106 protein-coding genes and 1 riboswitch (1 of these 107 cut by a window edge) are annotated in these 111,706 nt (G+C 68.1%); of the genes, 49 read left to right on the forward strand and 57 right to left on the reverse strand.

Translation table 11 applies throughout. The features are described from left to right. Nucleotides 1-616: electron transfer flavoprotein subunit alpha/FixB family protein (locus QYL93_RS13260; protein ID WP_305744066.1), on the forward strand; the 616-nt coding region annotated here is incomplete at its 5' end. Between the two features lie 16 nt (nt 617-632). Here the strand turns inward: QYL93_RS13260 and QYL93_RS13265 are convergent. Beyond that, on the reverse strand, nt 633-1,391 hold the full coding sequence (locus tag QYL93_RS13265) for a glycine zipper 2TM domain-containing protein (protein ID WP_305744067.1): 759 nt from the start codon (nt 1,389-1,391) through the stop codon (nt 633-635). Between the two features lie 233 nt (nt 1,392-1,624). Beyond that, nucleotides 1,625-2,584 (reverse strand): YihY/virulence factor BrkB family protein, encoded by a 960-nt coding sequence (locus tag QYL93_RS13270; protein WP_305744068.1) that lies wholly within the window; start codon nt 2,582-2,584, stop codon nt 1,625-1,627. Nucleotides 2,585-2,720: 136 nt separating this feature from the next. On the opposite strand from QYL93_RS13270, the gene QYL93_RS13275 reads away from it, so the two are divergent. Continuing rightward, nucleotides 2,721-3,854, forward strand: coding sequence for a serine hydrolase (locus tag QYL93_RS13275; protein WP_305744069.1), 1,134 nt, complete (start codon nt 2,721-2,723; stop codon nt 3,852-3,854). A gap of 55 nt (nt 3,855-3,909) precedes the next feature. After that, complete coding sequence (locus tag QYL93_RS13280) at nt 3,910-4,461, forward strand: shikimate kinase (RefSeq protein WP_305744070.1); 552 nt, start codon at nt 3,910-3,912, stop codon at nt 4,459-4,461. Between the two features lie 3 nt (nt 4,462-4,464). On the opposite strand, the gene QYL93_RS13285 is transcribed toward QYL93_RS13280, so the two are convergent. Further along, nucleotides 4,465-5,244, reverse strand: coding sequence for an IclR family transcriptional regulator (locus QYL93_RS13285; protein WP_305744071.1), 780 nt, complete (start codon nt 5,242-5,244; stop codon nt 4,465-4,467). A 93-nt stretch (nt 5,245-5,337) separates the two neighbouring features. On the opposite strand from QYL93_RS13285, the gene QYL93_RS13290 reads away from it, so the two are divergent. Together QYL93_RS13290 and fahA are read left to right on the forward strand one after the other, a co-directional pair. Further along, nucleotides 5,338-6,342, forward strand: coding sequence for a tripartite tricarboxylate transporter substrate binding protein (locus tag QYL93_RS13290; protein WP_305744072.1), 1,005 nt, complete (start codon nt 5,338-5,340; stop codon nt 6,340-6,342). Nucleotides 6,343-6,374: 32 nt separating this feature from the next. Beyond that, a complete protein-coding gene (gene fahA, locus QYL93_RS13295; protein WP_305744073.1) occupies nt 6,375-7,646 on the forward strand; it encodes a fumarylacetoacetase in 1,272 nt (423 codons plus the stop codon). A gap of 36 nt (nt 7,647-7,682) precedes the next feature. Here fahA and metH read toward each other — a convergent pair whose 3' ends face one another. The 4 genes from metH to QYL93_RS13315 form a co-directional block, all read right to left on the reverse strand. After that, a complete protein-coding gene (gene metH, locus QYL93_RS13300) occupies nt 7,683-10,421 on the reverse strand; it encodes a methionine synthase (protein ID WP_305744074.1) in 2,739 nt (912 codons plus the stop codon). A 29-nt stretch (nt 10,422-10,450) separates the two neighbouring features. Beyond that, nucleotides 10,451-10,546, reverse strand: a riboswitch (S-adenosyl-L-homocysteine riboswitch). 17 nt (nt 10,547-10,563) lie between these two features. Then, nucleotides 10,564-11,319 (reverse strand): hypothetical protein, encoded by a 756-nt coding sequence (locus QYL93_RS13305; RefSeq protein ID WP_305744075.1) that lies wholly within the window; start codon nt 11,317-11,319, stop codon nt 10,564-10,566. A 32-nt stretch (nt 11,320-11,351) separates the two neighbouring features. Next, entirely contained in the window at nt 11,352-12,683 is a 1,332-nt protein-coding gene (locus QYL93_RS13310; RefSeq protein WP_305744076.1) for an aminotransferase class V-fold PLP-dependent enzyme, read from the reverse strand. Beyond that, the gene (locus QYL93_RS13315; RefSeq protein WP_305744077.1) at nt 12,683-13,582 is read right to left on the reverse strand and encodes an amino acid ABC transporter substrate-binding protein; all 900 of its coding nucleotides are present in this window, start codon (nt 13,580-13,582) and stop codon (nt 12,683-12,685) included. The genes QYL93_RS13310 and QYL93_RS13315 overlap by 1 nt, the downstream gene beginning before the upstream one ends. 184 nt (nt 13,583-13,766) lie before the next feature. On the opposite strand from QYL93_RS13315, the gene QYL93_RS13320 reads away from it, so the two are divergent. Continuing rightward, nucleotides 13,767-14,690: a LysR family transcriptional regulator gene (locus QYL93_RS13320; protein ID WP_179682571.1), complete on the forward strand. Its 924-nt coding sequence runs from the start codon at nt 13,767-13,769 to the stop codon at nt 14,688-14,690. 7 nt (nt 14,691-14,697) lie between these two features. Here the strand turns inward: QYL93_RS13320 and QYL93_RS13325 are convergent, their stop codons facing one another. The 8 genes from QYL93_RS13325 to urtA form a co-directional block, all read right to left on the reverse strand. Further along, nucleotides 14,698-15,720, reverse strand: coding sequence for an aliphatic amidase (locus tag QYL93_RS13325; RefSeq protein ID WP_305744078.1), 1,023 nt, complete (start codon nt 15,718-15,720; stop codon nt 14,698-14,700). A gap of 31 nt (nt 15,721-15,751) precedes the next feature. Beyond that, on the reverse strand, nt 15,752-16,117 hold the full coding sequence (locus QYL93_RS13330; protein WP_305744079.1) for a zinc ribbon domain-containing protein: 366 nt from the start codon (nt 16,115-16,117) through the stop codon (nt 15,752-15,754). 15 nt (nt 16,118-16,132) lie between these two features. Beyond that, on the reverse strand, nt 16,133-17,362 hold the full coding sequence (fmdA, locus tag QYL93_RS13335; RefSeq protein ID WP_305744080.1) for a formamidase: 1,230 nt from the start codon (nt 17,360-17,362) through the stop codon (nt 16,133-16,135). 56 nt (nt 17,363-17,418) lie between these two features. Then, nucleotides 17,419-18,108, reverse strand: a complete 690-nt coding sequence (urtE, locus tag QYL93_RS13340) for an urea ABC transporter ATP-binding subunit UrtE (protein WP_305744081.1) — start codon at nt 18,106-18,108, stop codon at nt 17,419-17,421. A gap of 31 nt (nt 18,109-18,139) precedes the next feature. After that, complete coding sequence (gene urtD / locus QYL93_RS13345; protein ID WP_305744082.1) at nt 18,140-18,883, reverse strand: urea ABC transporter ATP-binding protein UrtD; 744 nt, start codon at nt 18,881-18,883, stop codon at nt 18,140-18,142. A 27-nt stretch (nt 18,884-18,910) separates the two neighbouring features. Continuing rightward, complete coding sequence (gene urtC / locus QYL93_RS13350; RefSeq protein ID WP_305744083.1) at nt 18,911-20,104, reverse strand: urea ABC transporter permease subunit UrtC; 1,194 nt, start codon at nt 20,102-20,104, stop codon at nt 18,911-18,913. A 41-nt stretch (nt 20,105-20,145) separates the two neighbouring features. Then, on the reverse strand, nt 20,146-21,060 hold the full coding sequence (urtB, locus tag QYL93_RS13355) for an urea ABC transporter permease subunit UrtB (protein ID WP_057266749.1): 915 nt from the start codon (nt 21,058-21,060) through the stop codon (nt 20,146-20,148). Nucleotides 21,061-21,143: 83 nt separating this feature from the next. Next, nucleotides 21,144-22,412 carry an urea ABC transporter substrate-binding protein gene (gene urtA / locus QYL93_RS13360; RefSeq protein ID WP_305744084.1) on the reverse strand — a complete coding sequence of 423 codons (1,269 nt, stop codon included), beginning with the start codon at nt 22,410-22,412 and terminating at the stop codon, nt 21,144-21,146. Nucleotides 22,413-22,603: 191 nt separating this feature from the next. Between urtA and QYL93_RS13365 the strand changes: the two genes are divergently transcribed. Continuing rightward, on the forward strand, nt 22,604-26,041 hold the full coding sequence (locus QYL93_RS13365) for an ATP-binding protein (protein ID WP_305744085.1): 3,438 nt from the start codon (nt 22,604-22,606) through the stop codon (nt 26,039-26,041). Next, the gene (locus QYL93_RS13370; RefSeq protein WP_305744086.1) at nt 26,025-26,951 is read left to right on the forward strand and encodes a response regulator; all 927 of its coding nucleotides are present in this window, start codon (nt 26,025-26,027) and stop codon (nt 26,949-26,951) included. Before QYL93_RS13365 ends, QYL93_RS13370 begins: the two co-directional genes overlap by 17 nt. Nucleotides 26,952-26,993: 42 nt before the next feature. Here the strand turns inward: QYL93_RS13370 and QYL93_RS13375 are convergent, their stop codons facing one another. Both QYL93_RS13375 and QYL93_RS13380 read right to left on the reverse strand, forming a co-directional pair. Then, nucleotides 26,994-27,146 carry a hypothetical protein gene (locus tag QYL93_RS13375; RefSeq protein WP_305744087.1) on the reverse strand — a complete coding sequence of 51 codons (153 nt, stop codon included), beginning with the start codon at nt 27,144-27,146 and terminating at the stop codon, nt 26,994-26,996. 79 nt (nt 27,147-27,225) lie between these two features. Further along, on the reverse strand, nt 27,226-27,717 hold the full coding sequence (locus QYL93_RS13380) for a PACE efflux transporter (protein ID WP_305744088.1): 492 nt from the start codon (nt 27,715-27,717) through the stop codon (nt 27,226-27,228). A 71-nt stretch (nt 27,718-27,788) separates the two neighbouring features. On the opposite strand from QYL93_RS13380, the gene QYL93_RS13385 reads away from it, so the two are divergent. Beyond that, nucleotides 27,789-28,766, forward strand: a complete 978-nt coding sequence (locus tag QYL93_RS13385; protein WP_305744089.1) for a LysR family transcriptional regulator — start codon at nt 27,789-27,791, stop codon at nt 28,764-28,766. Here the strand turns inward: QYL93_RS13385 and QYL93_RS13390 are convergent. Next, entirely contained in the window at nt 28,752-29,537 is a 786-nt protein-coding gene (locus tag QYL93_RS13390; protein ID WP_305744090.1) for an MBL fold metallo-hydrolase, read from the reverse strand. The genes QYL93_RS13385 and QYL93_RS13390 overlap by 15 nt on opposite strands. A gap of 91 nt (nt 29,538-29,628) precedes the next feature. On the opposite strand from QYL93_RS13390, the gene QYL93_RS13395 reads away from it, so the two are divergent. Beyond that, the gene (locus QYL93_RS13395) at nt 29,629-30,627 is read left to right on the forward strand and encodes a GlxA family transcriptional regulator (protein WP_305744091.1); all 999 of its coding nucleotides are present in this window, start codon (nt 29,629-29,631) and stop codon (nt 30,625-30,627) included. Between the two features lie 32 nt (nt 30,628-30,659). Beyond that, nucleotides 30,660-31,520 (forward strand): PPK2 family polyphosphate kinase, encoded by an 861-nt coding sequence (locus QYL93_RS13400; protein ID WP_305744092.1) that lies wholly within the window; start codon nt 30,660-30,662, stop codon nt 31,518-31,520. A gap of 19 nt (nt 31,521-31,539) precedes the next feature. On the opposite strand, the gene QYL93_RS13405 is transcribed toward QYL93_RS13400, so the two are convergent. Continuing rightward, a complete protein-coding gene (locus tag QYL93_RS13405; protein ID WP_305744093.1) occupies nt 31,540-32,460 on the reverse strand; it encodes a LysR family transcriptional regulator in 921 nt (306 codons plus the stop codon). Nucleotides 32,461-32,566: 106 nt separating this feature from the next. Here QYL93_RS13405 and QYL93_RS13410 point away from each other — a divergent pair, with 106 nt between their 5' ends. The 6 genes from QYL93_RS13410 (at nt 32,567) to QYL93_RS13435 (ending at nt 40,126) form a co-directional block, all read left to right on the forward strand. After that, nucleotides 32,567-33,550 (forward strand): tripartite tricarboxylate transporter substrate binding protein, encoded by a 984-nt coding sequence (locus tag QYL93_RS13410; RefSeq protein ID WP_305744094.1) that lies wholly within the window; start codon nt 32,567-32,569, stop codon nt 33,548-33,550. Nucleotides 33,551-33,552: 2 nt separating this feature from the next. Then, a complete protein-coding gene (locus QYL93_RS13415) occupies nt 33,553-34,566 on the forward strand; it encodes a hydroxyacid dehydrogenase (RefSeq protein WP_305744095.1) in 1,014 nt (337 codons plus the stop codon). Further along, entirely contained in the window at nt 34,563-35,279 is a 717-nt protein-coding gene (locus QYL93_RS13420) for an RraA family protein (protein WP_305744096.1), read from the forward strand. Before QYL93_RS13415 ends, QYL93_RS13420 begins: the two co-directional genes overlap by 4 nt. A 221-nt stretch (nt 35,280-35,500) precedes the next feature. Further along, the gene (locus QYL93_RS13425) at nt 35,501-36,823 is read left to right on the forward strand and encodes a Glu/Leu/Phe/Val dehydrogenase (RefSeq protein WP_305744097.1); all 1,323 of its coding nucleotides are present in this window, start codon (nt 35,501-35,503) and stop codon (nt 36,821-36,823) included. Nucleotides 36,824-37,109: 286 nt separating this feature from the next. Then, nucleotides 37,110-38,729, forward strand: a complete 1,620-nt coding sequence (locus QYL93_RS13430) for a class I adenylate-forming enzyme family protein (RefSeq protein WP_305744098.1) — start codon at nt 37,110-37,112, stop codon at nt 38,727-38,729. Next, nucleotides 38,726-40,126 (forward strand): MFS transporter, encoded by a 1,401-nt coding sequence (locus QYL93_RS13435; RefSeq protein ID WP_305744099.1) that lies wholly within the window; start codon nt 38,726-38,728, stop codon nt 40,124-40,126. The genes QYL93_RS13430 and QYL93_RS13435 overlap by 4 nt, the downstream gene beginning before the upstream one ends. Nucleotides 40,127-40,130: 4 nt before the next feature. On the opposite strand, the gene QYL93_RS13440 is transcribed toward QYL93_RS13435, so the two are convergent. Then, the gene (locus QYL93_RS13440; protein WP_305744100.1) at nt 40,131-41,231 is read right to left on the reverse strand and encodes a hypothetical protein; all 1,101 of its coding nucleotides are present in this window, start codon (nt 41,229-41,231) and stop codon (nt 40,131-40,133) included. A gap of 107 nt (nt 41,232-41,338) precedes the next feature. On the opposite strand from QYL93_RS13440, the gene QYL93_RS13445 reads away from it, so the two are divergent. Beyond that, nucleotides 41,339-41,938 carry a hypothetical protein gene (locus QYL93_RS13445; protein WP_305744101.1) on the forward strand — a complete coding sequence of 200 codons (600 nt, stop codon included), beginning with the start codon at nt 41,339-41,341 and terminating at the stop codon, nt 41,936-41,938. A 10-nt stretch (nt 41,939-41,948) separates the two neighbouring features. On the opposite strand, the gene QYL93_RS13450 is transcribed toward QYL93_RS13445, so the two are convergent. The 4 genes from QYL93_RS13450 to QYL93_RS13465 form a co-directional block, all read right to left on the reverse strand. Continuing rightward, entirely contained in the window at nt 41,949-43,298 is a 1,350-nt protein-coding gene (locus QYL93_RS13450) for an SH3 domain-containing protein (RefSeq protein ID WP_305744102.1), read from the reverse strand. Further along, on the reverse strand, nt 43,298-44,743 hold the full coding sequence (gene yegQ, locus QYL93_RS13455; RefSeq protein ID WP_370876971.1) for a tRNA 5-hydroxyuridine modification protein YegQ: 1,446 nt from the start codon (nt 44,741-44,743) through the stop codon (nt 43,298-43,300). Before yegQ ends, QYL93_RS13450 begins: the two co-directional genes overlap by 1 nt. A 9-nt stretch (nt 44,744-44,752) precedes the next feature. After that, the gene (gene ttcA, locus QYL93_RS13460) at nt 44,753-45,670 is read right to left on the reverse strand and encodes a tRNA 2-thiocytidine(32) synthetase TtcA (RefSeq protein ID WP_305744104.1); all 918 of its coding nucleotides are present in this window, start codon (nt 45,668-45,670) and stop codon (nt 44,753-44,755) included. A gap of 131 nt (nt 45,671-45,801) precedes the next feature. Beyond that, entirely contained in the window at nt 45,802-46,866 is a 1,065-nt protein-coding gene (locus QYL93_RS13465) for a homocysteine S-methyltransferase family protein (RefSeq protein WP_305744105.1), read from the reverse strand. A gap of 72 nt (nt 46,867-46,938) precedes the next feature. Between QYL93_RS13465 and recQ the strand changes: the two genes are divergently transcribed. Continuing rightward, nucleotides 46,939-48,909, forward strand: coding sequence for a DNA helicase RecQ (gene recQ, locus QYL93_RS13470; protein WP_370876972.1), 1,971 nt, complete (start codon nt 46,939-46,941; stop codon nt 48,907-48,909). 1 nt (nt 48,910) lies between these two features. Here the strand turns inward: recQ and QYL93_RS13475 are convergent, their stop codons facing one another. The 3 genes from QYL93_RS13475 to QYL93_RS13485 all read right to left on the reverse strand — a co-directional run bounded on the left by QYL93_RS13475 (nt 48,911) and on the right by QYL93_RS13485 (nt 51,822). Next, the gene (locus QYL93_RS13475) at nt 48,911-49,978 is read right to left on the reverse strand and encodes a serine hydrolase (RefSeq protein ID WP_305744107.1); all 1,068 of its coding nucleotides are present in this window, start codon (nt 49,976-49,978) and stop codon (nt 48,911-48,913) included. Further along, entirely contained in the window at nt 49,917-51,068 is a 1,152-nt protein-coding gene (locus QYL93_RS13480) for a serine hydrolase (protein ID WP_305744108.1), read from the reverse strand. The genes QYL93_RS13475 and QYL93_RS13480 overlap by 62 nt, the downstream gene beginning before the upstream one ends. Before the next feature lie 73 nt (nt 51,069-51,141). Continuing rightward, on the reverse strand, nt 51,142-51,822 hold the full coding sequence (locus QYL93_RS13485; RefSeq protein ID WP_305744109.1) for a GntR family transcriptional regulator: 681 nt from the start codon (nt 51,820-51,822) through the stop codon (nt 51,142-51,144). Between the two features lie 115 nt (nt 51,823-51,937). Here QYL93_RS13485 and QYL93_RS13490 point away from each other — a divergent pair, with 115 nt between their 5' ends. The 9 genes from QYL93_RS13490 (at nt 51,938) to QYL93_RS13530 (ending at nt 61,550) form a co-directional block, all read left to right on the forward strand. Next, entirely contained in the window at nt 51,938-52,837 is a 900-nt protein-coding gene (locus QYL93_RS13490) for a fumarylacetoacetate hydrolase family protein (protein ID WP_305744110.1), read from the forward strand. A gap of 23 nt (nt 52,838-52,860) precedes the next feature. Continuing rightward, a complete protein-coding gene (locus QYL93_RS13495; protein WP_305744111.1) occupies nt 52,861-53,889 on the forward strand; it encodes a TRAP transporter substrate-binding protein in 1,029 nt (342 codons plus the stop codon). A 5-nt stretch (nt 53,890-53,894) separates the two neighbouring features. Further along, the gene (locus tag QYL93_RS13500) at nt 53,895-55,283 is read left to right on the forward strand and encodes an FAD-binding oxidoreductase (protein ID WP_305744313.1); all 1,389 of its coding nucleotides are present in this window, start codon (nt 53,895-53,897) and stop codon (nt 55,281-55,283) included. A 29-nt stretch (nt 55,284-55,312) separates the two neighbouring features. Beyond that, nucleotides 55,313-55,819 carry a TRAP transporter small permease gene (locus QYL93_RS13505; protein WP_305744112.1) on the forward strand — a complete coding sequence of 169 codons (507 nt, stop codon included), beginning with the start codon at nt 55,313-55,315 and terminating at the stop codon, nt 55,817-55,819. Nucleotides 55,820-55,823: 4 nt separating this feature from the next. Then, nucleotides 55,824-57,104 (forward strand): TRAP transporter large permease subunit, encoded by a 1,281-nt coding sequence (locus QYL93_RS13510; protein WP_305744113.1) that lies wholly within the window; start codon nt 55,824-55,826, stop codon nt 57,102-57,104. 85 nt (nt 57,105-57,189) lie between these two features. Beyond that, nucleotides 57,190-58,389: a threonine ammonia-lyase gene (locus QYL93_RS13515; RefSeq protein WP_305744114.1), complete on the forward strand. Its 1,200-nt coding sequence runs from the start codon at nt 57,190-57,192 to the stop codon at nt 58,387-58,389. A gap of 66 nt (nt 58,390-58,455) precedes the next feature. Next, on the forward strand, nt 58,456-58,602 hold the full coding sequence (locus QYL93_RS13520) for a hypothetical protein (RefSeq protein ID WP_007860492.1): 147 nt from the start codon (nt 58,456-58,458) through the stop codon (nt 58,600-58,602). A 91-nt stretch (nt 58,603-58,693) separates the two neighbouring features. Beyond that, nucleotides 58,694-59,401, forward strand: coding sequence for a 7-cyano-7-deazaguanine synthase QueC (gene queC / locus QYL93_RS13525; RefSeq protein ID WP_305744115.1), 708 nt, complete (start codon nt 58,694-58,696; stop codon nt 59,399-59,401). 286 nt (nt 59,402-59,687) lie between these two features. Beyond that, complete coding sequence (locus tag QYL93_RS13530; RefSeq protein WP_305744116.1) at nt 59,688-61,550, forward strand: phosphoenolpyruvate carboxykinase (GTP); 1,863 nt, start codon at nt 59,688-59,690, stop codon at nt 61,548-61,550. A gap of 122 nt (nt 61,551-61,672) precedes the next feature. Here the strand turns inward: QYL93_RS13530 and QYL93_RS13535 are convergent, their stop codons facing one another. The 4 genes from QYL93_RS13535 to QYL93_RS13550 form a co-directional block, all read right to left on the reverse strand. Further along, the gene (locus QYL93_RS13535) at nt 61,673-62,899 is read right to left on the reverse strand and encodes an RNA polymerase sigma factor (protein WP_305744117.1); all 1,227 of its coding nucleotides are present in this window, start codon (nt 62,897-62,899) and stop codon (nt 61,673-61,675) included. Between the two features lie 19 nt (nt 62,900-62,918). After that, complete coding sequence (locus QYL93_RS13540) at nt 62,919-63,278, reverse strand: YciI family protein (protein WP_305744118.1); 360 nt, start codon at nt 63,276-63,278, stop codon at nt 62,919-62,921. A 565-nt stretch (nt 63,279-63,843) separates the two neighbouring features. Beyond that, on the reverse strand, nt 63,844-64,284 hold the full coding sequence (locus QYL93_RS13545) for a hypothetical protein (protein ID WP_305744119.1): 441 nt from the start codon (nt 64,282-64,284) through the stop codon (nt 63,844-63,846). A 220-nt stretch (nt 64,285-64,504) separates the two neighbouring features. Beyond that, complete coding sequence (locus QYL93_RS13550) at nt 64,505-64,930, reverse strand: hypothetical protein (protein ID WP_305744120.1); 426 nt, start codon at nt 64,928-64,930, stop codon at nt 64,505-64,507. Nucleotides 64,931-65,057: 127 nt separating this feature from the next. Between QYL93_RS13550 and QYL93_RS13555 the strand changes: the two genes are divergently transcribed. From QYL93_RS13555 to QYL93_RS13565, 3 genes are all read left to right on the forward strand, one after another. Continuing rightward, nucleotides 65,058-66,050, forward strand: a complete 993-nt coding sequence (locus QYL93_RS13555; RefSeq protein WP_305744121.1) for a LysR family transcriptional regulator — start codon at nt 65,058-65,060, stop codon at nt 66,048-66,050. A 12-nt stretch (nt 66,051-66,062) separates the two neighbouring features. Beyond that, nucleotides 66,063-66,908: a metallophosphoesterase gene (locus QYL93_RS13560; protein WP_305744122.1), complete on the forward strand. Its 846-nt coding sequence runs from the start codon at nt 66,063-66,065 to the stop codon at nt 66,906-66,908. 111 nt (nt 66,909-67,019) lie between these two features. After that, nucleotides 67,020-67,442, forward strand: coding sequence for a universal stress protein (locus tag QYL93_RS13565; RefSeq protein ID WP_305744123.1), 423 nt, complete (start codon nt 67,020-67,022; stop codon nt 67,440-67,442). Nucleotides 67,443-67,518: 76 nt separating this feature from the next. Here the strand turns inward: QYL93_RS13565 and QYL93_RS13570 are convergent, their stop codons facing one another. Next, a complete protein-coding gene (locus tag QYL93_RS13570; protein ID WP_305744124.1) occupies nt 67,519-68,139 on the reverse strand; it encodes a TetR/AcrR family transcriptional regulator in 621 nt (206 codons plus the stop codon). 164 nt (nt 68,140-68,303) lie between these two features. After that, nucleotides 68,304-69,218 (reverse strand): LysR family transcriptional regulator ArgP, encoded by a 915-nt coding sequence (locus QYL93_RS13575; RefSeq protein WP_305744125.1) that lies wholly within the window; start codon nt 69,216-69,218, stop codon nt 68,304-68,306. Nucleotides 69,219-69,346: 128 nt separating this feature from the next. Between QYL93_RS13575 and QYL93_RS13580 the strand changes: the two genes are divergently transcribed. Beyond that, nucleotides 69,347-70,687: a D-amino acid dehydrogenase gene (locus tag QYL93_RS13580; protein ID WP_305744126.1), complete on the forward strand. Its 1,341-nt coding sequence runs from the start codon at nt 69,347-69,349 to the stop codon at nt 70,685-70,687. A gap of 39 nt (nt 70,688-70,726) precedes the next feature. Here the strand turns inward: QYL93_RS13580 and QYL93_RS13585 are convergent, their stop codons facing one another. Then, complete coding sequence (locus QYL93_RS13585; protein WP_305744314.1) at nt 70,727-71,704, reverse strand: M14 family zinc carboxypeptidase; 978 nt, start codon at nt 71,702-71,704, stop codon at nt 70,727-70,729. Between the two features lie 77 nt (nt 71,705-71,781). Further along, nucleotides 71,782-72,564, reverse strand: a complete 783-nt coding sequence (locus QYL93_RS13590; protein ID WP_305744127.1) for an alpha/beta fold hydrolase — start codon at nt 72,562-72,564, stop codon at nt 71,782-71,784. Nucleotides 72,565-72,784: 220 nt separating this feature from the next. Here QYL93_RS13590 and QYL93_RS13595 point away from each other — a divergent pair, with 220 nt between their 5' ends. Next, the gene (locus tag QYL93_RS13595; protein WP_057200312.1) at nt 72,785-73,306 is read left to right on the forward strand and encodes a flavin reductase family protein; all 522 of its coding nucleotides are present in this window, start codon (nt 72,785-72,787) and stop codon (nt 73,304-73,306) included. Between the two features lie 50 nt (nt 73,307-73,356). Further along, the gene (locus QYL93_RS13600) at nt 73,357-73,893 is read left to right on the forward strand and encodes an MOSC domain-containing protein (RefSeq protein WP_370876977.1); all 537 of its coding nucleotides are present in this window, start codon (nt 73,357-73,359) and stop codon (nt 73,891-73,893) included. A 10-nt stretch (nt 73,894-73,903) separates the two neighbouring features. On the opposite strand, the gene yccS is transcribed toward QYL93_RS13600, so the two are convergent. The 5 genes from yccS to minC are packed head-to-tail and all read right to left on the reverse strand — an operon-like array spanning nt 73,904 to nt 78,539. Then, a complete protein-coding gene (gene yccS, locus QYL93_RS13605; RefSeq protein ID WP_305744129.1) occupies nt 73,904-76,123 on the reverse strand; it encodes a YccS family putative transporter in 2,220 nt (739 codons plus the stop codon). A 60-nt stretch (nt 76,124-76,183) separates the two neighbouring features. Continuing rightward, nucleotides 76,184-76,576, reverse strand: coding sequence for a VOC family protein (locus QYL93_RS13610; protein ID WP_305744130.1), 393 nt, complete (start codon nt 76,574-76,576; stop codon nt 76,184-76,186). A 48-nt stretch (nt 76,577-76,624) separates the two neighbouring features. After that, complete coding sequence (minE, locus tag QYL93_RS13615) at nt 76,625-76,891, reverse strand: cell division topological specificity factor MinE (protein WP_007855949.1); 267 nt, start codon at nt 76,889-76,891, stop codon at nt 76,625-76,627. Between the two features lie 3 nt (nt 76,892-76,894). After that, nucleotides 76,895-77,713: a septum site-determining protein MinD gene (gene minD / locus QYL93_RS13620; protein WP_305744131.1), complete on the reverse strand. Its 819-nt coding sequence runs from the start codon at nt 77,711-77,713 to the stop codon at nt 76,895-76,897. Nucleotides 77,714-77,717: 4 nt separating this feature from the next. Then, complete coding sequence (gene minC / locus QYL93_RS13625) at nt 77,718-78,539, reverse strand: septum site-determining protein MinC (protein ID WP_305744132.1); 822 nt, start codon at nt 78,537-78,539, stop codon at nt 77,718-77,720. 150 nt (nt 78,540-78,689) lie between these two features. On the opposite strand from minC, the gene QYL93_RS13630 reads away from it, so the two are divergent. Continuing rightward, complete coding sequence (locus QYL93_RS13630; protein ID WP_305744133.1) at nt 78,690-79,613, forward strand: DMT family transporter; 924 nt, start codon at nt 78,690-78,692, stop codon at nt 79,611-79,613. A 174-nt stretch (nt 79,614-79,787) separates the two neighbouring features. Here the strand turns inward: QYL93_RS13630 and pssA are convergent, their stop codons facing one another. Beyond that, nucleotides 79,788-80,417: a CDP-diacylglycerol--serine O-phosphatidyltransferase gene (pssA, locus tag QYL93_RS13635; RefSeq protein WP_057266775.1), complete on the reverse strand. Its 630-nt coding sequence runs from the start codon at nt 80,415-80,417 to the stop codon at nt 79,788-79,790. Between the two features lie 446 nt (nt 80,418-80,863). Here pssA and QYL93_RS13640 point away from each other — a divergent pair, with 446 nt between their 5' ends. Both QYL93_RS13640 and QYL93_RS13645 read left to right on the forward strand, forming a co-directional pair. Further along, the gene (locus QYL93_RS13640; RefSeq protein WP_370876978.1) at nt 80,864-82,729 is read left to right on the forward strand and encodes an AMP-binding protein; all 1,866 of its coding nucleotides are present in this window, start codon (nt 80,864-80,866) and stop codon (nt 82,727-82,729) included. Between the two features lie 44 nt (nt 82,730-82,773). Further along, nucleotides 82,774-83,778 carry a tripartite tricarboxylate transporter substrate binding protein gene (locus tag QYL93_RS13645; protein ID WP_305744135.1) on the forward strand — a complete coding sequence of 335 codons (1,005 nt, stop codon included), beginning with the start codon at nt 82,774-82,776 and terminating at the stop codon, nt 83,776-83,778. Nucleotides 83,779-83,966: 188 nt separating this feature from the next. On the opposite strand, the gene QYL93_RS13650 is transcribed toward QYL93_RS13645, so the two are convergent. Next, complete coding sequence (locus tag QYL93_RS13650; RefSeq protein ID WP_305744136.1) at nt 83,967-86,036, reverse strand: acetoacetate--CoA ligase; 2,070 nt, start codon at nt 86,034-86,036, stop codon at nt 83,967-83,969. Nucleotides 86,037-86,294: 258 nt separating this feature from the next. On the opposite strand from QYL93_RS13650, the gene QYL93_RS13655 reads away from it, so the two are divergent. After that, the gene (locus QYL93_RS13655; protein WP_305744137.1) at nt 86,295-88,724 is read left to right on the forward strand and encodes a right-handed parallel beta-helix repeat-containing protein; all 2,430 of its coding nucleotides are present in this window, start codon (nt 86,295-86,297) and stop codon (nt 88,722-88,724) included. 33 nt (nt 88,725-88,757) lie between these two features. On the opposite strand, the gene QYL93_RS13660 is transcribed toward QYL93_RS13655, so the two are convergent. Further along, a complete protein-coding gene (locus QYL93_RS13660; protein WP_305744138.1) occupies nt 88,758-88,997 on the reverse strand; it encodes a DUF6139 family protein in 240 nt (79 codons plus the stop codon). 147 nt (nt 88,998-89,144) lie between these two features. Here QYL93_RS13660 and QYL93_RS13665 point away from each other — a divergent pair, with 147 nt between their 5' ends. From QYL93_RS13665 to ubiM, 5 genes are all read left to right on the forward strand, one after another. Then, on the forward strand, nt 89,145-89,750 hold the full coding sequence (locus QYL93_RS13665) for a TetR/AcrR family transcriptional regulator (protein WP_305744139.1): 606 nt from the start codon (nt 89,145-89,147) through the stop codon (nt 89,748-89,750). Between the two features lie 16 nt (nt 89,751-89,766). After that, nucleotides 89,767-89,943 (forward strand): hypothetical protein, encoded by a 177-nt coding sequence (locus tag QYL93_RS13670; protein WP_305744140.1) that lies wholly within the window; start codon nt 89,767-89,769, stop codon nt 89,941-89,943. Between the two features lie 46 nt (nt 89,944-89,989). Beyond that, complete coding sequence (locus QYL93_RS13675) at nt 89,990-90,883, forward strand: alpha/beta fold hydrolase (RefSeq protein ID WP_305744141.1); 894 nt, start codon at nt 89,990-89,992, stop codon at nt 90,881-90,883. A gap of 59 nt (nt 90,884-90,942) precedes the next feature. Continuing rightward, on the forward strand, nt 90,943-91,380 hold the full coding sequence (locus QYL93_RS13680) for a hypothetical protein (protein ID WP_305744142.1): 438 nt from the start codon (nt 90,943-90,945) through the stop codon (nt 91,378-91,380). Nucleotides 91,381-91,459: 79 nt separating this feature from the next. After that, nucleotides 91,460-92,734 carry a 5-demethoxyubiquinol-8 5-hydroxylase UbiM gene (gene ubiM, locus QYL93_RS13685; RefSeq protein WP_305744143.1) on the forward strand — a complete coding sequence of 425 codons (1,275 nt, stop codon included), beginning with the start codon at nt 91,460-91,462 and terminating at the stop codon, nt 92,732-92,734. A gap of 124 nt (nt 92,735-92,858) precedes the next feature. Here ubiM and QYL93_RS13690 read toward each other — a convergent pair whose 3' ends face one another. Continuing rightward, nucleotides 92,859-93,602, reverse strand: coding sequence for a zf-TFIIB domain-containing protein (locus QYL93_RS13690; RefSeq protein WP_305744144.1), 744 nt, complete (start codon nt 93,600-93,602; stop codon nt 92,859-92,861). Between the two features lie 163 nt (nt 93,603-93,765). Between QYL93_RS13690 and QYL93_RS13695 the strand changes: the two genes are divergently transcribed. Then, a complete protein-coding gene (locus QYL93_RS13695; protein WP_057200328.1) occupies nt 93,766-94,191 on the forward strand; it encodes a hotdog fold thioesterase in 426 nt (141 codons plus the stop codon). Nucleotides 94,192-94,202: 11 nt separating this feature from the next. Here the strand turns inward: QYL93_RS13695 and QYL93_RS13700 are convergent, their stop codons facing one another. The 5 genes from QYL93_RS13700 to QYL93_RS13720 form a co-directional block, all read right to left on the reverse strand. Next, complete coding sequence (locus QYL93_RS13700) at nt 94,203-95,792, reverse strand: gamma-glutamyltransferase family protein (protein WP_305744145.1); 1,590 nt, start codon at nt 95,790-95,792, stop codon at nt 94,203-94,205. Between the two features lie 40 nt (nt 95,793-95,832). Then, on the reverse strand, nt 95,833-96,231 hold the full coding sequence (hpxZ, locus tag QYL93_RS13705) for an oxalurate catabolism protein HpxZ (protein WP_305744146.1): 399 nt from the start codon (nt 96,229-96,231) through the stop codon (nt 95,833-95,835). 1 nt (nt 96,232) lies between these two features. Further along, a complete protein-coding gene (locus QYL93_RS13710) occupies nt 96,233-98,770 on the reverse strand; it encodes an ATP-binding cassette domain-containing protein (protein ID WP_370876973.1) in 2,538 nt (845 codons plus the stop codon). A gap of 23 nt (nt 98,771-98,793) precedes the next feature. Further along, nucleotides 98,794-99,672: a branched-chain amino acid ABC transporter permease gene (locus QYL93_RS13715; RefSeq protein WP_305744147.1), complete on the reverse strand. Its 879-nt coding sequence runs from the start codon at nt 99,670-99,672 to the stop codon at nt 98,794-98,796. A 76-nt stretch (nt 99,673-99,748) separates the two neighbouring features. Then, entirely contained in the window at nt 99,749-100,942 is a 1,194-nt protein-coding gene (locus QYL93_RS13720) for an ABC transporter substrate-binding protein (protein WP_305744148.1), read from the reverse strand. Between the two features lie 266 nt (nt 100,943-101,208). On the opposite strand from QYL93_RS13720, the gene QYL93_RS13725 reads away from it, so the two are divergent. From QYL93_RS13725 to QYL93_RS13740, 4 genes are all read left to right on the forward strand, one after another. Next, nucleotides 101,209-101,661 (forward strand): nuclear transport factor 2 family protein, encoded by a 453-nt coding sequence (locus tag QYL93_RS13725; protein WP_305744149.1) that lies wholly within the window; start codon nt 101,209-101,211, stop codon nt 101,659-101,661. Beyond that, nucleotides 101,658-102,572: a polysaccharide deacetylase family protein gene (locus QYL93_RS13730; RefSeq protein ID WP_305744150.1), complete on the forward strand. Its 915-nt coding sequence runs from the start codon at nt 101,658-101,660 to the stop codon at nt 102,570-102,572. Before QYL93_RS13725 ends, QYL93_RS13730 begins: the two co-directional genes overlap by 4 nt. 10 nt (nt 102,573-102,582) lie before the next feature. After that, nucleotides 102,583-103,806, forward strand: a complete 1,224-nt coding sequence (locus QYL93_RS13735) for an amidase (RefSeq protein ID WP_305744151.1) — start codon at nt 102,583-102,585, stop codon at nt 103,804-103,806. A 73-nt stretch (nt 103,807-103,879) separates the two neighbouring features. Then, nucleotides 103,880-104,689, forward strand: a complete 810-nt coding sequence (locus QYL93_RS13740) for a GntR family transcriptional regulator (protein WP_305744152.1) — start codon at nt 103,880-103,882, stop codon at nt 104,687-104,689. Nucleotides 104,690-104,714: 25 nt separating this feature from the next. Here QYL93_RS13740 and QYL93_RS13745 read toward each other — a convergent pair whose 3' ends face one another. Then, nucleotides 104,715-105,287 carry a cob(I)yrinic acid a,c-diamide adenosyltransferase gene (locus tag QYL93_RS13745; RefSeq protein WP_057200336.1) on the reverse strand — a complete coding sequence of 191 codons (573 nt, stop codon included), beginning with the start codon at nt 105,285-105,287 and terminating at the stop codon, nt 104,715-104,717. Nucleotides 105,288-105,619: 332 nt separating this feature from the next. Next, a complete protein-coding gene (locus QYL93_RS13750) occupies nt 105,620-106,066 on the reverse strand; it encodes a hypothetical protein (RefSeq protein WP_305744153.1) in 447 nt (148 codons plus the stop codon). A 272-nt stretch (nt 106,067-106,338) separates the two neighbouring features. Between QYL93_RS13750 and QYL93_RS13755 the strand changes: the two genes are divergently transcribed. Further along, nucleotides 106,339-106,800: a hypothetical protein gene (locus QYL93_RS13755; RefSeq protein WP_305744154.1), complete on the forward strand. Its 462-nt coding sequence runs from the start codon at nt 106,339-106,341 to the stop codon at nt 106,798-106,800. A 63-nt stretch (nt 106,801-106,863) separates the two neighbouring features. On the opposite strand, the gene QYL93_RS13760 is transcribed toward QYL93_RS13755, so the two are convergent. From QYL93_RS13760 to QYL93_RS13785, 6 genes are all read right to left on the reverse strand, one after another. Next, entirely contained in the window at nt 106,864-107,661 is a 798-nt protein-coding gene (locus QYL93_RS13760) for an amino acid ABC transporter ATP-binding protein (protein ID WP_305744155.1), read from the reverse strand. Next, nucleotides 107,645-108,298: an amino acid ABC transporter permease gene (locus QYL93_RS13765; RefSeq protein ID WP_179682645.1), complete on the reverse strand. Its 654-nt coding sequence runs from the start codon at nt 108,296-108,298 to the stop codon at nt 107,645-107,647. Before QYL93_RS13765 ends, QYL93_RS13760 begins: the two co-directional genes overlap by 17 nt. Nucleotides 108,299-108,570: 272 nt before the next feature. After that, the gene (locus QYL93_RS13770) at nt 108,571-109,245 is read right to left on the reverse strand and encodes an amino acid ABC transporter permease (protein WP_305744156.1); all 675 of its coding nucleotides are present in this window, start codon (nt 109,243-109,245) and stop codon (nt 108,571-108,573) included. 84 nt (nt 109,246-109,329) lie between these two features. After that, nucleotides 109,330-110,139 (reverse strand): transporter substrate-binding domain-containing protein, encoded by an 810-nt coding sequence (locus QYL93_RS13775; RefSeq protein WP_305744157.1) that lies wholly within the window; start codon nt 110,137-110,139, stop codon nt 109,330-109,332. Continuing rightward, nucleotides 110,136-110,927, reverse strand: coding sequence for a GntR family transcriptional regulator (locus QYL93_RS13780; RefSeq protein WP_305744158.1), 792 nt, complete (start codon nt 110,925-110,927; stop codon nt 110,136-110,138). The genes QYL93_RS13775 and QYL93_RS13780 overlap by 4 nt, the downstream gene beginning before the upstream one ends. Before the next feature lie 103 nt (nt 110,928-111,030). After that, nucleotides 111,031-111,706, reverse strand: the 3' end of a protein-coding gene (locus QYL93_RS13785; RefSeq protein ID WP_305744159.1) for a carboxylesterase/lipase family protein. It continues 833 nt past the right edge of the window; the window shows 676 of its 1,509 coding nt (coding positions 834-1,509); its start codon lies beyond the right edge, outside the window — the gene reads right to left on this strand; the stop codon is at nt 111,031-111,033.

Genomic DNA, 111,706 nt, shown 5'->3' on the forward strand with positions numbered 1-111,706 from the left:
CGACGTCGCCCAGATCAGCGACATCACCAAGGTGATCTCCCCGGACACCTTCGAGCGCCCGATCTACGCCGGCAACGCCATTGCCACCGTGCAGAGCAGCGACGCCACCAAGGTCATCACCGTGCGCACCACGGGGTTTGACCCGGCAGCGGCATCCGGCGGCAGCGCAGCGACGGAAACCGCAGCAGCGACCACCGACACCGGCAAGAGCGTGTTTGTGGGCAGCGAGATCGCCAAGAGCGACCGCCCCGAGCTGACCGCCGCCAAGATCATCGTCTCCGGTGGCCGGGCGCTCGGGAGCAAGGAAAAGTTCGACGAAGTGATGACCCCGCTGGCCGACAAGCTCGGTGCCGCCCTGGGCGCCAGCCGCGCAGCGGTGGATGCGGGCTATGCCCCCAACGACTGGCAAGTGGGCCAGACCGGCAAGATCGTGGCGCCGCAGCTGTACATCGCAGCCGGGATCTCCGGGGCCATCCAGCATTTGGCGGGCATGAAGGACTCCAAGGTGATCGTGGCGATCAACAAGGATGCGGAGGCGCCGATCTTCAGTGTGGCGGACTATGGGCTGGAGGCGGACTTGTTTACCGCTGTGCCGGAGCTGGTCAAGGCGCTGTGATCAGGCCTGCCACAGCTCAATAGCCGTTGGCAACGCGCACCGCGCCTGCGGGGGCGTTGGTGTAGGCGCCGCCATTCGGGCGGCTGTCGCGCTCGTGGTCGATTCGGTAGCCCTTGCCCTGCAGCGCGACAGGGGTGCCCACGGCCGGGGGCTGCGCGCGCGTGAAGCGGCGCAGCGAACCATCGTCCATGCGGATCGCCACCTGGTACACCGTGCGGGTGCGCGACCGCTGCTCCACCTGGTGGCCCACGTAGCCGCCGCCCACGGCGCCCAGCACCGTGGCGGCGGTGCGGCCATTGCCCTTGCCGATCTGGTTGCCCACCACCGCGCCGAGCACGCCACCCGCGACCGCACCCACACCGGTGGCGGGCTCGGCCTGCTGGATGGCCTGCACCGATTCAACCCGGCCGCAGGTGTTGCACGCCGGCGCGCGCTGCACCATCGGTGTCGTGCCGCCGGCCAGGTTCGCACGCTGGGGCTGGAATGGCTCGGGCATGGGCGCAGGCCCACGCTGGGCCGGGGCACCGGCCTGGGGTTGCACCAGACCCAGCGGCTGGGCGGGAGCGCCCTGCAGCGATTCGGCCACCACGGCAGGGCTGGCCGCTGTTGCGGTGGCGGCGACTTCAGCGGGACGGTGCTGCACCACCAGCGTGGTACCCAGGGCCACCACACACGCCCCCAGGGAGGCGATGGCGACCCACATCCACTTCATGGGCGAGGGGGTGGAAGGCACAGTGCGCACATCGGACGGCTGCAGGGTGATAGGGTTGTTCATGGTGTTTCCTTCCGCGCGCATGCGCGCCATTCAATGGTTCGTTCTTGTGTCGGGGCTTCGCTCAGTCCACAACGCAGCCCATGGATGCACGGTATACAGGCAATGGTGCGGGGGCTTGTCTGCTTTGTAAGGGTCGGTAAGAAGTGCTGCGGCCACCCCTCAAAGTTCAAAGCCCGGCGGCAGACAGTTGCTGTTGCTTACAGCGCAAAGTGACGCCAGCCCCGCTCGCCCATTCAAGGCACGGGCGCCACGCCCGCATCGGTCTGCGGCACGGGAACCGCTGTGGTGCGGCGCCTGCGCACCTGCAGGCCCGCCTCGTCCAGAGCCCGGGCACAGCTGGCCGCGAACAGCAGCACGGCCGACGAGAAATAGATCCACATTAGCAGCACCACCAGCGAGCCGGCAGCGCCGTACGCAGAGACCACGGCGGCCGTCGACAGGTACCACGCCAGCAACTGCTTGCCGATGGTGAACAGCGTGGCCCCCACCACCGCACCAGCCACCAGGCAGCGCAGGGGCGGCTTGCGCCCGCTGCCAATGCGCATCAGCCCCACGAACAGTGCCACGGCAAAGCTGAAGGCCACGGCCTCGTTGACCACCAACAGGATGGGCCCGAGCGGCGCCATCGAGAGCCTTGCGCCGGCCCAGCCGGCAAACAGATTGATGAGGGTGGACATGGTGAGCGAGACCATCAGCAGGAAGCCGATGGCCAGCACATAGGCCAGCCCGCGCAGGCGCAGAGAGGCCATGTGCCACCACGCGGCCCGCGTGGGTTCGGGCTCGGCGCCCTGCCACAGCCGCGCCAGGGTCGATTGCAGTTCCACGAACACCCCGGTGGCGCCCGAGAGCAGCACCACGAAGCCGATCAGGGAAGCCAGGCGCCCTTCGGAAGGCTCCTGCGCGCTGGCGAGGGCCTGGCGCATCACGTCAGCCACGCGCTCGCCCATCACCGACTGCACCTGGTGCAACAGGCTGGTCTCCAGGTAACTGCGGTCCATCCACCAGCCAAGCACACCTACCAGCAGCAGCAGCAGTGGCGCCAGGCTGAGCATGCCGTAGAAGGACATGGCCGCGCTCATGCGCAGGCCGTCCGCGTCGAGCCACAGCTGCACCGCGCGCCACAGCGGCAGCACGGGTTGCACAAGGGGCTTGAGGCGTTCGCATACGCGCTGGAGTCGGTCGGAAACGGTCATGCACCGAGCTTAGTGCGCCGCCAGGCCACCTGCCACCGGCCGGGCACGGAAGCCACTGTAGGCGCTGTCCCACAGGCGGCTGGGATCAAGTGCCACTTGTGGCAGGCTCTTGCCATCTTTTCCAGGAGCCCCGCCCATGCATGCCCCCAGCCTGATCCGATTGCGCAACGTCCTGCAGGACCATATCGACCGGGGCATCCTGCCCGGCGCGGTGGCGCTGGTGCACCACCGCGGCCAGACGCTGCTGCACGAGGCCCTGGGCGCCCAGGCGCCGGGCGCCGGCGCGCCGGCCATGGCAGCGGATTCGATCTTCCGCATCTACTCCATGACCAAGCCCGTGGTGTCGCTGGTCACGCTGATGCTCATGGAGGAAGGCCGCCTGCCCCTGTCCCACCCGGTGGCGCGCTACCTGCCCTCGTTTGCCGGTCAGGGCGTGTTCGACCCAGCCACCGGAGGCACCGTCGCCGTTCGGCGCGAGGCCACCGTGCACGACCTGCTGCGCCACACGGCGGGTTTGAGCTATGCCTGGGACACCGGCCCGGTGGCCCAGGCCTACATCGGTGCGCGCATCGGCTCGCGCCGCGACGGCAATGCGGCACTGGCCAAGGCCATCGGGGCCCTGCCCCTGCTGCACCAGCCCGGCAGCTGCTGGGAATACAGCCGCGCCACAGACGTGCTGGGCGCCCTGCTGGAGGTGGTGGAGGGTGAGCCCCTGGGCGCCATCTTGCAGCGCCGGGTGTTCGGCCCGCTGCAGATGCGCGACACCGGCTTTCACGTGCCGGCGGAGCAGATGCACCGTCTGGCCGAGCCTTTCGCGCGCGACCCGCAGACCGGCGCCGAGGTGGCGCTCAACGACGTATCGCGCCCGGCCACGTTCGAATCCGGCGGCGGCGGTCTGGTGTCCACGGCGGGCGACTACGCGCGCTTTGCGCGCCTGCTGCTGGCCGGCGGCGCGCTCGACGGCGTGCGCCTGGCCAGCCGCGCCACCGTGGCCTTCATGGCCGCCGACCACCTGGGCGCGGGCATTCCGGCTGCCGGGGACATCCTGCCCGAGGGCTATGGCTTCGGCCTGGGCGTGGCCGTGCGCCGCGCCGCCGGCCTGGCGCCCCATGCCGCTTCGGTAGGCCAGTACGGCTGGAGCGGCATGGGCGGCACCTTCTTCCTGGTCGACCCGGCCGAGGACCTGGTGGCCATTTTGCTCACCCAGGCCCCCGGCCAGTTACGCTACCTGTGCGAGCTGTACCCGGCGCTGGTCTACGCGGCGCTGTGACGGCAGCCGGTAAACTCCCGTCCCAGGGGCAAGGCCGGAAAGACACAAGAAACATATGCAGATTCGCTGCGCACTGGTCGGCATGCCCGGCTCGGGCAAATCCACCGTCGGCAGGCAACTGGCGCACCGCACGGGCGTGCCGTTCATCGACCTGGACCACCGGCTCGAGGAAACGCTGGGCACCAGCATCCGCCAGTTCTTCGAGGAACATGGCGAGGCGCGCTTTCGCGACCTGGAAGCGCAGGAACTGGCCAAGGCTGTGGCCCAGCCCGGCGGCATGGTGCTTTCCACCGGCGGCGGCGCGGTGCTGCGCCGTGAGAACCGCGAGGTGCTGCGCGCCATGGGCCCGGTGCTCTACCTGCGCGCCTCGCCCGAAGAGATCTACAAGCGCGTCAAGCACGACCGCACCCGCCCCTTGCTGCAGGGCGGCAACCCCATGGACAAGCTGCGCGCCCTGTACGAACAGCGCGATGGCCTGTACCGTGAGACGGCGCACTACGTGATCGAGACCGGCCGCCCCACGGTGCACATGCTGGTCAACATGATCATGATGCAGCTCGAAATGGCGGCCAGCGCCGATACAGGTACCGATCAGGCATCGCAGTAAACCTCAGCGCAGGGGCGCCGAGTCGCTCCAGTGGAAGTGCACCCTCGGCTGGATATCGGCGATCTCGGTGCGCAGCAAGGCCGCCAGCCGCGCCGCCTCGCGCTGCGTGAGCCGCGCCACGGTGGTCGACAGGCTGATGGCTGCGAACGCGCGCCCGCCCACATCCACCACGGCATGGCCCACGGCGGCGGTGTTGGTGTTCAGGCAGCCGCCGCTGCGCGCATAGCCCAGGGTCTGGGTCTGCGCGAGCAACTGGCGCAGTGCCGGCTCGTCCAGCCCGCCGTAGCGGCCCAAGGTGGGGGCATTGGCCTGCATGGCCGCGTCGATGAATTCTGCGTCCTGCGCCGCCATCAGCGCCAGCCCCGCCGCGCCCACGCCCAGCGGGCGGCGCCCGCCCACGGTCACGCTCAGGGGTGGGTCGAGCCGCTGCACGTTGGTGTGGGCATAGCAGACGGCCTCGTGCCCGCTGAGCACGAACAGGTAGGCCGCGTAGCCCGTGGCATCGGCCAGGCGCTGCAGATTGGCCGTGAACAGGGGCGCCACGTCGTGCCGCCCGCGCGCAGCCAGGCCATGCTCGAACGGGCGGCGGCCCAGCACGTAGCCCTTGCCCTCGGGCAGCGCAGCCACCAGACGGGCGGCCATCATGTCCTGCAACAGCCGGTGCACGGTGGGGTGCGGTATGCCGGACTGGCGCGCGATGTCGGACAGCGAGAGCCCGCGCGCGTCATAACGCGAGAGCTGGTCGAGGATGCGCAGCACGCGGTCGAGCACCAGGGTGGTCATGCTTGTCCATGCAGTGGAAAGAACGATTGTAGGAAACCGCAGACCGGCCAAGAATGGCGGCATTCCTATAACCGTCACCGGAGACACCTCTACATGGCCGCTTTCGACCGTACCCACACCACCCGCCGCACCCTGCTGTGCACCGCCGCAGCCGCCACCGTGCTCGGTCTGGCCGCCGGCCCCCTGGCCGCTCAGGAGGCCGCCTTCCCGGCCAAGCCCATCCGCTTCGTCGTTCCCTATGCCCCCGGCGGCACCACCGACCTGGTGGCGCGCACCGTGGGTGCCCACATGGCGCAGACGCTGGGCCAGCCAGTCATCATCGACAACCGCGCGGGTGCGGGCGGCAACATCGGCATGGACGCCGTGGCCAAGGCCGCGCCCGACGGCTACACCGTGGGCATGGGCGCCATCTCCACGAATGCGCTGAACCCGCACATCTACAAGAAGATGCCCTTCGACCCGCGCAAGGACTTCACGGCCGTGGGCCTGCTGGGCAACTCCACCATCGTGCTCGAGGCCGGCCCCGCACTGCCCGTGAAAAACGTGGCCGAGCTGCTGGCCCACCTGCGCAAGAACCCCGGCCTGCCCTATGCGACGGCCGGTGCCGGCACCTCCATGCACCTGGCCGGCGTGCTGTTCGCCCAGACCAGCAAGACCGACCTGGTGCACGTGCCCTACAAGGGCAGCGCGCCGCTGATCACCGACCTGATCGGCGGCCAGGTACCCATCGCCTTCGACAACCTGCCCGCCTCGCTGCCCCACATCCAGGCCGGCAAGCTGCGCGCACTGGCCGTGGCGGGCGCTCAGCGCTCCCCGGCCCTGCCCGACGTGCCCACGCTGGCCGAAGCCGGCCTGCCCGACTATGCGGTGGAGCCCTGGTTCGGCGTCTACGGCCCCGCCGGCCTGCCGGCTGCCGTGGCCCAGCGCCTGAACAAGGCCCTGGCCGATGCGCTGGCCGACCCTGCTGTCAAGGACAAGCTTCTGGCCGCCGGCTTCACGCCGCGCAGCGCCAGCGTGGCCGACTTCGACGCCCTGACCAAGCGCGAATACGAGCGTCTGGGCAAGGTCGCCCACAGTGCGCAGATGAGTGCCGACTGACCGTTTTCCTCTCTTTCACCCCCCTCGTGACCATGACCACCACCCTCGACGCCACCCACGACACCCGGCTGCGCAGCTGGGTCGCCTCCGCCAACACGGCGGGCTGCGATTTCCCCATCCAGAACCTGCCTTTCGGCCGCTACCGCAAGGCGGGCAGCGGCGACGCGCTGCGCATCGGCGTGGCCATCGGCGACCAGATCCTGGACCTGCAGGCCTTGGGCCTCGCCGCCTCGAACGACATGAACGCGCTGATGGCCGCAAGCCCGGCCGAGCGCATGACCCTGCGCCAGAAGCTGTCCGAAGGCCTGCGCGAAGGCAGCCCCCAACAGGCTGCCTGGTCCCAGGCGCTGTCGCCCCAGGCCGATGCCGAAATGGCCGTACCCTGCCAGATCGGCGACTACACCGACTTCTACACCAGCGTGCACCACGCCACAACGGTGGGCAAGCAGTTCCGCCCGGACAACCCGCTGCTGCCCAACTACAAGTGGGTGCCCATCGGCTACCACGGCCGCGCCTCGTCCATCGGCATCAGCGGCCAGCGCGTCAAGCGCCCGCAAGGCCAGACCAAGGCGCCCGAGGCCGCCGCGCCCACGCTCGGCCCCTGCAAGCGCCTGGACTACGAGCTGGAGCTGGGCTGGTTCATTGGCCAGGGCAATGCGCAGGGCGAGCCCATCGCCATCGGCCAAGCGGAGCAGCACCTGTTCGGCGTGGCCCTGTTCAACGACTGGAGCGCGCGCGACATCCAGGGCTGGGAATACCAGCCGCTGGGCCCCTTCCTGTCAAAGAACTTCGCCAGCACGCTCTCGCCCTGGGTGGTGACCATGGAAGCGCTGGCGCCGTTCCGCGCGCCGTTCGAGCGCGACGCGGCCGACCCGCAGCCCCTGCCCTACCTCGACTCGCCCGGTAACCGCGCCCAAGGCGCCTTCACCATCGCGCTGGAGGTGCTGCTGCAGACCGCCCGCATGCGCGAAGCCGGCGAGCCCGCCGTGCGCCTGGCACTGACCAACACCCAGCGCGCCGCCTACTGGACGCCCGCGCAACTGGTGGCGCACCACACGGTGAACGGCTGCAACCTGCAGCCCGGCGATTTGATGGGATCGGGCACGCTCTCGGGCCCCGAAGCGAGCGAAGCCGGCTCGCTGCTGGAGCTGACTGGTGGCGGCAAGCAGCCCGTGACCCTGCCCAATGGCGAGAAGCGCAGCTTCCTCGAAGACGGGGACACGCTGATCCTCAAGGGCTGGTGCGAGCGCGAAGGCGCGGTGCGCATCGGGCTGGGTGAGGTCAGCGGGACGATCATCGCCTGACGCCCCGCAGGCAGCCCCTCCAAGGAGAGGCTGCTTTTACAGGTTGGGCGCCAGCAAGCGCGCCAGCACGGCCTCATCCATGCCCCGGCGCTGGGCCATGTCGTGCAGCTGGTCCTCGCCGATCCTGCCGACGTTGAAGTACGTGCTCTCGGGGTGGCCCAGGTAGAAACCGCTCACGCTGGCGGCCGGCATCATGGCCAGGCTCTCGGTCAGGGTCATCCCGACTTCGCCGCACTGCAACACGTTGAACAGCGCGCTCTTGGCGCTGTGGTCGGGGCAGGCCGGGTAGCCGGGCGCGGGGCGGATACCGGCGTACTTCTCGCCGATCATCTCGTCGTTGGTCAGTTGCTCGCCTGCGGCATAGCCCCACAGGTCGGTGCGCACGCGGTGGTGCAGGCACTCGGCAAAGGCCTCGGCCAGGCGGTCGGCCAGGCTCTTGAACATGATCGCGGAATAGTCGTCGAGCGCGTCGATGAAGGCTTTTTCCTTCTTCTCGATGCCCAGGCCCGCCGTCACGGCGAACATGCCGGCGTAGTCGGCGATGCCGCTCGATTTGGGCGCGACGAAGTCGGCCAGGCAGCGGCTGGGGCGCGTCACGCCGTCGATGACGTGCTTTTCGGTTTGCTGGCGCATGCCGTACCAGGTCATGGCGACCTCGGTGCGCGTCTCGTCGGTGTAGAACTCGATGTCGTCGTCGTTCACGCTGTTGGCCGGGTACAGGCCCATCACACCGCTGGCGGTGAGCCAGCGGCCCTCGATGATCTTTTTCAGCATGGCCTGCGCATCGGCGAACACGCGCGTGGCCTCCACACCCACCACCTCGTCGGTCAGGATGGCGGGGTAGGGGCCGGCCAGGTCCCAGGTCTGGAAGAACGGGCCCCAGTCGATGTAGCGCGCCAGCTCGGCCAGGTCGAAGTTCTTGAACACGCGCCGGCCCAGCGCGCGCGGCACGGTGGGCTTGAACGCGGCCCAGTCCACCGGCGTCTTGTTGGCGCGGACCTTGGCCAGGGGCCACAGCGGGGTCTGCTTCTTGTTGGCGTGCTGGGTGCGCACCTTGTCGTAGTCGGCGTTGAGCTCCTGCACGTAGTGGTCCACGCCCTCGCCCAGCAGGCTCTGGGCCACGCTCACGCTGCGCGAGGCATCGGGCACATAGACCACGGGGCCCTCATAGTGGGGCGCGATCTTCACGGCGGTGTGCACGCGGCTGGTGGTGGCGCCGCCGATGAGCAGCGGGATCTTCTTGATGCGGAAATGGTCGTCCTTCTGCATCTCGCCGGCCACGTACTGCATTTCCTCCAAGCTGGGCGTGATCAGGCCCGACAGGCCGACGATGTCGGCCCCCTCGACCTTGGCGCGCGCCAGGATCTCGTGGCAGGGCACCATCACGCCCATGTTCACCACCTCGAAGTTGTTGCATTGGAGCACGACGGTGACGATGTTCTTGCCGATGTCGTGCACGTCGCCCTTGACGGTGGCGATGATGATCTTGCCCTTGCTGCGCACGTCGCGCCCGGCCAGCTCGTCCAGGCGCTTTTCTTCCTCGATGTAGGGAATCAGGTGGGCCACGGCGGACTTCATCACGCGCGCGCTTTTCACCACCTGGGGCAGGAACATCTTGCCGGCGCCGAACAGGTCGCCCACGACGTTCATGCCGTCCATCAGCGGGCCCTCGATCACGTGCAGCGGGCGCCCGCCCCTGGCCAGCACGATCTGGTAGGCCTCTTCGGTGTCTTCGACGATGAAGTCGGTGATGCCATGCACCAGCGCGTGCGACAGGCGCTCGCCCACGGTCTTGGGGGACTCGGGCGTGCCGCGCCATTCAAGGCGCTTGCTCTCGTCCTTGGCACCGCTCTTGGCGGTCTCTGCCACCTCGACCAAGCGCTCGCCCGCATCGGGCCGGCGGTTGAGCACCACGTCCTCGACTCGCTCGCGCAGCGTGGGTTCGAGGTCGTCGTAGACGCCGACCATGCCGGCGTTGACGATGCCCATGTCCATGCCGGCCTTGATGGCGTGGTACAGGAACACGGTGTGGATGGCTTCGCGCACCGGATCGTTGCCACGGAAGCTGAAGCTCACGTTAGAGACACCGCCCGATACCTTGGCGCCGGGCAGGTTCTGCTTGATCCAGCGCACGGCCTCGATGAAGTCGACCGCGTAGTTGTTGTGCTCCTCGATGCCGGTGGCCACCGCGAAGATGTTGGGGTCGAAGATGATGTCCTCGGGCGGAAAGCCCACCTCGTCGACCAGCACGCGGTAGGCGCGCTCACAGATCTCGATCTTGCGCTCGTAGGTGTCGGCCTGGCCCTTCTCGTCGAAGGCCATCACCACGGCGGCGGCGCCGTAGCGGCGCACCAGGCGCGCCTCGTGCTTGAACTTGTCGATGCCCTCCTTCATGGAGATGGAGTTGACGATGCCCTTGCCCTGCACGCAGCGCAGGCCGGCCTCGATCACCTCCCACTTGGAGCTGTCGACCATGATGGGCACGCGCGCGATGTCGGGCTCGGAGGCGATGAGCTGCAGAAAGCGCACCATGGCGGCCTTGCTGTCGAGCATGGCCTCGTCCATGTTGATGTCGATGACCTGGGCACCGTTCTCCACCTGCTGGCGGGCCACGGCCAGGGCCTCCTCGTACTGCCCGTTCAGGATCATCCGGGCAAAGGCCTTGGAGCCGGTGACGTTGGTGCGCTCGCCGATGTTGACGAAGAGGGTGCCCTCGCCAATGGAGACGGGCTCCAGGCCGGACAGCTTCAGGGGGGGCATGGGAAGGACGGACATCAGACTCACCTGCGCAATCGGTTCAGTAACGTAGGTGAGCGTCGTTGCGGGATGGTCGGCCCCGAGCCTGACGGACAGCAGGCATCTGTGTGCCTGGGCGGTCCGCTGCAACGCTCCTCGGGGAAGATGCGATTTTACCTGCTCAGCGTACGGGGAGGAATTGCAGGAAAGTGCCCCCGACAATCCCCTGCACATAGCTGATGGCCGCGCGCCGGTATTTTTCGGTCACCACCACGGCCACCAGGTCCAGGCGGGCGATGACCTTGCCGAATTCGCGCTCGAAGCTCAGGTTGCGCCCCTGGGGGCCGATCTCGTCGGCCCACAGCAGCGGCTGGCCTGCGGCATTGCGCCGCTGGGACAGCAGCCACACGGCCGACTCGACGTTGCGCGCGGCGTTGTACAGGTGCTGGGCGTCGAGCGAGTCGAGCAGAAAGAACTCGGTCTTGCCGCCATGCGCGGTGACCAGCATGTCGGCCGTGGCGACAATGAAGGCGGCCACCCGGTCGCCCGTGAACTCGGGCGCCAGCGCAAAGGCCAGGGCCGCGATGTCGCGCCGGCCCTGCAGCGGCGCCCAGGGCTGGCGCTGCTCGACGGCGGCGCGCACCTGCTCCATGGCCTGTTCGCGGCTGGCGGCGCCGGCCTTGCGCCACTCGGCCGGGTTGCGGCGGTACAGCTTGTCCATCAGCAGGGTCAGGCTGGCCAGGTTATCGCGCATGGCCAGGGTGGCCATGCGGTTCACGTCGGACTGGGCCAGCTCGCCCGTGGTGGCCGATGCGCCCTTCACCTCGCCGCGCGGGGTGAGCGCCGGGGCGGCACAGCCAGCCAGCAGGGCCAGGGCGGTCAGGGCCACACAGGCCAGGGGGAGGAAGGAAGGGAGAAGGGATGCAGGCGCCACCATGTGGGCCGCATTATGGCCATGGCTGTCCCGGCCTACGCAAGCACCAGCGAACGCGCGGCGACATCGCGCACGATGTCCCACGTGGTGTGCAGGAACCGGTCGACATCCGCAGGCGAGTGGCAGTGCAGCGGCGAGACCCGCACGGCGCCCTGCAGCCCGAACGATTCGAGCATGCGCCGCGAGTAGATGCTGGCCGCGCTGCGCTCGTACACCGTGACGCCGCGCAGGCCGTACTCGTGCACCGCCTGGGTGCAGTCGATTCCCGAAAGGCCGATGGCGATGATCAAATCGCGCCGCGCCAGGTCGCCATGGTCCAGGTAGACCTGCACGCCCTCCATGGCGCGCAGCCCGGGCACCTCGGCACTGCCGTCGAGCAGGCGCGCCAGCAGTGCGCGCTCGTGCAGCAGGATGCGCTCCATGCCTGCGGCAAATCGCTCGCGGCGGCCTGCAGCAGCAGGCACGGCAACACCCGACGCCTCGCCCAGCCAGCACACGTAGTCCATGATTTCGGTAAGCACCGCGAACTGCCAGGGCGCTGCGCTGCCCAGGTCCCAGAAGTCCGGCGCCTTGCCGGCCAGCTTGTGGTGGGGCAATGCGGCCGCGCGGTCCGACAGCCAGGCCAGCCCCGAGCCCCGGCAGCCAAAGAACTTGTAGGGCGCGATGTTGATGCCGTCCACCGGCGTGGCCTGCAGGTCGATGAGGCCGTGGGGCGCATGCTGCACGGCGTCCACGATGATGTACAGGTCGGGCTTCACGGCGCGGGCGCGCTCCACGATCTGCACCATGTCGAGCTTGGCGCCCGAGATGTTGGACGCATAGATCACGTTGAGCAGGCAAGTGCCCTCATCCACCAGGCGCACGATGGCATCCACGTCGACCCCGCCGGTGGCCGGGTTGCTCGGGGCCACGCGCAGCTCCCGGCCCGTCTGGCGCGCGTAGCGCTCCATGGCGTCGAAGGACGAGGGGTGCTCGAGCACCGTGGTGACCATGTTGGTGCCCGGCACGTTCTCGGCCACGGCGCGCACCATGTCGAACATGGCGCCTGATGCGGTCAGGGCCGCATAGACGCTGCCCCCCTGTGCGTTGAGCAATGTGCGCAGGTCGCCCGCACCGGTGGCCTGCACGCCCTGCAGCTCGCGCGCCACCTCGTGGATGCGCTCGGTATTGTCCGGCACGGCATCGACCTGGCCCATGCGCTCCACGGCGGCCTTCAGACGCAGCGAGCCGCCCGCATTGTCGAAATACAGGCGCTCGCGCCCATGGTGGTCATGCTCCACCTGCAGGAAACGCTCGCGCACCGCCCGCATCAGGTCCTCGGGGAACAAGAGGCCGTCGGGATGCCCGGTCAGAGATGATGCAGCCATCACACCCCCTTGTTGTTGGGGTTGCGGTAGGCCTCGCGCACCGCATCGGTCATCGGAAAGTTGATGTTGATGTTGCTCGGCGGGATGGGCTGGGTGAACCAGCGCGCATACAGCCGCTCCATCTCGCCGGACTTCATGAGCTGGGTGACGGTCTGGTCCACCAGCGCCTGAAAGGGCGCATCGTTCTTGCGCAGCATGATGCCGTAGGGCTCCTGGCGCAGCACCACGTCCTTGAGGATCACGTAGTCACCAGGGTTGGGTGACACGGCGATCAGCCCTGCGAGCTGCACGTCGTCGAGCACGTAGGCCACGGCCCGGTCGCTGGCCAGCAGCAGGAAGGCGTCGGCGGTGTCCTTGCCCGAAATCTCCTGCACCTCCAGGTTTTCTGTGCGGCGGAAGCTGCGCAGCAACTGGATCGAGGTGCTGCCGGCCACGGTCGCCACGCTCTTGCCCGCCAGGTCCGCCAGCGAGGTGATGCCCGACTTCTTCTTGACCGCCACGGTGATGTTGGTAACGAAGTGGCTGGGCGCGAATGCGACCTGCTGCTGGCGCACCACCGAGTTGGTGGTGGTGGCGCAGTCCAGGTCCACGGTGCCGTTCTGTATCAGCGGAATGCGGTTCAGCGAATTGAGCAAGGTGTATTGCACGCGCAGCGCGGGCAGGCCGAGTTTGGCTTTGACGGCGTCGACGATCTTCAGGCAGATGTCGTTGGAAAAGCCTACGGGGTCGCCGCTGCCCGTGGGCTTGTACGAGAAGGGGACGGAGCTGTCGCGGTTGCCAATGTGGATGGTGCCGCTCTCCTTGATCTTGCGCAGGGTGTCGACCTCCTGCGCCATGGCAGCCGATACCAGCATGGTGGCGCCCAGTACAGCGAGAGCGGACATTTTGAAGGGGTGCATGGCGGTCTTTCCAGAAAAGCAGGGGACGGTCAGCGGGACCAGGATTCGCCACCGGCGCTCAGCAGTTCAGTGCGTTCGATGGCGGGCTGGAATGGATTTTGGAATTGCCCTCACTTTAAAAAAAGCGATTTTTTGTGCTCGAATTGCATGAATAAAAGTGATTTGAAAGCCGCGCATTTCCATGATGACCTTCAAGCAGCTCGAGGCCCTGTACTGGATCGCCCAACTGGGCGGCTTTGCCCAGGCGGCACACAAGCTGCACACTTCGCAGTCGGCCGTATCCAAACGGGTGCATGAGCTGGAGCAGCTGTTCGACACCCCGCTGTTCGACCGCAGCCAGCGCACCGCGCGCCTCACTGAAAAGGGCGAAGAGATGTTCGTGCTGGCTCGCCAGTTGCTGCGCCAGCGCGACGCCGCGGTGGAGCAGTTCAGCAAGCCGGGGGTGATCGAGCGGCGCCTGCGCATCGGCGTGACCGAACTCACGGCCATGACCTGGCTGCCCCGGCTGGTGGCCCTGGTGCAGCAGCACTACCCCAAGGTGACGCTGGAGCCCGACGTGGACGGCAGCCTGCCGCTGCGCGACAAGCTGCTGGCCGATGACCTGGACCTGATCATCGTGCCCGATGCGTTTGCCGATGCGCGCCTGCCCGCCAAGGCCGTGGGCCAGGTGGAGAGCGCCTGGATGTGCCAGCCCGGCCTGCTGCCCGCCGGCCCGGTGCGCCTGCACCAACTGGCGCACCAGCGGCTGCTGGTGCAGGGGCAGTCGTCAGGCACCGGCCGGCGCTACGACGCATGGATGAAGGAACTGGGCGCCGAGCCCTCGGACGCCATCGTGGTGAGCAACCTGATCGCGCTGATCGGCCTGACCATCTCGGGGCTGGGCGTGAGCTACCTGCCGCGCCACTGCCTGGACCCGCTCATCGGCGCAGGCCTGCTGGCCGTGCTGGAAGTGGACCCACCCCTGCCGCCCGTGCCCTATGTGGCGCTGTACAAGGGCGAGCACCGCAGTGCGCTGGTGTCGTCCATCACCATGCTGGCCCAGTCCTGTTGCGACTTCACGCGCGCTTTCCAGGCGTTCCCGATGGTGGATGGCACAGAGCGACGCTGACCCGTGCCTATGCGTGCGGAATCCCGTCGATGGGGCATTCGGCCGTGCCCACCGTGCTGCGCGTGAGCGCCTCTACGGCCTGGCGCGTGCCCTCGGGGTCGGTTACCCAGCGCTGGTAGAAGCCGTAGGGGCAGGCGGCCACGCCTTTGTCTCCTTCGCCGGAGTTGAGAACGCCGGTATAGCCGCGGTGCAGCAGCTTGAACAGGTGATTCTCGGACTGGCCGTTCCTGCGGAAATCGCGGATCAGGCTGGTGGAGAGCGCCGCATACTGCACGCCGTACTCCTCTTCACCGCACTCACCCAGCGTGCGGCCGTCAAAGCCAATCAGCGCCGAGTGGCCGAAGTAGCTGTACACGCCATCGAACCCTGCCGCATTGGCCACCGCCACGTAGGTATTGTTGGCAAAGGCCATGGCCTTGCTGATGAGGATCTGCTGCTCTTTGGCCGGGTACATGTAGCCCTGGCAGCGCACGATGAGCTCGGCCCCCTTCATCGCGCAGTCGCGCCAGATCTCGGGGTAGTTGCCATCGTCGCAGATGATGAGGCTGATCTTCAGGCCCTTGGGCCCGTCGCTCACATAGGTCTGGTCGCCCGGGTACCAGCCCTCAATGGGCGTCCAGGGCATGATCTTGCGGTACTTCTGCACGATCTCGCCCTGGTCGTTCATCAGGATCAGCGTGTTGTAGGGCATCTTGTGCGGGTGCTCCTCGTGCCGCTCGCCGGTCAGCGAGAACACGCCCCAGACCTTGGCCTTGCGGCACGCCGCCGCGAAGATTTCCGTCTCGGGGCCAGGAATGGTGGTGGCGGTGTCCATCATCTCCTGGCGGTCGTACATGATGCCGTGGGTGCTGTACTCGGGGAAGATGGCGAGGTCCATGCCCGGCAGGCCGGTCTTCATGCCGACCAGCATGTCGGCGATCTTGCGCGCGTTGTCCAGCACGTCGGCCTGGGTGTGCAGGCGCGGCATCTTGTAGTTGACGACCGCGACGCCGACGGTGTCCTTGCTGCTTGAAATGTCGCCGTGGATCATGGCGTGGTCTCCTTGGGAATCGTTGGACTCGTCAGTGGCTGATCATCCAGGGCCTTTTGGTGGGAAAGGTCTTGGCGCCGTTGGGAGCGGTGACGGTGCTGCCGCGTTTGCTGCTGCCGCCGCTGCAGCAACCACACCCCGAGGGATGGCGCAGCCGGCCATAGCTGCCGGCATCGCCATCGCGTGAGGACGAGCGCGGGGCGTGCTGGGCACGCTCGTTGGTGTCGTGCGCGCGGCGCTGCTCTGGGCTCACGCAGGCCAGGTGCGGTGCGTGGGCGAATACGCGTGCCGAAGCCGCCCCGCAGGCGGGGCAGGCACAGGGCTCGTTGCGCAGGGCCACGCTGCGCAGCGCATCGAAATTGCCGCAGTCGGCGCAGGCGTAGTCGTAGGTGGGCATGGGGGGCCTGCCTTGCTACTTGTCTTGCGAGATCGGCATGTCGATGCTGCCGTCGAGCATCTTCACCGGGCCGGCGGCCGTGGGGTTGATGTCGAAGTCGAAGATCTCCGTGGGCAGCCACAGCGTGGCGCAGGCATTGGGCACGTCCACCACACCGCTGATATGGCCCTGCACCGGGGCGGTGCCCAGGATGGAATAGGCCTGCGCGCCGCTGTAGCCGAACTTCTTGAGGTATTCGATGGCGTTCAGGCAGGCTTGGCGGTAGGCCACCGTGACATCCAGGTAGTGCTGCTTGCCCGATTCGTCGACCGAGATGCCCTCGAAGATCAGGTAGTCCTTGTAGTTGGGCGTAACCGGGCTGGGCTTGAAGATGGGGTTCTTGATGCCGTACTTGGCCATGCCGCCCTTGATCAGGCTGACCTTCATGTGTACCCAGCCGGCCATCTCGATGGCGCCGCAGAAGGTGATTTCGCCATCGCCCTGGCTGAAGTGCAGGTCGCCCACCGAGAGGCCCGCGCCTTCCACGTAGACCGGGAAGTACACCTTGGAGCCGCGCGAGAGGTCCTTGATGTCGCAATTGCCGCCGTGCTCGCGCGGCGGCACGGTGCGCGCGCCCTCGGCGGCGGCCTTGGCCTTGGCCTCGCCCTGCAGCTTGCCCATGTGGGCGGTGGTGCCGTTGGGCGGGTTGGCCAGGCCGGGCACGCGGTCCGGGTCGGTGGCGATCAGCTCGGCCTCGCGGGCGTTCCAGGCGTCGAGCATCTTCTGGTCGGGCAGGCAGCCGATCAGGCCGGGGTGGATCAGCCCTGCGAAGTTCACGCCCGGGATGTGGCGGCTGTTGGTGAACATGCCGTGGAAGTCCCAGATGGACTTTTGCGCCAGCGGGTAGTGCTCGGTCAGGAAGCCGCCGCCGTTCTTCTTGGAGAAGAAGCCGTTGAAGCCCCACAGGCTGTCGTCGCGCGCGCCGATGTCGAGCAGGTCCACCACCAGCAGGTCGCCCGGCTCTGCGCCTTTGACGCCCACGGGGCCCGACAGGAAGTGCACAGTGGACAGGTCCACGTCGCGCACGTCGTCGGCGCTGTCGTCGTTCTTGATCGCGCCACCCGTCCAGTCATAGGTTTCGAGCTTGAACTCCGCCCCGGGCTCCACCCACACGGCCATGGGGATGTCCGGGTGCCAGCGGTTGTGCATCAACGGGTTGTCGTACGGGGACTGCTTGAGGTCCACCTTGATCAGGGTATCGGCCATGGCGTGTTGCTCCTTGGATGGTTGTGGAGGGGAACGAAAAGAGACGGGAGAAAGGCTCAGACGGAAAGGTAGGCCTTGATGTGCTGCTGGTCGGTGTCCGCGCGCGCCGTCTCGTGCACCAGGCGGCCGCCTTCGATGACGAACAGGCGGTCGGCCACGTCCATGGCAAACGAGAGCACCTGCTCGCTGACCACGATGGTGATTTGGCGCAGCTTGCGGATCTCGTTGAGTGCCTTGGCGATGTCCTTGATGATGGAAGGCTGGATGCCCTCGGTGGGCTCGTCGAGCAGCAGCACCTTGGGGTCGGTGACCAGCGCGCGCGCAATCGCCAGCTGCTGCTGCTGCCCGCCCGAGAGGTTGCCGCCCTTGCGCCGGCGCATGTCCCAGAGCACGGGGAACAGCGCGTAGATCTCGTCGGGTATCTCGCGCGTCTTCGAGTTTTCGAGGCCCGTCTGGATGTTCTCTTCCACCGTCAGTGTCGGAAAGATCATGCGGCCCTGGGGCACGTAGGCGATGCCCTTGGCCACGCGGCGAAAGCTCTCGTCCTTCGTCACCTCCTGGCCGGCCACGCTGATGCTGCCGCTCTTGACCGGCATCACGCCCATGAGGCTCTTGAACAGCGTGGTCTTGCCCATGCCGTTGCGGCCCATGATGGCCACGGTTTCGTTGGCGCGGCCCGAGAACGAGATGCCGTGCAGTGCTTCACTCTGGCCATAGGCCACGAACAGGTCCTTGACTTCCAACATATGGGTGCTCTCCTGTGCGGGGGATGGTCGGTCAGTGGCCGAGGTAGACGTCGATCACCTTCGGGTCGTTCTGGACCTTGTCCATCGAGCCCTCGGCCAGGATCTTTCCCTGGTGCATGACGGTGACCTTGTGCGCGATGCGCTTGACGAACTCCATGTCGTGCTCGATCACGATCACCGCGCGGTTCTTGCAGATGCGCTGCAGCAGCTCGGCGGTGAGCTCGCGCTCGCGCGCGCTCATGCCGGCGATGGGTTCGTCGAGCATCAGCAGCTCGGGCTCCTGCATCAGCAACATGCCGATCTCCAGCCACTGCTTTTGCCCGTGCGAGAGCAGGCCCGCCTCGGTTTCGAGCTTGTCGCCCAGGCCGATGTCATCGGCCACGGCCTGCACACGCTCCTTCACCGCCGGTGTGCAACGGAACGCCAGCGCGCCGAAGACCGAGCGGCCCGAGGGGTAGGAGACCTCCAGGTTCTGGAACACCGAGAGGTTCTCGTAGATCGAGGGCGTCTGGAACTTGCGGCCGATGCCCAGGCGCACGCGCTTGTGTTCGGCCATGCGCGTGAGCTCCTCGTTCTTGAACTTGATGCTGCCACCGGTGGCGCGCGTCTTGCCGCAGATCAGGTCCAAGAGCGTGGTCTTGCCCGCACCGTTGGGGCCGATGATCACGCGCAGCTCGTTCTTGTCGACATACAGCGTGAGGGCGTCGATGGCCTTGAAGCCGTCGAACGAGACCGTGAGGTCTTCCACGGCCAGGGCGAAGTCGGTGTTGCTCATGAAGGGTGCTCCGGGTGCGGGGTGCGCTCAGGCGCTCTGGCTGCTGGTGCCTTCGGGCAGGGTGGGAGCCTTGGCGGCTTCGGCCTCGGTGGCAGTACGCGGGGTGGTCGTGGGTGGTGGCACAGAGGCCTGGCGCAGCGCCTCGCGCCGGCCCTTCCACCAAGGCACGATGTGGCTCTCCCACAGGCCCGCCAGGCCCATGGGGAAGGCCATGGTCACGCCGATGAACAGGGCCGCCATGAGGAACAGCCACAGGTCGGGGAAGCTCTCGGAGAAGTAGGTCTTGCCCGCATTCACCAGCAAGGTGCCGTAGACCGCACCCACCAGGCTCATGCGCCCGCCCACGGCGGCATAGATCACCATCTCGATGGAGGGAACGATGCCCACGAAGCTCGGCGACATGAAGCCCACCTGCAGCGAGAACAGCGCACCGCCGATACCCGACAGCGCAGCGGCCAGGCAGAAGGTGAAGACCTTGAAGTTGGCCACGTCGTAGCCCGAAAAGCGCACGCGGTCTTCCTTGTCGCGCATGGCCAGCAGCAGGGTGCCGAGCTTGCTGGTCTGGATGAAGCGGCACAGCACGATGGACAACACCAGCAGTGCCACGCACACGTAGTACAGGATGTACTTGGCGCTGTCGGTGCGCGTGTCCCAGCCCCACAGGGTCTTGAGGTCGGTCATGCCGTTGACGCCGCCGGTGTAGCCCTGCTGGCCGATGATGAGCACGGTGCAGATCAGCGCCACGGCCTGGGTGATGATGGCGAAGTACACCCCGCCCACGCGGCGCTTGAACATGGCGAAGCTCACGATCCAGGCCAGCAGCGTGGGCACCACGATCACGGCAGCCAACGAGAACGGCAGGCTCTTGAACGGCACCCAGAGTGCGGGCAGTTCGGTGATCTGGTTCCAGTCCATGAAGTCGGGAATGCCCGGTGTGGACTGGATCTTGGTGCTGATGGGATCGGAGGCTTCGAGCTTGAGGAACATCGCCATGGCGTAGCCGCCCAGGCCGAAGAACACGCCCTGCCCCAGGCTGAGCACGCCGCCGTAGCCCCAGACCATGACCAGACCGATGGCCACGAAGGCGTAGGTGAGGTATTTGCCCACGAGGTTCAGGCGAAAGATGTCGAGCGCCAGTGGCAGCACCACGGCCAGCAGCACGGTGAGCAGCACCAGGCTGGCGAGCTGGTAGCGCTGGATCCAGGCTTTGAGGGCATTCATGAAAGGACTCCGGTGAACTCAGGTGGGGGGTCGACAAACGCTCAGCGGCGCACCTTGGAGGCGAACAGGCCCTGCGGCCGCACCATGAGGATCAGCACGATCAGCGACAGCGTGATCACCTTGGCCATGGAGCCGGCCAGGAAGAACTCGGTGATCGACTGCGTCTGCGCGATGCCGAAGGCCGAGACCACGGTGCCCAACAGGCTGGCCGCGCCGCCGAAGGTGACGACCAGGAAGGCATCCACGATGTAGAGCGAGCCCGAGGTCGGCCCCGTGGAGCCGATGGTGGTGAAGGCAGCCCCCGCCACGCCGGCGATGCCGCAGCCGATGGCGAAAGTCAGGCGGTCGGTCTTTTGCGTATCGATGCCCGTGGCGTTGGCCATCACGCGGTTGGCCACCGTGGCACGGACCCTGAGGCCCCAGCGGCTTCGGTGCAGAGCCAGCAGCACGCCACAGGTGACCACCGCCGTGAGACCCAGCACGAACATGCCGTTGATGGGGATGTCCAGGCCCTCGACGGGCGCCCAGGAGCCCAGCAGCCAGTCGGGCAGCGTGGGGCTGACTTCCTTGGGGCCGATGAAGGTGCGAAAGCACTGCTGCAGTGCCAGGCTGATGCCCCAGGTAGCCAGCAGCGTATCGAGCGGGCGCTTGTACAGGTGGCGGATGAGCCCCCACTCCACCAGCCAGCCCGCGGCAAAGGCAAAGCCGAAGGCGGCCACGATGGCCACCGGAAAATAGTAAGCCACCAGCTGCGGCGCATGCGTGGAGGCCAGCGTGGAGCCCAGGTAGATGGTGTAGGCGCCGATGGTCATGAACTCGCCATGCGCCATGTTGATCACGCCCATCTGCCCGAAGATGATGGCCAGCCCCAGGCCCATGAGCAGCAGCACGGCAAACAGGCTCAGGCCCGCAAAGCCCTGCATGAGGCCGATGTTGAGCATTTCCGAAAAGTTCATGGGTGCCAGACTCCATTCACGGCAAACAAGGGGTGGCCATGCAGCGGCCCGGCCTGGTGGGCCGGACGCTGCGGCGGTGGGAATTACTGGTAGCCCTTAGGGAATGGATCGGGCTTGATGAGCTCGGGCGACTCTGCGACGACCTTGAAGCTCGCATCCGGCATGCCCATGGCGATGCGCGACTTGCTCCACAGGTGGTGGTTGGCGTCGAGCTTGACGTAGCCCTCGGGTGCGGTCTTGAGCTCAATGCCCGGCGAGGCGGCCACCACCTTGTCCACGTCGAAGCTCTTGGCCTTCTCGACCGCGGCCTTCCACAGCCACGGGCCCAGGTAGCCGGCCTGGGTCACGTCGCCGATCACGGCATCCTTGCCGTACTTGCCCTTGAAGGCAGCGACGAACTTCTTGTTGTTCTCGTTGTCCAGCGACTGGAAGTACTTCATCGACGAGAAGAAGCCCGCGAAGTTCTCGCCGCCCACGCCCGTCATCTCGTCCTCGGTGACCGAGAGGGTGACCAAAAGCTGCTTGTCGCCCGTGATGCCGGCGGCCTTGAGCGCCTTGTAGAACGCCACGTTGGAGCCGCCCACCACGGCGACGAACAGGCAGTCGGGCTTCTGCACCTTGATCTTGTTCATCAGCGAGCCGAAGTTGGTGCTGCCCAGCGGGTAGTACTCCTCGCCCACGATCTTGCCCTTCTGAAAGTTCTCCACGTGCTTGCGCGCGATCTTCATCGAGGTGCGCGGCCAGATGTAGTCCGAGCCGATCAGGAAGAAGGTCTTGGCCTTCTTCTCGGTCTTGGCCCACTCCAGGCTGTACAGGATCTGCTGCGTGGCCTCCTGGCCGGTGTAGATCACGTTCTTGGACTGCTCCAGGCCTTCGTAGAAGGTGGGGTAGTACAAGAGGCCGTTCTCCTTTTCGAACACCGGCAGCACGGCCTTGCGCGAGGCGCTGGTCCAGCAGCCGAACACGGCGGCGCAGTGGTCGTTGATGAGCAGCTTCTTGGATTTTTCGGCGAAGGTAGGCCAGTCGGAGGCGCCGTCTTCCTTGATGACCTTGATCTTGCGGCCCAGCACGCCACCCATGGCATTGATCTGGTCAATGGCGAGCTGCTCGGCCTGGATGGAGCCGGTCTCGGAGATGGCCATGGTGCCGGTGGCCGAATGCAGCTGGCCCACGGTGACTTCGGTGTCCGTCACGGCCAGCTTGGTGGTGTTGACCTGGGCGGTGGGCTGGGCGAAGGACCAGGCCGGCAGGCCCGCCATCGAGGCGGCGCCCATGGCCTGCAGCAGGCGGCGGCGGCCGCCGTCCGTGGAGGGAGGAAGGCCCAGGGCATTCGGATCGGTGAGGTGCTTCATGGTGAAAACGCTCCTTGCAACAGACGGGTTGGGGTGGTGTGCGGCGCTGGCCGGCTGGGTTGCCGTGGGTGCCGCGCTGGTGCCAAGATTAGGGACAACCCTGGTACGCGCCCATACGTCAATTAACGTAGCCCGTGCGTACGCACCTCGCGGCAAGCGTTGCTAGAACGTTTCTTGCATGGGCCCCGTGCATGCCCTCCACCCCTCCGTCCGGCGCGCCCCAGCCTGCCCAGCAGACGATCTTTCGCTTCCGGCGCGAGTACAACGCCTGGGTGGCCGACGAGACCATGGAGGACTACGCGCTGCGCTACACCCCCAAGAGCTTTCGGCGCTGGAGCGAGTTCCGCGTGGCGAACACGGCGTTCGGCTCGCTGTCCTTTCTGGCGCTGGAGGCCATCGGCGGGGCGATTGCGCTCAACTACGGCTTCAGCAATGCCATGTGGGCCATCCTCGCGGTGGGGGTGCTGATCTTCCTCACCGGGCTGCCGATTGCCTACTACGCGGCGCGCTACGGGCTGGACATGGACCTGCTCACGCGCGGCGCGGGCTTCGGCTACCTGGGCTCGACCATCACCTCGCTGATCTACGCGGTGTTCACCTTCATCTTCTTCGCGCTGGAGGCGGCCATCATGGCGCTGGCGCTGCAGATGGTGGTGGACTGGCCGCTGCAGTGGTGCTACGTGGTCTCGTCCCTGGTCATCCTGCCCCTGGCCATGCGCGGCATCACGCTGATCTCGCGCCTTCAGGCCTGGACGCAGCCGCTGTGGCTGTTTTTGCTGCTGCTGCCCTTCGTCTGGATCGCGCTGGCGCAGCCGCAGCTGTACCGCGACTTCGCGGGGCTGTCGGGCCTCAAGAGCGGCAGCAGCCAGTTCAACCTGCTGATGTTCGGCGTGGCGGGCACGGTGATCTTCTCGCTGGTGGTGCAGATCGGCGAGCAGGTGGACTTTCTGCGCTTTTTGCCCGAGCGCACGGCCGCCAACCGCTGGCGCTGGTGGGGCGCGGTGCTGGTGGCGGGCCCGGGCTGGATCGTGATGGGCATGCTGAAGATGGCGGGCGGCGCCTTCCTGGCCTTTGCGGCACTGCAGTTCGAGGTGGGCACCACGCGCGCGGCCGAGCCCACGCAGATGTTCCTGGCGGGCTTCCACCAGGTCATGGCGGCGCTCGGACTGCCGGGCCTGGCGGTGGCGGTCACGGTGCTCTTCGTCGTCGTCTCGCAGATCAAGATCAACCTGACGAATGCCTACGCGGGCTCGCTCGCCTGGTCCAACTTCTTCGCGCGCATCACGCGCAGCCACCCGGGGCGCGTGGTCTGGCTGGTGTTCAACGTGGGCATCGCCACGCTGCTCATGACGCTCGGGGTCTTCGGCGCGCTCGAGAAGGTGCTGGCGGTTTACAGCAACGTGGCGATTGCCTGGGTGGGGGCGCTGGTGGCTGACCTGGTGATCAACAAACCGCTCGGGCTGTCGCCGCCGGGCATCGAGTTCCGCCGTGCGCACCTGTACGACTTCAACCCCGTGGGCCTGGGCTCCATGGTGCTGGCGGCCACGGTGGCCTGCTGCGCCTACGCGGGCATGCTCGGCGAGATGGCGGCCGCGTTCTCTCCCTTCATTGCGCTGGTGCTGTCGATGGCGCTGGCGCCGCTGCTGGCCTGGGCCACGGGCGGGCGCTACTACCTGGCGCGCCAGCCCGACACCACCTGGCAGCCCGGCGAGGCGGTGCGCTGCACGGTGTGCGAGAACCAGTTCGAATCCGAAGACATGGCGCGCTGCCCGGCCTATGGCGCGGCCATCTGCTCGCTGTGCTGCTCGCTCGAATCGCGCTGCCATGACCGCTGCAAGACCGGCTCGCGCGCCACCGACCAGCTGCGCGCCGTGGCCGCGCTGCTGTTGCCGCGCCACTGGGCGGCCAAGGTCAACTTCCGCATGGGCCAGTACCTGATGGTGATGGTCTCGCTGTGCGCGGTGATGGTCTTCCTGCTCGGCGTGGTCTATGTGCAGGAGAGCATCGAGACGCCAGCGCAGTTCCTGCGCATGCCCTTCTTCAAGGTGTTCGCGCTGCTGGCCCTGCTGGCCGCCGTGTGCGCCTGGTGGGTGGTGCTGAGCACCGACAGCCGGCGCATGGCGCAGGATGAATCGGAGCGGCAGACGCAGCTCTTGCTGCAGGAGATCGAGGCGCACAAGCGCACCGATGCCGAGCTGCAAGCCGCCAAGGACCAGGCCGAATCGGCCAGCCTGGCCAAGACGCGCTATGTGGCCGGCATGACGCACGAGCTGCGTTCGCCGCTCAACAGCATCCTCGGCTACACCCAGATCCTGCTCAAGAACCCGCAGACCGATGGCTGGCTGCGCGAGAGCCTGTCCACCATCCAGCACAGCGGCCAGCACATGCATGCGCTGATCGACGGCTCGCTGGAGCTGGCGCGCATCGAGGCCGGCCGCCTGCGCCTGGACCTGCTGCCCCTGCCCCTGCCCGAGCTGATCCAGAACGTGGAGGGCATGCTGCGCCCGCAAGCGGAGGCCAGGGGCCTGCGCTTCGTGGTGCAGACCGAAGGCACCATGCCCGGCTGGATACGGGCCGATGCCAAGCGGCTGCGCCAGATTTTGATCAACCTGCTGTCCAACGCGGTGCGCTTCACCGAGCGCGGCGAGGTGCGGCTGCGCCTGGACTTTCGCCCGCATGTCTCGCGCATCGAGGTGATCGACACCGGCATCGGCATCGAGCCGCAAGACCTTGAACGCATCTTCCTGCCGTTCGAGCGTGGCAGCGCCGGCCGCCGCGCGAGCGAGGCCGGAACCGGCCTGGGCCTGACCATCACGCACCTGCTCACGCAGCTCATGGGGGGCGAGCTCACGGTGGCCAGCACGCCCGGCCAGGGCAGCACCTTCACCGTGCGCCTGTACCTGCCCGGCATCTCGCCCGACCCGGCATGGCGCCCGGCCCACATGGCGGCACTGCGCCCGGTGATCGGCCACATCGGCCCGCGCCGCACGCTGCTGGTGGTGGACGACCAGCCGCTGCAGCGCCAATTGCTGGCTGGCCTGCTAGTGCCGCTGGGCTTCATCGTGCGCGAGGCGGCCAGTGGCCTCGAATGCGTGGAGATCGTGCGCCAGAGCCCGCCCGACCTGGTGCTGCTGGACATTTCCATGGACGACCTCGATGGCTGGCAGACGGCCGCGCTGCTGCGCACGCTGCGCCCGGCGTCGGAGCTGCCCATCGTCTTCGTCTCGGCCAACCAGTTCGACCACGAGCCCGGGCGCCTGGCGGCCATGCAGGTGCAGAGCTTCGTGGGCAAGCCGGTGATCGAGTCCGAGCTGCTGCGCGCGCTGCAGGCGGCGCTGCAGCTCGAATGGGTGCACGACAACACGCCGCCACCCTTGCCGACCGCAATGGGCGAGGCCGTGGGCCAGGTACCTGCGTCCACCAGCCTGCCCCAGGGCCTGCGCGACGACCTGACCCGACTGGCACGCCAGGGCCAGGCCGGCGCCGTGCGCGAGCTGCTGCGCCAGGCGCGTGCCGAACTGCCTGCCCATGCCGCCGCACTGGCCGTGCTGCAGGCCTGCGCCGACCGTTTCGATTTCGAGGCCCTGGCCCACCACCTTCGCGAACCCGACCATGAACAGCTCCTTTGACCCATCGGCCCCAGCCAGCCCCGCAGGGCCCGGCCAGCGCGTCATCCTGGTGGTGGACGATGCCCTGGACACCCTGCGCATGCTCTGCGACGCGCTCGCCGCAGAGGGCTATGCTGTGCTGGCCGCGCGCGATGCGCAGGAGGCCCTGCAACGCTTCGACATGGTGGTGCCCGACGGGGTGCTGCTGGACGCGGTGATGCCCGGCATCGACGGCTTTGCGCTGTGCCGCCAGCTCAAGGCCACGCCGCCCTGGTCGCACGTGCCCATCGTGTTCATGACCGGGCTGTCGGACACGGCGCAGATCCTGCAGGGCTTTGACAGTGGCGGGGTGGACTATGTGGTCAAGCCGCTGCGCATCCCCGAGGTGCTGGCGCGCCTGGCGACCCACGTGCGCAATGCCCAGGCCACGCGCATGGCGCGCGAGGCCGTGGACGTGGCCGGCCTGGGCGTGGTGGTACTCGATGGCCAGGGCCGCATGGCCTGGCGCTCACCCCAGGCCACACGCTGGCTGGAAGATGCCTTTGCCCATGCCGAGGCGCCCGCAGAACTGGCCGCTGCCTGGCTGGTGCAGGCCCAGCGCGATGGCGAACAGACCCTGGCATTGGCCGACGGCCGGCAGCTGCTGGCCCGGCACATGGGGGCCAGCGGCCTGGCCGAATCGATGCTGCTGCTCAGCCACGCACGGCCGGAGGCCGCCGCGCCGCGCCGCCTGCAGCAGGTGGCGTTGACGCCGCGCGAGACCGAGGTGCTCTCGTGGCTGACCAAGGGCAAGACCAACCGCGACATCGCCGACATCCTGGGCATGAGCCCGCGCACGGTGAACAAGCACCTGGAGCACATCTTCGAGAAGCTGGGGGTGGAGACACGCACCGCCGCTGCAGCCATCGCGGGGCAGCTGCTGCAGGGCTGATGCGGTTGTGCGAGCGGGGCGGTCCTGAGAAAGGCGCCGGTCCTATTTCATGCCGAACACGATGATGGCGGTGACCGCCACCACCCCGATGACGACCAGGCCCACCACCTGCACGACCATCTCGGCACGAATGAGGTTGACCCAGAAGCCACCGCCTGCAGGCGGCGAAGGATTCTTGTCCTGGTTTTGATCCATGCTGGCTCCTTGATTGACTGTTTTCAGTCTAAGCAGCCTGTGCATCCCCCGGGTAACAAAGCGCACATTGCGTGCGGCGTCAGACCTGTGCAGCCCCCTGCGCACTGGCGGGCAGGCCGAACACCTGGTCGAACACCCAATTGAAGACGAAGGTGTAGCACAGGAAGAAGACGATCATGCCGATGTCCATCACCAGCGCCTGCCACAGGCTGATCTGGAACCACCAGGCAAAGATCGGTACCAGGGTGATCACCAAGCCCATCTCGAAGCTCACAGCATGCACCACGCGGCGGGCTGCGCTGCGCCCGCGCACCTCCTGCCGCGCCTCCCAGCGCTCGAAGGCCCAGTTGAACAGCAGGTTCCAGGCCACGGCGATGAGGGCGGCAACGGCCGCGATCACGCCCGCATGTGCTGCGCCCTGGCCCGACAGAAAAGCCAGTCCGGCGGTGGCGGCAGCAATGGCAATGAGTTCGTACAGCGTGACGTAGACGACGCGGCGCTTTACGCCCTGCAGGCCGGCGGCAGCCTGCGGCGCCGCCAGAGAGGTGGTGGTGGTGTTCTGCGATTCCATGGACCGCACTTTATGTGCGTCGTTCTGATATAAAAAGTTAGCTTATGTCAGTTTTTCTGATAGATTGAGCCATGGCTTTTTCCTCGGACAACATCCAGGTCTTTCTTTCGGTGCTGGACCAGGGGTCCTTTTCGGCTGCAGCCCGCAGCCTCTCGCGCGTGCCGTCTGCCGTGAGCATGGCCATTGCCCACCTGGAGGCGGAGCTGGACATGCCGCTCTTTGACCGCAGCGGCCGCGAGCCCCGGCCCACGGCGGCGGCCCGGGCTCTGGAGCCCCAGGCGCGGCTGCTGGCCGGTCAGCTGCAGCAGCTCAATGCGCAGGCGCTGTCGCTCACCCAGGGGCTGGAGGAACGGCTCACGGTGGCGATTGCGCCCGAGCTGCTGGCCTCGCGCTGGACGGAGCCCATTGCCGCCCTGGCACGCGAATACCCGCTGCTGCAGGTGGAGGTGCTGGCCGCGCCCCAGGTCGATGCGCTCGAGTTGCTGCACACCGGGCGCGCGCAGCTGGCGCTGGTGTTCGAGCGGCCCAGCATCGACGGGCGCGAAGGCTTCCAGGAGGTAGGCAGCGAAACCCTGGTGGCCGTGATGGCACCCGACCACCCGGTGCTGCAGGCCGCGCGCGAAGCTGCCACCGCGCGCGGCGAACCGGCCGGGGAGGCGCAGCTGCGCGAGGAGCACCTCACGACCACACGGCAGATCGTGGTGGCCAGCCGCGACCTGGCGCAGATCGACCGGCGCTTCGTCTTCGCGCGCCACCACTGGCGTACCGACAACCACCTGGCCGCCCTGGGCCTGATCGAGGCCGGCCTGGGCTGGGGCTGGCAGCCACGCGCCCTGGTGCAGCCGCGCATCGACGCCGGCACCCTGGTGGAGATGCCCTTCGAGAACCTGAGCAATGGCACGGCCCTGTGGGTGGACGTGGTGTGGTCCAAAGAGCGGCCGCTGGGTCTGGGCGCACGGCGCTTCGTGGCGCTGATGTCGCACGACGCGTACCGGGCCGGGCATCCCGCCGAGCAGGTCTGCTCCACGTCCGCATCAGAACACGCGTGACTCGCCGTCCTCAGGGATCCACAGCCGCTCCTGCACACCGGCATCTGCGGCCAGGGCCGCCAGGCCGGACCGCGTGGTGGGGCAATGGTCCAGCGCTTCCAGGTGGTTGGCCACCACCATGCCGGGTGCCAGGGTGCAGGCCTCGATCATGTCTTTCCCATCCATGAGGATCTCGCCCCCCAGGTCGAAGCGCGCTCCGCCAGCCGGCAGCACGGCCACCTCGGGGCGCAGCCGGGTGAGGCAGTCGCGCACCTCGGGGGTGAGCACCGTGTCCCCGGCGATGTAGACGCTGGGCTCGCCCGGCATCTCGATCAGGTAGCCATGGCCATGTTCCATGAGGCGGCCGACCCAGCCGCGCCCGTGCAGGCAGACAATGGGCGTGATGTGCCCACTGCCCAGAAAGGGCTGGCGGCCGGTGCCCACCAGCGGCAGTGCCACCAGGCCGCGCGTGGCCAGGTAGTCCGCATCGCGGGGCATGCAGAGCACGGGCGTGCCTCTCCCGCGCAGGAACTGCTTGCCCGACCGGTCCAGGTGGTCGAAGTGGCCGCGCTGGCAATGGGTGATGAGGGCATGCGTCACGCGGCCGAGCACGGCGTCGGCCCCTTCGGGCAGCTCCACGATGGGGTTGCGGCGGCGCGTGCCGCCCAGGTAGCGCAGCGTGGGCAGGCCACCCCGGCGCGAAAGCATGGGGTCGACCAGCAAGGCCACGGGTGCGCTCTGGACCGTGAATTCCAGCACGATGGTGGCATTGCGCAATTGGGTGATCTTCATGGGGTGGTTGCAGGTGCGTTGGATGAAGCCCTATTGTTCAAAAGCGCCTGCCTGGTGAAAATGGCTGGAATGGACAATTCATTGCCAATACATGCCACGCCCGGACACTGATCCTCCTTTCCCCGCGCGCCCCCTGCGCCTGGCCCTTCTGCTGTACGAGGGCTGCATGCCGGCAGGCCTGTTCTCTACAGCCGACATGGCGCGCGCGGCCAACCTGCGCGCGGGCCGGCCGCTGTTCGACGTGCAGTGGGTGGGCCTGGACCTCCAGCCGGTCCCCACATGGCAGGGGCCGGCACTGGCGCCCACCTCAACCCTCGCGCAGGCACAGGCCGATGCCGTGCTGGTGCCGGGCCTGTGGCTGTCGTCACCTGACGAGGTGCAGGCCCAACTGCGCCCCCTGCAACCCCTGGTGCGGGCGCTGCGCGCCCTGCCGCGTCGCACGCAGGCGTGGAGCTACTGCGCCGGCGTGGTGCTGCTGGCCGCCAGCGGCCGGCTCGATGGCCACACGGCCACGGCCACCTGGTGGCTGCAGGCGGCGTTGCAGCAGGAGTTCACGGCCGTGCAATGGCGCTTCGATGAACCCCTGGTGGCGCACGCAGCGGCCACCACCGCCGCGGGGGCCAGCGGCTACCTGCCGCTGATGCTGCACGCGCTGGCGGCACGGCTGCCGCCCCAGGCAGTGCAGGACCTGCAGGAGGTGCTGATGCTGCCCCGCCCGCGCGCGACCCATCCGGTCTTTGCCGGGCTGGACCTGATGGCCCAGGCAGAGCCCGCGTTGCGCAGCGCCATGCTCTGGGTGCAGCGCAGCCCGGCCCAGGGCCTGTGCCTGGCCGACCTTGCAGCGGCCATGCACCTGTCCACCCGCACCCTGGCGCGGCGGGTGCGCGCGCACACGGGCCTGTCTGCGGCACACTGGATGCGTCGCATCAAATTGCGGCAGGCCGCAGATGCCCTGTGCCAGACCCGCTACCCTCTCAAGCGTATCGCCCAGGACCTGGGTTTTGCCAGCGAGGCCGGCCTGCACCGGGCCTTTGCCCATGCCACCGGCCAGACCCCCATGGCCTACCGCACGGCCCACGGCAACCATTGATATCCCTTTCCACACCACCGGAGACGCACACCATGACCCCTCCCTTCCAGAGCAGCAGCAAGGCCTTCGGCGAGCGCTGGTCGGCCTGGCAGCCCAAGGCAGGCGGCAAGAAAGGCAAAACCTCTACCCTGGCCGACTGGGAACCGGGCGCCAAGCCGTTCTCGCTGGGCAGCAAGGCCGAGGACAAGGCTGCCGTCGAAGCCCTGGCGCTGGAGCTCGACGAGTTGCAGAACCTGTTCTATGCCGACAAGCGCTACAAGCTGCTGGTGGTGCTGCAGGGCACCGACACCTCGGGCAAGGACGGCACCATCCGCGGCGTGTTCGGCCGCATGAGCGCACTGGGCGTACACACCATCGGCTGGAAGGCGCCCACCGAGACCGAACGCGCGCACGACTACCTCTGGCGCATCCACCAGCAGGTGCCGCAGGCGGGCGACATCACGGTCTTCAACCGCAGCCACTACGAGGACGTGCTGGTGCCCGTGGTCAACGGCTGGATCACGCCCGAACAGCAGCAACAGCGCCTGGCGCACATCAACGATTTCGAGCGCATGCTCAGCGAGACGGGCACCATCGTGCTCAAGTTTCTGCTGCATATCAGCCCCGAGGAGCAGCGCCTGCGCCTGCAGGAGCGGCTGGACGACCCCGCCAAGCACTGGAAGTTCAGCATGGGCGACATCGAAGTGCGCAAGCAGTGGAAGGACTACCGCCGGGCCTACGACACCCTGCTCAACGCCACGCACACGGCCTGGGCACCCTGGACCATCGTGCCGGCCGACTCCAAGACCCACCGCAACCTGATGATCGCCAGCGTGCTGCGCCAGGTGCTGCAGAACCTCAACCTGCGCTATCCGCCGGGCGACCCGCTGCTGGCAGATTTCAAGGTGGAGTGAGCACTCCCCGGGGCCTCTATCAGGCCTCTCCCACGGCCTGGGCGATGAGCCGCTCACCATGCGACTGCAGCAGCGACACCAGCCGCCGTGAGGCGGGTGACAGGTAGCCGTCGCGCCGGTAGGTCACGCCCAGCGGGCGTATCAAAGTGGTTTCGGCCAGCGGCACCTCGCGCAAGGCGCCCTTGCTGGCCGCCACCAGCGTGCGCCGCGAGACGAAGCTCAGCAGCCCCGTGCGCGCGATCAGCGCGGGCAGCAGGGGGATGGAGTTGGCGGTGATCTGCACGCGGGGGGTGCCCAGGCCGCGCGAGTGGAACACCGCGTCCAGCCACTGGCGGCTGGGAATGGACGCGCTGGGCAGTGCCCAGGCGTGCGCGAGCAGGCTGTGCAGCGTGATCTCCCGCAGATCGAACACCGGGTGATCGGGGCTGGTGGCGACCACCACGGCATCTTCGAAGATGGAGTGCGTCTGGAACTGTGCATCCGGCGCGGGCACCAGGCCGATGAGCAGGTCGATGCCGCCTTCGCTGAGGCGCTGGCGCAGCTCCATGCTCGGGCCCACGGTGATGTCGATGGTGGTGCGGGGCGCCTCGGACAGCAGCAACTGGCACAGCGCCGGCAGCACATGGTCGGCAGCAATCGGCCCGCTGCCGATGCGCACGTGCCCCGCATGGCCTTGCGCGAAGTCGGCCACCTCGCGCATGGCCTCGTCCGAAGCGCTGCGCAGCAGCCGTGCGCGGGCCAGCAGCACCTCGCCCACGGCGGTGAGCTGGATGCCGCGCCCCGCGCGGTGGAACAGCGGTGCACCAAACGATTCCTCCAGCCGCTGGATGGACTTGCTCAGCGCGGGCTGGGTGCGGCCCAGGCGCTCGGCAGCCTGGCCCAGATGGCCCAGTTCGGCCACCGTTTCGAAGTAGCCCAGATCGCGCAAGTTGACGGCCATCAATTCATGAAAAAAAGAAATGAATGAATGAATTTTATCCAATAGACGGGAATGGTTTGGGCGCCACAGAATCCGCTCGCCCAGACCCATAAACCGGAGACACACCTTGATCCATCGACGCACCTTGCTCACCACTGCGGCCGCCGCTGCCCTGCTGCCGCTGACCGCCATGGCCCAGGCCACGGATGCCTGGCCACAGCGCCCCATCCGGCTGGTGGTGCCCTTCCCGCCCGGCGGCAGCGCCGACTTCCTGGGCCGCCTGGTGGCCGAAAAGATCACCCTGGCCACGGGCTGGGTGATGGTGGTGGAAAACCGCGCGGGCGCGGCAGGCAACATCGGCCTGGACGCCATAGCCAAGGCAGCGCCCGACGGCTACACCATCGGCATCGGGCAGACGGCGAACATGGCCATCAACCCCTCCCTGTATGCCAGGATGCCCTTCGACCCGCTCAAGGACCTGGCGCCGGTGGCCCTGGTCGCCTCGCAGCCCATGGTGGTCACGGTGAAGGCCGATGCCCCCTACCGCAGCCTGGCCGAACTGGTGGCGGCCGCCAAAAAGAGCGCCGAGTCGATGCGCGTGGCCTTTGCCGGCAACGGCACGGTGGCCCACCTGGCCATCGAGCTGCTGGAGCGGCGTGCGGGCATTGCGCTGGTGAACGTGCCCTACAAGGGCGCGGGCCCTGCCGTGAACGACCTGCGCGCCGGCCATGTGGATTTCTTCGTCGGCAACTCGATCTCGGTGCTTGGCCAGGTCAACGGCGGCAGCCTGCGCGCGCTGGCCGTGACCTCGCCCACGCGTCTGAATGCGCTGCCCGCCGTGCCCACGGTGGCAGAGTCGGGCTTTGCGGACTTCGACGCGCAGACCTGGTCGGGCGTGGTCACGCCGGCCGGCGTGACCACGCCCATCCTGGCGCGCCTGTACACCGAGGTCACCCGCGTGATCGCGCGGCCCGACGTGCTGGCCAAGTTCGCCGCCGAGGGCAGCACACCCGCCACCGGCCGCAGCATGCAGCAGTTTGCCGAACTGGTGCGCTCCGAGCACCGCAGCTGGGGCGACCTGGTGCGCCAGGCGAAGATTCAGCTCGACTGACCATGGCCCAGCTCTCCGCCCCCCTCACCGTCTTTGTCACGGCGCCCACGCTGGCACGCACCGGCACTGATCTGCTGGAGCAAGCCGGCTGCCGCGTCCTCTACCTGCCCGACGGCCAGGACCGATCCGCCGTGGGCCGTATCCTCTCCGCCGAGCCCGTGGATGCCATCATCTCGCGCACGGCCCTGCTGACCGCCGCAGACCTGGCGGCCTGCCCCACGCTGCGCATCATCTGCAAGCACGGTGTGGGCGTGAGCAACATCGACGTGGATACCGCCACGCAGCGTGGCATCCCCGTGTGCGTGACGCCCGGGGCCAACGCCCAGTCGGTCGCCGAAATGGCCTGGGGCCTGATCTTTGCGGCGGCGCGCCGCATCGCCTGGATGGACGCCGAGCTGCGCTCGGGCCGCTGGTCGCGCGCGCAGGATGGCCTGCAACTGCAGGGCCACACCCTCGGCCTGGTAGGCTTTGGCGAAGTGGGCCAGCGCGTGGCGCGCGTGGCACTGGCACTGGGCATGCCCGTGGTGGCCTTCGACCCAGGCCTTCGCGCCGTGCCCCGGGGCCTGGAGGCAGTGCGCCTGCTGCCCACCGTAGACGCGGTGGTGCAGGCGGCCGATGTGCTGAGCCTGCATGTACCGCTCAACAGCGCCACGCGCGGCCTGATGGACGCCGCGCGCATCGCGCAGATGCGCCCTGGCTCCATCCTGATCAACACCGCACGCGGCGAGGTGGTGGACGAACCCGCACTCATCGACGCACTGCGCAGCGGGCAATTGTTTGCAGCCGGACTGGACACCATGGCGGTCGAGCCTCTGCCGCCGGACAGCCCCCTGCTGGCACTGCCCAGCGTGGTGCTGACTCCCCATGTGGGCGGCTCCACCCCGGCCGCGCTCGCCGCCATGGCCCGTGGTGCTGCGCAGACCGTGCTCGCTGCGCTTTTGCACGGACAAATCGATCCCGCCCACTGCGTGAACCCGCAGGTGCTTTCCTCCTTTTCTCAACGAGCACTGCCATGACCCCTGCCACTCCCCCCACCCCTTCCTCCCCGAGCGCGTGGCCGCCGGGCTACCGCATAGAGCCCCGCCAGGACCGCCTTCCCGCCGCGCTGGTTGACGCTTTCCGCAGCATTCCCGTGGCCGTGGCCGCCGACTGCATGGGCCGCAGCGTGGGTGCCATGGGTCTGCACGGCTACCACGAGAATCTGGCCACCGTGCTGTGCGGTCCGGCTGTCACCGTGCGCGTGCGCCCGGGCGACAACCTCATGATCCACAAGGCGCTGATGATGGTGCAGCCCGGCGACGTGCTGGTGATCGACGGCGGTGGCGATCTCACGCAGGCGCTGATGGGCGGGCTGATGCGCACCACCTGCCTGGTCCGGCAGCTCGGCGGCCTGGTGATCGACGGCGCCGTGCGCGACCGGCTGGAATGGGCCGAGGGCGGGCTGCCGGTCTTCGCCCGTGGCCACACGCACCGCGGGCCCAGCAAGGAGGGCCCGGGCGAGATCAATGTGCCCATCGCATGCGCAGGCCTGGCCGTGCTGCCGGGCGACCTGGTGCTGGGCGATGCCGACGGCGTCATCGCCATCCCCGCCGCCGATGCAGCCACGGTGCTGGAACGCGCGCACCTGCACCTGGAGAAGGAGGCGCGCATCCGCGCGAGCAACCTCGCGGGCACGTCCGACCCGGAGCGTTTCAACGCAATGCTGCGCGCCAAGGGCCTTCCTGTGTGACTGGCAAGGAAAGGGAGCAGGCGGGCAGCATCGGCGGCGATGGCCAGCAGCGCTTTCGCAGAGAGGCCCGAGCGCTATTCATTTCGGAGCGCTTGGCCGCCAGGGACGGATTTCCCAGTTTATGCATCGATTGCATAACCCTGTAACACTCTTGCCTTGGACAGCCTTGCGGGGCAGGAATAAGCTTCGTGGCTTGAACTTATCCCACAAGGAAATTCACCATGTCGCAATCTTCCGGCGCTCCGGCCACCCCTTCCAAACTGGGCGCCGTGCACACCCTGCCTTCGTACCTGCAGGCCGACAACCTCGGCCCCTGGGGCATCTACCTGCAGCAGGTGGACCGCGTCACGCCCTACCTCGGCCACCTGGCCCGCTGGGTGGAAACCCTCAAGCGCCCCAAGCGCGCACTGATCGTGGACGTGCCGATCGAGCTGGACAACGGCACCATCGCCCACTTCGAGGGCTACCGCGTGCAGCACAACACCTCGCGTGGCCCCGGCAAGGGCGGCGTGCGCTTCCACCAGGACGTGACACTGTCGGAAGTGATGGCCCTGTCGGCCTGGATGTCGATCAAGAACGCGGCGGTGAACGTGCCCTACGGCGGTGCCAAGGGCGGCATCCGCGTGGACCCCAAGAAGCTCTCCATGGGTGAACTGGAACGCCTGACGCGCCGCTACACCAGCGAGATCGGCATCATCATCGGCCCCACCAAGGACATCCCTGCGCCCGACGTGAACACCAACGGCCAGATCATGGCCTGGATGATGGACACCTACTCCATGAACACCGGCTCCACCGCCACTGGGGTGGTCACCGGCAAGCCCGTGGACCTGGGCGGCTCGCTGGGCCGTGTGGAAGCCACCGGCCGCGGCGTGTTCACCGTGGGTGTGGAAGCCGCCAAGCTCACCGGCCTGCAACTCGAAGGCGCACGCCTGGCGGTGCAGGGCTTCGGCAACGTCGGCGGCATCGCAGCCAAGCTGTTTGCCGAAGCCGGTGCCAAGGTGGTGGCCGTGCAGGACCACACCGGCACCATCTTCAACGGCAAGGGTCTTGATGTGCCGGCGCTGCTGGCCCATGTGAAGATCCGTGGAGGCGTGGGCGACTTTGCCGGTGCCGAAGCCATGAAGCCCGAGGAATTCTGGGGCGTGGATTGCGAGATCCTGATCCCTGCCGCCCTGGAAGGCCAGATCACCGAGCACAACGCCGGCCAGATCAAGGCCAAGCTGGTGATCGAGGGGGCCAACGGCCCCACCACCCCCGAGGCGGACGACATCCTGCACGACAAGGGCGTGCTGGTGCTGCCCGACGTGATCGCCAACGCCGGCGGTGTGACGGTGAGCTACTTTGAATGGGTGCAGGATTTCTCCAGCTTCTTCTGGAGCGAGGACGAGATCAACGCCCGCCTGGTGCGCATCATGCAGGACGCCTTTGCCGGCGTGTGGCAGGTGGCCCAGGAGCACAAGGTGAGCCTGCGCACCGCCACCTTCATCGTGGCCTGCCAGCGCATTCTGCACGCCCGCGAAATGCGCGGCCTGTATCCTTGAGTCCCTGCTCTATCCAGAACTGAAGCGGCCCACCCGACCGCCCTCATTCGAAGCCAACCGCCAGCGCCGCACCCGGCCCTGGCGGTTTTTTCATTGCAGGCGCTCCTGCGGAAGAGGCTGTTGCGCGCGGGCGACGCTGCGCAGCCGCGTTGGTGCCTGTTGTCGGCATGAAGCGACCGCTTGGCGTTGCCTGAAACAGGCGGATACGAGGGCCAACAAATGGAAATGTTTGCCCCGGAAGGTGCATGGGAGACTGCCTGGCATCACGCCCAACCAGGAGACAACGGTGGCCCTTCCCTCCCTGCGCAGCGCCGTGGCTCGCTTCCTGCTGAGCCGCTTGCGCACCGCCCGTGCGGTGGCCCGCCTGGCCTACCGTCTGCATGGCAACAAACGCGCCCTCATCGACCGGCGCGGCACCCTGACCTACAAGCAGTTGCATGAGCGCGTGCTGCGACTGCATGGCTGGATGCAGGCGCAGGGCGTGAAACAGGGCGACATCGTCTTCACCTGGCTGCCCGAGACCGGCGAGCAGTACGAGACGCGCCTGGCCACGTTCGAAAACGGCACCATCTTCGCCAGCTTCCACAAGCACCTGTCGGCGCAGGCAGCGCTCGACACGCTGCTGCGCGTGCAGCCCACCGTGTTCATCCACGACCCGGCGCTGAGCGCACCCATTCTGGCCACCGTGCGCGAGCGCCTGCCCGGCCTGCACATCCTGGCCCTGGGCAAGCCCTACGAGGACGCGCTGGCCCGGGCCACGCCCACGCGCGGCACGGCCAAGGTGCACGAGGACGAGGTGTTCGCGCTGCACATGACCTCGGGCACCACCGGGCTGCCCAAGGCCATCGGCTATACCCACCGCAAGTACCTGGACAGCGTGCGCTTCATCGCGCAGTCGATCAACTTCACGCCCCCCGCCAGTGGCCAGGACATCAACATGCTGGGCCTGCCGCTCACGGGGCCGGGCTCGGACCTGGTGCTGCCCACCCTGCTCTCGGGCGCGGTGCTGGTGATGCCCGAGAACTTCCGCTCGGCCACGCTGGCCGGGCTGATCGAGCGCCACAAGGTCTCGCGCGCCTTCCTCTCGCCCTCGGCCATCATCGACCTGCTGGACGACCCGGAGCTGCCGCGTTACCGCCTGGCCTCGCTCACGCACGTGCCCTACGGCTCGGAGATGATGCCCGCGCCCAAGATCGCCGAGGCGATCCGCCACTTCGGCCCCATCTTCCAGCAGGGCTATGGCTGCCTGGAGGCGCTGCCGCCCATCACCTGGCTGCTGCCGCACGAACATGTGGACGCGAGCGGCGCCCCCGTCAGCCTGGAGATTCTGTCGTCGGTGGGCCGCGTGATGCCCGGCGTGGACGTGGTGATACGCGATGACGACTTCAACCCGCTGCCTCTGGGCTCCACGGGCCTCATCACGGTACAGACCCCGGTGCAATTCGAGCGCTACTGGCACGACGCCGAGAAAACGGCCGAGACACTTCGCAACGGCTGGGTAGTGATGGGCGACACAGGCTATTTCGACAAGGCAGGCTACCTGCACGTGCTGGGCCGCAATGCTGACCGCGTGCACAAAGGCAGCCAGATGCTCAACCCACGCGAGGTGGAAGAGGTCACGCACCAGCACCCTGCCGTCAAGGAATGCTGCCTGGTGCAGCATGGCGAACAGGCCGTGCTGGTGGTGAGCCTGCGCCAGAGCTGGCGCACCGAGCACAGCTGGCGCGCGCTGGAGCACGACATCACCGAGTACCTGGGCGAGAACCTGGCCGCGGCCTTGCAGCCCGACCGTGTGCGCATCGTGCCCGAGATCCCGCGCAGCTTCCTCAACAAGATGCTGCGGCGCGAAGTGCGCGCCATGCTGGATGCCGAAGAGCCCGTAGCCGAACCGGCACACGCGCTGTGAACGAGCCAGCCGCCGCGCAGGCCGCCACCACCGCCTCCACCCTGTCGCTGGGCACCAAGCTCAGCTACGCCGTCGGCAACGTGGGCCTGCAGATGCTGATCGCCGCCATGGGCTTTCTGCTCATGATCTTCTACACCGACGTGGCCCTGGTGCCGCCGGCCGTGGCCGGCGCCGCCCTGCTGGTGGGCAAGGTGTGGGACACCATCAACGACCCGCTGTTCGGCTGGGTGACGGACCGCACGCGCTCGCGCTGGGGCCGCCACCGGGTGTACCTGATCTACGGCGCCATTCCGCTGGCCGTGGTGTCGGCCGCGGTGTGGATGGTGCCCCCGGGCCTGTCGCTCGTCGCGGCCTTCCTGTGGATCGCCATCACCTATACGCTGTTCGACACGCTGATGACGCTGGTGCAGCTGCCCTACCAGGCCATGGCCGCCAACCTCACGCGCGACTACGACGAGCGCACCAGCCTCACAGCCTTTGCGTCCCTCGGTGCACTGCTCGGCTTCTTCGCGGGCAGCGTGCTGATGCCGGTGCTGGTGCGCGCCGCGCCCGATGCGCGCACGGGCTATGCGCTGGCCGGTGCCTGCTTTGGCCTGGTGGCCGGCATGGCGGTGGCCGTGGTGGCCTGGCGGGTGCGCGAACCGGTGACCGAGGAAGCACAGGCCGACCCGGCACCCGCCTGGGACTCGGTGCGCCGCACCCTGGTCGGCACGCTGCGCAACCGGCCCTTCCTGCTATTGGTAAGCGCCGCTGGACTGGTGCGCCTGGGCCTGACGCTGGTGCAGGGGGCGCTGGCCTACTTCGTCATCTACCAGTTGCAGGGCACGCAGGGCGACCTGCCGCGGCTCATGGCGATCCTGCTGGGCGTCGTGGGCATCTCGCTGTTCGTCTGGAAGCGCGTGGTCGACCGCTGGGAGAAGAACCGGGCCTACCTGCTGGGCCTGGTGTTCAGCGCCACCGGCCTGTTGGCGCTGTACTGGATCGGGCCGGGCCAGCAGGGGGCCGTGCCGGTCGTGCTGGCGCTGATCGGCATCGGCATGGGTGCGCACTGGATCGTGCCCTTCGCGATGGTGCCCGACACCATCGACCATGGCCACATGCTCGCGGGCGAGCGCACCACCGGCATGTACTACGGCCTGTTCGGTCTGGTGGACAAGATCGCGCGCACCCTGGCCACGGTGGTCGTGGCTGCCGTTCTTGACCTGACGCACTACGTACCCAACGTGGCCCAGTCGGCCCAGGCGCTGGGCGGCATACGGCTCATGACCGGCCCGCTGCCCGCGCTGTGCCTGGCACTCGCGATACCGCTGCTGCTGGCCTACCCGATCACGCGCGCACGCCACGGCGAGATACGCCGCAGTGTGGGCGATGTGCGCGACAGCCAGTTCGCTGGCTGATACTTCAGGCCCCGGGGCCGGCCGGCCGGACGGGGACGACGGGCTCCACCCAGCGCAGGGCCAGGCAGAACGGCTGCGCGCAGGCGGATCGCCCCGCATAAGGGCAGCCAGACACCTCGCACAGCGGCCGGTCGCGCTCGCGGGCTTCCTCGGTGGGCAGGTGCCCGCTGGCCTGCAGCACCGCCATCTGCGTCCAGGGGTCCAGGCGCTGGGCTTGCGGCAGCAGCATTTCACGGCCGTAGACCGAGGCGGGCAACTGGGCCTGGAAGTCCAGCACCAGCAGCGCGCTGGTGCGCGCAGCGGCCGCCTCCGGCCCTTGCAGCACCAACGCAAACACCCCCGATTGCAAGGCCTGCGCGTTGCCGGAGAACGGTATCTGCAGCGGTGCCGGCGGGGGCGATGCCACGGCGGAGGGTGCCGACTGCGATGCCATCCAGGGCACGGGCATGCGCAGGGTCAGTGCAAAGCCGCGCGGCCCTTCGGGAGTCTGCACCGTTCCCTGGCGCACCAGCCAGGTCTGCAGCGGCGGCTGCCCGGGTTCGGCATCGCCTCTTTCGAGTGCATGGGCCAGGCCCACGGGCCAGGGCTGGGCGGCGACCACGCGCTGCGGCATGCCGCCACCCCCGGTCAGTTGCGCCACCATGGCGCTCACCATGCGCAGCACGGGGGCGTCGAGGCCCTCGGCGGGCCAGATGGCCGCAGCGAGCAGCGCCGTGCCGGTAGCCGGCACAGCCTGGGACGCCGCCAAGGGCGCCCCCGCAGGCGGCAGTATCGGCAGCGAGGTCCGCGCCGCCGCGCTGGCACCAGCGCCGCCGGCCGGCAAGGCCTGGCGCGGGTCAAACCCTGCGCCCAGCTGGCCGCGCGCCTGGGCCGAGATACTGGCCTTGTCGGCCGGGGCCGCTGCTGGTGCCGATGCAGGGACGGGCGTGGCGGAAGGCGCCGGCACAGGGCTCCCTGCGGGGTCAGCCACCGGAACCGGCGCGCGCACCGCAGTCGGCTTGTCCAGCCCGAGCAGCGAGGACTGCCGCTGCAGCGCTGCCTCGGCCAGGAACTGGGCCACGGGCGGCAAGGCGCCAGGGCGGGAGGAGTCGATGGGGGTGGCCATGCGGGACTGTGGGTAGACGCCTGATTCTGGAGTGATTCAGTGCCGATGAACAGGGTGGCCGCCCCCAGGCCCCCGCCTGCGTCAGAATTCGCCCTGCCCACGCCACCATGACCCTCCCACCCTCGCCTGCAGCACCACCCCATGCCTGGGTCGCTCCGGCCCTGCTTGCCGCAGTGGCCGGCTTCCTGCTGCTGAGCGCCGCGCTGTTCGCGCCCAGCTGGGAGCGCGCATTCCGCTCCGACGCCTCGCCGGCCGCCTGGCTGTCGAGCGCCCTGCTGCTCACGCTGGGTGTCACCGCCCTGCGGCTGACCGCCGAGCGCGCCCTGCCCCGGCTGCTGGGGATCTGGCTGGTACTGGCTTTCGGCGCGCTGGCGCTGGACGAGCAGTTCATGCTGCACGAGCTGTGGAAATTCCGCTGCATCGAATGGACCACCGCCTGCCAATCGGATTGGGTGCGCGAGGCACCCATGCTGGTTGTGGGCATGGTCGGTGCGGCCACCCTGGCCTGGCTGCACCGGGCCCTCACCCACCGCAGCACGCAGGCGCTGATGTGGGCGGGGCTGGCGGTCGGCCTGTGGGCCATCGCCGTCGATCAATGGCCCGGCATGCCGCCAGCGCTGGAAACCTTCGAGGAAGTCTTCGAGGTGCTCGCCGAGGCCCTGGTGCTGGCGGCGCTGCTGCGCCAGCCGGCACCACCGCGCCAGTAGCCGGGGGTGCTCAGGTGCATTCCTGGTCGATCCAGCGGCCGGCCCGGAACCACTGGCCGCCGACGTTGAGGTACCAGTGGTGGGCGAAGATGGGGTGGCCCGACATTTCGCCCTTGAAGGGCACCTCGATGCGCAGGATGTCGGGGATACCGTCGCGGTCGAGGTCGATCTCGTAGGCCACCACGGCGGTCTGGATGCGCACCGGCTTGGGGACTTCCGGAGGCTCGGCCGTAATGGTCCAGCCCATGGGCTGGCGCTGGGCCTTTACCACGACTGCACTGGCGGGCAGCTCGGTCGTGGTGACCAGGCGGGTAAGCACCTGGGCTGTTTCCGGCAGGCGCGCATAGCGCTTGACGGGGACGACCTCGTCACCCGCGTCGGACAACGGATCTGCAAACGCCGGGCCGGTGTAGTTGCCGCCGCAGTAGAAATCCGCGTTGTCGATCTGCCAGCTGCGCTTGCGCAGGGCCTGTGCACCCACGAGGCCCTGCTGCGTGATGGCATAGACGGTGAGCGGCGGCTCGAAGACCAGATCGGCCGCCCCCACGTCCCAGAAGCCGGTGACGAATTCGATTTCCGGCCCATTGTGGCGGTTGTAGCGGCCCATGGGCGCCGCTGTGGGCACGACGGCAATGCGGCTGCCGGCCACGGCGGCCAGGCCATCGGCCTCGGTGTCGTGCAGCAGGGCCACCTCGCCATGGCGCTTGAAGCGCGAGGGCGCAATGGGCTGGAGTGACAGGCGCAGGCCCGGCCGCTTGAGGTCGGCGACGGGGTCCGGCACCGGCTTGCCGCGCGCGATCTCGTGGGCGGTATCGAGCAGCACGCCAGCGCGCAGCAGGCGCTTGGCGGCATCGAACTCCGGCCGGGCGGCATAGCGCACCTCGGCCCCTTCGGCATGGGATTTCTGCAGCGCGGGCATCTGCAGGGTCGCAGGGCGCGGCAAGGCATTGCCATAGGCGCGCAGGCGGTTGGGCGATGGCGCCACCCAGAAGGCCCGCGCCGGGTCCTTGGCCGCCTGCGGCAGGGTCAGGGGCTGCGCCGCCAGCAGGTTGCAGGCCATGTGCGACTGAAAGGGGATGAAGCGGATCACCTCGCCCTTGCCATCGGGGTTGAGCCGGTCGTCGCCGGTGTAGAACACTTCGCACCAGCCGTCCTGCTCGGCCAGCAGGCGCACTACCGTGTTGGCCGGCAGCTGTGCCTCCACCCGGGCATCGGGCCGGGGCCGTTCGCGCAGGTTGACCCAGGAGCCTTGCACATGGCGCACCGGGGGCTCGGGCCCGAGCTGCGCGCCGGCGCCAGGCACCCACAGGGCTGCCCCCGCGAGGGCGGCCAGGGAGAGAAGGCCTGCCCGCCGCCGCATCACGCCACCAATTCCGGCGCGGCCGCCGCTTGCTCCACCACGCGCGCCAGCAGCGCCCCGGCATAGCGCGCGGGCAGCGGAATCCACACGCGCACCGGGTTGCCCTGGGCCACGGCCACGGGCTGGCCATGCACGTCGTGCATGCGCTCAAGCCGCAACTGGATGTTGCCGCTGGGGTGCACCACCTCCAGCAGGTCGCCCACGGCGAAATGGTTCTTGGTTTCCACCTGCACCCAGTCGCCCACCAGGCCCACAACCTCCTGGCCGTCGGCACCCAGCACCTCGCCCGCGAACTGGCTGCGCTGGGTGGCCGAGTGGCCGCTGAGGTAGTTCTGGTAATCCTGGCTGGGGCGGCGCTCCAGCAGGCCGCCCGTGTAGCCGCGGTTCGAGAGGCCTTCGAGCTCGACCAGCAGTTCGGGGTTGAACGGCCGGCCGGCCACGGCGTCGTCGATGGCGCGGCGGTACACCTGGGCGGTGCGGGCCACGTAGTACAGGCTCTTGGTGCGGCCTTCGATCTTGAGCGAATCCACGCCGATCTGTGTCAGCCGCGCCACATGCTCCACGGCGCGCAGGTCCTTGCTGTTGAGGATGTAGGTGCCGTGCTCGTCCTCCATGATGGGCATGAGCTGGCCGGGCCGGCCGATGTCTTCAAGCAGGTAGACCTGGTCGGCTGCGGGGTGGCGTGCGCCGTCGCCGCAGGTGGAAAAGGACTGCTCGGCCTCCTGCTGGGCGGTGGCGAAGTCGAAGCCGGCCTCCATCTTCTGCGCCACGGCCTCACCGGTGGTCGCATCGACCTCCGAGCCATGCGTGGCATAGCCCCAGCGGCAGGCGTTGGTGCAGGTGCCCTGGTTCGGGTCGCGGCGGTTAAAGTAGCCGCTGAGCAGGCAGCGGCCCGAGTAGGCGATGCACAGCGCGCCGTGCACGAAGACCTCGATCTCCATGTCGGGGCACTCCTGGCGGATCTGCGCGATCTCGTCCAGGCTCAGCTCGCGCGAGAGGATGACGCGCTCCACACCCATCTTCTGCCAGAACTTCACGGCCGCCCAGTTGGTGGTGTTGGCCTGCACCGAGAGGTGCACGGGCACCTCGGGCCACTTCTCCTTGACCATCATGATCAGGCCGGCGTCGGCCATGATCAGGGCGTCGGGCTTCATGTCGATCACGGGCTCGATGTCGCGCAGGTAGGTGCGGATTTTGTCGTTGTGCGCAATCAGGTTGCTGGTCACGAAGAACTTCTTGCCGCGCGCATGGGCCTCGGCGATGCCCTGGCGGATTTGCTCCAGGCGGAACTCGTTGTTGCGCGCGCGCAGCGAGTAGCGCGGCTGGCCGGCGTAGACGGCGTCGGCACCGAAGTCGTAGGCCGCGCGCATCTTGTCGAGCGAGCCGGCGGGCAGCAGCAGTTCAGGGGCTTTGAGGGCGGTCATCGGGGCCATCCAATCGGGCATTTGTGGGTATCAGCGGGGGAACGGCATGGCGATGGCCTGCGGGAATTCCTCGCCATCGAAGGCCTTGTCGCCATCGGCATCGGCCACACCGTTGGCGACCAGGCCCTGGAAGTCGAAATGGCGTGGGTCCATGAAATGCGAGGGCACCAGGTTGCGCAGCGCCACGGCCATGTTCTCGATGCGGCCCGGGTACAGCTGCTGCCAGTCGCGCAGCATCTGCCCGATCTGCTTGCGCTGCAGGTTCTCCTGGCTGCCGCACAGGGTGCAGGGAATGATGGGAAATTCGCGCAGCTCGGCCCAGCGCGTGAGATCGGTTTCGGCCACATAGGCGAGCGGGCGAACAATGACGTGATCGCCCCGGTCGCTCTGCACCTTGGGCGGCATGCCCTTGAGCTTGCCGCCAAAGAACATGTTCAGAAAGAAGGTCTGCAGCATGTCGTCGCGGTGGTGGCCCAGGGCGATCTTGGTGCAACCCAGCTCGTCGGCCACGCGGTAGAGGATGCCCCGGCGCAGGCGGCTGCACAGGCTGCACATGGTCTTGCCCTCGGGCACATGCTGCTTGACCACGCTGTAGGTGTCGCGCGTCTCTATGTGAAAGGGCAAGCCCAGCTCTGCCAGGTACCCGGGCAGCACCTCGGCCGGAAAGCCCGGCTGCTTCTGGTCGAGGTTGACGGCGATCAACTCGAAGCGGTGGCCGTTGCGCTGCTGCAGCATGCGCAGCACGTCGAGCATGCCGTAGCTGTCCTTGCCGCCCGACACGCAGACCATGACCTTGTCGCCATCGGCGATCAGGCCGAAGTCGGCGATCGCCTGGCTCACCTGGCGCACCAGGCGCTTTTCGAGCTTGAGGGCCTCGCGGTCCGTGCGGCCCGCCATAGGGGCGGGTGATGCGGCAACGGGGGGCGAGGTGGGGGCGTCGGTCAGCATGGCGGGCAGGAGGATTCACGGCAGCAGCAGATGCTGCGGTCCAAAATTGCGATGGTATGCATGGCACCTGGCGATGACAAAGCCATCGCCAGGATCGATTTTCGTACAGATGGGCCCACAGGCCCGAAGAATCAGGCCTCCGCCGGGTAGAACATCTTGCGCGCCGGCACCGTTTCCACCGCGCGCGCAATCGCGCCGATATGGTCCGGCGTGGTGCCGCAGCAGCCGCCCACGATGTTCACGAGGCCCTCGGCCGCGAATTCGTGCACCAGCCGGCTCGTGACCTCGGGCGTCTCGTCGAAGCCGGTGTCGCTCATGGGATTGGGCAGACCGGCGTTCGGGTAGCAGCTGATGAAGGTATCGCCTGCGACACGGTTGAGCTCCTGGATGTAGGGGCGCATCAGCGTGGCGCCCAGGGCGCAGTTCAGGCCGATGGCCAGGGGGCGCGCATGGCGCACGCTGTTCCAGAAGGCCGTCACCGTCTGGCCCGAAAGGATGCGTCCCGAGGCATCGGTCACCGTGCCGCTGATGATCAGCGGCAGGCGCTGGCCGCTGTTCTCGAAATACTCGTCGATGGCAAACAGCGCGGCCTTGGCGTTCAGGGTGTCGAAGATGGTCTCGACCAGCAGCACATCGCTGCCGCCCTCGACCAGGGCCTCGGTCTGCTCGTAGTAGGCGGCGCGCAGCTGCTCGAAGTCGATGTTGCGCGCGCCAGGGTCGTTCACGTCGGGGCTGATGCTGGCCGTCTTGGGCGTGGGGCCCAGGGCGCCGGCCACGAAGCGCGGCTTGTCGGGCGTGCTGTACTTGTCGCAGGCGGCGCGGGCCAGTTGCGCGGATTTGAGGTTCATCTCGCGCGCCAGGTCGGCCATCTTGTAATCCTCCTGCGCGATGGTGGTCGCGCCGAAGGTATTGGTCTCGATCAGGTCGGCACCGGCAGCCAAATAGCGCTCGTGGATGTCGCTGATCACGTCGGGCCGCGTGAGGCTCAAGAGCTCGTTGTTGCCCTTGACGTCGCGCGGGAAGTCCTTGAACCGGTCGCCCGCACCGCCGGGGCCGGTGTAGCCCTCGCCCCGGTACTGCGCCTCGCCCAGCTTGAAGCGCTGGATCATGGTGCCCATGGCGCCATCGAGGATGGCGATGCGTTGGGCGAGGATGTCGGGCAGCTGCTGGGCGCGGGTGTAGTGGAGGGCTTGCATGCCCCTATTGTAGAAAGTGCGGCCCCGGCCCGCATGCAGCGCACAATATGCGCCTGCCGTGCAACAGGCCAAATGGCACCTGCCAGGCCCCTATTGATACCAACTGCCTGCCATCGCTTGCTGAAAAAGCGCCAACGGCCCTTAAACCCGAGTATTCGTTTGTCTTCTCGTCCTTTGTCATCCGCCCCCTCCCCCGCCCACACCGTCCTGCACGACGTTTTCGGCTACGAGCAGTTCCGGGGCCCCCAGCAGGACATCGTCGAGCACGTGATCGGCGGCAGCGACGCATTGGTGCTCATGCCCACGGGCGGGGGCAAATCGCTGTGCTACCAGGTGCCGGCCATCGTGCGCCAGCAGCAGGGCCGCGGGGTGACCATCGTCATCTCGCCGCTGATCGCGCTGATGCACGACCAGGTCGGTGCCCTGCACGAGGCGGGGGTGGATGCCGCCTTTTTGAACTCCACGCTGAGCTTCGACGAGGCGCAGGACGTGGAATTTCGCCTGCAGACCGGCGCCATCACGCTGCTCTACGCGGCGCCCGAGCGGCTGAACACGCCGCGCTTCCTGGGCCTGCTCGACAGCCTGTACAACGAAGGGCATCTGTCGCTCTTTGCCATCGACGAGGCGCATTGCGTGAGCCAGTGGGGCCACGACTTCCGCCCCGAGTACCGCGCCCTCACGGTGCTGCACGAGCGCTATGCCGGCGTGCCGCGCATCGCGCTGACCGCCACGGCCGACGACCTCACGCGCGCGGACATCATCGAGCGCCTGCAGCTCGAGGACGCTCGGCTGTTCATCAGCAGCTTTGACCGGCCCAACATCCGCTACCGCATCGAGGAAAAGAAGGACGCCACCACGCAGCTGCTGCGCTTCATCGAGCGCGAACACGCGGGCGAAGCCGGCGTGGTGTACTGCCAGTCGCGCAAGCGCGTGGAAGAACTCGCCTCGACCCTGAGCGACGCGGGCCTCACCGCCCTGCCCTACCACGCAGGCCTTGACACCAAGGTGCGCCAGAAGAACCAGGACCGCTTCCTGCGCGAGGAGGGCATCGTGATGGTGGCCACCATCGCCTTCGGCATGGGGATCGACAAACCGGACGTGCGCTTCGTGGCGCACGTGGACATGCCCAAGAACATCGAGGGCTACTACCAGGAGACCGGCCGCGCCGGCCGCGACGGCCTCAACGCCGACGCCTGGATGGCCTATGGCCTGAACGACGTGGTCAACCAGCGCCGCATGATCGACGAGAGCCCTGCGGGCGAGGAGTTCAAGCAGGCGCTGCGCGGCAAGCTCGATGCGCTGCTGGCCCTGGCCGAGGCCACCGATTGCCGACGTGTTCGGCTGCTGGCCTATTTCGGCGAAGCGTCCACGCCCTGCGGCAACTGCGACAACTGCCTGACGCCACCCGCCATATGGGACGCCACAGACGCAGCGCGCAAGCTGCTGTCCACCATCTACCGGGTGCAGCAGGTCAGCCGCATCGGCTTTGGTGCCGGCCACATCATGGACATCCTGCGCGGCAAGCAGACCGAGAAGGTGCTGCAGTTCGGGCACGAGAAGATCTCCACCTTCGGCATCGGCGCCGACCTGTCAGAGCCCCAGCTGCGCGGCGTGCTGCGCCAGTTGATCGCCACCGGGGCGCTGGGCCTGCAGAAGGTGATGCTGGACAGCGGCCACAGCTTCGACACGCTGTGCCTCACCGAAGGCTCGCGCGCCGTGCTCAAGGGTGAGGTACCGGTACAACTGCGCGAGTCGGTGTCGGCCGCGCCAGCCAAGCGCACCCGCAAGGGCAGCGCGCCACCGGCCGCGGCCGCCAACCTGGGGCCCGATGCGCAGGTGCGCTTCATCAACCTCAAGGCCTGGCGCGCCGAGGTGGCCAAGGAGCACAACCTGCCGGCCTACGTGATCTTCCACGACGCCACGCTGGCGGCCATCGCCGAGCGCAACCCCGCCACCCTGGAGGACCTGCAGGGCATCAGCGGCATGGGTGCCAAGAAGCTCGAAGCCTATGGCAGCGAGGTGCTGCGCGTCAGCGGGCAGTAACTTACCTGCCGGGCTTCTTGCCCGGAAAGAAGGTCTGGGTGAGGGCCCGGCCGATCTGCTCGAAGGCCTTGCCCGCCTCGCCATGCTCGTCCAGGTCCTCGGCGCAGGTGGCCAGCACGATGGCGGCACGGCCGCCGTCCTGCGGGTTGACCACGCCCATGTGGCAGGCGCGGTGCAACTGGGTGCCCGTCTTGTGGATGAAGCGCTCGCTGCGCGGCAGGCCGGCTTCAAGCCGATAGGCATCGTAGGTTGCGTACTTGAGGTCGGTGAAAAGGCGCTGCTGGTGCGCGGGCGAGAGCAACTTGCCGGTGACCAGCTTCTCCAGCATGCCGCCATAGGATGTAAGCGGTGCCGAATTGAGTCCGCGCGCGTAATAGCGCTTGTAGGCCTCGTCCATGGTCTTCACACGCAGATCCGCCTTGTCCACGCCGATGGTGCGCGCGAGCGTCTCCACTCGCTTGTCACCCATGGGTGCCGCGGCCAAGCGCACCAGGTCCATGTTGGCCATCTTGCGCGCACCGGGGTGCAACTCGGCATACACGTCGTAGCGCACCTGCGTGAAATCGGTGATGCGCTCGAAGCCCTTGGTACCGAGCAGGTCGCGCGCGCGGCGGTTGAGCGTGTCGTCGCCGATGGTGCGGATCAGCATGTTGGCGGCGGTGTTGTCACTCTCCATCAGCATGCGCTTGAGCAATGCGTCCAAGCGGTAGCGGGTGCCGGCCTTGTTCCAGACCACGTTGCCCGAGCCGTCAACCTTGTCGCTGTCCTGCAGCGTCACCTGCTCGGCAAGGCTGTGTTTTCCCTGCTCGACCTCCTGCAGCAGGGCAATGGCCACCGGCAGCTTGGCCGAGGAGCCCAGGTACCAGGGCCGGTCGGCCTGGTAGGACAGCACTTCACCGTTGTCCAGCCGCTTGACATAGACCCCGAGCTGCCCGGGAGTGGCTTGGTCGATCTTCTCGATCTGCTGGCGCAGCGCGTCGCTCCAGGCAGCGCCTTGCGCGGCCAGGCTAGCGCTCGCCAGGATCAGCGCGGTGCACCACGCGCGCAACGGGAGGGCACTCTGGGTCATGGGTTCTTCCGTCGGTCAGCAGGCCAGAATTGCACAGGGCCGCCCCCACATCGCGGAGGGCACGGTCTGAACGCGCGCTGGACAGCTCTCCGCGCGTGCATGCGACCACGATAACCCGCTGGTCCCGACCCAGACGTGGGACAGTGACCAATCCGGTGTCGCAGGTGCGCGCACGCTGCGTGCCGGTCTTGTGCGCGAAGCGCGCCGTTTTCGGCAGGCCGGCCTGTACGCGGTAGACCCCTGTCTGCACCCGCTCCATGACGCCCAGCAGGTAGCGCGTGTGCTCGGCATGGAGCGCCTTGCCGTTGACCAGCAGCTCCAGCAGGTCGGCATACGCATCAAGGCGGCCCGAGTTCAGGCCGCTGGCGTAGTAGGCCTCGAAGGCATCGCCCACGCTGGGCAACAGGAAGGACGAGGCCGGCACGCGCAGCAGGCGCGCGAGCACCTGCACCCGGTCGGCATCGCTGCGCTGCTGCTTGATCACCAGGAAGTCATGGCCCGACAGGTGCGATGCCTGCGGCGTCAGGTAGCCATAGGCGTGGCGGCGCACGTCGGCCAGGCTGGTGATGCGCTCGAAGCCCCGGGGCACGAGCTGCTCGACCAGGGCATTCACGGCGCGGATGCCGACCAGGCCGATCAGCATGTCGCTGGCGGTGTTGTCGCTGTAGATGACCATCTGCTCGATGAGGTAGCGGATGCTCAGCGCCGCGCCCACGGCTTTGGAGTTGGTATGGCCCGCACCGTCCACGTAGTCGGAAGCGCGCACGCGCAGTTTGGTCTCCAGCGTGAAGTCGCCGCGCTCCACGGCCTGCAGCACTGCCAGCGCCACCGGGATCTTCACCGTCGAGGCCAGGTACCAGCGCTCTTGGCCGCGATGGGACACGGCGATGCCGCTCTCCAGATCGCGTACGTAGACGCCGATGCCGGCGGTGTTCTGCGCCGCCAACTGGGTGAGCTGCTCCTGCAGCAGCTCCGGCCAGGCAGGGCGCGGCGGCGAGGCGCCCTGGGAATGCGCAGGGGCCGCAGCCACCACTGCGGCGGACAAGGTCAACGAAAGGATGAAAGCCTGCAGACGGGCGATGGCGCGCACCTCCGTAAACCTGCAACGGTACACCCCAGCCCCGACAGGGGCCGTAACACTCTGTGATTCCGAGGGTTACGCCTCAGCCTTCCTGCAGCAGCGGCGAGCGCAGGATGATCTGCGCCGTAGCGAACAGATGGGTGTCGATGGCCGCGAAGGCCCGGGCCTTGTCGCGTGCCAGGGCCGCCTCCATGATCTGGCGGTGCTCGCCGCGCACATCGCGGTGGTCGCTGCTCAGCGGCACCGAAAGGCGGCGGTAGCGCTCGCTCTGCCGGTAGAGCATGTGCCGCATGCGCAGCAGCCACTGGTTGGGGCAGGCGCTGACCAGCGCCTCGTGGAACTCGCCATGCGCGTCGTTCCAGGCGATGGTGGAGCGTGCCTCGGCTTCCGACGGCAGGGACTGCAGGCGTTCCATGCGGTGGGAGGCCGCGACGATGCGCGTCTCCCACTCCACATCGCCGTGCTCCATGGCCTGGCCCAGGCACAGGGACTCCATCTCCACGCGGGCGCGGGTCAGGTCCAGCAGCTCTTCCTTGCTCACCGGGCTCACGCGGTAACCGCGGTGCGACTCGCCCATCACCATGCCTTCGGCCCCCAGGCGCGAGAGCGCCTCGCGCACGGCGCCCAGGCTCAATTCCAGCCGCTCTTCGATGGCCTTGATGTTCAGCTTGGCGCCCGGCGGCAGGCGCCCGTCGAGGATTTCGGCACGGATCAGGTCGCAGGCGGTCTCCGCCTGGGTGCGCTTGGGAAGGGTGGTCTGCATGGCCTGCCTATTTTATGCGGGAATCTACCAAGAGAATAATAATAGATTATTTGATCAAATATATATCCATGCAGTCAGACCCAGAGGTGCTTGGCTGCCGCCACCAGGAGACCCGATGAAATTGCTTCGCTTCCAATCGGCCGGCCACAACGGCTGGGCCGTGTGCCACCCGGCCACCGGCGAATGGCATGGCACCACCGAAGGCCATGGCGCCTACCCCGGCGATGTGGATGACCTGCTGCGCCAGGGGCGTGCAGCGCTCGACGCCGCAGCCGCCGCCATGGCCCGCCAAGGCGCCGTGGACCTGGCCACCGTGCAGCTGCTGGCGCCCGTGGCCCGGCCGGCCAAGATCATCTGCGTGGGCCTGAACTACCGCGACCACACGGCCGAAAGCGGCTTCGTGCAGCCCGCCTACCCCACGCTGTTCGCGCGCTTCAACTCCAGCGTGATCGCGCACGGCGCACCGCTGCTGCACTCACCGCTGTCGGATTCGCTGGATTTCGAAGGCGAGCTGGTCGCGGTCATCGGCACCGGCGGCAGCCGCATCGCGCGGGAGGATGCCCTCGCCCACGTGCTGGGCTATTCGGTCTTCAACGACGCCAGCGTGCGCGAGTACCAGTTCAAGACGCCGCAATGGACCATGGGCAAGAACTTCGATGGCACCGGCGCCTTCGGCCCCTGCCTGGTGACCGCCGACGAGCTGCCCCCCGGCGCGCGCGGCCTGCTGCTGGAGACCCGCCTGAACGGCCAGACCGTGCAGTCGGCCAATACCGATGACATGGTGTTCGACATCGAATCGCTGATCGTCACCATCAGCGAGGCCATCACGCTCGAAGCGGGCGACCTGATCGTGGCGGGCACCCCGGCCGGCATCGGCCACGCCCGCGAGCCCCGCCTGTACATGAGGCCGGGCGACGTCTGCGAGGTGCAGATCGAGCGCATCGGCCTGCTGCGCAACCCCGTACACGCCGTGGCCGCCACGGCGCCCCTCCCCTTCGAGCCCGCCACCGCCTAACGCCCAACCCCCAGGAGACTGCCATGCCATTGAACCGATTGCTGCGCACTGCCCTCATCGGCACCCTCACCGCCCTGGCCGCCCTCGGCGTGCAGGCCCAGGACGCCAAGCCCCGCACCGCCCGCTTCGGCCACGGTCTGGCCGACAACCACCCAGCCGGCCTGGCGGCCAAGCAGTTCGCCGCCGACATGGACAAGGCCACCGGCGGCAAGATGAAGATCACCGTGATCGCCAACCAGGCCCTGGGGCCCGACCCGCAGATGCTGGGCGCCCTGCAGGGTGGCGTGCAGGAGTTCTACACCGGCAGTGCGCTGGCGCTGCTGGGCCAGGTCAAGGAGCTCGGGTTCCAGGACGTTCCCTTTCTGTTCAACACCGAGGCCGAGGCCCACGCGGTGTTCGATGGGCCCGTGGGGCAAACCCTCAACACCAAGCTCGCCGGCGTGGGCATCCACGTGCTGGGCTGGTGGGAGAACGGCTTTCGCCATATCACCAACTCGCGCCGCCCGGTCCACAAGCTCGACGACCTCAAGGGCCTGAAGCTGCGCACCCAGCCCAACCCGCTCACGCTCGATGCGTTCAAGGCCATTGGCGCCAACGCCTCGCCGCTGCCCTGGTCCGAGCTGTTCGTGGCGCTGGAGACCAAGGCCTTCGACGGGCAGGAAAACCCTGTCGTGCTGATGTACACCCAGCGCTTCTACGAAGTGCAGAAGTACATGACGCTCTCGGGCCACGTCTACTCGCCGCTGATCTTCGCCGTGTCCAAGAAATACTGGGACAACCTCTCGGCCGACGAGAAACAGATGATGACCAGCGCCGCCAAGAGCGCCACGGCCTACCAGCGCAAGACCACCGCCGCCGAGGCCGGTGCGGCCCTGCAGGGCATGAAGGACAAGGGCATGCAGGTGACGCAGTTCTCCGAAGCCGACCTGCAGGCCATCCGCGACAAGGTGCCGCCGGCGATTGCGCCGCACCTGGAGAAGATCGGGCCCGAGTTCATGGCCCTGGTGCGCAGCGAGATCGCCAAGGCGCGCGGCGCGGCCAAGCCGCAGTGATGGACATGCCCGACCGCCCGCCCCTGCCGCCCGCCTTCCTCGAAGCATTGGGCCAGTTGCTCGGCCCGCGCCTGTCCACCAGCCTGGCGGTGCGCGCGCACCATGGGCGCGACGAGTCGATCTTTTCCGCCATGCCGCCCGACGCCGTGGCCCATGCGCGCACACGCGAAGAGGTGCTGGCCATCGTGCGCCTGTGCCGCGACCACCGCGTGCCGCTGGTGCCCTACGGTGCGGGCTCGTCGCTCGAAGGCCACACCCTGGCCACGCGCGGCGGGCTGACGCTGAACCTGCAGCCGATGGACCAGGTGGTCGCCATCCACCCCGAGGACCAGACTGCCACCGTGCAGCCAGGCGTGACGCGCAAGGCGCTCAACGCGGAACTGCGCGACACGGGCCTGTTCTTTCCCATCGACCCCGGGGCCGACGCGACCATCGGGGGCATGTGCGCCACGCGCGCCAGCGGCACCAACGCCGTGCGCTACGGCACCATGCGCGAAAACGTGCTCAACCTGACCGTGGTCACGGCCGACGGCGAGGTGGTGAAGACCGGCCAGCGCGCGCGCAAATCGGCTGCGGGCTACGACCTCACGCGGCTGTTCGTGGGCTCCGAAGGCACGCTGGGCGTGGTGGTCGAGGCCACGGTGCGCCTGTACCCGCTGCCCGAGAGCGTGATGGCAGCCGTGTGCGCCTTTCCCGACATCGATACCGCTGTGCAGGTGGTGGTGCAGACCATCCAGCTCGGTGTGCCGATCGCGCGCTGCGAGTTCGTCGACGCCACCGCCATCCGTGCGCTCAACGGCCACAGCCGCACCGACCTGCCCGAGCAGCCCCATCTGTTCTTCGAGTTCCACGGCAGCGCGGCTGGCGTGCAGGAGCAGGTGGCCACCGTACAGGCCCTTGCGCTGGACGGCGGCGGCGCGCGGTTCCAGTGGGCCAGCAGCCCCGAGGAGCGCACGCGCCTGTGGGAGGCGCGGCACAACGTCTACTTCGCCGCGCTGCAGCTGCGCCCGGGCTGCCGCTCGGTGGTCACCGATGTCTGCGTGCCGATCTCGCGCCTGGCCGAATGCGTGGGCCAGACCGCGCAGGACCTGCAGCAGTCGGGCATGCTCGCGCCCATCGTCGGCCATGTGGGCGACGGCAACTTCCATGTGCAGATGCTGGTGGATGCAGACAACCACGCCGAGGTGGAACAGGCCGAAGCGCTCAACGCCCGCCTGGTGCAGCGCGCCCTGGCCATGGACGGCACCTGCACCGGCGAACACGGCGTGGGCCTGCACAAGCAGGGCTTCCTGCTCGACGAGCTGGGCGCTGCCCCGGTGGAACTGATGCGCCAGATCAAGCACGCCATGGACCCGCACAACCTCATGAACCCCGGCAAGATCTTCGCGTTCTGACGCGGGCCCCCTCTTTCCACCCACATTCCATGAAGCAACTCATCCACTGGTATTTCAAGGCGCTGGAGGGGGTCGTCGTGCTGTGCCTGGCCGCCATGTGCATCATGGTGTTCGGCAACGTGGTGCTGCGCCACCTGTTCGACTCGGGCATCAACATCTCCGAGGAGCTGTCGCGCTTCATGTTCATCTGGCTGATCTTCCTGGGCGCCATTCTGGCGATGCGCGAGGGCGGCCACCTGGGCATGGACATGCTGGTGCACCGCCTCTCGGGCAAGGCCTTGTTTGCCGCCGTGCTGCTGGCGCAGTGCACCACGCTGGCCTGCTGCGCGGTGCTGCTGTGGGGCCTGCTCAGGCAGCATGCGCTGAACATGGCCAACACCGGCCTGGTGACCGGCATTTCGCTGGGCGTGGTGTATTCGGTGGCCTACCTGTGCGCGGCGTCCATCGGGGTGATGACGGTGGTGAACATCGTTCGACTGCTGAGTGGGCGGGTGAGCCCCGGCGCGCTGGTCGCCGTGAGCGAAGAAGGGGCCTGACGCCATGGTCGTCGCCGTCTTCGTGCTGTCGCTGCTGGCCGCCATGGCCCTGGGCGTGCCCATCGCCTTCTCGCTCATGGCATGCGGCATGGCCATGATGTTCTACATGGACATGTTCGACGCGCAGATCATCGCGCAGAACATGCTCTCCGGGGCCGACAGCTTTCCGCTGATGGCCATCCCCTTCTTCGTGCTCGCCGGCGAGCTCATGAATGCCGGCGGCATCTCGCGGCGCATCGTCGATGTGGCGGGCGCCTGGGTGGGGCACTTCAAGGGCGGCCTGGGCTATGTGGCCATCTTCGCCTGCGTGCTCATGGCCTCGCTGTCGGGCTCGGCGATTGCCGACACGGCGGCCGTCGCCGCGCTGCTGATCCCGATGATGCGCAAGGCCGGCTACGACATTCCGCGCGCCTCGGGGCTGATCGCGTCGGGCGGCATCATCGCGCCCGTGATACCTCCGTCCATCGGCTTCGTGATGCTCGGCGTGGTGGGCAACATCTCCATCACGCAGCTGTTCATTGCCGGCATCTTGCCCGGCCTGATGATGGCGCTGGCCCTGGTGCTGACCTGGGCCTACCAGTCGCACCGCGACGACATGCCGCGTGGCGAGCGCATGCCCCTGCGCCAGCGGTTGTCCGCCACCATCGCAGGCTTCTGGGCCTTGCTGCTGCCGCTGCTCATCGTGGGCGGGCTCAAGGCGGGCTACTTCACCCCTACCGAGGCCGCCGTGGTGGCCGTTTTCTACGCACTGTTCGTGGGCTTCGTGGTGTACCGCGAGCTACGCTGGTCGCAGCTCTACGGGCTGCTGCTGGCCAGCGCCAAGACCTCGGCCGTGGTGATGTTCCTGGTGGCTGCGGCGCAGGTCTCGGCCTGGCTCATCGCGGCCGCCAACATCCCGATGGTGGTGGCCGACATGCTGCAGCCCCTGGTGGGCAGCCCGGTGCTGCTGATGCTGGTGATCATGGCGCTGGTCTTCACCGTGGGCACGGCGCTCGACTTCGCGCCCACCATCCTGATCCTGGTGCCCGTGCTGATGCCGGTGGTGCGCATGGCCGGCATCGACCCGGTGTACTTCGGCGTGCTGTTCATCATGAACAACGCCATCGGCCTGATCACCCCGCCGGTGGGTACGGTGCTCAACGTCGTCTGCGGGGTGGCGCGCGAGCGCATGGAGCCGGTGATCCGCGCCGTCATGCCCTACCTGCTGGCGCAGACCGCGGTGCTGCTGCTGCTCACGCTGTTCCCTCCGTTGGTGATGGTGCCGCTGCGCTTCTTCACGCGCTGAGGGCGCTTGCTGGCGGGTGAGGGCGTGCATGAAAAGGCAGCGCCGCCATCGCACAAAGGGCCCCCGGCGCGCCACAATGGCACCCATGCTGACCCTCCAAGACATCCAAGCCGCCGCCGCCCGCGTCCAGGGCCACGTGCTCGACACCCCGTGCGTCGAGTCCAAGACGCTCTCGCAGATCGTGGGCGCCCAGGTGTTCCTCAAGTTCGAGAACCTGCAGTTCACCGCCTCCTTCAAGGAGCGCGGGGCCTGCAACAAGCTGGTGCAGCTGAGCGCTGAAGAACAGGCACGCGGCGTGATCGCCATGAGCGCCGGCAACCATGCCCAGGGGGTGGCCTACCACGCGCAGCGCCTGGGGCTGCATGCGGTGATCGTGATGCCGCGCTTCACCCCGGGCGTGAAGGTGCAGCGCACGCGCGGCTTCGGTGCCGAGGTCGTGCTGCACGGCGACACACTCGAAGAAGCGCGGGCCCATGCCTACCAGCTGGCCGAGCAACGCAGCCTGACCTTCGTGCACCCCTACGACGACGAGGCCGTGGCCGCCGGCCAGGGCACGCTGGGGCTGGAGATGCTGGCGGCCGTGCCCGACCTCGACACGCTGGTGATCGCCGTGGGCGGCGGCGGCCTGATCTCGGGCGTGGCCACGGCGGCCAAGGCAATCCGCCCGGACATCGAGATCATCGGCGTGCAGACCTCGCGCTTCCCGGCCATGGTCAACGCCATCCAGGGCACGCAGCACCCGCAGGGCACCTCGACCATCGCTGAAGGCATTGCCGTGGGCACGCCCGGCAAGATCACGCAGGAGATCATCCGGCGCCTGGTGGACGACCTGGTGCTGGTGGACGAAGGCGACATCGAGCAGGCGGTGCTGATGCTGCTGGAGATCGAAAAGACCCTGGTCGAGGGCGCAGGCGCCGCCGGCCTGGCGGCACTGGTGCGCTATCCCGAGCGCTTCAAGGGCAAGAAGGTGGGGCTGGTGCTGTGCGGGGGCAATATCGACCCACTGCTGTTGGCGGCCATCATCGAGCGCGGCATGGTGCGCTCGGGCCGGCTGGCACGCATCAAGGTCAGCGCGCGCGACATCCCGGGGGTGCTGGCGCGCATCACGGCCATGGTGGCCGACACGGGCGCCAACATCGAGGAGGTGCACCACCAGCGCGCCTTCACCATGCTGGCTGCACAGAACGTGGAGATTGAACTGGTGCTGCAGACGCGGGGAAAGGCCCATATCGAAGAGGTGCTGCAACACCTGCACGATGGGGGCATGGAAGCCGTGCTGATCTGATGAGGTTGGGCCCTTTTCCCCACACCGGCTAGAATTGCGCAAGTTTTAAGCATCTGGAGCCCTGCCATGTCCGACCACAACACCCCGCACGCCCCTGAAGAACATCCGGCCGACGCCGTGGAAAACGTGGTGCCGCTGATGCCCATCGTGCTGCCCGTGGTGGGCGGCATCATGATGTTTTTGCTGGCGTTCATCGCCGTGAACATGGCCTGAACGCCACGGAGCGCCCCACACGCCCCATGGCAAGCCCCGCGCAGCGGGGCTTTTTTTCGTCCTTTTTTCTTCAACTCCCAGGAGCCGCCCCATGAGACCCGGAAGCGCATTGGTTCTTTTCTCCGGTGGACAGGATTCCACCACCTGCCTGGCCTGGGCGCTCACGCACTTCGTCCATGTCGAGACCGTCGGTTTCGACTATGGCCAGCGCCACCACATCGAACTCACGGCCCGCCAGACCGTGCTGGCAGCCATGCGCGAGCGTTTTCCAGATTGGGCTGGCCGGCTCGGCGAAGACCACATGCTCGACCTCGCCGTGCTGGGCCGCATCAGCGACACGGCACTGACCAGCGAGACCGAGATCCAGATGACCGCCGCCGGCCTGCCCAACACCTTCGTGCCCGGGCGCAACCTGCTGTTCTTCAACCTGGCCGCCGCCGTGGGCTACCGGCGCGGGCTGCACACCCTGGTGGGCGGCATGTGCGAGACGGATTTCTCGGGCTACCCCGACTGCCGCGACGACACGCTGAAGGCACTGCAGGTGGCCGTGTCGCTGGGCATGGGCCAGCGCTTCACCTTCGAGACCCCGCTGATGTGGCTGGACAAGGCCGAAACCTGGCAAATGGCGAAGGACCTGGGCGGCCAGGCGCTGGTGGACGTGGTGCTTGAGGAGTCGCACACCTGCTACCACGGCGTGCGCGGCGAGCGCCATGCCTGGGGCTACGGCTGCGGCACCTGCCCGGCCTGCGCCCTGCGCAAGGCCGGCCACGAGCGCTGGGTAGGCTCGACTGGCGCCTGAAGCGGCCATTTGGAAGACATAACCCCATGCAATTTTTGCATGGATTTAGGCCCTGTCTTACAGACAAGCGGGCGGTAGATTCATAAAATCGACATCCCAGCCGACCCGCGGAATCCGTGGAATCCGTCCTCCACCCCGTGGGGATGACCTGCGCCGCCCGCCGACTGAGCAAGAAAGCCGTTTTTTCAAAGGCAGCGCTCAGCATCCGCACCTGCGCCAGGCCTTTCGCCCCGGGTCCCGGGACGCTTCCTTTGAAAAGACTGTTTTTCAACTTAGGAAGCTCCCGATGAACGCACCCACCATGCAGGGCCTGAATCTCAACGCCCCTTCGCACGTCAAGAATGCCCGGCTGATCGCCTGGGTGGCAGACATGGCCGCCCTGTGCAAGCCCGACAGCATTTACTGGTGCGATGGCAGCCAGCAAGAGTACGACCGCCTGTGCCAGCAACTGGTCGATGCCGGCACCTTCAAGAAGCTCAACCCCGCCAAGCGCCCCGGCAGCTTCCTGGCCTGCTCGGACCCGACCGACGTGGCCCGCGTGGAAGACCGCACCTACATCTGCTCGGCCGCCAAGGAAGACGCCGGCCCTACCAACAACTGGATGGCTCCGGCCGAGATGCGCGCCACGCTGCAGCCCCTGTTCGACGGCTGCATGAAGGGCCGCACCATGTACGTGGTGCCCTTCAGCATGGGCCCGCTGGGCTCGCCCATCGCCCACATCGGCATCGAGCTGTCGGACAGCCCCTATGTGGCCGTCAACATGAAGATCATGACCCGCATGGGCAAGGCCGTGTACGACGTGCTGGGCGTGGACGGCGACTTCGTGCCCTGCGTGCACACCGTGGGCGCGCCCCTGGCCGCCGGCCAGCAGGACGTGAAGTGGCCCTGCAACAAGACCAAGTACATCGTGCACTACCCCGAGACGCGCGAGATCTGGAGCTACGGCTCGGGCTACGGCGGCAACGCACTGCTGGGCAAGAAGTGCTTTGCGCTGCGCATCGCCTCCACCATGGGCCGTGACCAGGGTTGGCTGGCCGAGCACATGCTGATCCTGGGCGTTACCAACCCCGAAGGCCAAAAGTACCACGTGGCCGCCGCCTTTCCGAGCGCCTGCGGCAAGACCAACTTCTCGATGCTGGTGCCGCCGGATGCCTTCGACGGCTGGAAGGTCACTACCATCGGCGACGACATCGCCTGGATCAAGCCCCAGGCCGATGGCAGCCTGCGCGCCATCAACCCCGAGGCCGGCTACTTCGGCGTGGCCCCCGGCACCAACACGCTGACCAACCCCAACTGCATGGCCAGCCTGGACAAGGACGTGATCTTCACCAACGTCGCCCTGACCGATGACGGCGATGTGTGGTGGGAAGGCATGGAAAAGGACACCGGCGGCCTGCCCGCCCACCTGATCGACTGGCAAGGCAACGACTGGACGCCCGAGATCGCGAAACAGACCGGTGCCAAGGCCGCGCACCCCAACGCCCGCTTCACGGTGGCCGCCACCAACAACCCCGCGCTCGACGCCGCCTGGGACGACCCCAAGGGCGTGAAGATCGACGCCTTCATCTTCGGCGGCCGCCGCTCGACCACCGTGCCGCTGGTGACCGAGGCGCGCAACTGGACCGAAGGCGTCTACATGGCAGCCACCATGGGCTCCGAAACGACTGCTGCCGCTGCGGGCCAGCAGGGCGTGGTGCGCCGCGACCCGTTCGCGATGCTGCCCTTCATGGGCTACAACATGAGCGATTACTTCCAGCACTGGCTGACGCTGGGCGAGAAGCTGGCCGCATCGGGTGCCACGCTGCCGCGCATCTACACCACCAACTGGTTCCGCAAGGACGAGGCCGGCAAGTTCGTATGGCCCGGCTACGGCGAGAACATGCGCGTGCTCAAGTGGATGATCGACCGCCTGGAAGGCAAGGCCACGGGCGAGCAGACCATGTTCGGCGTGGCCCCGGCCTACGCCGAGATCAACTGGACCGGCCTGGATTTCAGCGCTGCCCAGTTCAACACCGTGACCAGCATCGACAAGGCCGCCTGGGCCGAAGAGCTCAAGCTGCACACGACGCACTTCGAACAACTGGCCTACCACCTGCCACAGGCCCTGCTGGACACCAAGGCTGCCATCGAAAAGCGTCTGGCTGCCTGATGGCTTGATGGATGAAGAGAGTGCCCGGCTTGCCGGGAACCACCAGAGAAACCGCCCCGACTGCAGGTCCGGGCGGTTTTTTTCTGGGGTCTCGGCCACAGCCCTGCCAGGTGCCGGGGTACCTATCCGGGCAGGCCGTTCATGCGCAACGCCAGAAACGCCGTATCGGCGGCAGAAGGTGAGAGGGCCATGGCCCTCTGGTAGGCCGATCGGGCCTCGGCGGGCAGGCCTTTGCGCGCCAGCAGCTCTGCCTGGGCGGAAAAAAAGGGCTGGTAGCCCTGCAGACCGGGCCCGATGCACGCCAACTCGGCCAGGGCCGCGTCCAGCGCGCCTGCCTCGGCAAGGGCCACGGCCCGGTTCAGGCGCACCACCGGGGTCGGCTCGAAGGCCAGCAAGTGGTCGTAGAGCAGTGCAATCTGCGCCCAGTCCGAGTGCTCGCCCTCGCAGTGGCAGGCGGCAATGGCGGCCTTGATCTGGTACGGACCCGGGACATGCCGACCCAGTGCCCTCTCCAGGACCGCCACGCCCGCAGCAATTTCGTCCTGCTTCCACAGCGCGCGCTGCTGCTGGCCCAGCGGCACCGTCGTCTGGCCGCCGGCATCCGTGCGGGCCTCGCGGCGGGCATGGCTGATCATCAGCAGGGCCAGGCAGCCTTCGACCTCCGCTTCGCCGGGCCGCAGCCGGTCCAGCAGCGCACACAGGTACAGCGCCTCCTGCGCCAGGTCGCTCCCCGCCTGCGGCCCCGCCGAGTAGCCCGCGTTGAAAACCAGGTAGATGACTGCAAGCACGGCGGCCAGGCGCCCGGGCCATTCGGCCGGCTCGGGCACCGCATAGCGGATGCGCGCCGCAGCGATCTTGGCCTTGGCACGCGACAGGCGCTGGCCCATCGTCGCCTCCTGGTCGAGAAAGGCCTGGGCGATCTGGGCCGTGGACAGGCCAGCGACCACGCGCAGGGTCAGCGCCACCTGCGACTTCTGCTCCAGCGCCGGATGGCAACAGGTAAAGATCAGGCGCAGGCGCTCGTCAGGAATCTCGTTGGTCTCGGCTTCATAGGCCTCGCCATCCGCCAGAACCAGCAGGCTATCGCCGATTCGGCCGGCCGTCCTGTGGCTGCGGATGCGGTCCAGCGCCTTGCGGTAGGCCACGCGCAGCAGCCAGCCCAGGGGCGACGACGGGATGCCGGAACGGCTCCAGTGGGACACCGCCGACTCCATGGCGTCCTGCAGCGCGTCCTCGGCCAGTTGAAAGTCCCTGAGCCGGGCGATCAGCGCCGACATCAGCCGCCCCCGGTCCTCGCGCGCCAGGCGGTTGAGGGCTTGGGCCACCGCGACGGCGCCGGAGGAGTTCATCGTAGGCTGGCTGGCCTGGTCATGCCGCCATGTCGTAATCCATCAGCGGCCGCACTTCGACAGTGCCGTAGCTGGAGGTTGGAACGGCCTGCGCGTACTGCAGGGCCGCATCCAGATCGGCCACGTCGATCACGTAGTAGCCACCCAGATGTTCCTTGGTTTCGGCAAACGGACCATCCATGGTTTCCACCTTGCCGCCACGGACGCGCAGCGAGGTGGCGGTTTCGATCCCTTTGAGCCCATCACCGGAAACCAGGACGCCCTCGTCCCTCATCTTCGCGCTGAGCGCGAAATAGCCAGCCATCATGGCCTGGAACTCGGGCGTGCCATAGGTGGGTTCGCGCTCTGGAGCGCTGTAGATCAGGAGCATGTATTTCATGGTGATTCCTTGGGAGAGGCAGGTGGCAAACAATCCGGAAGCCCGCCGCCATGCGGCAGGCGCAGCAGGTGGCTGCGGTTTTCGATGCGGGGACACACAGTGGTCGACAGTCTCCTTGGATGTTCTGGTGCCACAAGGACGCCGTCGCGCTTGCGATTTCGACATGCGCGGCGTTTATTTTTTCTCTCACCCCCCTCCACCCCAATGGATGGCCGCACGCCTGCGGGCGCACAGGCGACGACAGGCCCCGGAACCCGCACCCGGTGTTCCGTGATTGTGCGCATTTGCGCAGTGCGGGGGCAGGTTTGCAACGATAGGAGCCTGTCGGACTTGGAAATCGTCGGCTGCAAATCGGCCGCAGCGGTCCATTTTTCACCGTCTTTTTGCCCCATAGCTTGGCTATGGGGCTGCAAATACGGCAAAAACTGTCCTCGCTGGGGCCGATTTTCGCTTTCGACGCTCCAAGTCCGACAGGTTCCTAGCGCCCATGAAAAAAGCCGTGGCACAGCCACGGCTTTCTTGTCGGAGTCTTCCAGCCCGCCAGGCGGCGGGCAGGAGGGGCGGGTCAGTTGTACCCGCGGATGTCGTTCAACGTGGGCACACCCATGGCGTGGTTCAGCTCGGCCATGATGCGCGGGTCGCGGATGGCGACTTGCCAGGTGCGCTGGTCTTCGGCCGCACGGCGATTGCTTTCGACCCAGCCGGCGAAGCCGGCACGCAGCGAAGCGGCAGCACGGCGGGCAGGCACGGACAGCAGGGCCAGCGCGGCGAATGCCACGAGCCACAGCACCATCCAGGCGGCCAGCAGGTGGCCTTCGCTCCAGGTGTCGATCACCTGGTTGGCGACCACCAGCAGGGCGGAGACGACGGCTGCCAGCAGCAAGGAGGACGCGCCACGGGCGCCGTCGAAGTTGGCTGCGATGCCCTTGATGGCAGCGGCAGCGTTTTGGGCGCGGATCACGCCAGAGTGTTCGGTAGGATAGTCAACGTGTGCAAAATTGGTCATTTCGGTTCCCCTTATCAGCGCTTTTGGCGACATTGCCGGGCGAGTGATTGAATCTTAGGGTTTACCCCAGGTGTTATCAAGTTTATATCTTGAATTACCGCCATTCACTGCAGTGATGTGCTGTCGCCGTCGCTGCAGCCCGGCAACAAAAAAGCCGTGGCATGCCACGGCTTGAATGCCAAGCTCGGCCCGACCTGCAGTGCAGGAGGGCCACCAAGCCTCAGTAGTACTTGCGGATGTCGGCCATGCCGTGGTTCAGTTCGGCCATGATGCGCGGATCGCGCAGGGCGACCTGCCAGGTGCGGCGGTCTTCGGCGGCGTGGCGACGGCTTTCGGCCCAGGTGGAAGCAGCGGAGCGCAGGGCCAGGCCAGCACGGCGGGCCGGTGCGGACAGCAGGGCGAGAGCGGCAAACGCCACCAGCCACAGCACGACCCAGGCCGACAGCAGGTGGCCTTCGGTCCAGCTATCGACCACCTGGTTGGCCAGCACCAGCAGGGCGGAGACCACGGCGGCCAGCATCAGGGAGGCAGCGCCACGGGCACTGTCGAAGCCGGTGGCGATGCCTCTGAGGGCAGCAGCAGCCTTTTCGGCGCGGATCACGCCTGGGTGTTCGGTTGGATAGTCCACGTGTACAAAACTGGTCATTTCGGTTCCCCTATCGAGCGCTTTTGGCGGCATTGCCGGGCGATGTCGCAATACTAGGGTTTACCCTTTAGTCTTTCAAATTTATATGTTGAATCATTGGTATTCACATTGGTGATGATTTGAAACCATGTCCAGCCGCCTCAACTTCCGCTCGCTCGATCTGAACCTGCTCAGGGTTTTTGACGAGGTCATGGCCGAGCGCAGCCTGACCAAGGCGGCGCACAAGCTCTCGCTGACCCAGCCGGCCGTGAGCAACGCCATGCGCCGCCTGCGCGAGGTGCTGGGCGACGACCTGGTGGTGCGCAGCGGCCAGGGCGTGGAACCTACGCCCCGGGCCCTGGCACTGTGGCCCCCCATTCGCGATGCGCTCACGCAGCTGCAGGAATCGCTGTCGCCCGGCCGCTTCGACCCGGCCACGGCCGAATCCACCTTCGTGCTGGCCATGGCCGATGCCACGGGTGCGACCCTGGTGCCCGGCCTGGTGGAGATTCTGGAGAGCGAGGCGCCCGGTGTCGCGGTGCGGGTGGTGCCCCTGACCACGCGCGACCCGCGCCGCCTGCTGGAGGAAGAGGCAGCCGACATGGCCGTGGGCTACTTTCCCGCCGTGCTGGCCGACCTCACGGCGCGCGAACAATCGGGTGGCATGGTGTCGTTCGAGAGCCGGCGGCTGTACGACAGCGAATACATGTGCGTGATGCGCCAGGGTCACCCGCTGGCCGATGCGCCCCTCACGCTGGATGCCTACTGCGAGGCACGCCACATGCTGGTGAGCTTTTCGGGCCGGCCCTTCGGCTTCATCGACGAGGCGCTGGCCTCGCTCGGGCGCCGCCGGCGCGTGGTGCTCACGGTGAACCAGTTCTTCACGGCGGGCCGCGTGGTCTCGGGTTCGGACATGCTCACCGTGCTGCCGCGCCACTTCGTGCCGGTGACCGGGATCGCCGACGCCCTGGTGCAGCGCAACCTGCCCTTCGACGTGCCGCCCGTGCACGTAGACGCATTGTGGCGCCGCAACAGCACGCAGGAGGCGGCCATGGGCTGGCTGCTGTCGGCATTGGCGCGCGCGGCACGGCGCGCCTTTCCGCAGGGGGAGCCCGGCCAATCGGCTGGCGGGACGCCTTAGACTGCACAGCCCATGAAAATCCAGATCCTGTCCGACCTGCACCTCGAAGCCAACCCCGATTTCCTGCCCGAGCCCGCGCCCGGCGCCGACCTGCTGGTGCTGGCGGGCGACATCGGCTCCTACCAGGAGGGGGGGCGCATGCAGGACGAAGACTTCGGCCTGGCGCGTTTTTCGCCGCTGCCGCAGTTCGCCGGCTGGCCCACGCCGGTGCTGTTCGTGCCGGGCAACCATGAGTACGACGCGCTCGACTTCGATACCGCCCACGCGCGCCTGCGCGCCACCTGCGAGCGCCTGGGCATTCGCATGCTGGAGCGCGAGACCCTGGTGATGGGCAGCGTGCGCTTCGTGGCCACCACCCTGTGGGCCGACTACGACGCGCTGGCGGACGATGCGCAGGTGACCGATCTCGCCCGGCGCCTGAAGCTGCGCGAAAAGGCCTTTCGCGCGGCCAACCACTACCTGCGCAAGACCGGCGGCACCAGGGACGGCGAGCCCTTTCTGGCCGAGCCCATGCGCGAGCTGGCGCTGGTGTGCACAGAGTGGCTGCGCGAAGCACTGGCCACGCCCTTCGACGGCACCACGGTGGCCGTCACCCACTTTGCCCCCAGCCTGCGCAGCGCCGACCCGCGCTATGGCGTGGTGCCCGGCACGGCCGGCTTTTGCAATGTGCTAGATGACCTGCTGCAAGAGGCGCAGGTATGGATCCACGGCCACCTGCACTCGCCGAGCGACTACACGGTGCAGGGCACGCGTGCCGATGGCAGCCCCTTTGCATGCAGGGTGGTGGCCAATCCGCTGGGCTATGCCCGCAATGGGGAACAGGAAACCTTCCGGCCCCGGTACTGTGTGACCGTATGATCGGTCGACGGGGCCCATGCCCCGCAGAGCGCAGGATGAAAAGCATGACACAGGTCAAGACAACAACCGCCCGCGCCGATTAGTCTGACCATTCCAATTAGGAGAACTCGAATGAACATCCTGCTTGCTGTCGACGGCAGCGCCTACACCAAGAAAATGCTCGCCTATCTGGCGGCGCACGAAGAACTGCTGGGCCCGAAGCACGACTACACGGTGCTCACCGTGCAGGCGCCCCTGCCACCCCGGGCACGCGCCGCCCTGGGCAAGGAAGTCGCTGATGCCTACCACGCTGAAGAGGCCGAAAAGATCCTGGCCCCTGTGGCCAAGTTCCTGGCCCGCCAGGGCGTGCAGCCCAAGCGCATCGTCAAGGTCGGCGCCGTGGGCGAGACCATCGGCAAGGTAGCCGAGTCCGGCCGCTACGACCTGCTGGTGATGGGCTCGCATGGCCACGGCGCACTGGCCACGCTGGTCATGGGCTCCGTAACGACCCAGGTGCTGGCCAACTGCAAGGTGCCGGTACTGCTGGTGCGCTGACCTTGCAGCGGCATGCGCCGCCCCCTATGAGAAACGCCCGGCATGCCGAGCGTTTTCGCGTGCGGTCACCACCACTTCACCTCGATGCCAGCCCATCGAAACAGGTGCGCAGCACCAGGTCCACGATCTCGGCGTCGGAATACTGGCCGCCTTCCTTGAGAAAGGTCACGACCGGGTCGCAGGCACGGGCATACAGGGTGTACAGCACCACCAGCGGGGGCAGCGTGGGGTTGATCACGCCCTGTGCCTGGGCTTCGACAATCCACTCGCCGATCTGGTCGCTCACGGTGACCAGGCCATCGAGGTAGTCCTTGTCGGCCATGAGCACAGCGCGCAGCGTGGAGTTGCGGCTGGGCAGCAGCGGCATCTCGTTGGTCAGCAGGCGCTCCAGCGACCAGCGCACCAGAGCGCGCAGCTTCTCGTGCGCTGGCAGCTCGGCGGGAAGCGCGCTCAGGTACGTGCGCACCCGCGCGAGGATCTGCACCATGGCGGCGCTGCACAGCTCTTCCTTGCTGCAGAAGTGCTTGTACAGGCTGGCCTTGGCGATGCCCACCGCATTGGCGACATCGTCCATGGTCATGGCATCGAAGGCCTTTTCACCCAGCAGGCGACAGGCCGACTGGAGGATCGCGCCCTCCCGAGCCTGGTGCATCTGCTCCTTGAAGGACACTTTGGGTTGTAGCGTGGTGGTGGACATGGACCCCATCTTATACATTGCAGTAAAAAAATAAATGACAAAGTTGCAATACAACTACGCCGTTCACGTTTTAGTCTGCAGGAATCGTGCCGCCCCACTGCGGGGAGTGCCATTTGGTGCGGGTTACCCCCTGTTGACTGCTTTTACAGCCCCGGGCTTGTAGTTCAGGGCTGGGTCAGCGTTTTTGCAGCCGTGGCCGTGAGCGCGGCGGTCAGGGCATCGAGCACCACCGACTCCAGGTTCCAGCAGTGCCAGTACAGCTGGATGGGCAGGGCATGGCCGGGAGCGAGGTCGACCATGCTGCCGTCTGCAATGGGCCCGCGCGCAAGCAGCTCGGGCACCACACCCACGGCCCAGCCAGCGGCGACGGCGCGCATCTGGCCCTCGGTGCTGGGCACGAACAGGTGGTTGAGCGCCACGCGCTTGAGCCCGAAGGTGCGCGCCACGAACTCGGCCGCCATGTCGTCCTTGCGGTTGAACGACAGAAAGGACACCTCGCGGAAGTTGTGCGGCGTGAGCCCATGGGGCAGGTGCTTCGCCGCAAATGCGGCCGATGCCACCGCCACGTAGCGCATGGCACCCAGCGGCACCATCTTGCAGCCGCGCAGCGCCTGCTTGAGCGTGGTGACGCAGCCCAGCACCTGGCCCGAGCGCAGCCACTCCTGCGTGAAGTCCTGGTCGTCGACGATGATTTCCAGCGGCAGGCGCTGGCCCACCAGCTCGTGCAGGGCGCCCATGGCCCAGGTGGCGATGCTGTCGGCATTGATGGCGATCGAGATGCGCTCGTCCTCGCGCGTGGCGCCGGGGGCGCTGGGGGCCAGCTCCTGCAGGTCGCGCTCCAGGTCGGCGCGCAAGAGGCGCATCTGCTTGGTGTGCTTGAGCAGCAACTGCCCCGCCGAGGTCGGTCGCAGCGGCCGGCTGCGCACGATGAGCACCGAGCCCACCTGGGCCTCCAGCGCACGCAGGCGCTGGGAGACGGCTGACTGTGTGACGTTCAGACGCTGGGCGGCGCGCTCGAAGCCGCCTTCTTCGACGATGGCGGCAAGACATTCCAGGGCGGCGGGGTCGTAGGTGCTCATGGCGGGGATCTCGGCAAACGGGTGCAAGGGTGGCCTTGTGGGCACTGCTTGCATTAGACAGACTGATGCGTTTGGATTGAGTTTAATTTTGCTTTTAGTAGAACGCAATGTGGATCACACTGCCATCCATGAAAACCATCATCCTGGGCGCCGGCATCATCGGCATCAGCACCGCGTGGCACCTATTGGAGCGCGGCCACGAGGTCGTCGTGGTCGACCGCCAGCCCGATGCCGCGTTGGAAACGAGTTTTGCCAATGCCGCGCAGATCTCGGTGAGCTACTGCGAGCCCTGGGCCAACCGGGAGGCGCCGCTCAAGGCGCTCAAGTGGATGTTCGACAAGGAGGCGCCGCTGCTGTTCCGCCCCCAGCTCGACTGGGAGCAATGGCGCTGGGGCCTGAAGTTCCTGGCCCAGTGCAATGACAAGGCCTTCGAGCGCAATGTGCAGCAGATCGTGGCGCTGGGCGCCTACAGCCATGCCGCGCTCAAGGACCTGGTGGCCACCACCGGCATCGACTACAACCGGCTCGAACGCGGCATTGCCCACTTCTACACCGACCAAAAATCCTTCGACGATGCCGGCCACGCGGTGGAGCTGATGCGCAAGCATGGTGTGCAGCGCCGCCTGGTGAGCAAGGAAGAGCTGCTGCAGATCGAGCCGGCCTTCAAGGCCTATGGCGATCACATCACCGGCGGAACCTACACCAGCACCGATGAGAGCGGCGACGCCCGCGTCTTCACCCAGGCCCTGGCCAAACGCTGCGCCGAGCGCGGCGCGCAGTTCCTCTACGGCCACGACGTGCTGCGGCTGAACAAGATCGGTGACACCATCGACTCGGTGGCCGTCATGGCCCGCAGTGGTGCGAATGGCCTCAAAAAGGATTTCCTGCTCCAGGCCGATGCAGTGGTGGTGGCCTGCGGCTCCTACAGTGCGCCGCTGCTGCGCAGCGTGGGCGTGGACCTGCCGATCTACCCCGGCAAGGGCTACAGCGCCACCTTCCCGCTGCTGCGCCCCGAGGCCGCGCCCTCGGTCTCCACCATCGACGACGGCCGCAAGATCGCGATGAGCCGGCTGGGCAATGTGCTGCGCGTAGCCGGCACCATCGAGCTGGGCGGCTACGACCTGTCGCTCGACTCCCCGCTGGCCAAGGCACGCTGCCACATGCTGTCGCGCCGCATCGAGGAAATTTTGCCCGGCGTATGCGACACGCGCACGCCCGAGCAGGGCGGCAACCCGCAGTACTGGACCGGCCTGCGCCCCGCCACCCCGACCAACATCCCCTTCATCGGCCGCACCCGCGTGGGCAAGCTGTGGGTGAACGCCGGCCACGGCACCCTGGGCTGGACGCATGGCGCGGGCTCGGGCAAGGCGCTGGCCGAGCTGATCAGCGGCGAGCAGCCGGCAATGCACTTCGGCTTCCTGGGCGAGCAGGCGGCGCGGCCGCGCAGCGCGACCCTCGCCACCTCCTGAACGCAGCGGGACCGGCTGCAGCAGCAGCGGCCGGCTTCCTCAAGGTCTGGGCTCGGGAGCCTGGGCCTCAGTCCAGTGCTCGCCCATCCAGCGCAGCAGGTCCTGCCACATGGAACGCACCTCGGCATCCGCTGGCATGTTCAACGCATGCGGCAGCTCGATGGTGACCACCGGCATGCCCCGATGCACGCCCCCGTAGTTGCCCAGCGAACCCGGGAAGATGCCCACCTGGTCCAGCCACAGGCGGCCCAGCCGCTCGGGCGGCGACAGCGGGCCATCGAAATCGAGCACGCCATAGGGCGCATGGATGCTCACGATCAGGTGCGGCCGGAAGGCCGCCATCTGCGCGTGCAGAAACTGCGACTCGGGTTCGGACAGCGGTGACTTGCCGGGGAAGCGCCGAGGGTCGCGTTTGGTGCGCTTGTCCCAGTAGAGAGGCGCATCCTTCTCCCAGCCGGGGGTGGGGAAGTTGCGGTTCAGGTCCACGCCACGGCCATTGGTGCGCGTGGCCGGCTTGGCCAGCAGGCCATCGGGGTTGAGTACCGGGATGAAGCGCCAGTGCACCGGCCGCTGGGTCTGCTCGGCCAGGGCGATCCAGCGCAGGGCCAGCGCCGCAGCCGTGAGTTCATCGCCATGGATGGCGCCGGCAATCAACACGCGCAGCGGTGCATCGGCAGCACCCCGCACCACCGGCGCAGGCACGTCGCGCAAGAACAGGGGCACGCCATGGGCCGACACGGAGCCGCTCGGCGTGAGCCGTGCCTCCTCGCACTGCGTGCGCGATACCGAAGGCAGCCGCGGCAGGAACAGCGCGCACGCCCCGGGTCCGCCGGGTTCTGCCACGGGGGCAGCCGCCACCACGGGCGCTGGCACTACAGCATCTGTCGCCGGCAGGCGGGCGGCATTCCGTGCTGCGGTGACCAGGGTAGTCTGTGCGGGCGTGGGCCGCTGGGCGCTCGCGCCACGCTCCACCCCGCTGCGTGGCGCCATCCACAGGCCCCCTGCGGCCAGGGCCACCAGCAAGGTACCCGCCAGCGCCGGGCCCCACCAGCCCGGTGCCTGCGACGCAACGCAAGAACCCGAACGGCCTTGTGTCAATGCAGAACCCGCGAGGAAGCCAGAAAATCCGCCAGCGCGCCATCGAACCCGTCGGGGTCTTCGAGCTGCGGCCAGTGGCCCGCATGCGGCAGGCTCAGGTGGCGCGAGTCGGGCAGCACATGGGCCAGGGCCTGCAGGGCGGCGGGCGGCGTGCAGCGGTCCTGCGCGCCACCGATGATCAGCGCCGGCATGTGCAGGCGGCCCAGCACGCCGGCACTGCGGTCGAAGGTGGAGAGCGCCTGCAGCGCGCGCCGGTAAGAGCCCCTGTACACCTGCGACAAGGCATGGGTGGCCAGGCGCACGCCTTCGGGCAGCGCGCCGCTGCCGATGAACTGCGGCACCAGGGCCCGGGCCAGCGATTGCATATCGTCCTGCGCGGAATCGAGCGCCTTCAGGCGGGGCTCCACCCAGTCCGCCATGGCCTGCGCATCCAGCGCGGGGCCACCGGCGCACAGCACCAGGCGGCGCACCAGGGCGCTCTGGCGCACGGCCACTTCCAGCGCCACCATGGCGCCCATGCCATGTCCGACCAGCGTCACGGGGCCACACTGCAGCGCGTCGATCAGCGCCATGCAGCTTTCGGCAAGGCCCTTGAAGCCATAGGGTTCGATGGGGGCGCTGTTGCCATAGCCGGGCATGTCCCAGGCCACGGCCCGGTAGCCCAGGCTGGCCAGGGTTTCGACCTGGGGCGCGAAGGTCAGGTGGCCGCCATCGGCGTCGTGCAGCATGAGCACGGTATGCCCGCTGCCCAAAGTGGAGAAATGGGGGAGAAGTGCCATGGGTTTCCTGCTCAAAGCCCTGCCATGGCAAGGGCCGGTCCATGATAGCCGACGGCTTTTTAACCCTGGGCCGTGGTCGGGCCATCGTGCGCAGCTGTTGCACCGCTGTCCGGGAAGACGGTACGCAGGTGACACCGAACAGCGCCCCCGGCAGCAACAGGGCCGTGGCATGCAGCCCATAATGACCCCCTGCCCTTTTTCGGCCCTGCGCCTGCCCTTTGTGAACCGCCCCCTGCCCCGCCCTGCCCTTGCCCGGCCCCCGAGCTTCTCCGCCCGCGAGTTCCGCGATGCGCTGGGCATGTTTGCCACCGGCGTCACCATCGTCACGGCGCGCAACGAGGACGGCACGCTGGTGGGGCTCACCGCCAGCTCGTTCAACTCGGTCTCGCTGGACCCGCCGCTGGTGCTGTGGAGCCTGTCGCGCGGCGCCAGCACCATGCCCACCTTTGCCAACGGCGCGCACTACGCGATCAACGTGCTGGCCGCAGACCAGAAGTCGCTGGCCGAGCGCTTTGCCACGCGCGGCATCGACCGCTGGGCGGGCGTGGAACACCATGCCGGCATCAACGGCGCGCCGGTGCTCGATGGCGCGGCCGCCAGTTTTGAATGCTTCAACCGCAGCCGCTATGAAGAGGGCGACCACCTGATCTTCGTCGGCGAGGTCGAGCGCTGCAGCCACCGCGCCGGCGTTCCGCCGCTGCTGTACCACGGCGGGCGCTTCTACACCGAGCACCCGCTGTGACCTCTGGGGGTGTGCTGGTGCGGCAGGTGAACACCGGCAGCGCCCGGCGCATGAAGGCCGGCGAACGCAGCGTGCTCACGGCCATCGGCAAGGCACCGGTCGCAGGCCCGGTGGCCGTGGGGCGGCTGGGCCTGGCGGGCGACGAACAAGCGGATCTGAACGTGCATGGCGGCCTGGATAAGGCGGTCTATGCCTACCCCAATGCACACTACGCCTTCTGGCAGGCACAGCGGCGCGAGCGCGGTGTGAGCCTGTTCGATGAGGACTTGCCGCCGGGCTTCATGGGCGAGAACCTCACCGTGGACGGGCCGCTGGAGACCGAGGTCTTCATCGGCGACGAACTGCACTTTCCCGATTGCGTACTGCGCGTGACGGCCCCGCGCGAGCCCTGCTTCAAGTTCAACGCCGTGATGGGCTTTGCCCAGGCCAGCCGCGCCATGGCGCTGGCAGGTTGCTGCGGCTACTACCTGGCGGTGGACGAGGCCGGCACCATCACCGCCGGTCAGCGCGCCACGCTGGTGCCGGGTCGGCGCGCGCTGAGCATTGCCCAGGCCTTAGCCGCCAAGTTCGCGAAGCACACACGCTAACGCGGTCTGTTCAAAGCGGCGCAGCAGGCCTGTGCTGGGGCTCCACCCATTGCCGCGCCTGCTCCTGCAGCTGCGGGAAGACCTTGCCCACCAGCGCCAGCTGGGCCGCCATCAGGCTGTGCGTGGGCCCGGGGGCCGCAGGAACCCCGAACTCCTGCAGCACCTGCGCCACCGCAGGTGCCCTGGAGACTCTGACCCCCGTCTGCTGCTGCGCATGCGCCAGTTGCCCCGCCAGCTGCTGCAGCGATGCCAGCAGCTCACTGGCCATCTCCTGTGCCCTGGCGTCCACCGGCTCGGCCCCCTCCTGGCCGCGCTGCGCGCCCAGGGCCGAGAGGTAGTTGAGCTGGGTGTGCGACAGGCGCAGGAAGTTGGCCACCACTTGCACGTTGCCACGCACGCGGTGCGGCTCCTTGAGCATGGCGCTGTAGGAGTTGGACAGCGCGGCGTCGGCATTGTGCGCATTGCGCCGCGCCAGGCGGTAGTCCAGGTGGTCGCGCTTGCCGCTGTGGTACTGCGCCAGGATGGCGCGCAGGTACAGGGCCTGGGTCTGCAGCACCTGGGCCGCCAGCTGCGGCCACTGGCGCGACTGCCAGTGCGGCAGCACCAGCCAGGAAGCGGTGGCCGCGATCAGGCAACCGGCGGCGGTGTCCAGCAGCCGCGCCAGGATCACGCCCTGGGCCATGCCCATCTGGTGAAAACCGAGCAGCAGCAAGGTGGTGACCGCTGCCGTGGCCAGCACATAGCGGGTGTGGCGCGCGCCGAAGAACACCGCACCGGCGAACACCAGCAGCGCGGCCTGCACCAGCGCCCCCGGAAACAGCTGGATCGCCGCCCAGCCCAGGGCCAGGCCGATGGCCGTGCCCTTGGCGCGCTGCAGGAGCCGGGTCTGCGTGGCCGCGTACTGCGGCTGGCTCACGAAGACGATGGTCAGCAGGATCCAGTAGCCGTGCGGGTCGCTGGTAGCCTGCATGAGGGCAAAGCCCACCAGCAGCGACAGGGCCAGGCGCACGCTGTGCCGCAGCCAGGGCGACTGCGCATGCAACTGGGCGCGCACCCGGCCCCAGGCATCGCGCAGGCTGCGCGGTTCACGGTCGAGCAGGGCATGGTCGGCGCTGCCCTGGGCGGCAGCATCGCCTGCCAGGGCGCCCGCAAACACCCCGGCCATGGCCGCCAGGTTGCTGCCCAGGGCGTGCAGCGAACGCAGGGGCCGGGCCATGGGGGCAGCCGCCGGCGTGCCGCCAGCGAGGTCGGCGGCAATGCCGTCCTGGTGCGCGATGGCGGCCTGCAGGTCCTCGATGGCGCGGGAGGTCATCCCCCCGTGCTGGGGCGGCGATTGCTGCTGGATCGCGAGCGAAAGCTTGAGCGATTGTTCGCCCAGCAGCGTGAGCACGCGCTGGCAGCGGTACAGCACGTCGCTGTGGAAGAACGCCGTGGCCAGCAGGTCGTAGTGCTCGTGCGAGGAGCTCACGCGCTCGTGCACGTCCTGCGCGGCCAGGTACTGGTGCATGGCGGTCTGCAGCCAGGCGGGTGGCTGGCCACGGCCCATGCGGCTCATGAGGCTTTCCTTGGCGGCACTGAGGGCATCCACCACGCGCCCGTTGTGCAGGGCCAGCGCCATGCGCCGGCGCTCCAGGTCCACGTCGCGCACGGGCTCCAGCAGCAGGGCTTTCAGGCGCAGGTACTCGCCCAGCACCGCATACAGCCGGGCCAGGCGAAAGCGCACCGGCGCGCGCGGCATGGCCCCGGCCCAGGTCACCGAGACCAGGCCGTACCAGGCGGCACCGGCCAGCATGAGCGGCGCCGCCTGCGCTGCCCCGGCACGGCTGGTGTGGGCGGCCAGGGCCGCATAGATGAACAGAACCAGCGAGCCGAAGGCAATGGCGCGGTAGCGCTCACCGAGTGCCCCCAGCAGGGTGAACGCCAGGGCCGACAGCGCCAGCACCCCCATCAGCGCCCAGGGCCAGGCCACCGTGGCCCACACCGCCAGCGCCATGAGACCAAAGCAGCCCAGCGCCAGCAGCTGCGCGCGCAGGCGGCCACGCCAGCTGTCGTCGGTTTCGGTCAGGGCGCTGGCGATCACGCCCAGCAGCACCGGCATCAGCTCGGCCTGCCACCCGGTCCACCAGCCCCAGGCCAACACGGCCGCCAGCGCGGCAAAGGCGCGCGCCCCGCGCGTGACACCTTCGTGGTTGCGTGCGCGCTGCCAGCTGGATTTCCAGGATTCGTCCACGGGACTGCCTCACATTAGGGATTACCCTAATGTTAAGCAATAAACTGGCCAGAAGGCTGTTCAGGCCGCACCATGGCAGCAGACGCACAGCTTGTTGCCATCCGGGTCGCGGAAATACGCCCCGTAGTAGTTCGTGTGGTACTGCGGCCGCAGGCCAGGCAAGCCTTCACAGCTGCCGCCATGGCGCAATGCCAGGGCATGGACTTCGTCCACGGTGGTGCGGTCATCCGCCAGCAGCGCGTTCATGGCGCCATTGCCGGGGCTGGCAGCCTGCCCGTCGAACGGGCGGCCGATGAGGAACAGCGGGCGCGCCACGCCAGGCACCTGCCACCCGGCCCACGGCACCCCGGACTCGCAAAAGCGCTGCACCAGGCCCAGGCGCTCCAGCACCGGGCCATAGAAGGCCAGGGCGCGCCCGAAATCGTTCACGCCGATATGGACATGGGACAGCATGCCGATCACCTCCTCAAGAATGCTCGCCGCATGAAGCGGCGCGAAACCTCAACGGACGGTGTCCGGGAGTTCGATCTTGACTTCGAGCACTTCCAGGTTGTCCTGGCGTTCCAGGTGCACCTTGAGGTCTTCGGGGTTGATCTTCACGTACTTGGAGATCACCAACACCAGTTCGCGCTGCAGCGCGGGCAGGTAGTCGGGTTCGGAGGCGTTGCGGCCGTTGCGTTCGTGCGCCAGGATGATCTGCAGGCGTTCCTTGGCGACGCTGGCGGTCTTCTTCTTTTCGCCCAGCAGGAAGGAGAGAAACGATGCCATGGCTTACTTGCTCCCGAACAGGCGTTTGAAGAAGCCCGGCTTCTCCGCGTCGATGAAGCGCAGGGGCTTGTCGGTCTGGCCGAGGAAACGGTCGATCACGTCCTTGTAGGCTTCCGAGACATCCGTGCCCTGGGCATGGATGGCGGGCGTGCCCTGGTTGGACGACTGCAGCACCACCTCGGACTCGGGGATCACACCGATCAGCTTGATGCGCAGGATGTCCTGGATGTCCTCCAGCGAGAGCATCTGCCCGTCCTCGACACGGCTCGGGTTGTAGCGCGTGATGAGCAGGTGCTCCTTGATCGGCTCGCCGCCTTCGATGGCGCGTTTGGTCTTGCTGCCCAGCATGCCAAGGATGCGGTCGGAATCGCGCACCGAGGAGACCTCGGGGTTGGTGACCAGCAGGGCCTCGTCGGCAAAGTGCATGGCCATGAGCGCGCCGCTTTCGATGCCGGCGGGCGAGTCGCAGACGATGTACTCGAAGCCCATCTCGGCCAGGTCCTTAAGGATCTTCTCCACGCCGTCCTGCTTGAGGGCGTCCTTGTCGCGCGTCTGGCTGGCGGCCAGCACGAACAGGTTCTCGCACTGCTTGTCCTTGATGAGGGCCTGGTTCAGGTTGGCCTCGCCCTGGATCACGTTGATGAGGTCGTACACCACGCGGCGCTCGCAGCCCATGATCAGGTCCAGGTTGCGCAGGCCGACGTCAAAGTCGATCACGGCAGTCTTGTGCCCGCGCATGGCGAGGCCGGAGGCAAAGCTGGCGCTGGTGGTGGTCTTGCCCACACCACCCTTGCCGGAGGTCACGACGACGATTTTGGCCATGGGTTTATTGAATCTCTCTGGGGTTGATACGAACGGGGTTGCGCAGTGGCTCGATGAAGAGCTTTTCGCCTTCCAGGCGCACCTGGGCCGGCCTGCCCGCGACGTCGTCGGGCAGTGCGGTCTCCGTCGTGCGGTAGATGCCTGCGATGGAGACCAGCTGCGGCTCCATGCAGGTGGAAAAGATGCGTGCTTCGGTATTGCCGCGCGCGCCAGCGATGGCGCGCCCGCGCAGCGGGGCATAAACGTGGATGTTGCCATCGGCGATCACCTCGGCGCCAAAGCTGACCATGGCCAGCACCACCAGGTCGGCACCGCGCGCATAGACCTGCTGGCCCGAGCGCAGCGGCTTGTCGATGACCATGGTGCCGGGGCCGGCCACCGGTACTTCGCGCACCACCTCGATCTCGTGCACCACCTCGCGGATGATTTCCTGCACCTGGACCGGCGCCTCGGGCTCCGGTTCGGGGGCAGCGGCAGCCTCGGCACGGGCCGGGGGCGCATCGGGCACGGCCGCCAGGCCCACGGCGCGCGCGGCGTCCATCTGGGCGGCGCTGCCGCCGCGCACGGCCACGGGCAGGGTGCGGTGTTCACGCAGCACGGCGACGATGGCGGCGAAATCGATGGTTTCCTCGGACTCGCGCACCAGGGCCAGGTCGATCAGCACCGGATCGTTGTCGAAAAAGCCCGGGGCGTCGGCCACGCGCTCGACCAGATCGGCAGCGAACTGCGTGGCATCGGTGGTCTTGAGCAGCACGGCCACGACGGACAGCGATGCGCTCTTGAGGTCGAAGCGGGTGCGGGCCTGGGCCGCCGTGGAAAAGGCCATGAAATGGGAGGTTGGTAGAAGAAGCGCGCAAAAACCGGTAAAGAAGCCGCAAAGTGTACCGTGGGCCCGCAAACACCCTGTCTCGGGGCGTATCAGGCCCGTGCCCGGCAATGGCCGTCAGCGCTGGCGCACCCCTTCCATAATCGACCGATGTCCATTGCCCGCAAAAACCACCTCGACTCCCTGGCCATCGGCCTGTTGCTCGCCTGCTGCATGTTCTGGGGCTTCCAGCAGGTGCTGGTCAAGGCCACGGTGGCCGAGGTGGCCCCGGTGTTCCAGGCCTTCGTGCGCTTCGTGCTGGCCGCACTGGCCGTGGCCGCGTGGTGCATGTGGCGCGGCGTGCCCCTGTCCAGCCGCAGTGAACCCGCAGGCGCCCTGCGCGCCGGGCTGCTGGCCGGGGCCCTGTTCGCGGGCGAGTTCGCCTGCATCTATGTGGGCCTGCAGTACACCAGCGCCTCGCGGCTCACGGTGTTCCTGTACGGCGCACCGTTCTGGGTGGCGCTGCTGCTGCCGCACTTCATTCCCGGCGAGCGGCTGCGCGGCTGGCAGTGGCTTGGCCTGGCCGCGGCCTTCGTGGGCGTGGGGCTGGCCCTGGGCGACGGCATGGTCGGATCGGCGAATGCTGCCATGCCCCAGGCTTGGCTCGGCGACCTGCTGGGCGTGGCCGCCGGCCTGATGTGGGCGCTGACCACGGTGGTCATCCGCACCACGCCGCTGGCGCGCGTGGCCCCGGCCAAGCAGCTCTTCTACCAGGTAGGCGTGAGCGCCGCCGTGCTGCCCCTGCTGTCCCTGGCGCTGGGCGAGACCTGGACCTGGCGCTTCAGCGCCTTCGCCTGGGGTTCGCTGCTGGTGCAGGCCCTGGTGGGCGCGTTCGTGAGCTACCTTGCCTGGATGTGGATGCTGGCCCACTACCCGGCCACGCGCATCTCGGTGTTCGTGTTCCTGACCCCGGTCTTCGCCCTGCTGTTCGGCGCCTGGTGGCTGGGCGAGCCGGTGACCACGGGGCTCGTGGTGGCCCTGGCGCTGGTGGCCGCGGGCATCGTGCTGGTCAATCGCAAGCCCGCAGTACCCTGAAAGTTTTATGCGGCGATCCCGGGCGGCCTTACGGGGCGCGGCATCGGCAATCGCGCTGCCCAAGCCAGGGCAGCCGCGCAAGGGCCGCCCCGCCGCGCCGGCTGCGTCCCCCTTCCCGAATGGCGCAGCCATTCGAGAGAAGTGGTGAAGGCGCGAAGCGACTCAGGGGGTTGTTCAGAATTTCGGAATGCGGATACGGCTGATCATCAAGGAGCCGGAAACCGCAAACAGCAGCACCAGCGGATGCAACGTGAAGCCGCCGACCAGCACCTTGCCGAACCACAGGTTCTCGCCGAGCGCACCCATATAGCCGGCCAGGGCCAGCAGGGCCACCAGCACGATGGAGGTGGGGATAGGCGTGCCCTCGAAGTACCGGACCTTGCCGTCGTCGCCCGAGAGCGTTTCGGCCGTGACGTTGTAGCGCGCCAGGCGAGAGACGCCGCAGGCCACGAAGTAGGCCAGCACCACGCGGTCGTACAGGCCCTGCATGCCGCAGCCATAGGCCATGATGGCGGGCGCCACGCCGAACGAGATCACGTCGGCCAGTGAGTCGAGCTCGCGCCCCATGGCCGAGCTCTTCTGGCGCCAGCGCGCGATGCGGCCGTCCAGCACGTCGAAGATCAGTGCCGCCAGCACCAGGGCGGCGGCAAAGTAGACATGCAGCACATCCCCGGTCGCCAGGTAGGTCATGGCCGAGAACAGCGCACCGACGCCGCACACCGCGTTGCCCAGCGTGAACCAGTCGGCCAGGTGGAACTCGCGGATCATCGAAAAGCGCTTGGGATGGGGTTGGGGAGTGGTCATGTCGGGAGCGCTCCGGTCGCGCCAGGGGAAGTGGTGACGCCACATTATGGGCGGCTGCGCGCGCCGTTTCCTGTAGGCACATGACCCGCGCGGGTGGGGATGCAGTGTGCACCGCCGCGCCCACCTGCCAGCACACCCTCGCAAGGGGGCGCAGCCCATCCCTTCTGACTGTCAAATTTTTTTGAACAGAGTGTCCATGTATTTAGAGGATTGTCAAAAAATCGGCGCGCACCAACAATGGCCTCTCCACCTGTTTTTCAGGATGGACCCGATTTGCCAGGAGACAACACCATGCACACTGCCGGGAGCGCACAGTCGCCCTGCCCCACCCTTGTCGCCACGGGCTGGGGGGCCTGCGCATGACGACCGCCATCGGGACCACGCACGCGCGCCCGCCCTTGTCGGCCCCCTTCGCCCCGGCGTTCCCCGTGCGCAGCCTGCAGGACGTGGAGCGCCTGGAGGCGTTGCCGCTGGCCCAGGCGCTACCGGTGCAGAGCACCTACGAGATCTTCTGCAACTCGGCCCATGCCTTTGGCGACAAGACGGCGCTGAGCTTTCTGCCCACGGCCGACCCGGCCGACGAGCCCGTGCGCTGGTCGTACGCGCAGTTGCTGGCCGGCATCCACCAGACGGCCAACCTGCTGCACGACCTGGGCGTGGGCCCTCAAGATGCCGTGGCCGTGCTGCTGCCCGGCTGCCTGGAATACCACCTGGCGCTGTGGGGCGGCGAGGCAGCCGGCATCGTGCAGCCGCTCAACCCGCTGCTCACGCCAGAAAAGCTGGCGTCCATGATGACCCTGGCCCGCGCCAAGGTGCTGATCGCCTATGGCGAAGACGGCGACTCGGGCTTCTGGACCAAGGCCATGGGCCTGCTCGGCCAGGTGCCCACGCTGCGTACCGTGCTGCGCGTGGCGCCGCACGGCGAGGCCCCAGGCGCGGCCGGCCCCCTGCCCGAGGGCGTGATCGACTTTGCCAGCCGCAGCGCCCAGCCCGATGACCGGCTGGTGAGCGGGCGGCGCATCGTGGCCGGCGACATCGCGGCTTACTTCCACACCGGCGGCACCACGGGCGCGCCCAAGCTCGCGCGGCACAGCCACGGGGCGCAGGTGTTCACGGCCTGGGCCTGCGTGCAGATGCAGGGCATGCGGCCCGAGGACGCAGGCATCAACGGCTACCCGCTGTTCCACGTGGCCGGTGTGTTGCCGGGCTCCCTGGCCGCGCTCTCGGCCGGGGTGGAGACCATCATCCCCACCACCGGGCTGTTCCGCAACCGCCAGGTGATCGCCAACTACTGGCGCCTGGCCGAGCGCTACCGCTGCACCTACCTGTCGGCCGTGCCCACGGTGCTGGCCGCGCTGGCCAATGTGCCACTGGACGGCGCCGACATTTCGGCACTGCGTTACTGCCGCACCGGTGCGGCGGTGCTGGCGCCCGAGCTGGCGGCACGCTTCGAACGCCTGTTCGGCCTTCACGTGCACGAGAGCCTGGGTATGACGGAGATGGCGGGCATCTCCACCATCACGCCGCCCGGCGTCAACGCGCCTGCGGGCTGCGTGGGCTGGCGCCTGCCGTACGTGCAGCTGCGCATCGTGGCGCTCGATGCGCACGGCAATGCCTCGGACCAGGAGATGCCGCCCGGCCAGCCGGGCATGGTGCTGTTTCACTCGCCCAACCTGTTCTCGGGCTTTCTCGACGCGGCCGACACCGCCCGGGCCTTCACGGCCGACGGCTGGCTGGCCACGGGCGACCTGGGGTTTGTCGATGGGCAGAGCAGGCTGCACCTGAGCGGGCGCTCCAAGGACCTCATCATCCGCAGCGGCCACAACATCGACCCGAAGGTCATCGAGGATGCCCTGGGCGCCCACCCTGCCGTGCAGCTGTGCGCTGCCGTGGGTGCGCCCGATGCCTATGCGGGCGAGCTGCCCGTGGTGTTCGCCACGCTGGTGCCGGGCCAGCAGGCCAGCGAGGCCGAGCTGCTCGACTTCGCCAGTGCAGGCGTGGACGAGGCCGTGGCCCGGCCGCGCCGCATCACTGTGCTGGACACCATGCCCGTGACCAACGTGGGCAAGATCTACAAGCCCGCACTGCGCCTGCAGGCCGCCTGCCAGACCGTGCAGACGCTGGTCGACGGCGTGTGCAACGAGCTCGGCGTGGCCGAACGCCCCACCGTGCTGGCCGAGGGCGACAGCGCCGTGTGTGTCACCGTCGATGCCGCCGCCGCGGGCTCGCAGGCATTGCTGGAGCGCCTGCGCCGGGTGCTGGAGCCCCTGCCCGTCAAGGTGCAGGTGGCGCTGTCACCGCCCGCCCACTGATCCCTCACACCGCTTCACCTACAACTATTCCAGGAGACAAAACCATGCCAACCTTCCCAACCCTTCAACGACGCACCTGGCTCGGCGCAGCCGCTCTGGCCATCAGCACCCTCGCCAGCACGGCCGCGCTGGCCCAGCAGCCGGCCTACCCCACCAAGCCGATCAAGGTGGTGGTGCCCTTTGCCCCAGGCGGCGCCACCGACGTGCTGGCCCGCGTGCTCGCCGAGAAGATGGCGGCCGGCCTGGGCCAGCCCCTGGTGGTGGACAACAAGCCCGGCGCGGCCGGCATCATCGGCACCGATGCGGTGGCCAAGGCCGCGCCCGATGGCTACACCATCGTGCTGGGCCTGAGCAATTCGCTGCTGACCAACCAGTTCCTCTACGAAAAGCTGCCCTACGACCCGCAGCGCGACCTGGCGCTGGTCTACCAGATCGCCATCGCCCCGCTGGTGCTGGTGGCCCACCCCAGCGTGCCCGTGGCCAACGGCCCCGAACTGCTCAAGTACGCCGCCGCCAACAAGGGCAAGGTGGCCTACGGTTCCTACGGCACGGGCGCCTACCCGCACCTGGCGGGCGCCTACATGAGCCTCACGCAGAACGCCGACATGAGCCATGTGGCCTACCGGGGCGAAGCCCCCATGGTGCAGGACCTGATCGGCGGCCAGATCCAGATGGCCTACGCCAGCGCGCTGGTGGCCAAGCCACACATCGACGCCGGCAAGCTCAAGGCGCTGGGCGTGACCGGTGAGCGGCGCATGGGCATTCTGCCCAATGTGCCCACGCTGGCCGAGCAGGGCATGACCGACGAGGCCTACCGCGTGGCGGGCTGGCTGGCCTTTGCCGCACCGGCGGGCACGCCACCGGCCATTCTGGAGCGCCTGGCGGCCGAGGTGCGCAAGGCCGTGCAGCTGCCCGACGTGGCACAGCGCATCGCAGGCATGGGCTTCGAGGCCAAGGCCAGCTCGCCAGCCGAGTTCAAGGCCGCTTACATGAAGGAGCGGCCGGTGTGGGAGCGTTTGATCAAGCAGTCGGGCGCGAAATTGGACTAACCCCCTGAGCCGCTTCGCGTCACGGTGCGTCCGCCAGAGGCGGCCGCTCTTCGTTGCCGTCCAAGCCTGCGCAGGCAGGCTTGGAGCCGCGGCACTCAGCCCCTGAAGGGGGACGCCCTCCGTGCGGCGGGGCGGCCCTTGCACGAGGGCACTGGCCTACGCCGTGCCTGCTCAAAGGCGGGCTGACTTTAGTGCATTCCCGAGGCCCGTCGGTTTGCAAACGCCACATACCAGTCCAGGCAGCCCGGGTTGGCCATGGCGTCCTTGTTGACGACCTTCTCGATGGGCTGGCCCAGCAGCAGCTTCTTGATGGGCAGCTCCTGCTTCTTGCCGCTCAGGGTGCGCGGGATTTCGGGCACCTGGAAGATGTCGTCGGGCACGAAGCGCGGGCTCAGTGCGGTGCGCACGGCGCCGTTCAGGCGCTGGCGCATGGCCTCGTCGAGCGCCACGCCCTCGCGCAGCACCACGAACAGCGGCATGTAGCTTTCGCGGCCCAGGTATTCGAGGTCGACCACCATGCTGTCGAGCACTTCGGGCAGGGCCTCGACGGCGCTGTAGATCTCGCTCGTGCCCATGCGCAGGCCATGGCGGTTGATGGTGGCGTCGGATCGGCCGTAGATGATGCAACCGCCACTGGCACCATCGATCCTGAGCCAGTCGCCATGGCGCCAGACGGCGCCGGCCTCGGGCCCGGTGTCGCCGCCGCCGGGCCGGCGGCCATGGCCGGCCGGGTACATGTCGAAGTAGCTTGAGAGGTAGCGTTCGCCTTTCGGGTCGTTCAGCAGGTACAGCGGCATGGAAGGGATGGGCTGCACGCAGACCAGTTCGCCCACCTCGTCCTTCACCGGCTCGCCCTGGGCGTTCCACGATTCCACCGCGGCGCCCAGCATGCGGCACTGCATTTCGCCGGGCACCTGGGGCATCTCGCGGTGGCCGCCGATGAAGGCACCGCAGAAATCCGTGCCCCCCGAGATGTTGTTCCACCAGATGTCCGGCGTGCCGATGCGCGCGAATTGCGCCGTGCCCCAGGCCTGCACCTCGGGCGAGAGCGGCGACCCTGTGGTGCCCAGCGCGCGCACGCGCGAGAGATCGCCGCAGTCGGCCAGCGCGAGCCCCGACTTCATGCAGTTGGCGAAGAAGGCCGCGCCCGCGCCGAAGAAGGTCACCCCCGTCTCGGCCGCAAAGCGCCAGAGCGTGCCCCAGTCGGGTTGGTCCTTGCTGCCGCCGGGATTGCCGTCGTAGATCACGCAGGTGGTGCCCGAGAGCAGGCCGCTGGCCTGGGCGTTCCACATCACCCAGCCGGTGGAGCTGTACCAGTGGTAGCGCTCGCCGAAGCTGTTGGCCTCGTAGCTGCAGCCGATGTCGTTGTGCAGCACCTTGAGCTGCAGCGCCACCAGCACCATGCCGCCGTGGCCATGCACGATGGGCTTGGGCAGGCCCGTGGTGCCGCTGGAGTAGACGATCCACAGCGGGTGGTCGAAGGGCATCCACTCGGGCTCGAAGGCATCGACCGCCGGGCCGCTGGCGGCCACGTCGGCCGCCCAGTGGGACCAGCCGGGCAGCGTGGCCGCAGCATCCAGGTTGAGCACCAGGATGGCGTGCTGCACACTGGGCAGGGCTGCGCGCAATTCGGTGAGCACGCCCGTGCGGTCGTGGTCGCGCGCGCCGTAGCGGATGCCGTCCACGCCGATCAGCACCTTGGGCTCGATCTGGCGGAAGCGGTCGAGCACGGCATGCGTGCCCATGTCGGGGGCGCAGATGCTCCACACCGCGCCGATGCTCACGGTGGCCAGCAGGGCCACCATGGCCTCGGGGATGTTGGGCAGGTAGGCGGCCACGCGGTCGCCAGGCTGCACGCCCTGGGCCTTCAGGTGCAGCGCCAGCGAGGCCACCTGGCGGCGCAGCTCGGGCCAGGCCAACTCGCGGTGCTGGCCCTTTTCATTGCGGCTGACGATGGCCGGCAGGCCGGCGGCATGGGCCGCCTGCACATGGCGCAGCGCCTGGCGTGCGTAGTTGAGCCGCACGCCCGGGAACCATTCGGCCCCCGGCATGGTGTTGCGTGCCAACGCCACGGTGGGCGGGGCGGGCGATTCGATCTCGAAGTAGTCCCAGACGCTGTGCCAGAAGGCATCGAGCTCGGTGGTGGACCAGCGCCACAGCGCGTCGTAGCTGTCGAAGCTGAGGCCGCGCTGGTCGCGCAGCCAGTCCTGGTACAGGCGGATCTGGGGAACGAAAGGGGGGGTATTTTTTGTCTCCATGGCGACGCAGCGTACCAGCGCCAGGGGATCCCTGCCATCCGGTGCCGTCTCCGGACGGACATCCGAGCCAGCGCTGCGGTCATCTACCCATCCCCGTAACAATCGGCCACATTTTTGCGGGTAAACCCTGGAGAGATACGACAACTCGTCGTAAATACTCCGCCTCGCACCTGGACAGCAAGCAACCACCGCGGTCAGCGCGGGGCATCGTCGGTGCGCAACAACAAACACGGTACCGACATCGGGGGGGAACTGGACATGAAGATCGCCAAGCACGGCGCGGGCATCGCCGCGCGCTCGAACCTTCGCACGCACTGGGCGTCCGCCACATTGCTGGGCCTGGCCTGGGCAGGCAGCGCGCACGCACTGACCTCACTGGGCCCGGCCATGCTGAACCCCACGGCCTGCTTCCACAAGGATCAGGGCTTCATCGCCCGGGCCCAGCTGGACTTCAGCCCCGAGAGCGCCGATGCACTCTTCGATGTGTACAAGGGCGCCTACTACCAGGGGCAGTGGGCTTTCCAGAACAGCCAGGGGCAGTGGGTCGTACTACCACCATCCATCGGCGTGGTCCCCATTGCGGGCAACGCCATACGCCACCCGCAGCGCACCCTGGGCGCAGGTGTGAACACGCTGGACGTGGGCATTGCGGAGCCTGCCCTGCGCACGCCCGGCATGTTGCCGGGGCTCACGGTGTTCGTGGGCTACGGCGTCAGCGGGCCGCAGAGTTTTGCCGACCTGCTGGCGCGCCAGCGCTTTGGTGTGGTGGCACAGCTGGTGGGCAATGAGCCTTTGCGCGACAACTGCGATACCCCTTCGCCCGCACCCGCACCAGGTGCGGGCGGTGGCGGCGGGGGTGCGGCACCCACGCCAGCGCCGGCACCGGCAACGCCCGGCACACCGGCGCCATCGCCAACGCCGTCCCCAGCCCCGGCTGGAAGTCCTGTCGCCCTGAACATCCGGGTGCAGGGCCTGGGCCTTGGGCGCACACTGCAACTGGGGCATGGCACGGCGACCCTGAGCGCCACACTGAACGAGCCCTACCGCTTCGCGCCCCAGGTGGCGGCCGGTACCGCGCTGGACCTGCGCGTCACGACCCAACCCACTGGGCAGAGCTGCGCAGTATCAGGCGCCGCACCGGCCACCGTGCCTGCCGACGGTGCACCAGTCTTTGTGCGCTGCGTGCACACCGCCGCAGCCCATGTCATGATGCCCGATACCGCCCCCCGCAAGCCCCTGGCCGTGGGCTTTGCATTGCGCGACCTGGCCTACCCAGGCATCGCCTACGAGAGCCGGCCCGGCGTGGTCGGCGGCATCTTCCCCTACGAGTACCGCCTGCAGGGCTTCACGCGCAACGGCGTGGAGCAGAACAGTGCCGACCTGTCGCTCGACTTCCGGCGCGGCACGGTGCGCTTCACGCCGGCGGCAGAGGGGAGCTACACCGTCACGCTGGAGATCAGGGACAGCGGCAGCGCGCAGCAGACCCTGGTGCGCAGCTTCACCATCGACGCCGCCGCATCGCGCTTCGTGTTCGTGGCGCCCGACGGTCAGGACGGCAGCGGCCGTGGCGCGCGCGCCCTGCCTTACCGGACGGTGGCCTACGCCATGGCGCGCACCACGTCCAGCCAGGCCATCGTGCTGCGCAAGGGCAGCTACCTGACCGGCGCGCTGCAGATCCTGGACAGCAAGGCCAAGCAGATCCTAGCCTACCCCGACGAGGTGGCCACGCTGGACATGAACAAGGTCGGCAACATTTCCGTCGCCTCTTCCACGGCGCCTGCGCCGCGCATCGAGGGCGTGGACATCACCAACGTCAAACAGTACGGCATCGTCAGTGACCCGAGCAAGGCCGGACTGGTGGTGCGCAACGTGCGCTTCGTCAATGGCGAGGAAGGGCCGACCTTGAGCGAGAACCCCGCCTTCATCCATGGCTGGGGCGACAACGCGCCCGCCTGGCGCCACCAGTTCCTGGTGCAGGACAATGATTTCGGCACCTACGTGGGTGCGGGCTACGCCACCACGTTCTTCGATGCAGGCGAATCGCTGATGGAGAACAACCAGCTGCGCCTGGGCAAGGTCAACGGTGGATTCCACGACAAGGACAATTCGCAGAACAACACCTACCGCGAGAACTACATCGAGTTCTCGGCCACCAACAGCACCACCTCCGGCATCCAGGTGTCGGCCCAGGCCAATTCGGTGGGCGTGCACATCCATCACAACCTGCTGGTGAACGCCGGCATCTCGCTCGGGGTACAGTGCTTTCAGCAGACCTGCTTCATGCGCGACCATGACGTCCACCACAACACCTTGGTCAACCAACGCATCGCCATGAACTGGGGGCCGTTCAATCCCACCAGCGCGGGCACGCGCATCAGCCACAACATCCTCAGCAGCCGCAGCACCACGCCCTATGGTGGCCTGTCGTGCCAGAGTCGACCCGCCGGCCTGGCCACGCAGCTGTCTGCACGCGCCAACCTGATCGAAAGCACGGGCACGCTGGCCTTCAAGGACAGCGAGTGCACCGGCAACGACATGGCCTGGCCTGTTTGGCAGGGCACCTACGGCCAGGACATGGCGGCATCCGGCAGTACCGTGGGTGCGGCCAGCGTGCTTACCGGTTCGGGCCCGACCACCGGACTGCCCGCAGGAGACGCCCGGCGCACGCAGCGCGGGCACCAGTATTGACAGGTTGTTGGCCACTTGGCACACCCGGGCAGGTCAGGCGCCTTCCGGCTCGTGCAGGCCCGTGATCGCGTAGCCCTTCTCCTTGAGCTGGGTCCCGGGCTTGACGATTCCGTAGTGGTCCCAGCGCTCGGCATCTTCGTCCAGGTCCTGGCCTTTCACCTCCGTGTCCCAATCCGTGTTGGTCGCTTCCTCCGGGATGCGCCTTCCTTCCGGCACGGCAAGGTGGGTGAAACGGCCCTCGGCTTCGGCCCGACGATAGATGTCCACGCGCATGGTTGGTCCTTTGGCGGTTACAAAGGACCCACTCTACCGCCCATGGCTGCCCGGCGCCGTAGGAAAAACTCTCGCTGCCATCAGGGCCATGGCGCAACCGATGAAATCGGCGCTTGATTTTTCGCACGACTGTGCTAAATTTGCGCCATGGACGCCAAGACCCAGAAAGCCGAGCTCACGCGCGCCGCCATCATTGGCGCCGCGCTGGATGTGGCTGCGGCCGACGGGCTCGAATCCATCACCCTGCAGGCCGTGGCCGACCGGGTGGGCCTGTCCAAGAGCGGCGTGTTCTCACGTGCTGGTTCGCGCGAGGCGCTGCAGAAGGCCGTGATCGAAGAGTACGGCCGCAGCTTCCTGGCCCAAGTGTTCGTGCCCGCCATGCAGCAGCCCAAGGGCCTGCCACGCCTGAACGAGATCGTGCGCCGCTGGATCGCGCGCACGCGCGATGTGGAGGCCTTCACGGGCTGCATCTACATCGCCGGCGCCTTCGAACTCGACGACCGCACCGGCGAGCTGCGCGACCTGCTGCACACCGAGATCACGCGCTGGCGCGCCGCGCTGCGCCGCACCGTGCTGCAAGCCATCGAGGCCGGGCACCTGCCTGCCGGTACCCCGGCCGACCAACTGGTCGCGGAGATCTACTCCATGCTGATGGGCCTGTTGCACGACGTCCGCTTCCTGCGCGATCCGCAGGCAGTGCACCGCACCGAGGCGTCCTGGGCGCGCCTCGTCAAGAGTTACCAGACCGCCTGACACCCCGGTGCATGCCATGGAAACCCTTATTATTTGTTCGCCCCGATTTCGCACAACCGTGCGAATGAAGGAAATCTCCATGCTGATCCTTTGTGGCAGTGCGGCAATCGCCGCCATCGCGGGCGCCATCCATGCGCTGCGCAAGGCACTTGACGGCCTTCCGCGCAGCAACCGCGACTGGGTCTTCTACTGACCCGCCGCCGGCCGCCCACCCCTTCCACTTGTCCCGGAGCCCCACCATGAGCCAGTCCACCGCCCTGCAGGCCACATCGAACTTCTACGGCGCACATGCCGGCATGCGCCTGGTGCGCCTGGCACTGGGCACGGCGCAGCGCCTGTGGCCCCGGCTTGCCGTGCGCAGCGCCTACCGCCTCTTCGGCACGCCCCTGCCCTTGCGCAAGAGCGGCCACCGGACCCCGCCCGCCGCAGGCTGGCAAGCAGAGCGCTGGCCTTTCGAGGATGCGGAGATCACGCTCTACACCCGCAGCGGCCTGCCCGCCGATGGCTCTGTGGTGTTGCTGTCCCACGGCTGGGGCGGGCACGCGCGGCACATGCTGCCCCTGGCCGAAGCGCTGGCCGCGCGCGGCATGCGCCCGGTGCTGGTGGACCTGCCCGCCCACGGCGGCAGCCGGGGGCGGGTGAGCAACCTGCCGCAGTTTGCCCGCGCCATCGAATACGCCACGGCGCGTCTGCAGGCGCGGGGCGACACGCTGGCCGCCGTGGTGGCCCATTCGCTGGCGGCGAATGCGGCGGCCCATGCCGCCAGCCGGGGCCTGCCAGCCGCCCGCCTGGTGCTGCTGGCACCGCCCGCATCGCCGCGCGAGTACACCCGGCTGTTCGCACAGGTGTTCGGCCTGACCGAGACTACGCGCGCTGCCATGGAGCGGCACATCGAAGCACGCGAAGGCATCCTCATGCCCCAGTTCGAACCCCAGGCCGTGGGGCCACGCATCGCCCAGCCCACGCTGGTCGTGCACGACCGGGGCGACCGCATCAACCGCTTTGCCGATGGCGAGGCCTACCGCGACCACATCGCGGGCGCGCAGTTGCTGGCCACCGACGGGCTGGGCCACCGCAAGCTGCTGCAGGACGAGGCCGTGCTGCGCGCCGTGGCGGATTTCATACAGGGCTGATGCCGCCCCGGGCGCCAGGCCTATGATCGGCAGCCTGTTCCTGCCGACCCGAATTCCCGATGCCCCTGCTCATGTCTGCCTGGCCCATCCTGGTCTGGGTGTTGCTCGCCCTGGTCGTGCTGTCCGCCCTCTTCTTCCTGGCCAAGGGCGACCGGAGGGCCTTTGCGCAACTGCTGGGCCTGGTGGCCTGCTTCCTGATCGGCGCGCTGCTCATGGAGTTCATGCTCTTCATGGCCGCGCGCATGTCGCGCACGGGCGGTGTTCAGGGCACGCCGGTGCTGGGCGACGGCACGCGCCAGCTGCTGCAGACCATCGCCAACCCGCGCTCCATCACGGCACCGCCACTGTCCATGGCTGCCGTGGCGGCGTATTCCGTGCCGCTGTCCTACCTATGGCTGGCGGTGACCTGGGTGCTGCACCTGCGCGGCGGTGGCAAATCGGGTGCTGGCAAGAAGAAAAAGCCGGCCAAGGCATCCGGCAAGTCGCGCAAGGCTTGACCTACGGCAAAGCCCCTGCTGGCACGGGGGCAGCACAATGGGCACGCACCCACAGCGGGTGCGCCCATACCCTCTTGCCATGGCTTCTTCCCGAAGTGACGTTCTCATCGTGGGCGGCGGCCCCGCCGGGCTTTCGCTCGCCATTGCCCTGGCGCAGGCCGGCTTCAGCACCACCGTGGTGGAGCAGCAGCCCGAGGCGGCGCTGACCGACCCAGCGCCCGATGGCCGCGAGATCGCGCTCACCCACCCCAGCGTGGCCGCCCTGCAGCGCCTGGGCACCTGGGCCGGCCTGCAGGCGCACGAACGCGGTGAGATCCGCGAGGCCCAGGTGCACGATGGCCCCCTGGGTAGCCACGGCCCCCTGCGGCTGCACACCGGCGGCGCGCAGGCACTGGGTGCCATCGTCTCCAACCACGCGCTGCGGCGCACGGCCCATGCGGTGGCGGCGCGCACGGCGGGCGTGCGCATCCTCAGCGGCGCGCAGGTGCACCGGGTCGCCACCGATGCCGACCATACCGAACTCGACTGCACGCTGGCGCCGGCCGAGGGCACCGGCGCCTCCCAAACCCTGCAGCTGCGCGCTCCCCTGCTGGTGGCGGCCGACAGCCGCTTTTCGGCCACGCGCCGCCAACTGGGCATCGGCGCGGACATCACCGACTTCGGCCGCACGGTCATCGTCTGCCGCATGCGCCATGCCCTGCCCCATGGCGGCACGGCCCACGAATGCTTTGGCTACGAGCGCACGCTGGCGATCCTGCCCCTGCCCGACGCCCCGGACGGTCAGCCCGTGTGCTCGGTGGTGGTCACGGCCAGGGCCGCCGATGCCGCTGCCTTGATGGCCTTGTCGCCCGAGGCCTTTGCCGCGCAGGTGCAGGCCCAGTTCCAGCAACGGCTGGGGCCGATGGCCCTGGACGGCGAGCGCCATGCCTGCCCGCTGGTCGGCGTGTATGCCCGGCGCTTTGCCGGGCCGCGCTGCGCCCTGCTGGGCGATGCGGCCGTGGGCATGCACCCGGTGACGGCGCATGGCTTCAACCTCGGGCTTGCGGGCGTGGAGCGCCTGGTCGGCGCTCTGGTCGCCGGCCGCCACCTGGGCCACGACCCGGGCCACGAGGCAGCCCTGGCCCGCTATGCCAGCGCCCACCACCGCCATGCCTGGCCGATGTACCAGGGCACGAACGCCATAGTGCGGCTGTACACCGACACGCGGCCCGTGCCCCGCCTGCTGCGCCAGGGCGTGCTGCAGCTGGCTCGGCGCCTGCCGCCGCTGCAGGCGGCCATCGTCGGGCAGCTCACCGGGCGCATGGGCGCGCTCGCTGCCGCGCCGCACCGGACCGCGCTGCGGCCCTGGGACTGAAAAGCCTGGCCTAAGAGCGGCCAACAAACTCAGCGAAGCGGTTCTGGCTAGGCGCTGCGTCGCAGGCAGTACGAGCAGTACGACAAGACGCTGCAACGACGCCAGAAGAGTTTTGTTAGCCGCTCTAAGAACTCAGCATGCCCCAGACGAGGGCCACCCCGGCCACGAGCAGATCGCCGGTGACGCCCGCGTCGGACGCATTGGCGCTGGTGAAGCGCTCTTTCTGCCGCTCGCGCTCGGCGCGCGTGCGGTCACGCTCCAGCGACACCAGTGCGTCGGCCAGGTCGGTGCGCTGGGGCGGGTGCAGTTGGGCGGCGCGCTGACCGGCCTGGGCATAGCCCTCCAGCGCGCTTTTCACGGCCTCGGGGTCGATCAGCGAAAACGCAGCGCGGCAGTAGGGGCAGGCGTGGTCCTTGCGAATGTCCACCGGCGAGCCGCAGCCCGTGCAGTAGATGGCACCCACGCGCTTGGCGAGGTCGGCCACTTCGGGCTTGGTCATGTGGCGCACGAAGCCCTTCTCCACCATGAAGGACGAAAAGGTGCTGAAGCGGCCATGCTGGCTGGCGCAGCGGTAGAGCACATAGCGGCCGCTGCGCACCAGGTCAAAACCGTGCGCCAGCGGGCGCACGCAGCGCGGGCAGGCCAGGCTGTTCTGCAACGGGCGCCGCTCGTCCGTGCGGTGCTCGTGCAGCAGCCTGAACAGCTCCACTACCGCCGCAGGCGCGAGCTTGAGGTTCTCGTGGCGGTCGAACCAGATGCCCTGGCAGGCAAAGCACAGGTCGAGCGTCTGCATGCCCCCCTGGTTGGTGGCGAACTGGTGCGCTTCCATGGGCTGGCGGCAGGAGGGGCAAGAGGGCAGGTGCTGCATGGGACGGGTGGAAAGCCGGCGGGTATACAGCCATGGTAGCGCGCTGGCGGGCGGACCCGCAGGCGACGCAACCCGCGGCCCAGGTCGCCGAACCGAAGCACAATGGCGTGTTGCCAACCCGACAGGCGCCTGACGGCGCCCTCTGCGAGAGAAGAGATCAACGATGCCTGCCATCTGGAAGAAACCCATCACCGTCGAATCGCTCACCCACCACAGCCTGCGCACGGCTGTGCCGCACCTGGGCATCGAGTTCCTGGAAGTCGGCGACGACTTCGTGCGCGGCCGCGTGCCCGTGGACGAGCGCACCCACCAGCCCTACGGCCTGCTGCACGGCGGCGTGAGCGTGGTGCTGGCCGAAACGCTGGGCTCGGTGGGCGCCGCCCACTCCTGCCCCGAGGGCTACCGCGCCGTGGGCCTCGATATCAACGCCAACCACCTGCGCTCCACCCAGAGCGGCTGGGTGACGGGCACGGCCCGCCCGGTGCACATCGGCCGCACCACGCATGTGTGGCAGATCGACATGGTCAACGACGCCGGCGAGATGACCTGCGTGTCGCGCATCACCATGGCGATCCTGGCGCCGCGCTGAGGCAATACTGCCTAAACGGCCGCACAGACCCCGTCGGCGCGCGGATCGGTCGCGCCCTCGATGCGCCCATCGGGGTGGAACGCCACCGCCCCGGCATGGCCCATCATGTCCTCGAAGGCACCCACCACCTGCACGTCGTGGCCGGCGGCGCGCAGTTGGTCCACCAAGGCCGGGTCCACGCGCGATTCGAGCTTGAGGTTGGTGGAGTGGTCGCCCCAGGTGCGGCCCAGCAGCCAGCGCGGCGCGGTCACCGCGGCCTGCATGTCCTGGCCGAAGAGCACGTGGCGCGTGAACACCGCCGCCTGCGTCTGCGGCTGGCCCTCGCCGCCCATGGTGCCGTAGGCCAGCACGCGCCCGTCTTTCAAGTGCGCCAGCGCCGGGTTGAGGGTGTGGAACGGCAGGCGCCCCGGGGCCAGTTGGTTGGGCCCGGCGCCCAGCGTGAACGAGGCGCCGCGGTTCTGCCAGTGCAGACCCGTCTCGGGCAGCACGATGCCGCTGCCGAACTCCCAATAGATGCTCTGGATGTAGCTGACGACATTGCCGTGTGCATCGGCGGCGCCCATCCACACCGTGTCGCCGGGCTCCGTGGGTTCAGGCCAGGGCGCTGCGCGGGCCTTGTCGATGCGTGCGGCCTCGGCGTCGAGCGCGGCGGCCTGCAGGAAGGCCGCCGGATCGGCGCGCATGTACGCCGGGTCGCCCACGTGCTTGTTGCGCCAGGCAAAGGCCCGCTTGGTGGATTCGACCAGGCCATGCACATGGTCGAAGCCCTCGGCCTGGCCCACGCCCAGGCGGTCGAACAGACCCAGGATGGCCAGCGAGGACACGCCCTGAGTGGGCGGCGGCTGGTTGAACACCCGGCAGGCCGATAGATCCACCGCCAGCGCTGCCACCCGCTGCGCATGCCAGCCCTCCAGGTCGGCCAGCGCCAGCGGGCTGCCCAGGGCCTGCAGGTCGCGCGCCATGCTGCGCGCCAGGTCGCCGCGGTAGAAGTCGTGCAGCCCGGCCTCGGCCAGGCGCTGCAGCGTGGCTGCGGTGCGCGGCTGGCGCAAGGTATCACCCCGGTGCGGTTGCCCCTCGGGCGCAAAGGCGGCGGCGAAGCCGGGCACATGCTCCAACTCGGCCCACTTGGCGCGGGTCAGCTCCACCTGGGAGGTGGTGATGGGTACGCCCTCGCGCGCATGGCGGATGGCGTCTTCGAGCAGGCGGGCCAGCGGCAGGGGCTTGCCACCCCAGCCACGGGCCACCTCCAGCGCCTCGGCCCAGCCGCCGATGGCCCCGGCCACGGTGAGCGCCGCGCGCGAGCCCCGCGTGGGGATGGCCGCGTCGCCGTGCGCCTGGTAGAAGGCCGCGTCTGCCGCCTGGGCCGCACCGCCGCAGGCGCGCACCGCCACCGGAGCAGCCATGCCCGGGGCATGGATGAGCCAGAAGCCATCGCCACCCAGGCCGTTCATGTGCGGATAGACCACGGCGATGGCGGCGGCCGCCGCCACCATGGCCTCCACCGCATTGCCACCCTCGCGCAGCACGGCGGCGCCGGCCTGTGCGGCCAGGTGGTGGGGGGCGGTGACCATGCCACCGCGGCTTTGCAGGCTGTGCAACATCGGAAATGTCTCCTGGGATTGGTTTTTCTTGGAGCGAATGCTAGTCCATCAATGACACGTGGGCCGCCACCACGCACCAGCCCTGCTCGGGCATGCGCACCCAGGTCTGCTGCTGGCGGCCGGTGCGCGCGCTTCCTTCGCGCGCGAACTCGGTGCTGGCGGTGGCGAAGTCGCGCCCGTAGGTGGTGAGGGTTGTGCTGCGCAGCGTTCGCGCCAGGCCGGCCGCCGAGCGGCCGCTGCGGAAGGCACGGATCGCGTCGATGCCATACAGGCACTCCGTGGCGCCATAGCGCACCGTGTGCGGGCTGTGGAAGAAAAGCGCATCGAGCATCTCCACTTCGTTGTGGACCAGGGCATGCTCGTAGCGCGCAGAGGCGGCCGTGACCTCGGCGAGGACATCGGGCAGGTTGATGGCAGTGTGGTCGTCCATGGCGTTCATTTCAATGTCCACCGCCGAGGTAGGCGCGGGTCAGGGCATCGTTGGCGGCAATTTCCGCCGCCGTGCCCTGGGCCACCACGCGCCCGCCTTCGAGCACATAGGCCCGGTCGGCCAGCGAGAGGGCCAGCGCCGCCATCTGGTCCACCAGCACCAGGGTCATGGATTCGTCACGCAGGCGCGCGAGCGAAGCGAACAGCTCTTCGATGACCTTGGGCGCCAGGCCCAGCGAGGGCTCGTCGAGCAACAGCACGCGAGGGCGGCTCATGAGGGCGCGGGCGATGGCCAGCATCTGCTGCTCGCCGCCCGAGAGCAGGCCGGCGCGCTGGTGCAGTCGCTCGCGCAGGCGCGGAAAGCGCTGCAGCATCTCCTCCACCCGGGCCTCGCGGCCCTCGGGGTGGAGGAAGGCTCCCAGGCGGATGTTGTCGAGCACCGAGAGTTCGGGAAACACCTGGCGCCCCTCGGGCACAAGCACCAGGCCACGCGCCACGATCTGCTCGGCGCGCAGCGGGCCCAACTCCACGCCGTCCATGTGGATGCCGCCCGTCAGCGGCCGGTGCAGGCCTGCCAGGGTGCGCATCAGCGTGGACTTGCCCGCGCCGTTGGCGCCCAGCAGGGCCACCATCTCGCCCTGGCGCACGCGCAGGTCCACACTGTGCAGAACGGGCTCGGCGCCATAGCCGGTGGTGAGCCGGCCCACGCCCAGCACCTCGGGCGCATCGGCCACCAGAGTGCGCGCCGCAGCGGCATGCACGGCCACGGCGCCACCCGCGCCTTCGCCCAGGTAGGCCTTGCGCACGGCGGGGTGGGCTTGCACCTCGGCTGGCGTGCCCTCGGCCAGGTGGCGGCCCGATTCCATCACCACCACATGGTCCGACAGGCCCATGACCAGCGCCATGTCGTGCTCCACCAGCAGCACGCCCACGCCCTGGTCGGCAATGCGGCGCAGCAATGCAGACAGCTGGTCCTTGTCCTCGGTCGACAGGCCGGCGGCCGGCTCGTCGAGCAGCAGCACCTCGGGCCGCATGGCCAGAGCACGCGCGATCTCCACCAGGCGCCGGTCGACGTGGGCCAGGTCGGCGGCCGGCACCTGCACGGCGCCCCTGTAGCCGCACCAGGCCAGCAGGGAGCGCGCTTCGTCCCGCGCACCGGGCGAGCACACGCGGCCACCGCCCAGCAAGGTGCCCAGGCCACCGCGTGCCAGTGCCAGGGCCACGTTGTCGAGCACGCTCAGCGAGCCGAAGAGCTGCGAGGTCTGGTAGCTGCGCGCCACACCGGCCCGGGCGATGCGCCAGGCGCCCCGTCCCTGCAAGGGCTCATCACCCAACAGCGCGCCGCCACTGGTGGGGGTGTAGAAACCGCTGAGCATGTTGAGCACCGTGCTCTTGCCCGCGCCGTTGGGCCCGATCAGGCTGGTGACAGCCCCCGGACGCACGGCAAAGGACAGTTCGCTCACCGCACGCACGCCACCGAACACCATGGACAGGCCCTGTGCGCTCAGCGCACGGCCACCCTCGGGCTTCAGCGCGGGCAAGGCACCGCCCGGGGTAGCGCCAGCTTCGGCACTGGCGGGCACGCTGCGGCGCAGGCGCGCCAGCAGCCCCACCAGGCCCTGCGGTGCCACCCACAGCACCACCAGCAGCAGCGCGCCGAAGAACAGCAACCGGTATTCCTCCAGGCTGGAGAGCAGCTCGGGCAGCAACCCCACGATCACCGCACCCACCAGAGGCCCGGCAATGCTGCCCGCCCCGCCGATCATCACCACCAGCACGAACAGGATCGACTGCAGGAAGGAAAAACTGTGCGGCGTGACGAAACCCGACAGCGGCGCATACAGCCCGCCCGCAAGCCCCGCGAGCAGTGCCGACACGGCGAACGCCACGGTCTTCACGACCAGCGGGTTCAGGCCGATGGACTCGGCCGCCGTCTCGGAGTCACGCACCGCGCGCAGCGCGGCGCCCCAGGCGCCGCGTGAGAGCCGCACATAGGCCAGCAGCGCCACCGCCACGGCCACGATGGCCAGCACGGCAATGGCACGCTCGCCGCGCAGCGCCTCGATGCCCAGGGCCGGTGAGGCGATGCCCATGATGCCGTTTTGCCCGCCGGTGAGCTCGCGCATCTCCACCGCGCTGTGCTCCACGATCAGGCCGAAGGCAATCGTCACCATGGCCAGGTACGGGCCCTTGACGCGCAGCGCCGGCAGGGCGAGCAGCGCCCCCATGGCACCGGCCAGCAAGGCAGCGACAGGCCAGGCGGCCCAGAAGCTCCACCCAGCCTTGGTGGTGAGGATGGCCACTGCGTAGGCACCGATGGCGTAGAAGCCCACGTGCCCGAACGACACCTGGCCCGACAGGCCCAGCAACACGTTCAGGCCGATGCCCACCAGCGCCAGCAGCGCCACGTTGGCCAGCACGAAGACGTAGTAGCCATTGACCTGCGTGGCCAGCGCCAGGCCCGCGGCCACGCCCAGCGCCGTGAGCACGAGCAGGGTGGGCATGGCCAGCCCGCGCGCGGACGAAGGAAGGGAGGACGCATTGTGCATGGGGGAGGAGAAAGTCGTCGTCTTCATACCTTGCGCACCAGGGCACGCCCGAACAGCCCGTTGGGCCGCACGGCCAGCGCCACGATGACGAGCGAGAAAGTGAGGATCTGCGTGTAGCCCGAGCCCAGCGTGGAGGTGATCAGCGCCTCGGCCACGCCGAACAGCAGGCCTGCGGCCATGACGCCCCAGGCACTGCCGATGCCGCCCAGGATGGCGACCGCAAACGCCTTGAGGCCGAACAGCGTGCCCATGTCGGACTGCACGTTCACGAGCGGCGCGATGAGCACACCCGCCACGCCGGCGAACACGGCCGACAGCGCGAACGCAGCCGACACCACGCGCCCGATGGGGATGCCCATGAGCCGCGCCGCATCGCGGTTCTGCACCACGGCCAGCATGGCCGTGCCCCAGCGCGTGCGCCGTGCCACGAAGTGCAGCACGGCGGCCAGCACCAGGCCGATGGCCGGGATGATGAGCTGCAGCGGGTACACGCCCAGGCCGATGTCGCCCAGCGTCATCGGTGCCTGGGCCAGCGGCGACGGCAGGCTGCGCGGCTCCTTGCCGAAGGTGAACATGGCCAGGTTGTCGACCACGATGCCCAGCGCCACGGTGGCCATGAGCCAGGCGTCGGAGCCCCGGCGCGCGAAGGGGCGCACCGCGAAGAACTCCACGGCCAGGCCGTAGAGCGCGCAGAGCAGCAGCGCCAGCAGCACGGCCAGCGACATGGGCCAGCCCAGCACCATGGCGAAGCCATAAGTGAGCACCGCGCCCAGCATCATGGAGCTGCCCTGGGCAAAGTTCACGGTGCCGGAAACGACGAAGGTGACGTGAAAGCCCAGGGCCATCAGCCCGTACATGCTGCCCAGGCCGATGCCGCTGATGAGGGCGGAGAGAAAGAGCATCGTGGTGATCAGGAAGTAAAAGGATCAGGGAACATCCCACGCCGGCTCGGGCGCGGGACAGCGTCGCGTGGCGCGCTTACTTTTCGAGGCCCACGGGCAGGATGCGGTTGCCTATGAACTGCGCCCACACGTAGTCGTTTTCGCTCAGGGCGTCATGGTTGGCTTCGGTGAAGGGCTTGTCGTAGCCCTTGATCAGGCCGTCGTACTTGCCGATCTTGTAGAAGCCCTGGCGCACGGCGTCGCCTTCGGTGCTGCCGGCCTGGGTGATGGCCAGCGCCGCCAGTTGCATGGCGTCGTAGGCGTTGGCCACGCCCACTGCGGGGGTGATGTTGTCGGGGCCCTTGATCTCGGGGTACTTGGCCTTGAGGGCTGCCAGCACCTTCTCGCCCACCGGGCCCTGCTTGCCGAAGAAGCTGTAGGTCTGCACGAAGTGCACGTTCTTGGCGTTGGGGCCGGCCAGTTCGGTGAAGCGGCCACCCGCAGGGCCCCAGTGCGAGACGATGGGCACCTGCCAGCCCATGCGGTCCAGCGACTTGACTACCTGGGCCGAGGGGCCCACGTTGCCGACCAGGAACAGCGCGTCGGCGCCGGCCGCCTTCAGGCGCGTGAGCTGGGGCACCACGTCCACGTCGCTGTCCCCGAACTTCTCGATGCCCGCAGCCTTCATGCCCTTGGCGGTCAGCGCTGCGGTCAGGCCCTTCTCGTTGGACTCGCCCCAGGGGTTGTTCACCAGGATCATGCCGGGGGTCTTGGCATTGAAGGTCTTTTGCGCATAGGCCAGCATGCCGCGGTCGACGATCTCGTCCACGGCCGAGACGCGGAACGCGAAATTGGGCTTGGCGCCGTTCTTGGTCACCGGCGTGCCTGCGGCCCAAGGGCCCATGAAGGGCACCTTCTCCTGGTTGGCCAGCTGCACGATGGCGATGGAGACCGGCGTGTCCAGCCCGCCGAAGAGCACGGCCACCTTTTCCTTGTAGATAAGTTCGCGCGCAGCCGTCACGCCCTTGGCGGGGTTGGCCTCGTCGTCGCGGCGCACAAGTTCGAGCTTGCGGCCGCCAAGCAGGCCGCCCTTGGCGTTGATCTCTTCGATGGCAATGGTCAGGCCGCGCGTGATCGCATCGCCCGCCAGCGCCGACTGGCCCGAGAGGGCGGTGACCAAGCCGACCTTGATCGGTTCGGCGGCATGGGCGGCGCCCATGGTTCCCAGGGCGGCCCAGGCCGCAGTGGCGAGCGTGGCGACGGCAAAGCGGCGGCGGGTGGTGAAAGGCATGGCGGTTCTCCTGCAGTGGCGGGTGGACGGGAATGAACGGATCGGTGGGCGGGTGTCGGCCCGCCTCGGGAGGCTCCACCAGCAAGCACCGTGCCAATGTCAACAAACACTGATATCTATTGGTAACTTTATTGATATTTGATTGTCGACAATCTGGCACACGCTTTGCTGACAACCACTACCACAAGCAGTTCATCGCGTTCTGCCCCAATCCAAGGCAACCCCGCAGCATTTCGCACCCCGGTGGTGCGATCAGGAGCACCAATATGCAGCAACAACAGCACACCCTGCCGACCCAGGACGCCGGCGCCATCGTCGAAGAGTTCCTGCGCCTGGTGATGATTCCGGACCCCGTGGCCGCCAGCCGCTTCGTCGCTCCCGGCCTGGCCATCCGCTTCACGGGCGGCCGGCAGATGCGCCAGCCGGCCGAGTGCAGCGCCTTCAACGCCACGCGCTACGCCTGGGTGAAAAAGAAGTTCGAAAGCACCGACGTGGTGGCCGGTGCCACGCACGAAGAGGCCGTGGTCTACAACACCGGCACGCTCTACGGCGCCTGGCCCGATGGCACGCCGTTCGAGGGCAACCGCTATGTGGACCGCTACGTGCTGCAGCGCGGCCTGATCGTGCGCATGGACGTGTGGAACGACAGCGCCGAGTGGCTGCTGGTGCGCGCAGGCCTGGCCACGCCCTGGTCGCCCACCCAAGGTGCCGGCGCATGATCACCAGCATCTACGGCGATGGACCCCTGCCCTCCCATGGACGCTTCGGCTACACGCCCATCACCCGCCGCCCCGACTACACCTGGCCGAACGGCGCACGCCTGGCGGTCTACCTGGGCTTCAACCTGGAGCACTTCGCCTTCGGCGGGGGCCTGGGCGCGCGCATCGGCCCGGCATCGCCCGAGCCCGACGTGCTTAACTACAGCTGGCGCGAGTATGGCAACCGCGTGGGCGCCTGGCGCTGCCTGGAGCTGTTCGACCAGTTGGCCCTACCGACCAGCTGCATCCTGAACACGGCCCTGTACGAGCACTGCCCGGAGTTGCTGGCCTCCTGCGCGGCGCGGGGCGACGAGCTGATCGGCCACGGCCACACCAATTCGGAGCGCCAGGGCGACTTTGCCGAGGGCGAGGAGGCCGCCCTGCTCGCCGCCTGCCGCGAGCGCATCGCACAGGCCAGCGGCAGCGCGCCTGCGGGCTGGCTCTCGCCCTGGATCTCGGAGAGCCCCACCACGCCCGACCTGCTGGCCGAGGCCGGCTACCGATACACCCTGAACTGGGCGCACGATGACCAGCCCGTGCCGATGCGCACGCGCAGCGGCCAGCGGCTGTGGTCGATTCCCTACCCGCAGGAGCTCAACGACATCCCGATGATCATTGCGCGCCAGCTCGATGGCAAAGATTTCGCGCAGATGATTGTCGACAATTTCGACGAAATGCTGCAGCAATCGGCCGCGCAGCCGCTCGTCATGGGCATTGCCCTGCACCCCTACCTCGTGGGCCAGCCCTACCGGCTGCGGCATCTGCGCCGCGCGCTGGAGCATGTGGCCCGTGCGCGCGATGCAGGTGCCGTCTGGTTCACCACGCCCGGCGCCATTTGCGCGCACGTGGATGCCCTGTTCCCTTCTGCCTGAGCCCCGCCCCATGCACTACCCCATCGCCTCCCCCGGCCTGCCCTTCACCGACACTGTCCATGCCTGGGTGCCCCACGGCCATTTCGTGATCGAAGGGGCGCCCGACGGCCCCTTGGCCGGCCTGCGCTTTGCCGCCAAGGACGTGTTCGACGTGGCCGGCCAGCCCACGGGTGCTGGCAACCCCGCCTGGCTGGCGAGCCACCCTCTGCCCACGCGCCACAGCGCGCTGGTGCAACAGCTGCTCGACGCCGGTGCCACGCTGTGCGGCAAGCTCGTCACCGACGAGCTGGCGTACAGCATCCACGGCCACAACCTGCACTATGGCATGCCGCTCAACAGCGCCGCGCCCGAGCGCATCCCCGGCGGCTCGTCGAGCGGCTCGGTCGCGGCCGTGGCCGCTCGGCTGGTGGACTTTGCGCTCGGCACCGACACCGGTGGCTCCACCCGTGTGCCTGCCAGCTACTGCGGGGTGTGGGGGCTGCGCACCACGCACGGCCTGGTCTCGCGCGAGGGCCTGGTGCCGCTGCACGACAGCTTCGACACCGCGACCTGGTTCGCGCACGACGCCGGCACCTTCGAGCGCGTGGCCGGGGCGCTGCTGCCGGCCACCCCTTTCGCGGCCGTGCGCGCCGTCGTGCTGCAGGACGCGGCCGCCGAGGCCGATGCCGAGGTGGCCGCACTGCTGCCCCGGGTGGGCGAAGTGCTCGCCAGGCTCCTGCCCCAGGGGGTGGGTACGGCCACGGCAGCCCAGGGCAGTTCTCTGGAGGACTGGCGCCGCCACTACGTGGCCTGGGGCGCCCATGAGGCCTGGCAGGCCCATGGAGACTGGATCAGCAGCCACACGCCGAGCTTCGAGGATGCCATTGCCGGCCGCTGGCAGGCAGCATCGCAGGTCACGGCCGAGGCCGCCGGGGCTGCGCGGGCCTCAGGCCAGGCCGCCCGCGCCCAGGTGCGTGCGCTAGTCGGCAGCGATAGGGTGCTGGTTGTGCCCTCGGCCGCCAGCGTGGCACCGCTGCGCAGTGCGGGGGGTGCCGAGATCGACGCCATCCGCGCGCGCACGCTGCGCATCTGCTGCATTGCCGGGCTGGCCGGGCTGCCGCAGGTGAGCCTGCCGCTGGCCACGGCCCGTGGCCTGCCGGCGGGGGTGTCGCTGATCGGCCCGGCCGGCAGCGACCTGGCCCTGGTGCGCCTGACGGTACAGGTCTGGCAGGCGCTGCAGGACGGCGGGCTCTGAAGGCGCGACAATGGGGGCAACAACATCCGCCGGACCGCGCGACGACAGACAGCAGGCATTCCGGGCGAACACCATGGCCACCAAGACAACTCCCCGCGCCGGCGCCAAGCCGCTGCGGGCCACTACCTCGACCCAACTCGCTGCGGCAGTGCCGCTCAAGGCGGCCGCGCAACTGCAGGAAAGCGACCTGCCCGGCCTGCCGGGCCTGCGCAAGGGCGACGACGTGGAAACACGCATCTACAACACGGTGTACGAGAGCGTGATGACCCAGCGCCTGACGCCCGGCACAAAGCTGCCCGAGGCCTCGCTGTGCGAGCTGTTCGACGTGCGCCGCGCCACCGTGCGCAAGGTGCTGCAGGCGCTGGCGCACGACCACATCGTGGACCTGCGCCCCAACCGCGGTGCCATCGTCGCCGAGCCCACGCCCGAAGAGACGCGCCAGGTGTTCGAGGCACGCCGCGCGCTCGAAGGCTCCATCGTGCGCCTGGCCACGCGCCATGCGACGCGCGAGGACATCGCCTCGCTGCGCCAGCAGCTTGCGCAGGAACACGACGCCATGCACCGCTTCACGCAGCCCGCCTGGGCACGGCTGGCCAGTGCCTTCCACCTGCGACTGGCCGAGCTGGCACGCAACCCGGTGCTGCAGCGCTACCTGATGGAGCTGGTCTCGCGCTGCTCGCTGATCGTCGCGCTGTACGAGCCACCCGGCAAGGCCTCGTGCGAGCACGAAGAGCATGAACGCGTGGTGGATCTCATCGCCCAAGGCGACGCAGACGGTGCGGCGCGGGAGATGGAAGCGCATCTGCTGGCGCTGGAGCACAGCATCACGCTACAGCAGGAGCGCAGCGACAACAACCTGGCGCGCATGCTGGGCATGGCCTGAGGTCTGCGCAACAGAGCCGTGGCGATCAGTTGTCTGCGGCCTGCGATCGCGCAAGCCGCTCGCTTTGCCAGTACACGTCGTCGCCGCCATCCATGCGGTTGAGCACGCGGGCCAGCACGAACATCAGGTCCGACAGGCGGTTGAGGTACTGGCGCGGCGCGTCGTTCAGGGTTTCCTCACTGCCCAGGCCCACCACCACACGCTCGGCGCGCCGCGCCACGGTGCGGCAGACATGGGCCTGTGACGCGGCTCGGGTGCCTGCGGGCAAGATGAACTCCTGCAAGCGTGGCAGTGATGCGTTGTAGTGCGCCAGCGCTTCGTCCAGCTGCAGCACGGCCTCGGGCTTGAGCAGTTCGTAGCCGGGGATGGACAGCTCGCCGCCCAGGTTGAACAGCTGGTGCTGCACCTGCACGAGCAGGCTGCGCACATCATCCGGCAAGGGTTCGCACAGCAGCAGGCCGATGTGGGAGTTGAGCTCGTCCACATCGCCCATGGCATGGATGCGGGTGCTGTTCTTGGAGACGCGCTGGTCGTTGCCCAGCCCGGTGGTGCCGGCATCGCCCGTGCGGGTGGCGATGGCGGTGAGTCGATTGCCCATGGAGGTCTCCTGTGCGCAGCGTCTGCAGAAGTCCGGCAACGCTGTTTCGTTGAATGGGGATTGCCATCGCAGGTGCAGGACACCCTTCTCGACAGCCATGCGCCGCATTGTCATTCATCGCCGCACATTGGCGCCTGAACCATGGGAAAAGGCAGAAGCGGAAACGGCAAATGCAGTGCATGCCCACCATGCCCCTGAAAGGCAGGTGTCACGTCACTGCATGGAGAAAGAAGGTGCGGGTAGTACGCCACCCGCTGGACGGGGCCGGTGAGCGGCACCCGCGCCAGGGCGAATGCCAGCCGCACCGGATTCATCTGCCGCGATGGCGGCGATCACTGGACCGTGGCGCGGCGGTTGGCAGCGTCGATCTCGGCGGTGGAGACCAGGCCGTTCTTGGCGCTGGACTGCATGCCGGACCATGCGTCAGCATGGTAGCGATCCCACTCGGCGCGCGAGACCATGCCGTCGCCGTTGGCGTCCATAAGGCGGGCGTTGGTCTTCTTCTCAGCGTTGGCTGCTGCCTTGCCGCCGGCAGCGGTAGCATCGATTTCAGGGGCGGGAGCACCCTTGCCCATGCCAGCAGCGGGGTTCGCCACGGCGGCCGACGAGTTGGCCTTCTTGTTGTCGACCTTGTTCTGTGCAGAGGTGGCGGCTGCGCCACCCGATGCGGACGGGCTCACTTCGGCAGGGGTCTTGCCCACGCCGGCGGGGGCCTGTGCCAGCGCGGCACTGCAGGCGAGAACGGCCAGGGAAGCGATGAGGGTGTGCTTGGTAGTCATTGGAGAGTCCTTGTCAGAAGAAGAGCGTTGAGTGCTCTGGGTCCATTGTTCAAGCACACCGTGATCGGGCCTGTAGGACTTGCGCAGGAACTGGCGTGGGACTTCAAGCGCCCGCGCGGCGCCAGGTCGCAGCGCATTCGGCCGGGCGTCCTACACCAAGAGTTACACCGGGCAGGCAAATGTAGGCCCAGGCAACAGCAGGCAAAATGGCTGGCTGCTCACAGCCATCTGCGGTGCAATGGCGGCCTGTTCAACTTCGGAGCTCAGCACCCATGAAGACCCCAACGACCGTGAACACCCCATCGCGCAAAGCGGCCCATCCCTTCGATGCCAGCAGCGCCCTGCTGTTTGCCGTGCTCTCCATCGGCGCTTTCACTGCGGCGTCCACCGCCCATGCGCAAAGCGCGACCAACAACCCACCGCTGACCGCGCCTGCCAACGGCACCCGGCCTGCGGCACCGAGCCTGGGTGTGACCCCGCCCATCCCGCACAGCGCCACGACCCCATCGCCCGCCCTGGCACCCCAGCTCGGCGGCACGACCAACCCCACCCAACAGGTGCAGAACTCGCAGGCCGGCGTTGCCTTCTCGCGTGCAGACGCCAACCGTGATGGCCAGCTGAGCCCGCAGGAGGCCGTGATGCTGCCGGCCATCAGCCAGAAGTTCGAGGCCCTGGACCGCAACAAGGACAAGTTCCTGTCGCTCGAAGAGTTCGCACTGGCCGCCAAGTCCTGATCGACCCCACCTCCCCTTTCATCCCACAAGCATGCTGCGGCGTGCTTCTTTTTTGCCCGCCAATCAGTCGTGCAGCGACGAGAGAAACTGCTGCAGCTCGGGTGTCTTCGGACTGCCGAAGAGTTCGGCAGGCGTGCCAGTCTCGTGCACGCGGCCCTGGTGCATGAAGATCACGCGGTCGCCCACCTTGCGCGCGAACGCCATCTCGTGCGTGACCATCATCAGCGTCATGCCTTCGAGCGCCAGCGACTCCACCACGCGCAGCACTTCGCCCACCAGTTCCGGGTCCAGCGCCGAGGTGATCTCGTCGCACAGCAGCACCTGCGGCTCCATGGCCAGGGCGCGGGCAATCGCCACGCGCTGCTGCTGGCCGCCCGAGAGCTGGTCGGGCATGGCGTCGAACTTCTCGGCCAGACCCACGCGGGTGAGCAGCTGGCGCGCCTGCTCGGCGGCGGCCTTGGCGTCTCGCGCCTTGACCAGGGTGGGCGCCAGCATGATGTTGCGGCCCACGGAGAGGTGCGGAAACAGGTTGAAGTTCTGGAAGATCATGCCCACCTGCTGGCGCAGCGCGCGCATGGCGGTGGGGCTTTCGTGCATGAGCTTCTGGCCGTTGACGCTGAGCGCACCTTCCTGGAACACCTCCAGCCCATTGATGCAGCGCAGCAGCGTGCTCTTGCCCGAGCCGCTCTTGCCGATGATGGCGATCACCTCGCCGCGCTGCACCTTCAGATCGATGCCCTTGAGCACCTCGTTCGTGCCGTAGGACTTGCGCAGCGCCGTGATGTCCACGATGGGGCGGCCAGGCAGCACATCGGCAGGGGCTGCGGTGGCAGGGGTGGTGGTGTCAGTGCCGGTTGCCATGGAGTTTCCTTTCGAGGGACTGCGCCACCAGGCTCACCGGGAAGCACAGCGCAAAGTACATGAGGGCCACGCAGGCGTAGACCAGGAAGGGCTTGTAGGTGGCGTTGGAGATCATGCTGCCGGCCTTTGTCAGTTCGACGAAGCCGATCACCGAGGCCAGCGCCGTGCCCTTGATCACCTGCACCAGAAAGCCCACCGTGGGCGGCACGGCGATGCGCAGTGCCTGCGGCAGCACCACGTGGCGCAGCTGTTCGCGGAAGTTGAGCGCCAGGCTTTGCGCGGCCTCCCACTGCCCCTTGGGAATGGACTCCACGCAGCCGCGCCAGATCTCGGTGAGGTAGGCGCTGGTGTAGAGCGTGAGCGCAAAGGCCGCCGCCGTCCACGGCGAGGTCTTGATGCCGAACAGCGCGATGCCGAAGTAGGCCAGGAACAGCTGCATCAACAGCGGCGTGCCCTGGAAGACCTGCACATAGGCGCTGATGGCGCGCTGCGCACCGCGCAGCTTGGACAGGCGCAGCACCAGCAGCGCCATGCCGACGAGGCCGCCACCAATGAAGGCGATCAGCGAGAGGCTCACCGTCCAGCGCGCGGCGCCGAGCAGGTTGCGCAGGATGTCCCAAAGGGAAAATTCGACCATGATAGAACGTGTTTACCGCTTATCCGAGACCGCGTTGGAGCGCAATCGGGATGAGTGGATGTTTCGGATGCGCCGCATGGGCTTGCGCCCATGCAAGCAGTCGGGGCGTCCAATCGCCCGATTTCGCTCCAACCCTTCGGGCAAGTGCCTTGCCTGGCGGTCTGCGGCGTTGCGGCGCTTGTTGATAGCCGGGCTATCAACTGCGCACCGCGCCTTGCACACCATCCCGGCAAGGTACTTGCGCGGCCTCGGATAAGCGGTAAACACGTTCTTCACCTCCCGACCAGGAAACGCGCGCCCACCCACACCAGCAGGCGCCGGGTGAGCATGGACAGCGCCAGGTACACGATGGTGGCCACGATGAAGGCCTCGAACGCGCGGAAGGTGTTGCTGGAGATCAGATTGGCCGCGTAGCTCAGCTCTGGTGTGGAGATCTGCCCGCACACGGCCGAGCCCAGCATGACGATGATGATCTGGCTCACCATCGAGGGCCACACCTTCTGCAGTGCGGGCGGCAGTACCACCCGGCGGAAGGTCTGGCCGGGCGTGAGGGCCAGGCTGGCGGCGGCCTCGACCTGGCCGCGCGGCGTGGCCTCGATGCCGGCGCGGATGATCTCGGACGAGTAGGCCCCGAGGTTGATCACCATGGCCAGCACCGACGCCAATTCGGGCGAGAGCTTGAGCCCCAGCGCCGGCAGCCCGAAGAACAGGAAGAACAGCTGCACGATGAACGGCGTGTTGCGCACCAGCTCCACGTACGCGGCCACCACCCAGCGCAGCGCCGCCGGGCGCGGGCCCAGGTTGCGCGAGCGCGCCCAGGCGCAGGCAGTGCCCAGCAGCAGGCCCAGCACCGTGCCCACCACGGTGAGCCCTATCGTCCAGGCCACGCCGCGCAGCAGCATGGGCCACTGCGAGAACACGGCAGAGAAATCCAGTTGGATGAGCATGGTGCGGTTGCCCCGCAGCGCTCGTCACGCGGCGGGCCTGTGCAAGGTGGGGGGAGTGCGCGCGGGCTCAGGCAGCGGGCGGGCTTACTGAGGCAGGTCGCCGGCGGGGCGGCCCAGCCACTTGCTCGACAGCTTGTCGATGTCGCCGGACTTCCTGGCCTCGGCAATGATCTCGTTCACGCGCAGGCGCAGCTTGTCCTCGCCCTTGGCCACGCCGATGAAGTTCGGGCTGTCCTTGAGCAGCAGCTTGTACTCGGTGGCCAGGTTCGGGTTCTTGACCATGATGGTGCCGGCCGTCGATGCGCTGGTGGCAATCGCCTGCGTCTGGCCCGATACGAAGGCCGAGATGCTGGCGGCGTGGTCTTCGAAGCGCTTGACGTCCACGCCGGCGGGCGCGACCTTGGCCAGCTCCTGGTCTTCCATGGCGCCGCGCGTCACGGCCACCGACTTGCCGGACAGGTCGGCAAAGCTCTTGATCGACAGGCTCTTGCTCGCAAACACGGCCTGGAAGAACGGCGCGTAGGCGGCGGTGAAGTCGATCACCTTCTCGCGCTCAGGGTTCTTGCCCAGGGTGGAGATGACGAGGTCGGCCTTCTGCGTCTGCAGGTAGGGGATGCGGTTGGCGCTGGTTACGGGGATCAGCTCGACCTTCACGCCCATTTTGGCGGCAATGTAGTTGGCCATTTCCACATCCAGGCCCTGGGGCTTGAGGTCGGTGCCGACGAAGCCGTAGGGTGGGTAGTCGGTGGGGATGGCGATCTTGATTTCCTTGGCCTTCTGGATGTTGTCCAGCGCGTTCTGCGCATGCGCGGCGGGCGCCAGCAGCGCGGCCGACAGGCCGGCAGCGGCCAGCAGGCCCAGGGTGGAACGGCGGGTGGTGGCACGGGTGGTCATAGCAAGGCTCCTAGGTAGGTGGATGCGTCATCGGACGGTGGGGGAACAGATTTCTTGGCGGCCGCCTTGCGCGGAGCGCGGCCCTTGGCAGGCGCTGCCGCCTCAGGCGCGGCAGCGCTCTTGCGCACAGGCGCCAGCGCGTCGCGTAGCTCGGCCAGCGGGTCGTGGCTGGCCTGCAGGCGCAGCGCGTCCTGCACGGTGCCTATGTGTTCGGACATGAGGGCCTCTGCGCGGGCGATGTCGCCGGCCTCCAGCGCCTCGACGATGCGCACGTGGTCGGCGCACGACTGCGCCGCGTCGTGCGAGGACTGGTAGAGCATGGCGATCAGCGTGGTGCGCGCCGTGAAGTCGCGCAGCGTATCGGCCAGCAGGCTGTTGCCCAGGCACTCGGCCAGGCAGACATGGAAGTCGCCCAAGAGGAAGCTGCGCGCACCCACGTCGCTGCCGGCCAGAGCCGCCTTCTCGCGCTGCAGATGGCTCTTGAGCTGGCGCAGCGCCGCCTTGTCCACCGACTTGAGCTGGTGCAGCAGGCCGAGTTCGATCACGCGGCGCGCCTCGAAGGCCTCGCGCGCCTCGTCCTCGGAAGGTTCGATCACGTACCAGCCGCGGCGCGCGCTCACGGTGACGATGCCGCGCGTGGACAGCCGCGTGAGCGCCTCGCGCACGATGGTGCGGCTGCAGTCGAACAGCATGGCCAGCTGCTGCTCGCCCAGGCGCGAGCCCGGGGCCAGCTTCTGGGCCATCACGGCTTCGATGATGCGGTTGCTGATGTCGGTGGCAGAGGTCATTGCACCTCCTTACGCAGCTTCCGTGCCAACTGGTATACAAGCGCAATGCACCAGCTTGGCGCACCACCGGAGTGTCCGAGGCGTGGCCTGCCCCGTCGGAGTGCTAGAGAATGCCGTCCCAGACGCACCAGTGAGCGGCTGCCGGATCTGGCACGCACCGGGATGGCACATTGAAGTGCATGGCCCATGGCGCCGCTTGCGCATGGACCGGCCATCCCGGGTCGCCACTGGTTGCAAAGCGCACCCAGGCACCGTGCATGGCGTCCGACAGTGCCTGGGGTGCACAAACGCCCGTGAATTCCAGCCCCTGCGCGGAGTGCAGGTTGCCAAACACGAAGGGCAGCTCCAAAGCATGGGCCGCGCCCAGCCGCCCACGCCACTGGGGCGATCTCCAGTCGAATTGGTACAGATACGCCTTCACGCCCAGGGCGCCGGCCATGGAGGCGATGCGGCGCGCGGGAACGCGATAGTAATAATCCGACTGCACAGCGCACAGCAGCTCGCCCGGGGTTGTGGCGCCCTGCCCTGCAGCCGCCGCATAGGCCTGCAGCCCATTGGACGGCAAGCCCACGGCATCGGCAAAGGACTGCAGCTGCGCGCCCGTCACGCGGTCCACTGCGCCACCGGGCACGTGGTACAGGCGCATCTCATCGGCATTGCTGCCCACCATTACCTGCAGGCTGGGCAGTGCACCTGCCCAAGCATGCCGCATGGCCTGCAAAGGCGGCGCAGGCAGCACCGTGCCATCCACCACGGGCCGCAGCGGAAAGAAGTTGCGC

It is taken from the genome of Acidovorax sp. A1169, from assembly GCF_030704685.1.
Lineage (GTDB): Bacteria > Pseudomonadota > Gammaproteobacteria > Burkholderiales > Burkholderiaceae_C > Acidovorax.

Bases quoted from the DNA above. Each gene is read 5' to 3' on its own strand.
- QYL93_RS13265 (WP_305744067.1), bottom strand. From the start codon at position 1,391: ATGAACAACCCTATCACCCTGCAGCCGTCCGATGTGCGCACTGTGCCT.
- QYL93_RS13270 (WP_305744068.1), bottom strand. From the start codon at position 2,584: ATGACCGTTTCCGACCGACTCCAGCGCGTATGCGAACGCCTCAAGCCC.
- QYL93_RS13275 (WP_305744069.1), top strand. From the start codon at position 2,721: ATGCATGCCCCCAGCCTGATCCGATTGCGCAACGTCCTGCAGGACCAT.
- QYL93_RS13280 (WP_305744070.1), top strand. From the start codon at position 3,910: ATGCAGATTCGCTGCGCACTGGTCGGCATGCCCGGCTCGGGCAAATCC.
- QYL93_RS13285 (WP_305744071.1), bottom strand. From the start codon at position 5,244: ATGACCACCCTGGTGCTCGACCGCGTGCTGCGCATCCTCGACCAGCTC.
- QYL93_RS13290 (WP_305744072.1), top strand. From the start codon at position 5,338: ATGGCCGCTTTCGACCGTACCCACACCACCCGCCGCACCCTGCTGTGC.
- fahA (WP_305744073.1), top strand. From the start codon at position 6,375: ATGACCACCACCCTCGACGCCACCCACGACACCCGGCTGCGCAGCTGG.
- metH (WP_305744074.1), bottom strand. From the start codon at position 10,421: ATGTCCGTCCTTCCCATGCCCCCCCTGAAGCTGTCCGGCCTGGAGCCC.
- QYL93_RS13305 (WP_305744075.1), bottom strand. From the start codon at position 11,319: ATGGTGGCGCCTGCATCCCTTCTCCCTTCCTTCCTCCCCCTGGCCTGT.
- QYL93_RS13310 (WP_305744076.1), bottom strand. From the start codon at position 12,683: ATGGCTGCATCATCTCTGACCGGGCATCCCGACGGCCTCTTGTTCCCC.
- QYL93_RS13315 (WP_305744077.1), bottom strand. From the start codon at position 13,582: ATGCACCCCTTCAAAATGTCCGCTCTCGCTGTACTGGGCGCCACCATG.
- QYL93_RS13320 (WP_179682571.1), top strand. From the start codon at position 13,767: ATGACCTTCAAGCAGCTCGAGGCCCTGTACTGGATCGCCCAACTGGGC.
- QYL93_RS13325 (WP_305744078.1), bottom strand. From the start codon at position 15,720: ATGATCCACGGCGACATTTCAAGCAGCAAGGACACCGTCGGCGTCGCG.
- QYL93_RS13330 (WP_305744079.1), bottom strand. From the start codon at position 16,117: ATGCCCACCTACGACTACGCCTGCGCCGACTGCGGCAATTTCGATGCG.
- fmdA (WP_305744080.1), bottom strand. From the start codon at position 17,362: ATGGCCGATACCCTGATCAAGGTGGACCTCAAGCAGTCCCCGTACGAC.
- urtE (WP_305744081.1), bottom strand. From the start codon at position 18,108: ATGTTGGAAGTCAAGGACCTGTTCGTGGCCTATGGCCAGAGTGAAGCA.
- urtD (WP_305744082.1), bottom strand. From the start codon at position 18,883: ATGAGCAACACCGACTTCGCCCTGGCCGTGGAAGACCTCACGGTCTCG.
- urtC (WP_305744083.1), bottom strand. From the start codon at position 20,104: ATGAATGCCCTCAAAGCCTGGATCCAGCGCTACCAGCTCGCCAGCCTG.
- urtB (WP_057266749.1), bottom strand. From the start codon at position 21,060: ATGAACTTTTCGGAAATGCTCAACATCGGCCTCATGCAGGGCTTTGCG.
- urtA (WP_305744084.1), bottom strand. From the start codon at position 22,412: ATGAAGCACCTCACCGATCCGAATGCCCTGGGCCTTCCTCCCTCCACG.
- QYL93_RS13365 (WP_305744085.1), top strand. From the start codon at position 22,604: ATGCCCTCCACCCCTCCGTCCGGCGCGCCCCAGCCTGCCCAGCAGACG.
- QYL93_RS13370 (WP_305744086.1), top strand. From the start codon at position 26,025: ATGAACAGCTCCTTTGACCCATCGGCCCCAGCCAGCCCCGCAGGGCCC.
- QYL93_RS13375 (WP_305744087.1), bottom strand. From the start codon at position 27,146: ATGGATCAAAACCAGGACAAGAATCCTTCGCCGCCTGCAGGCGGTGGC.
- QYL93_RS13380 (WP_305744088.1), bottom strand. From the start codon at position 27,717: ATGGAATCGCAGAACACCACCACCACCTCTCTGGCGGCGCCGCAGGCT.
- QYL93_RS13385 (WP_305744089.1), top strand. From the start codon at position 27,789: ATGGCTTTTTCCTCGGACAACATCCAGGTCTTTCTTTCGGTGCTGGAC.
- QYL93_RS13390 (WP_305744090.1), bottom strand. From the start codon at position 29,537: ATGAAGATCACCCAATTGCGCAATGCCACCATCGTGCTGGAATTCACG.
- QYL93_RS13395 (WP_305744091.1), top strand. From the start codon at position 29,629: ATGCCACGCCCGGACACTGATCCTCCTTTCCCCGCGCGCCCCCTGCGC.
- QYL93_RS13400 (WP_305744092.1), top strand. From the start codon at position 30,660: ATGACCCCTCCCTTCCAGAGCAGCAGCAAGGCCTTCGGCGAGCGCTGG.
- QYL93_RS13405 (WP_305744093.1), bottom strand. From the start codon at position 32,460: ATGGCCGTCAACTTGCGCGATCTGGGCTACTTCGAAACGGTGGCCGAA.
- QYL93_RS13415 (WP_305744095.1), top strand. From the start codon at position 33,553: ATGGCCCAGCTCTCCGCCCCCCTCACCGTCTTTGTCACGGCGCCCACG.
- QYL93_RS13420 (WP_305744096.1), top strand. From the start codon at position 34,563: ATGACCCCTGCCACTCCCCCCACCCCTTCCTCCCCGAGCGCGTGGCCG.
- QYL93_RS13425 (WP_305744097.1), top strand. From the start codon at position 35,501: ATGTCGCAATCTTCCGGCGCTCCGGCCACCCCTTCCAAACTGGGCGCC.
- QYL93_RS13440 (WP_305744100.1), bottom strand. From the start codon at position 41,231: ATGGCCACCCCCATCGACTCCTCCCGCCCTGGCGCCTTGCCGCCCGTG.
- QYL93_RS13445 (WP_305744101.1), top strand. From the start codon at position 41,339: ATGACCCTCCCACCCTCGCCTGCAGCACCACCCCATGCCTGGGTCGCT.
- QYL93_RS13450 (WP_305744102.1), bottom strand. From the start codon at position 43,298: ATGCGGCGGCGGGCAGGCCTTCTCTCCCTGGCCGCCCTCGCGGGGGCA.
- yegQ (WP_370876971.1), bottom strand. From the start codon at position 44,743: ATGCCCGATTGGATGGCCCCGATGACCGCCCTCAAAGCCCCTGAACTG.
- ttcA (WP_305744104.1), bottom strand. From the start codon at position 45,670: ATGCTGACCGACGCCCCCACCTCGCCCCCCGTTGCCGCATCACCCGCC.
- QYL93_RS13465 (WP_305744105.1), bottom strand. From the start codon at position 46,866: ATGCAAGCCCTCCACTACACCCGCGCCCAGCAGCTGCCCGACATCCTC.
- recQ (WP_370876972.1), top strand. From the start codon at position 46,939: ATGGCACCTGCCAGGCCCCTATTGATACCAACTGCCTGCCATCGCTTG.
- QYL93_RS13475 (WP_305744107.1), bottom strand. From the start codon at position 49,978: ATGACCCAGAGTGCCCTCCCGTTGCGCGCGTGGTGCACCGCGCTGATC.
- QYL93_RS13485 (WP_305744109.1), bottom strand. From the start codon at position 51,822: ATGCAGACCACCCTTCCCAAGCGCACCCAGGCGGAGACCGCCTGCGAC.
- QYL93_RS13490 (WP_305744110.1), top strand. From the start codon at position 51,938: ATGAAATTGCTTCGCTTCCAATCGGCCGGCCACAACGGCTGGGCCGTG.
- QYL93_RS13495 (WP_305744111.1), top strand. From the start codon at position 52,861: ATGCCATTGAACCGATTGCTGCGCACTGCCCTCATCGGCACCCTCACC.
- QYL93_RS13500 (WP_305744313.1), top strand. From the start codon at position 53,895: ATGCCCGACCGCCCGCCCCTGCCGCCCGCCTTCCTCGAAGCATTGGGC.
- QYL93_RS13505 (WP_305744112.1), top strand. From the start codon at position 55,313: ATGAAGCAACTCATCCACTGGTATTTCAAGGCGCTGGAGGGGGTCGTC.
- QYL93_RS13510 (WP_305744113.1), top strand. From the start codon at position 55,824: ATGGTCGTCGCCGTCTTCGTGCTGTCGCTGCTGGCCGCCATGGCCCTG.
- QYL93_RS13515 (WP_305744114.1), top strand. From the start codon at position 57,190: ATGCTGACCCTCCAAGACATCCAAGCCGCCGCCGCCCGCGTCCAGGGC.
- QYL93_RS13520 (WP_007860492.1), top strand. From the start codon at position 58,456: ATGTCCGACCACAACACCCCGCACGCCCCTGAAGAACATCCGGCCGAC.
- queC (WP_305744115.1), top strand. From the start codon at position 58,694: ATGAGACCCGGAAGCGCATTGGTTCTTTTCTCCGGTGGACAGGATTCC.
- QYL93_RS13530 (WP_305744116.1), top strand. From the start codon at position 59,688: ATGAACGCACCCACCATGCAGGGCCTGAATCTCAACGCCCCTTCGCAC.
- QYL93_RS13535 (WP_305744117.1), bottom strand. From the start codon at position 62,899: ATGAACTCCTCCGGCGCCGTCGCGGTGGCCCAAGCCCTCAACCGCCTG.
- QYL93_RS13540 (WP_305744118.1), bottom strand. From the start codon at position 63,278: ATGAAATACATGCTCCTGATCTACAGCGCTCCAGAGCGCGAACCCACC.
- QYL93_RS13545 (WP_305744119.1), bottom strand. From the start codon at position 64,284: ATGACCAATTTTGCACACGTTGACTATCCTACCGAACACTCTGGCGTG.
- QYL93_RS13550 (WP_305744120.1), bottom strand. From the start codon at position 64,930: ATGACCAGTTTTGTACACGTGGACTATCCAACCGAACACCCAGGCGTG.
- QYL93_RS13555 (WP_305744121.1), top strand. From the start codon at position 65,058: ATGTCCAGCCGCCTCAACTTCCGCTCGCTCGATCTGAACCTGCTCAGG.
- QYL93_RS13560 (WP_305744122.1), top strand. From the start codon at position 66,063: ATGAAAATCCAGATCCTGTCCGACCTGCACCTCGAAGCCAACCCCGAT.
- QYL93_RS13565 (WP_305744123.1), top strand. From the start codon at position 67,020: ATGAACATCCTGCTTGCTGTCGACGGCAGCGCCTACACCAAGAAAATG.
- QYL93_RS13570 (WP_305744124.1), bottom strand. From the start codon at position 68,139: ATGTCCACCACCACGCTACAACCCAAAGTGTCCTTCAAGGAGCAGATG.
- QYL93_RS13575 (WP_305744125.1), bottom strand. From the start codon at position 69,218: ATGAGCACCTACGACCCCGCCGCCCTGGAATGTCTTGCCGCCATCGTC.
- QYL93_RS13580 (WP_305744126.1), top strand. From the start codon at position 69,347: ATGAAAACCATCATCCTGGGCGCCGGCATCATCGGCATCAGCACCGCG.
- QYL93_RS13590 (WP_305744127.1), bottom strand. From the start codon at position 72,564: ATGGCACTTCTCCCCCATTTCTCCACTTTGGGCAGCGGGCATACCGTG.
- QYL93_RS13600 (WP_370876977.1), top strand. From the start codon at position 73,357: ATGAAGGCCGGCGAACGCAGCGTGCTCACGGCCATCGGCAAGGCACCG.
- QYL93_RS13610 (WP_305744130.1), bottom strand. From the start codon at position 76,576: ATGCTGTCCCATGTCCATATCGGCGTGAACGATTTCGGGCGCGCCCTG.
- minE (WP_007855949.1), bottom strand. From the start codon at position 76,891: ATGGCATCGTTTCTCTCCTTCCTGCTGGGCGAAAAGAAGAAGACCGCC.
- minD (WP_305744131.1), bottom strand. From the start codon at position 77,713: ATGGCCAAAATCGTCGTCGTGACCTCCGGCAAGGGTGGTGTGGGCAAG.
- minC (WP_305744132.1), bottom strand. From the start codon at position 78,539: ATGGCCTTTTCCACGGCGGCCCAGGCCCGCACCCGCTTCGACCTCAAG.
- QYL93_RS13630 (WP_305744133.1), top strand. From the start codon at position 78,690: ATGTCCATTGCCCGCAAAAACCACCTCGACTCCCTGGCCATCGGCCTG.
- pssA (WP_057266775.1), bottom strand. From the start codon at position 80,417: ATGACCACTCCCCAACCCCATCCCAAGCGCTTTTCGATGATCCGCGAG.
- QYL93_RS13645 (WP_305744135.1), top strand. From the start codon at position 82,774: ATGCCAACCTTCCCAACCCTTCAACGACGCACCTGGCTCGGCGCAGCC.
- QYL93_RS13650 (WP_305744136.1), bottom strand. From the start codon at position 86,036: ATGGAGACAAAAAATACCCCCCCTTTCGTTCCCCAGATCCGCCTGTAC.
- QYL93_RS13655 (WP_305744137.1), top strand. From the start codon at position 86,295: ATGAAGATCGCCAAGCACGGCGCGGGCATCGCCGCGCGCTCGAACCTT.
- QYL93_RS13660 (WP_305744138.1), bottom strand. From the start codon at position 88,997: ATGCGCGTGGACATCTATCGTCGGGCCGAAGCCGAGGGCCGTTTCACC.
- QYL93_RS13665 (WP_305744139.1), top strand. From the start codon at position 89,145: ATGGACGCCAAGACCCAGAAAGCCGAGCTCACGCGCGCCGCCATCATT.
- QYL93_RS13670 (WP_305744140.1), top strand. From the start codon at position 89,767: ATGGAAACCCTTATTATTTGTTCGCCCCGATTTCGCACAACCGTGCGA.
- QYL93_RS13675 (WP_305744141.1), top strand. From the start codon at position 89,990: ATGAGCCAGTCCACCGCCCTGCAGGCCACATCGAACTTCTACGGCGCA.
- QYL93_RS13680 (WP_305744142.1), top strand. From the start codon at position 90,943: ATGCCCCTGCTCATGTCTGCCTGGCCCATCCTGGTCTGGGTGTTGCTC.
- ubiM (WP_305744143.1), top strand. From the start codon at position 91,460: ATGGCTTCTTCCCGAAGTGACGTTCTCATCGTGGGCGGCGGCCCCGCC.
- QYL93_RS13690 (WP_305744144.1), bottom strand. From the start codon at position 93,602: ATGCAGCACCTGCCCTCTTGCCCCTCCTGCCGCCAGCCCATGGAAGCG.
- QYL93_RS13695 (WP_057200328.1), top strand. From the start codon at position 93,766: ATGCCTGCCATCTGGAAGAAACCCATCACCGTCGAATCGCTCACCCAC.
- QYL93_RS13700 (WP_305744145.1), bottom strand. From the start codon at position 95,792: ATGTTGCACAGCCTGCAAAGCCGCGGTGGCATGGTCACCGCCCCCCAC.
- hpxZ (WP_305744146.1), bottom strand. From the start codon at position 96,231: ATGAACGCCATGGACGACCACACTGCCATCAACCTGCCCGATGTCCTC.
- QYL93_RS13710 (WP_370876973.1), bottom strand. From the start codon at position 98,770: ATGCACAATGCGTCCTCCCTTCCTTCGTCCGCGCGCGGGCTGGCCATG.
- QYL93_RS13715 (WP_305744147.1), bottom strand. From the start codon at position 99,672: ATGCTCTTTCTCTCCGCCCTCATCAGCGGCATCGGCCTGGGCAGCATG.
- QYL93_RS13720 (WP_305744148.1), bottom strand. From the start codon at position 100,942: ATGCCTTTCACCACCCGCCGCCGCTTTGCCGTCGCCACGCTCGCCACT.
- QYL93_RS13725 (WP_305744149.1), top strand. From the start codon at position 101,209: ATGCAGCAACAACAGCACACCCTGCCGACCCAGGACGCCGGCGCCATC.
- QYL93_RS13730 (WP_305744150.1), top strand. From the start codon at position 101,658: ATGATCACCAGCATCTACGGCGATGGACCCCTGCCCTCCCATGGACGC.
- QYL93_RS13735 (WP_305744151.1), top strand. From the start codon at position 102,583: ATGCACTACCCCATCGCCTCCCCCGGCCTGCCCTTCACCGACACTGTC.
- QYL93_RS13740 (WP_305744152.1), top strand. From the start codon at position 103,880: ATGGCCACCAAGACAACTCCCCGCGCCGGCGCCAAGCCGCTGCGGGCC.
- QYL93_RS13745 (WP_057200336.1), bottom strand. From the start codon at position 105,287: ATGGGCAATCGACTCACCGCCATCGCCACCCGCACGGGCGATGCCGGC.
- QYL93_RS13750 (WP_305744153.1), bottom strand. From the start codon at position 106,066: ATGACTACCAAGCACACCCTCATCGCTTCCCTGGCCGTTCTCGCCTGC.
- QYL93_RS13755 (WP_305744154.1), top strand. From the start codon at position 106,339: ATGAAGACCCCAACGACCGTGAACACCCCATCGCGCAAAGCGGCCCAT.
- QYL93_RS13760 (WP_305744155.1), bottom strand. From the start codon at position 107,661: ATGGCAACCGGCACTGACACCACCACCCCTGCCACCGCAGCCCCTGCC.
- QYL93_RS13765 (WP_179682645.1), bottom strand. From the start codon at position 108,298: ATGGTCGAATTTTCCCTTTGGGACATCCTGCGCAACCTGCTCGGCGCC.
- QYL93_RS13770 (WP_305744156.1), bottom strand. From the start codon at position 109,245: ATGCTCATCCAACTGGATTTCTCTGCCGTGTTCTCGCAGTGGCCCATG.
- QYL93_RS13775 (WP_305744157.1), bottom strand. From the start codon at position 110,139: ATGACCACCCGTGCCACCACCCGCCGTTCCACCCTGGGCCTGCTGGCC.
- QYL93_RS13780 (WP_305744158.1), bottom strand. From the start codon at position 110,927: ATGACCTCTGCCACCGACATCAGCAACCGCATCATCGAAGCCGTGATG.